Below are 114410 nucleotides of genomic sequence, written 5' to 3'. Positions count from 1 at the left end.
ACCGGGACTTTCGCCGAGCTCACCGCGGCGGCGATCCTTTCGGATCAGTAGCAGCCCTACCGCTGGCAGGCCGGACACCAGTAGGTCGAGCGCTGCCCGAGAACCGCGTGGCGGATGCTCCCGCCGCAGTTCCGGCAGGGCTCGCCGGCGCGTTCATAGACGAAGAGCTTCTGCCGGAAGTAGCCCGGTTCGCCGTCGCTGTTGACGAAGTCGCGCAGCGTGGTACCGCCCTGCTCGATCGAGGCGGTGAGAACCTGCCGGATGGCGGTGACGAGTTTTTCGAGACGCGGGCCACTGACGCGTCTCGCGGCGATCCGCGGGCGGATGCCGGCGTGGAAGAGCGACTCGCTGGCGTAGATGTTGCCGACCCCGACGACGACCGAGGCGTCCATGATGACCTGCTTGATCGGGGCACTGCGCTTGCGGCAGGCGGCGTGCAGGACGGCCGCATCGAAGCCGTCGCCGAGCGGTTCCGGGCCGAGCGAGCTGAGCAGGGGGTGGTCCAGCGGATTGCCCTCCGGCACATGCAGCACCAGGCCGAATCGTCGCGGGTCGTGGTAGCGGAGTTCGAGACCATCGGGGAGTCCGAAGACCAGATGGTCGTGCTTGCGGAACTCCTCGCCGGTTCCCGCAATACGAAGGCTTCCGGACATGCCGAGGTGGACGATGAGCGAACCCTGCCGATCGAGATCGAGGAGCAGGTATTTCCCTCGGCGCCGGACCCCTTTCACCCGGATTCCGCCCAGCGCTTCGAGGCTGTCAGGGACGGGGTGACGGAGACGGCTCTCGCGGATGAGAATGCGGGTCAACGGGCGTCCGACCAGATGCGGCTCGATGCCGCGGCGGGTGGTTTCGACTTCGGGAAGCTCGGGCATGGCATTTCAACGGAGCATGTAAACCGTGGTGGCCACCACGTGGCAGGCGCTGCCGGCGATCACGAACAGATGCCAGATCGCGTGGTTGAAGCGCATCTTTTCGCGGATGAAGAAAAAGACGCCGAAGGAGTAGCAGAGTCCGCCGGCGACAAGCCAGGCGAGACCGGCCGGGGGCAGCGCGGCGAGAAGCGGGCGGATCGCGATCACGGCGAGCCAGCCCATGCCGAGGTAGAGCGCCGTCGACCACCAGCTCTCGCGCTTGCCCCGCATGCAGGCCTTCACCGCCACGCCGACGATGGCCAGGAACCAGACGATGCCGAAGAGTGTCCAGCCCCACGCTCCGCGCAGGATCACGAGCGTGAGCGGTGTGTAGGACCCGGCAATGAGGAGATAGATGCAGGCGTGGTCGATGATCTGGAGGAAGGGCTTCAGACGCGGACAGGAGTGGGCGTGATAGATCGTGGACGCACCGTAGAGCAGAACCAGGGTGGCACCGAAGATCGAGGCGGCGACCACGCGGAGGGGATCTCCGGCCGCAACGAGGATCATGATCACCAGCGCGACGACGGCCATCACCGTTCCGAGGGCATGGCTCCACATCGACGCCCGCTCCTCGGCATGACTCTCGCAGAGGGGAGAGCGGGGCCGGAAAGGGAAGGCGGACACGGAGCGAGGCTGCGCCTCGAAGGTCCAAGTGAGAAGTTCCAAGTGCCAAAGGGGTGGCCTCCGCGCCCCGGATCAGAGAAGCTCGCGGTAAACATCCACGGTTCCTTCCAGCATGCGCTGAAGGGTGAAGGGGTTGTCCGGTTGGACGGTCGCGGGGTGGTCGAGCTGGGCTTCGATGGCCTTGGCGGCGGCCTTCACATCGAGCGGCGGGACACAGCCTTCCGGGAACAGCCGGGCGAGCTGCTCGCCGACGCCCCCGTGGTCGTAGCCGACGACGGGAACTCCCATGGCCAGCGCCTCGAGGGTCGTGCGGCCGAAGGATTCGGGTTGCGTGGTCAAGGACAGCACCACCGTCGAGATGGCAAGGATCTCGCGGAGGTCGTCGCGGTTCCCGGTGAAGGTGATTCGCTCGGTCAGGCCCTCCGCCTTCACCCGCTCAAGGACTTCCTCGAGGTAGGCGGCCTTGCGCGGGTGGGCGCCACCGACAACCACGGCGTGCACATCCGGGCGATCGGAGAGTTCATTGAGGATATCGATGAGATCACCATGGCCCTTGAGGCGGGTGATGCGCCCTGGAAGGGTGATGAGGGTTTTCCCCCGGGTTGCCGGAAAAGCGCTTTCAAAAGCGGTCAGCCAAGCGGTATCCGGCCGGAACCCGTAGGGGTAGCGCTCCGGGTCCACCCCGCGTGGAATGACCCGCAGCAAGGGCTCGGACACCTTCGGATAGTTGGTCAGCACGTATTCCTTGATGCTCTCGGACACGCAGATCACCCGCTCGCCGCGGGTCATGATCGCCGACCAGCGGTTGACCGAATAGAAGCCGTGAACGGTGGAGACGAGTCGCGGGCGCCCGCCGGGGGGCAGGTGCTTCCATGCCCTCCACACGAGCCACGCGGGGACCCTCGAGCGAACGTGGACGATGTCCGGCTTCTCGTCGCGCATCAACCGCCGGAGCCGGGGGATCAGAGCGAGGGAGCTTATGGACTTCCGCCCGACCGGCAACTCGATGTGGCGGCCGCCGTCGGCTTCGAGTTCGCCGACGAGCCGCCCGCCACCGGAAAGGACGACGGATTCGTGTCCCTCGCGGGCGAGGTGGGCGGATAGCTCCAGCGTGCCGCGCTCGACGCCGCCGGAATTGAGCTCGGGCAGGACCTGGAGGATCTTCATGGTAGGCGGCCGGGAAAGTAACGTTCAAGGACCAGAGCCGCACAGCGGTCGGCTTCCCGCAGGATGCGGGGCGGGGCGGGAAGTTCGCCGCGACCCATCCATTCGTCGAATGGAGTGATCCAGCCCTCTTCGACCAGGCGGTCGACTCCCCGCGAGACCCGTCCGGGCTTCTTCAGGGGCGTGGGGATGAGTCCGACCCTGGCGCCGCTACTAAGGCTCTCGTAGATCATCGAAATCGAATCCGAGGTGACCCAGACCTCGGCGGCCTCGGCCAGCCGTTGCGGCAACCATTCGGCACCCGTCGATCCGTGCGGGTAGCCGGCGATTCCGGGGCATGCCCGGGTGATGCGATCGAGGGTTCCCCCGGGGCTTCGCCGCGAGTCGGTGATCCGCCACGGCCGGTCGCCGCAGCGCCCGACGATGGCGTTCACCGCCTCGACCACTGCCGCTTCGTCCCAGCGGTGGATCTTTGAAGGTCCGCCGATCAGGATCAATCCGCCGTGTTTGGCGGCGTCCCCCGGGGGAGGCACCCGGTTGAGGGCACCCTTGCTGACGATCGTGTGTGGGCCGGCCTTGCCATCACCGAGATCGTGTTCGGGGATGACGCACAGGTCGAAGAACGTGGACGGAATGGTCGGCTTCATCAGGAGCACGCAGGGGGCATCGGTCCTCCGGCTGAAATCCAGCATCGGCAGGTGCGTGCGGTGGCCCGCCCCGACGATGAGCGCGGGTGATCGTTCCGGGGACGGTGAATCCAGCAGCGCTGCCAGGCCGCGCTTGTGAACCCGCCGCTTTTCCACCTCGATGGGTGTCAGTCTCCCGATTGCCTCGATCAGGCCCAGCGACTGGTTTTCGTGGCCGGCCTTGCCGTCCGTGAGCAGGAGGATGGAAAGGGGATCGGTCACTTGCGGAAACGGGGCGGGACCCAGGCGAGTTCATCGACGATCGCGAGCCAGCCGGAAGGATCGGTGGGCGTGGCGTGGCGGGAACTCCACGGCTTGCCGGCCACGCCGACCCCGACGATGGCCCGGATTCCGGCGCGCTTCGCAGCCCGGGCGATCTTCTTCTCTCCACCGAAGAGAATGACGCCGTCGAGGGGAGCGGGATGGGACTCATCGATGCGGCGCAGGGTGGCGTCGGCGTGCTCGGGCGGTTGGTCGGGATCCCATCGATGGATCGCGATCCGGTCGTTTCCGGCAAGTGCCGGATCATCGCCGAGAAGGTCGAGCCGGAGGTCCGGGCGGGAGGCGAGAAGCCGGTCGGTGATCTGGATGCGGAGCGCCGCTTCGAGATCGTGCGGCAGGCTCAGGACCATCCGCAGCGGGACGGTGGCCGCGGCGGCCTGCTCGGGGTCGATCCGGGTGAAGAGGCTGAGCGGTCGCAGCGAGTTCACCCGCCAGCGGTCGTGGAACCAGAAGACATCGGTGAGGCTCGTCCTCATGCTCGCCTCCAGCGCCGACATGATGCGCCCGACTTCCGGCTTGCCTTCCATCGGGCGCACGCCGAGGCGCCACCGCCCCGGACTTTCGGTGGCCATGCTCAGCACGGTCACGTCGGCCCGTCCGCGCTTGGCGAGCAGGGTGGGCAGGGGCGAGCAGGTGGTGAGTTTCCCGAAGAAGGGGATCGCGACCCCGCGGGCACCGGCCTTGTGATCGGCGAGCACCCCGAGCATGCCGCCATCGCGGAGGAGGGCCGCCGGCGCGTGAAAGCCATCCTTGCGGCTGAACATTTTCGCGCCGTCCATGGAGCGGCGGCTTTGAGTGAGCTGGTCGAGCAGGGGATTTCCCAGAGGACGGTAGACCCCTCCGTAGTCCGCCTCACCGACGTAGGCCTTGCACAGTCGCGTGGTCGCCTCCCAGTTTCCCATGTGGGCCATGGTCAGGATCACGCCGCGGTGCCCGGGACCGCGCCCTCCGAGGTGCTCGGTGCCCTCGGCAAGGGTGGCCTCGTGAACGGCGTCGAGGTCGAGGGTCGGGGTCTTGAGTGCCGCGAGGAAGTTGGCACCTGCCCGGCGGTAGACTTCGAGGACCAGCTCCCGGAGCTGCTCAGGGGAAGGTGCCTCGGCAACCGTGGCGATGCGGAGATTGCGCCGGACGATGCGGCGGTGGCGCGGGGTGAGCGCATGGAGCATCCGTCCTGCGGCCCGGCCCAGGCGGCAGGTGTCGGCCAGCGAAATTCCCCCGAGCACCCGCTCCATCCCGCGGAACAGGAGGAACTCGAGGCGGTGGAAGATCGTGGTTTGGGGCGGGTCGGATTCGCTCACGCGGGACCATGCTCGCCAGTGAGGCGGGATCCGGCAAGCCCGGGACTTGCACCGGCGCCATCCCCCCGACTAGTCTCCCGCCGTCACCCGTCCCTGTAGTTCAACGGATAGAACAAGGGTTTCCTAAACCTTAGATGGAGGTTCGATTCCTCCCGGGGACGCTTTTCGGCCGGCGCTTCGCCTTGTCACGCTGGGTTTGGCGTCCTTACGCTGCCCGTGCCACCGTTAGAGGAGGCAATTTGCTTTTTCCCGCCCATGCACTGGACCGAACCCGCCTCCGCCGACGACTCCCATTTCGAGCTGGAAAAGCAGCTCTGGGACGCCGCCAACCAACTCTGGGCCAATGCCGCCCTCAAGCGCTTCGAATTCCCGCCGGTCGTTCTCGGCCTGATCTTCCTCCGCTACGCCGATGTCCGCTTCCCGGCTGCCCACGAAGAGTGGGACGAGGACAAGGAGCTAGGTCGGTGGGTGAACACTCAACGGATCCATTAACGGGGTGATATGAAAGATGTGGACCGAATAAGGCGGCTGGAGGAACTCGGGTTTGTATGGAATACGCGGAAATGAAAGTTGCGCGACCTGCAGGCAGAAAACAGGAGCTTCCGGGCAGACGTGACGACGACAAAGCAGCGCGGGAGGTGGGGAACCGTTTCAAGATCCCCAAGGACTCGTTCAAGCTGGTGATCGTGCGCGATCCCACAGGCGCGGAGCTGACGGGCTCCGACGGTCTATCTCGACAAGTGGATGCGCCGTCACGCAATGGAGATGATGTCCGGAAAGAGGGTGCATGATGCCTGAGCTTCTCCACATTCAGGTGCTCGATCGCTCGCGTCACGACCGCGAGGATTTCGACTGTGGGGTGCCGGAGCTGAACGACTACCTCGCGAAGCAGGCCAACCAGGATGTGAAGCGCGGGGCCTGCGGATGCTGGGTCGCGGTGGCTTCGGAGCGGGGGCAGGAGATCCTCGGCTACTACACCTTGTCCGCCGAGGCGGTGGAAATGAGCGAGCTGCCGGAGCTGCCGAAGTCGCTCGGGCGGAAGCTGCCCCGCTATCGGCGGATCGGAGCGGCCTTGCTCGGCCGTCTGGCAGTGGCGAAGTCGGTGCAGGGCCAGCGAATCGGCGAGCGCTTGCTCTATGACGCCCTGACCCGCTGCCTTGTATCCGAGATTCCCTTCGTGGTGGTCGTGGTCGATCCGAAGGACGAGCAGGCAGTGGCGTGGTATGAACGGTTCGGGTTCCGCCCGATGAGCGGCGACCGGATGGTCGTCACGATGGTTGAACTGCGGGCCTACTTCGCCGGCTGATTGACATCGCTGACGACCGTTTCCCGATACAGCTTCAAGGCGGCCAACATTTCCTCGGTCGGCTTGCGCGGCGGGGCGTTGAGGATTTCGACGAAGCGGCGGGATTCCTCCTCGTTGAGGCGGATGACGGTGCGTTCCTCGATGACCTCGCGGGCCTTGGCGAGCAGGTGTTCCACCGTGAAGGAGGCCAGCGAGCGGCCCTCCAATGTGGCGGCGCGCTCGATGGTGTCCTTGTCGTCCGGGCTGATCCGGGCGACGAGGCGCTCGGATTTCGCTTTTTTGGTGCCCGTGCTCATTGGTGAATGTGTGCCATGGAGTCACCCATTTTGCAAGGTGGATTTCGGTGGCCTTGCCGGGTCCGGAGGGCTGTTTTCATGATGTGCGGGGGTTTCACGTTTCGGTGAAGCCGGGCTTATTGGTGAAACACGAGGGGAAATATGAGCGGCTTCACCGAAGACCAACTGATCGAGCAACCGCCGATCCAGCTCAGGCGAGCCGATTGTGCCTCGATCTGAGGAACTCGGTGAAAGCCGGTCGGCGGACTGGTCTGTCGAGGCTACCCTTGGCGGCATATCGCCACGTGTGGTGAGAAGCGGACTGTCGCCATGGCAGAGATTGCAATCGACGGCGGATTCGTTTTCACGGAATTCGTGTAACCTGAGAAACATGGCAATCAGCGCGGATGGGGAGTTGCTGCGCTGGCCGAGGATTTGGGGCTGCCCGGCACGACACCAGCGTTTCCCGGCGGCTGCGAGACGATTCTGAGCGAAGACTTGTCGGACGGAGCCAGCTACTTCGGAATCAGGGTGGAGAGTCCCTTCGAGGGTCTTTCGTGGAACTGAGGGAGCGTTTCGAGCCTGCGGTGTTCCGCGCAAGGTGCTTGATGGAATCCTAGTCTGTGGTATTTGGATTCCATGAAGACGACCGTTGATATTCCCGAGGACGCGCTGCGAGATGCCATGCGGTATGCCAAGGCAAGGACGAAGCGGGAGGCGATTCTGACGGCGATCGAGGAGTTCAACCGCCGGAAGCGGGTGGAGGATTTGGTGGCGAATTTCGGCACCTTGGATTTTGCGAGCAATGACGAGATTGAAGCGGGCGACCTGGAGGAGATGGCGGCGCGCTCGACGGAAAGGAGCGGGAGGTGAGTTCCCTGATTCTGATCGACAGTTCGGTCTGGGTGGAGGTGGCGCGGAAAGGCGGGGACAGCCCACTGAAGGATGAAGTGGGTGAATTGCTGAGCGCCGGGCGTGCGGCGATGTCGTGGCCGGTATGGGTGGAGTTGTTTCAAGGGGCGAAGGGCAAGCGGGAAGAAGAGAACCTGAAGGGGTGGAGGGACCTGAGCCAGTGGCTTGAGTTTGAAGCGGGCTGCTGGGCAGAGACCGCGACGGTTGCGCGTCGCTGCCTGCGGGCAGGCGTGAACGTGCCCCTCGGCGATGTGCTCGTGCATGCCTGCGCCCGTCGATACGATGTCGGGCTGCTGGAGCGCGACCGGCATTTCGCGCTGATCCGTGAAGCAATGGGAGCGTGAACGATGTCCCTGGCTGATCGGGCTGGAGCGGCGTGTCCGAATCCACCTCAACGCCGGAGTCGGAGGGTCTTCAAGTAGGGCTCACCGGTGAAATCGGGTGGCATGGGCACGGATTCGATCAGGAAGTCGCGGGGCAGGGAGTCCAGCAGCTGATTCCGAAAGGTCGTTTCCGTGAGCTGGCGGCAGTTGGTGCAGGCGAGGATGGTGCCGGTGTCTGCGAGGCACCTCTCGGCGAGGGCGGCGAGATGTCCGTAGTCGGTTTCGACACGGAAGACCTTGCCGTCCTGGTCGCGGGAGAAGGTCGGGGGGTCGAGGATGATGGTGTCGAAGCGACGGCCCTGCTTCGCGAAGCGGCGGAGCCAGTGGAAGGTGTCGCCTTTGCAGAAGTAGTGGTCGCTGGGGTCGATGGCGTTGAGTTCGAGGTTGCGTCGGGCCCAGTCGAGGTAGGGCTGGGACAGGTCGAGCGTGGTGGTGATCGCGCCGACCGAAGCGGCGGCCACCGAGAAGGCGCCGGTGTAGGCGAAGGTGTTGAGCACCCGGGCGTCGGCTTGGGTTTGCTCGATGAGCCAGCGGCGATTGCTCCGCTGGTCGAGGAAGATGCCCTGCGAGTAACCGGAGGAAAACGAGACCTCAAAGCTCAGGCCATTCTCGCGGATGGTGAACGGCTCGGTGCATTCCGGACCGGTGACGTGAATCGGCGACTCTTTCTGATGCTGGTCGAGACGCTTGTGGTAGATGGTGCGTCCGGTTTCCAACAGCGCGTCCCGCATCTCCGTCGGAATCGAGTCGCCGCGGGTGGAAACCAGCCAGCGGCCGGCGAAGGCGTCGATCTCGAGTCCGTCGAGTCCGTCGCCTGCGCCATCGAAGACCCGGAAGGCGTCGGTCTGGTCATCGGGTAGCGGCTGGCGCCGATCGAGCGCCGTCTGCACGAGATCTCGCATGGGGGCATTGCCATGGCGGAGATGAGCGTTAGCATCCAGCCCGAAATGAGCGACCTCACTTCCCTCCTCGATGAAGCCGCCGCGGCGGGTCACCTGCTTTCCAGCTCCCGCGAGAACATCGACCTTCTGCTGGCCGGTGCGGCCGGCCCCCTGGCCGAGACCGCCATCCGCCAGCTGGCCGAGGCCGGTGAGTGGGAGGAACTCAACGACCGATTCTTCAAGACGCTGGCCTTCGGCACCGGTGGCCTGCGCGGTCGGACGATCGGCGGGGTCGTCACCGAGGTCGAGCAGGGCGATGGCGGGCCGAACGGGCGCCCCGAGCATCCCTGCGTCGGTACCGCGACGATGAACTTCTTCAACGTGTCGCGGGCGGTGCGCGGCCTGATTGCCTACACCCGCTCGGCGGTCGGTGAGGGCCGGAAGCCCAAGCTGGTCTTTGCTCATGACACCCGCCACTTCTCCCGCGACTTCGCCGAGTACTGCGCGAGGGTTTCGGCCGAGCTCGGGACGGATGCCTATCTTTTCGAGGATGCCCGCTCGACGCCGCAGCTCTCGTTCATGGTCCGCGAGCTGCGGGCCGATGCCGGGGTGGTGCTGACCGCCAGCCACAACCCGTCGCACGACAACGGCTTCAAGGCCTACTTCAACGATGGCGCCCAGATCGTCGAGCCCCATGCCTCGGGGATCATCGCGGCGGTGAATGCGATCGAGAGCGAGGTGTACGAACCGCTGCCCGCCGACCAGCAGGGAAGCGTGACGGTCCTCGGAGCCGAGGCGGATCGCCGCTACATGGACAAGCTCAAGTCGCTGCTGATGCAGCCGCAACTTCTGGAAGGAAAGTCGGCCAAGGTGGTCTTCACCAACCTTCATGGCACGGGCGGACAGATCACGGTGCCGATGCTCAAGGAACTCGGTTTCGAGGTGCTCACGGTGGCCGATCAGGATGTGCGCGACGGGCGATTCCCGACCGTCGCCTCACCCAATCCGGAGAATGCCGCCGCGTTGCAGATGGGGGTGGATCTGGCGGAGAAGGAGAGCGCGGAGATCGTGATCGGCACCGATCCGGACAGTGACCGCATGGGTGTGGTCGCGCGCGACGGAAACGGTGAGATGCGTCTGCTGACCGGCAACCAGATCGGCTCGCTGATGTGCTGGTATCGGTCGAAGACCGCCTTCGACATCGGCTGGCTCAACGACACGACAAGGGCGCGGGCGGTGATCGTGAAGACCTTCGTCACGACCGAACTCCAGAGTGCGATCGCCGCAAAGTTCGGTCTCGGCGTGGTGAACACGCTGACCGGTTTCAAGTACATCGCCTCGAAGCTCGGGAAGTACGAGCAGGCGATTCCCGCGGACAAGAAGGGTGGCGACTACCGGGATCTCGACGAGGATACGACCCGTGCGCTGCGCCTCGAGTATTCCCGCTTCTTCCTCTTTGGCGGCGAGGAAAGCTACGGCTACCTCGGCTGCGACTTTGTCCGGGACAAGGATGCCAATGGAGCAGCGGTGATGTTCGCCGAGGTGGCGGCCTACGCGAAATCGGTCGGAACCACCCTGCCGGATCTGCTGGACGACATCTACGCCGAGTATGGCTACCATGAGGAGAGGGGTCGGGCCATGGTGATGGAAGGCGCCGATGGTGCGGCCAAGATCCAGGCGCTGGCCGCCTCGTATGCCGAGTCGCCGCCGACCGAGCTGGATGGGGCGGCGGTCGAGAGGTTGCGGGACTTCGCCAGCCAGGATCTGTTTGATGAGGAGGGGGACGAATTGCCGAAAGAGAAGATGATCTTCATCGATCTTGCCGACGGTCGTTCGTTCGCGGTGCGACCTTCCGGAACCGAACCGAAGATCAAGTTCTACCTTTTCGGGAAGGATGCGCCGTCGGAGGATCTGACGGCATCGAAGGCGAAGGTGTCCGGCGGGCTGGACTCGCTTTGGTCGGCGATCGAGGCCGATGCGGAACAGCGGATGGCATGAAGGGGGATTTGGAGTGCGGTGGCTCGCCACCGCTTTGGTGGGCGAGCTTGCGAGCGTGGCGGGGGACGTGCCGGTTGGGCGGATCGACGTTCGTGCGGGTGGCATTTCGCCGAGGTGGCTCGAAAGCGGAGGCAAGCCTCCGCACTCCAAAATGATGAGGGCGATGCTTTTCAAATGGCTGGCGGTGCTCGTTGCGGGCGCCGCCATGGCGCTGCTGGTTCCGCCCTTCGATTTCGGAGGGCTGGTCTGGCTGGTCATGCTGCCCTTGATGGCCACGCTGTGGACGCTGAAGGGCAAACGGGCGGGATGGAAGGGCTTCGGCTACGGCTGGTTGGCAGGGTCGGCCTGCTTCCTGATCACCTTCCACTGGCTGACCGAGGTCACCGGTGTCGGCTGGGTGGTGGTGGCCCTCTACCTTGCCCTGTATCCGGCCTTGTGGGGCATGTTTGCGGCGACCTGGGGAAATCCGTGGCGGGAGCAGGAGAACCGGAGCGAGAGCGGGATCGAGAAGAGGATGCGCGAGCGCACGGGCTCGGACTTGAGACCGCTGCGGGATTCGATGCGCTCGATGGGTTTCGCCTTCGCGCTGGCGGGATTCTGGTGCGGTACCGAGTGGCTGCGCGGCTGGGTCTTTACCGGCTTTGGATGGAACACGCTCGGCGTCGCGTTTCACCGGACACCGGTCCTGGCGCAGTCGGCCGACCTGCTGGGCATCTGCGGGCTGTCGTTTCTCCCGGTCTTTTTTCAGGCGGTCCTCCTGCAAGTCGCGCGTCGGTTGTTCCTCCAGGCCCGGGGCGAGCGCCGGGGATTGCGGATCGACTTCGGTGTGACGGCGGTGCTGCTGGCGCTGGCCTTTTGCTACGGCGTGTGGCGGATCGATCAGATCGGCGGACGGGACGGTGCGAGGCTGAAGGTGTTGCTGGTGCAGTTGAACATTCCCCAGGAAGCCGCGCGACGGTTGTGGACGCCGGAGGAAATCCACATGGGCTACGAAGATGAGACGCTTAAAGCCCTGAAGCGGATCGAGGAAGCCGACGCGGCCCGGATCGACGAGGAGATGGTCGAGGGCGGCGCGCTGGAGCTTTCGACGCCCGACTGGATCATGTGGCCGGAGTCGGCGCTGGTTGGCCGGATCCTGCGGATCGAAGACGGGAGTTGGGGAACATGGGGAGAGAACCTGGAGACGATGGGCCGGGTGATGGATGAGGGGGAGTTCACGCTGGTGATGGGGCTCAACGAAGTGGAGGGCGAGGTGATGGGTGAGCAGATGGTGGAGAAGGCGGGCGGTCGGATCTGGAACTCGCTGGTGATGTTTGATCCCGAGTTGGAAATGCAGACCTTCCGCAAGCGCCACCTGGTCATCTTCGGCGAATACATTCCGCTGGTGGAGCAGGTTCCGCTCTTGCAGAAGATCTACGAGCAGCAGTCGGGAGCCCAGTACGGCGGAGCGTATTCGCGAGGGGAAAGCCTGGAGCCGTTGAAGGCGGAGATTGATGGTCGGGACGTCGGACTGATCCCGAGCGTCTGTTTCGAGGATACGGTTCCGCGCCTGATGCGGAAGTTTGTCCGCGGCGGACCGCAGTTGATCCTGAACGTGACCAATGATGGCTGGTTCAAGGACAGCCCCGGGGCGGCACAGCATTTCGCCAATGCTAGGTTCCGGTCGATCGAGTTGCGTCGGCCGATGGTCCGCTGCGCGAACACCGGCGTGAGTGCGGCGGTGGATGCCATCGGCACGACGGCTCATCCCGGGACCGGCGAGCCGCAGGAGTTGCGGGATGAAAGCGGCAACCACATCACCCGTGGATCCCTGTTGGTGGATGTGGTGATTCCCGACCAGCCGGGATGGTCGCTCTACATGCTGATCGGAGATTGGGGCGTGATCGGCCTGGGGGTGCTGGGGCTTGGTGTCGGATGGAGGCTCGGAAGTAGGTGATGACCTGGCGATGGACGGATCGGGTGGCGTTGGGGTGTTTCGTGATGTCCTTGCTGCTGCTGCTCGCATTCCATCTCTCTCCGCTGTTCGTGGAACAGCGGGGTGTGGGATCGGAGGAAGTCACCTATGGCTGGATGGTCTGGCCTGCGGTTGTCGGAGACCTCGTCGATTTCGAGAATATCGACGTCGAAATCGCCGGGCCGTCATTCGCGCTGGTGCTCGGCGTGGCGCTTGCGCTGACCTCGCCCTTCGTGATCCCAACGCTTTCGCGAAACCGGGTGCTATGGTGGTTCATGCTTCTCGCTTCGGGCCTGCTGGTGACGGGGCTGACCGGGATTCTGGGCTCGATCATGTTCAGAGACGATCCGTTGATGGGCAACGATCATCTTGGGGTGGGCTATCTCTGGGTGATGACGTTCCCGCTCCCACACCTGATGGGTGTCTTGTTCGTGAGGCAGCGGCCGGTCGTGACCAAGTAGGAAGATGGGGCGGAGTGCCGCTCTCCGAGCGCCATGACGGGGCTGGTCGGCTTTCAGCCGACTCGGGTGGCATGATTCAAATCGTGAGTCCCATCCGTTTCCTTCGATCCCGCCGATTCCCGCGACGTGGACGTCGCCACGCCCCGTCATGGCGCTTCCATCCTTCGCCAAGGCTTCGGAGGACAGGTGGAAAGCGCCACTCCGCTTGCGAAGCGGCGGGTGGGCTGATAGGCAGACCCCGTGGCGGCGCAGAGCGATGTCAGGGCAGTGCTTCAGTATGTTCCCCAGTTCCGGGGGAAGGTCTTCGTCGTGCTCATCGAGGCCGGCCTGTTGCCCGAGCCGGCCGTGGCGGAAACCCTGCTCGATCTGGCAGCGCTCGAGTCGGTCGGCGTGAAGCTCGTGCTCGGCGTCCTCGGCGGCGACATGAAGGACCTCTACGACTGGACGCTCGAGTGCGAGATCAAGGCGGCTCGTCTTTCGCATCCGCTCGGCGACCCGGCGGCGCTCGAGGAGGCGAAAGGCATCCTGGCTCGGGGCCAGACGGTGGTGGCGGATGCGTCGTCGAACGATCCGCTGGACCCCCAGGTGGTGGATTTCACGCTGGGAATCGGTGCGGTGAAGCTGATCGCGCTGCTGGAGGAATCCATCCTCATCGATGGCGAACCGGTGCCGGCGGTTCCGGCATCCGAGGCGGATGCCATGGCCGCGGGAGGCAAGGTGACGGGTGCCGCGTTGCTGAGGGCCGCGGCGGAGGCCTGCCGGCGGGGTGTGTCGCGGGTCCATGTGCTCAACGGGCGGCGGCAGGGCGTACTGGTCGACGAGCTTTTCTCCAACGAGGGCGTGGGAACGATGATCCACGCCGATGCGTATCGCGAAATCCGCCCGCTGCGGGACGAGGACATTCCGGAACTGCTCGGCATGATCGGGCGGGTGGTCCGCCGCACGAAACTGGTACCGAGAAACTACGAGGACATCCTTGCGAGGATCGACGAGTATCACGTGATGACCATCGACGGCAACGTGGTGGGCTGCGTGGCCCTGCACCACTACGATTCATCCGAGCTTGCCGAGGTGGCCTGTCTCTACGTGAAAATGGCCCACGAGGGCCGTGGCTACGGTGCGGATCTGGTGCGTCATGCCGAGCGGGTCGCCGCTGACGCAGGGGTCGCGGGGGTGTTCGCCCTGACCAATCGATCGGCCGGATTCTTCCGGGATCAACTCGGATACGCGGAGGGCGGCAAGGAGGATCTGCCGGAGAGTCGTCGACGGCAGTTGGAGGAAAGTGGACGGGACTCGCGGGTCTTTCTCCGGCAACTCGAGGGGACATGAAGACCTGGCTGCTTGGAGAGCCGGGAGGTGCGGAACTGCTGCACGACCGTGCGCTGACCCACGGCCTCGGGGTGTTCGAGACCCTGTTGGCGGTGGACGGCCGGCTGGTGAGGGCGGACCTGCATCTCGAGCGCCTGAGGTCGGGATGCGCGCGGCTGGGAATTCCCGCCCCGGAGGAGAAGGCGGTGCTCGCCGGGTTGGAGCCGGTGCTTGCCGAAATCGTGGCGCCCCGGATGCGGGTGCGGGTGATGCAGACGGCCGGTCCGGGCGGGCTTCGGGAACTTGCCGGCGGCTCGCCACGGACGCTGCTCTCGATCGAGGCGCTCGGTTCCGTTTCCTCAACCATCGCGGTGGCGACCTCGCCCTGGCCGCGAAACGAAGGCTCGCCGCTCGCCGGGGTGAAATGCTCGAGCTACGCCGAGAGCCTGGTCGCGCTGGACCACGCCCGGCGGGCCGGGGTCGACGAGCTGATCTTTCCCAACACCCGGGGAATGCTCTGCGAGGCGGCCACCGCCAACGTCTTTGTGATCAAGGATGGAAACCTCGTGACCCCGCCGCTGGCCTCGGGTTGCCTGCCCGGGACGACCCGGCAGCGCGTGATCGAATGGGCACCCGGGCTCGGGATCGAATGCGAGGAACGGCCCGTGACGATGGACGAGGCCAGGCAGGCCGAGGGGCTTTTCCTGACCTCCTCGACCCGCGGCGTGGTGTGGGTTCGGCAGTGGGATGACCGGGTTTTCCTCGATCGACGCCTGGCGGATCTTTGCGCGGCCGAGTTCGAGCGTTCGCTGGCAGGCGATTGAATTGCGCGGGAAATCCGATTTTCCCATGGATTCGCCAAGGGGGGTGTCATTAGGCTGACGCCGAACTCAGAACCAACCATGTCACGTCCAGTCACGCTATTCACCGGTCAGTGGGCCGATCTGCCCGCTGAGAAACTGTTGCCGAAAGTCAAGGAGATGGGCTTCGACGGCGTCGAGCTCGCCTGCTGGGGCGATCACTTCGACGTCCAGGCCGCCCTCAATGATCCCGACTACATCCCGGCCCGCTGGGAGCTTCTCAAGAAGAACGACCTCGGCTGCTACTCGATCTCGTCGCACCTCGTCGGCCAGGCGATCTGCGATCCGATCGACGAGCGCCACCAGGCGATCCTGCCCGAGCACGTGTGGGGCGACGGCGATCCCGAGGGGGTCCGCCAGCGCGCCGCGCAGGAGATGATCGACACCGCCAAGGCGCTGCGGAAATTCCTCGATGCCGGCAAGGAATACATGTCGGGCCGCACTCCGGGCAACGGCAAGGCGGTGGTCAACGGCTTCACCGGTTCGTCGATCTGGCACGCGCTCTATGCCTTCCCTCCGACCAGCCAGGAATATCTCCAGGCGGGTTTCGACGACTTCGCCAAACGCTTCGGTCCCATCCTCGACGCCTTCGACGCCGAGGACGTCTATTTCGGCCTCGAGGTCCATCCGACCGAGATCGCCTTCGACATCGCCAGTGCCGCCCGTGCGATCGAAGCGGTCGGTGGGCACAAGCGCTTCGGCTTCAACTACGATCCAAGCCACATGGGCTATCAGGGCGTCGATTACGTGAAGTTCATCCGCGAGTTCGGCGACCGGATCCACCACGCCCACATGAAGGACGGTTGGTGGGGTCACGGCAACGGCGACGTGGGCGTCTTCGGCGGTCACACCGACTTCGGTGACGCCCGCCGCTACTGGGATTTCCGCAGCGTCGGCCGCGGCGACATCAACTTCGAGGAGGTCATCGTCGCGCTCAACGACGTCGGCTACAGTGGACCACTTTCCATCGAGTGGGAGGACGGTCGCATGGATCGTTTCCACGGGGCCGCCGAAAGCTGCGCCTACACGAGAAGCATCGATTTCCCGGTCAACAAGGCGGCCTTCGACGCGGCCTTCGACAAGTCCAACCAGTGAGTTGGTAAACGCTGAAAAACTGAAACGCTGAAATTCTGAAAGTTATGTCAAACGCACCATTGAGAGTCGGAATGATCGGGGGTGGAGGGGGAGCCTTCATCGCCAACCCGCACCAGAAGGCGATCCACTTCGACGGAACCCGCCGCGTGACCTCGGTCGCGCTGCACCCGGATCCGGAAATCGCCATGAACGAGGCCGAGAACTGGCCTTACCCGGTGAAGGGCTACAAATCCTACGACGACATGTTTGCCGACCAGGCGAACCTGCCCGACGACGAGAAGATCGACTACGTGCTGATCGTGACGCCGAACTTCGTCCACTTCGATCCCGCCATGAAGGCGCTCGAAGCGGGCATCCCCGTGCTTTGTGAAAAGCCGCTGACGACCGACCTGGAGAAGGCCGACCAGTTGGTCGCCAAGGCGAGGGAGAAGAACGTGCCCTTCGCGGTCGCGCACACCTATCTCGGCCACTGGACCAGCTGGTTCATGCGCTTCATCGTGAAGAGCGGCCTGATCGGCGAGGTGCGCTGGGTGGATTCGTACTACATCCAGGGCTGGCTCGCGAACAAGCTCGAGGATTCCGGTCAGATGCAGGCCGAGTGGCGGACCGACCCGAAGAAGGCGGGCGGCAGTGGCTGCGGCGGCGACATCGGGACCCACGCGATGATGCAGCTGCGCTACGTCACCGGACTGGAAATCGAGCGGGTTTCGGCACGGCTCGAGAAGTTCGTCCCGGGGCGCCCGATCGATGATCACTTCACCGTCTATTGCGACCTCAGCAACGGCGGCAAGGCGCTGGTCCGTGCCTCGCAGATCTGCATCGGCCACCTCAACGACCTCGGCATCATGGTCGCCGGCACCAAGGGTGCCATCAAGTGGCGCCAGGAGGAACCGGAGCAGATCACCGTGCTGGTCGACGGCCAACCGGACCGCACCTACTGGCGCGGAGCGGTGTCGGCCAACGACGGTTTCCTCGGGGACGTGCCGGACTGGCTGCTCAACGAGCCGACCATCCCGCCGGGCCACGGCGAGGCCTTCCACGATGCCTTCGCACGCCTCCACCGCGAGTTCGAGAAGACCGTGCGTGCCTACCAGGCGGGCGAGGAGTGGAGCTGCGACGGCGAGAAATACGCCAACATCGACGACGGACGGATGGGTCTGGCCTTCATCGACGCCTGCCTCAAGTCCAGCGACGCCGATGGTGCCTGGGAGGCGGTCTGCAAGGGCTGAGAACTCCGCCGCAACACCTCCGCCCCTGCCGCGCCCGTTCGCGGCAGGGGCTTTTCGTTTGGGGTCCGTGACTCTTGTCGCACCGCGGCACAGGGGAGTCTGATGCCCCCTTCCGAGGAACTTTTTGGTGAATGCTGGAACGGGGCCGGCTTCCGGGGTGGTGCCGCGGTGTGCAGGGAAGTCTCCTGGGAACTTGGGGAAGACGGGCGACCGAACGCATTGACACCGGTCCATGGCTTCCTAACCTCGGAGAGTCCATGAAACCGGTGATGAAACGTCCTATGAGGGCCGTGCTCCGCAGTATGATTTGCTTGTCGATCGTGGGGGTGGGCTTAGCCAGCGAAGAAGAAGATGCCCGGATCGCTGCGATTCAGAAGAACTTGGGGACTTTCAAGAAGATCGAACTCAAGACCGATCCCGGCAGCGGCAGACCGATTCCCTTTCAGATCGAACTCAACAAGGATGTCATCGTCCACGACGGTTTGCGACTCTCTGGCTTCCGGTTCACCGTCGACCGGGACGAGAAGTTCGGCCCTAAGCGCGATCAGCACTTTGCCTGGTATTTCATTGTCCCCGCCAATGCTGGATTCAAGTCGTGGTATGTCGTCAAATCGGAAGGCAAGATGCGGGGATTCCACGCATTCCGCGAGCGCGACCCCGGAGCCTTCAGGGGGCTGGACAAGGTTCCTCCGAAAGACAAGGGGATGCTGATTCTTCAACTGCTTGGGGGCAGCCGGTTTGTCGATGGCGATGAGTATGTGATGTGGTTTGGCTTCGACGAAGCCAGCGTTGAGCCACGCGAGACCACCGTTTGTCTTGGATTCACCCCAGACGATGACACCAACAGCTTTCTGGGACTCGAACCCATCGACGAAGAGCCGTGATCGATTGGCATCGGCAAAGCGACCACCTGTTCCCGCTCAAGCGGGAAACCGGCATTACGGAGAGCGTGTGCCGCAAACACTGTCGGCCCGCGCTCGCTGAAGATCCCCTGGAGGACGCCCCGCGAACATCCAGGGTAGGACAGCCCTGCGCTGCGAGCCCGTCGGGGGGCTTGGAGCGATGAGCTCCATCTTGTCCCGACCCAAAACCTTCCCAGAATCATGAAAATGGATCGTTTCTCACGACTTGGATCCGTGGCGATGGCCGCCTTCATACTGGGTGTGGCAGGGGCGGCTCATGCCCAGGGTGAAGATGTCCAAGCGCAGTTCGCGCGGGCCCACAAGCTCATCAACGAGGGAAAGGCGGACCAGGCATTGCCCATTTTGGAGACGCTGCGCAAGAAGCCGGAGGCCGTTAGCGAAACCGGCCTGGCACGCGTTCAAGATCTGTATGGAGTCTGCCTGTTGAACAATGGCAGAACGGATGATGCGATTGAGGCCTTCAGCGATGGGAAGGAGATCTATGAAGGGCTCAAGCCTTCGGATCGGGAGGGGTATGATGGCTTGTTGCTGAACCTGAGCATCGCACAGAGGGCTGCGAAGCGGTTTGAAGGTGCCGAGAAGACCCTGCTGAAGTTGTTGGAACTTGTAGAAGAGCAACGTTCGACGAAGCCGGCCTGGTTCGTCTTGGGTGAACTGGCGGCACTACACGAAGAGGCCGGAGACCTCGACCGCGCGCTGACCCGTATCCAGGCAGCCCTGGATGCTCTACATCGGAGCAATTCCGAGGATCACGAGAGCGAGGCACGGATGTATGGGGCCCTCACCGACTACCTGACGAGAAGAGGGGATGTCGCCGCATCGATGCGTAGTGGCGAGAAATGGGTGGCGGCTGCGCGGCGGGCCTACCCCCCGGAAGACCCCAATCTGGCCGCCGCGCTGCAGAGTTGTGGCCGGGCACTTGAGAGGGTCGAAAGAATCAAGGAGGCGAATGACTTGTTCGTCGAAGCCATGGAGATTTACCGCAACGCTTCGGGAGGAAGCAGCTTGCCGGGCGAGACACCGGTGTTCATGTGCATGGTTTCGCTCGCTGGAACAAAGCTGCGTCTCGACCAGTTCCGTGAAGCGGAGGCTCTGCTCAGTGAGTCCGAGCAGGTGCTGAATCGCATCCCGGGCAACACCATGCCGCTTGCCGGTTACTGGCACGACTGCTGCCGCCGGCTCTACATGGTCATGAACGATCCGGAGAAGACCCTCCACCATGCCGAGGAGTCGCTGGCCTGCTACCGGAAGGCTTACGATGAAGACAGTCCCATGGTGAAGGATGCACGCCGAACTCTCGCCCTCATGTATGAGAAGCTGGGTCGCCAGGAAGAGGCGGACCGTATGGGCGAGGGTTTGGATGGGACCTACGCCAATCAGGATGAACTGCGACAGATCGAGGGCCGCGGCTGGAACGCGTTCATGGAGGGCGATTACGCCGCCGCGGAGAAGCTTTTCACCGAGTTGTACCAGAGGGTGCTCAGGGAGCACGGGGAGGATCATCCATGGGTCGCCGCCGCACTCTTCGGCTTGCTCAACACCTGCCACGCCACAGACCAGGATGAGAAGGGGGCCAGCATCTATGCGCGTCTCGGGGATTTCATGAAGTCGCATGAGGACCGGCTGGATTCACGCATTGCCCGCGATGCTTATCTGGGTTTGGCCATCATGGGTCACAAGTTGAAGAAGCGCGAGGAGGCGAAGGCGTGGACGACGAAATACTACCTGAACCATGAGCGGCAGATGAACGCGGTGCTCTCGGTGGGGACGCATCAGCAAAGACTCCAGTTTGCCGCCAGCCGGGATCCCTACCACCTCTTCGCCACCCTGAATGCTCCGCGGGCCCTGGCAACCGTGGTGTTGCGGCTGAAGGGAGTGGTCATGGATTCGCTGCTGGAGGAGCGTCGCTATGCGCTGATGAGCAAGGATCCCAAGCACAAGGAATCCATCACGGAGCTTGCCCGCCTCAAGGAGGATTACCGGAAACTCACGTTCTCGAGGGACCCCCAGGCAGCCCGCGACGCTGAGGAGATCAAGGCGCGCATCGAGGGGGTGGAACAGGATATTGCGGGCCTGGGCACCTCCGCTGGCGTGACCCGCCGGGCCTTGCGGGTGAAGATTGAGGATGTTCAGGGAAAGTTGCCTGACGATTCACTCCTCATTGAGTTCATCCACTACCACGACGCCCGGCGTGTCCTCTGTTACGGCGCAATATTGATTCCACCAGCAGGCGAGGTGAAGTGGGTGCCGATCGGTCAAGGTGATGAACTCGACAGCTATCTGAAGGGCTACAAGTTCATTGGCAACCACTTCGGGAACCCGGCGATGATGGAAGCGTCCGCCCGGAAGCTTCACAGCATTTTGTGGGAGCCCGTCGAGAAGCACTTTCCCAAGGGGACGAAGCGGCTGATTCTCAGCCCCGACAGTGAACTGTGTTTCGTGTCATTCGCGACGCTCTTGAACGCCGGCGACGAGTTCCTCAGCGAGCGCTACGACATCCAGTATGTCGCAAGCGGCCGGGACCTGCTGCGTCAGCCCTATCGTGATGAGATGGAGCGGAGCCGGAAGACGATGACCATCTTTGCGGATCCTGAATATCTCCTTGATTCGTCCGGTGGGGATGGCGCCCGGTGGATGGCGCCACTGCCTGGAGCCCGGGAGGAAGGCGAGGCCCTCAAGGCCATGGCGGAAGGCTGGGGCTGGAAGGTCGATCTCTTCACCGCCGAGCAGGCCGATGAGCAGACGATGCGGGCTTTGCAGGCGCCTCGCATCCTTCACTTGGCCACCCACGGGTTCTATCTGGACGACATGCCCCATCCCGGCAAGCAGAGCGAACAGGCCAATCCCATGCTGAAGAGCGGATTGGCTCTGGCTGGCGCGGAAAACACTTTCAAGGCATGGCGCTCGGGGAAGGTCAACGATCCCAGCCGGGACGGCATTCTGATGGCCGATGAGCTTGGCGACCTCGACTTGCGCGGCAGTTGGCTGGTGTGCCTTTCCGCCTGTCAGACCGGCAGTGGCGAAGCCAAGTCAGGACAGGGCGTGCTGGGTCTGCGCCGGGGGTTTGTCGAGGCTGGCGCGCAACACCTGATCAGCACGCTGTGGCCCATTCCCGACGACACGACGGTGCCGATGATGAAGGACTTCTACACCGAGCTGGCGATCAACCAGGATCCGCCGCTGGCGCTCTCCCGGGTGCAGCGCGACTGGCTGGTCAGGCTGCGCGACAAGCACGAGAGCCCCGGCCTCGCGATCATCAAGGCGGGAGCATTTATAACAAGTTCCTATGGCGCTCCGTGAAGCAGTAACTGATCTCAACACTTCAAGGGCTGAGAACTCCGCTTCAGCACCTCCGCCCCTGCCGCGGTTCTGCCGCGGCAGGGGTTTCTGTTTGGAGTGTGGCGGCAAGCCTCCGCACTTGCTCCAAAACCTTGTGGAGGTCGGCCTTGAATGGTAGCGCTCTGGAGCCGTCGAATCACGCGTTCTCACAAGCTCTTATGAAAACCACACTCCTTCTTCCGCTGGGTCTTGCCATTGCTGCCGGACTGATCGCTGCCTCACCCAAGAAGGAAATGCCACCGGCCGGGGCGCTTGAGAAGATTGTCGAGTCGCTGCCGGCGAAGCCCTACGCCAAGCCGAAGCAGAAGAGAAAACTGCTGGTCTTCTCCAAGACGGCGGGCTTCCGCCACAAGTCGATCGCCACCGGCAAGGTGGCTCTGGAGGAAATGGGAGAGAAGACCGGGGCCTTCGAGGCGGTCATCAGCGATGACCTCGCCAATTTCGAACCGGACAAGATCGGCCGGTTCGACGCCATCCTTTTCCTCAGCACGACCCAGAATGTCTTCAAGGGGGCGGAGAATGAAAAGGCGCTGCAGGAAAGCCTGATGAGCTTCATCCGGAGCGGGAAGGGGTTCATCGGCATTCACGCCGCCACCGACACCTTCTACAACTGGCCGGAGTATGGCGAGATGATCAACGGCTACTTCGACGGGCATCCGTGGGGTGCCGGCACGCCGGTGCACATCTTCGTCGAGCCCGGCAAGGAGGAGCATCCGCTTGCGGCCATGTTCGAGGGCGAACCTCTGGAATTCAAAGAGGAGATCTATCAGCTGAAGGATCCCTACGATTCCTCGAAGGTCGACATGCTGCTCCGTCTCGACCGCGAAAAGAGCGCGGAGGTCAAGGGCATCAAGCGCAAGGACAACGACTTCGGGGTCGCCTGGGCCAGGAACTGGGGCGAGGGTCGCGTCTTCTACTGCTCGCTCGGCCACAACCACCACATCTACTGGCACCCCAAGGTGCTCCGGCATTACCTCGCCGGCATCCAGTGGGCGCTGGGCGACTACGAGGTCGAGGTCGCGAAGTGATTCACGAGTTGGGCGGTCGCACCACGCGCGGCCGCGGTTTTCTCGGCTCCGCGGGTCCGGGTGCGGGTTGCCGCGGTTGCGGCTGAGCCTGGGGTGACGGCTTGCGCACGGGTGGTGCGGGGATGGACTTTCGGCCGGTCGCCGCATCGTCGAGGGTCCGCTGGTCGACCTCGACGGTGCGGAAGGTGTATTTGGGATCGAGATCAGAGACGACTTCCCGCATCTTCTGCTGGAGTTCCGGTTCGCCGTAGAATGGTCCGGAGCCGGGGCCTCCGCCGGTGTGGGTCTCGAGGAGCAGCAGTTCTCCCTTGCTCAGGAGAAATGAAGGATGCCCGGAGTCGCCTGAAATGAGGCTCTTGCGTCGCTCGGGAGAAAGCCGGTCGTCGAACTGGAAGTGCAGCCAGTTGGGGCCCATGTTGCGAATCTGGTGGAAATACAGCTTCCGTTTCTGTTCGGTGACGAGCGCCGTGGCACCGACCAGCAGGCTTTGGTAGTCGTCGCGGGCTTTCGGCAGGGGGTAGCGGCGGATCTCCGGCGGCAGCGGCCGATCGAGAAGTCCGATGGCGACGTCGCAGCGGAGGCCCCGATCCGTCAATTTGACGACCTTCTCTACCGTGCGGGCGTGGCGCCGCCCGGTCCGGTCGTGGAAGACCAGATCCTGGCCGGCCGGCCGGATGTAGTGGGCTGCCATCACCACGTGGCGGGGCGTGATCACCGTTGCCGTGTTGTTCTTGTCCCAGGCCACGCCGCTGAGATCGAGCTTCCACGGCCATTCCTGGCTCCAGCGAACCGGGCCCGCCGCCGTGTAGCTGACGAACAGATCGTTCGGGCCTTTCGCATCCTTGGCAAGATCGTGGAGTTCGAGCGCGGGATCGTGGAGCGCGCCGATCCGCCCGCTTCCCGAGCAGGAGAGAAGGCACAGGATCAGGGCCGTGGTGATGGGACGCATGGGGGGACTCTGCGCCCGATCGTGCCGCGAGGCAAATCACGGATCAGCGCCGCGGAGGCGGCCCGCCACGCGGCGGACCCGGCCGGCCGCCCGGAGGCCCGGGGGGAGGTCCGCCATCGGCCCCTTCCGGACCTTCGCCAGGGGGACGCTTCGCAAAGGAAGGATCGGGTTTGCCCCGGAACAGGCGCGGGATGAAGGGGTAATCCCTGGTCAGGACATAGTGATACGTTCCGTCGGGAAACTCCGGCGTGACGCCGACGCGTCCGTTGCATTCGTCGAGGTCACCGAGGCCGTCGACGTATTCGTAGTCGGCGGTGTAGGTGCCGTCGTGCTCCCCGCGGGGACTGCCCCGGCCTTCGCGCCGGCCCTCCTTCAGGCGGTAGCTGGAGCGGAGCATCACCACGCCGCTGCCCGAGTCCTCGGGGTCGACATACCCGTAGAGCCCGTAGATCGGAAAGCCGTCGGCCGCCCAGCCGATGAGGGTCATTTCCCGGCGACCGCCCGAGAGGCGCTCGAACAGCCCGGTGGGAAGCCCGTGGTAGTGGTAGGCGCCGTTCGGTTGGACGTGGGCATGATGATCGTCGAGCCCGAGATCCACCTCGCCGGAGAGCGCCTCGTAGTTCCATTCAGAGTCGCGGCGGTTCCGATAGAATTCCGCCGTGGCCGGGTCGAAGACCACGCCGTTGAGGGCAACGCCGAAGAGGTTGTGGCCGACCTCGACCGCGCGCTTGGCCGCCTCCGGTTCCACCGGCATCGAGAACAGGTAGTCTTGGGGAGTGATGGCGTTGGGATTGTCACGATTGGGAAACCGTCCGGTCTTGTGGTCGGGAATTCCGTTCGACTCGACGACGCGGCGCTGACCGACCACCCGGATCTCGACTTCGGGACGGCTCTTCGCCGACCGATGCGCCTGCTCGAGATCGAGTTCCGGATTGTGGATCGACGGCGGGTGTTGCGGATGCGCGACGAGGGGGAGGGTGGGGAATGCCAGCAGCAGGATCGTGGGAACCTTCATGCGACAAATCCAGGCACCGCCATGTAAAGCGCGTGTGTTGAATGCGAAAAATTCCGGCAAAGCCGAATCGGGCGGGAATCGCTTGCGCCCTTGGCAAAGCCCGAGTCCTTGCGGGGATGAAAGCACACGGGAGCAGGCGGAACGGCTCGCCCGGGAGTTGCGGGCCTTCCTGGACGGCAACTAGCCCGGACTTCTGCCGCGCGGGAAATGCGGGGCGATGCGCCGCGATTGCCACTTGAGTTTCGCCCGGTGGGGATCCAGCCTCCCGGCGGTCTCATGAAATTTCAATCCATCGTCGCTTGTGCCACCATCGGCTTGCTTGGGCTCGTCCAGGCCGAGGTTCCGAAAGTCCTCGACTACCTGCCGGTCGGCAAGCTGGTGAAGGGAGCCACGACCGTCGTGCTGCCACCGCCGGAGCTCGACAAGTACGTGGTCAAGCTGGAGGAGGCCGCCAAGGCGAATCCGGGGTGGTTCGAGGAATACTCCAAGAAGTCGGCTCCCGGGGTGCCGCTGCCCTACGACCCGAAACTCGGCCTCACCGAAGACGAGTACAAGGACTACCTCGAACTCTGGGCCAAGCGCGAGTTCAAGCCCGTCGATCCGGTCATCCTGCAGTTGAAGGAGGGCAGCGACGGCCGCTGGAGCATCAACGCGGCGGTCCCGCAGGGCGGATCCTCGCCGATCTCGACGCTCAAATACGATCCCGAGAAGGATGCCTTCGTTTCTCCCAATGGCACGCTCGAACGCCTTGAGGACGTCAACGCCGACAAGGACAGCATCCTCGGCGCATGGACCGGGCACGAATGGAAGTTCGAGGAGAAGACGAGCCTCGGTGAAACCAAGGAGAATTTCGCCATTGGCAAGACCGGCGACGGGAAGTTCGGATTGCTGGTCTATCGCATGCAGGAAGTATCGTCCGAGGGGACCCGCCTCTACGACAAGAGTCTCGTCATCCGCTACCCGATGGGTGAAGCCGGGGTGCTGAAGACGCCGGCGCCCGGAGGACGCTGATCCGATGCTCCGCAAGAGGCGGAGATGGGTGAAATGGTGGATCGTGTTGCCGGCGGTCCTCCTCGTTCTGTTCGGACTGCTGCAGCTGCTCCTCGCCACGCCTTGGGCCCGGAACCGGGCGGCTGCCATGGTGGAGCGGCGGCTCGGACTCGAAACGACCATCGGGCGGCTGGGCTGGAGTCCATGGACGGGACTTGAGGCTCACCGGCTGCGGATTGGGAAGCCTGCGGGCCTGGACGCCGCGCCCCTCCTGAAATTGCGCCGGGTCAGGATCTGGCCCGACTACTCGAGCCTGTTCGCGAATCCGCGCGAGATCCGCGGGATGGAGCTGGACGGCGCGACTTTGGAGCTGGATCTCGAGCTTCTGGCGACTTTGGCCGGGCGCGCGATGAGCCAGATCGAGCAGCCGCCCGCAGTTGCCGCCGTGGTTCCATCGGCCCCTCGGCCAGCTGGAGGCCCGACGTTCCATCCTCCGGAAGCCACGCGTCCTCCGGTTCCGCCACAAGCTCCGGACCCACCACGGGAGCCTGCCGCAGGGCGGGAGGCAGCCGAGACTCCCGGCGCGTGGCTGACGCTGAGGGATTGCGAGGTCATTCTGGGAGGTGGTGGCTCCACCGAAATCGCGGGAGTCCGGAATCTGGAGGGTGCTTTGCCGTTCCGTGGGGTCGGTCAGGGGAAGGTAGAGGGGGCGTTGTCGATTTCAGCCTCAGACACGATTGAAGCAAACGTTCATATTGACTGCGCGCTCACCGAAATGGACGAACTCATTGCGACTTTGAAAAGTTCGGAAGAACATTTGCAACTAGCTATGCAGCAAAGTATACTACTAGAGTCGAAATTTTTGATTCAAACAAATGGTTCAATTAGGCTTGTGAAGCCGGCTGAGAAGTTTCTTGGTCCGGGCTTTGAGCTTGGTCTCGATCGATTTGAGGCGCGCTGGGAAGGCCTGGGATTGCTTCGATTTCCTGGATCCTGGCTGGCCCGGGCGGAGGCTCGGGCCAGCGGCATCGAGTTTACCGCCGAGGGTTGGGCCGGTTCCATGGACGAGGCCGCGGGACAGCTCCGGCTTCGCCGGGGTCGGCTGGAGTGTCCGGACTTCCGTCTTACGGGCTCGCCGGTCTCGGTGAGGGGAAATGGATGGTTGGGGGCAGGGTCCGGAGCGGCGGTCGCCCGGGTGACGATGCCGGCTGCCATGGCGGGCCAAGGTTTCGATCGCTGCGGTGAACTCCGGTGGCACGACCTGCCGCCGGGAGATCTCGCCTACTCGGACATCACGTTGTGGGCGGATGAGGACCGCCGGTGGTGGGTGGAACTCGGCGAGGGTGGGCGCCACCTGGCCTGGGAAGAGTGGACGCGATGCTTGCGGAGCGGGCCGGAGCTTGGCAGGTAGGTCCCGGTGAGAATCATCGCGGGAAAAGCGGGGCGGCGGAAAATCCGGGTGCCCAAGACGGTGACCCGGCCGACGACGGATTTTGTCCGGCAGGCGCTGTTCTCGATGCTGGGTGCGCAGGTCGAGGGTGCGCGGGTCCTGGATCTGTTTGCCGGATCGGGCGCGCTGGGCTTGGAGGCGTTGAGCCGGGGCGCGGCATCCTGCGTCTTCGTGGATGAAGGCAGGGGGGTCGAGAAGGTCATTGAGGGCAACCTCGGGCAAACCGGACTCGACGGGGGCCGGGTGATCCGGGCCGAGGTGCATGGCTGGCTGAAGCGGGATCGGTGCCGTTATGACCTGATTTTTGCGGACCCTCCCTATGCGCGCTCCCTGCTGGACCGGGATCATGTGGCGGAACTGCTCGATGCGGGCCTGCTTGTGGAGCGGCTCGCCGACGGGGGGCTGCTGGCGATCGAGCAGGCGGCGGAGGCGGAGGCGCGCGCGGCGAAGGGTCTCGATCTTCTCGAGCACCGGACCTACGGGGGGAGTTCCATCCTGCTTTACGCTCCGGAGGCACGCTCATAGCCTTCGGCCCGGATGTCCCTGCTGATCTACCGCCTGCTGTTGCCGCTCTATCTGGGCGTGGCACTGCCGGGCTGGGTGCTCAAGATGGCCCGGCGGGGCGGATTCGGCAGTGGTCTGCTCGAGCGTTTCGGGTGGTTCCGTCTGGAACCGGAGTTCGAGCCGTGCGGCGCGACCCACGTTCATGCGGTCAGTGTCGGAGAGACATTGCTCGCCCTGAAGCTCATCGATGCGTGGCGGGCGCGGGATCCCGATCGCCGCTTCGTGCTGGCGGTGGCGACCGCGACCGGCCACGCGGTCGCGATAGGGCGGGAGGATCGCTCGCTGCGGGTGGTCTATCAGCCCGTCGACCTGAGGGCTTGTGTGCGCCGCTACCTCGACCGGTTCGAGCCTGCCGGATTGGTGCTGGTCGAAGGGGAGATGTGGCCGAATCTCATGCTGGAATGCGAAAGTCGGGGCATCGGGGTTTCGCTGGTCAATGCTCGGATGTCGCCGCGTTCGCGCCGGCGGTATAGGAGGTTTGCCAGCTGGGTGAGGCCGGTGTTCTCTCGACTGGAGCGGGTCGCGGTCCAGGAGGAAAGCGATGCCGGGATCTGGGAGCAGCTGGGTGTGGCTCCGGCGAAGGTCCGGGTGATCGGGAGTCTGAAGTTCGATCCCGGCGACGGCCCGGCGCCGAGTCGGCGGGAGGCATTCCAGGAGATGCTCGCCGTCTGCCGCGGGGATCGGCCGGTCGTTCTTGCGGCCAGCACGCACGCGGGGGAGGAGCCGTTGATTGCCCGTGCCGTGACCGGGGCCGGCGGCTTTCCCCTGATCGTCCCGCGGCATGCCGAGCGACGCCAGTCGGTCCGCACCTCGCTCGAGGATGCGGGGTTCGAGGTCGCCCTGCGGTCGGATTTTTCCCCGGTCTCGGAAACGGGGGTGCTCGTGGTGGACTCCACCGGGGAGCTTCGCGACTGGACGGCGCACGCCGACGTCGTCGTGATCGGGAAGAGCTTCCTTGCCGAGGGTGGCCAGAATCCGGCGGAGGCGGTGCAGGCGGGAAAGCCGCTGCTGTTCGGTCCGCACATGGAGAACTTCGAGCCGCTGGCGACGCGCCTGGTCGAGATGGGGGGCGCATGGCGGGTGGCGGATGAGAACGAACTCGCGGAACGCCTGAAGGAGATCATCGGCGGGACCCGTCGGCCGGATCCGGAGTTGGCGCGCCGGGTGCTCTCGCGGCATGCCGGAGCCACGGGCCGGATGATCGATTGGTTGGCGTCCTGAATCGATTCTGTCTGGATTGGAGGAATCGCCGCTTTGTCTTTCGGGACGATCCGTTCTAGCGTCTTCCGTATGACCGACTCGCCGGATCCTTCAAAAGATCTGCTTTCCGCTTTCGACCTCGGGCCCGCATGGGCGCGCGGTGATGATGCCAAGAAGAATTACGCCGATCACCCCGGGGACCGCCAGTCCAAGGGGCGCCGGGACGGCGATGGCCGTGGACGCCAGGGCGGCGGGCGCCAGGGTGGCGGAGGTCAGCGTGGAGATCGCCGTGGTGGCGATCGCCGGGATGACCGGAAGGGGCGGCGTGGCGATTTCGGTGGACGCGGCGGCGGACCCCGCGATCTGCCGCCGGCCGCCGACGGGGTGAAGATCACCGTGCTTCCGAGCGAGGAGGCGATCCACCTGATCGTGAAGGAGATCCAGCACCGCGCGCGGGTGTATTCGCTCTTCGATGTGGCGCAGTTGTTTCTCGGGGCGCGGGAGCGCTACCAGTTGCAGGTCGATGTCGAGGAAGGCCGCCCTGCTCTCTACCGGGGGCGGAAGGATGCGAGTCTTTTCCTGGGCAAGGACGAGGCGGCTTCCCATTTCTTCGGCTCCCAGGCCTTCGAGGAATTGTACGAGACCGAGGAGACCGAGGTGGACCCCCCGAAGGGAAACTTCCAGGTGGTCGCCCGCTGCGGCATTTCCGGCGAGTGGCTTGGCCCGCCAAACTTCCATGGCTACCAGACAGCGCTGCGTCGCCTGCATCGCGAGCGCTTTGCCACGATGCCCTTCGAACGCTACGCGGCGAAGGTCCGGACCGAGCGCGGAGAGGAGGCGGTCAACGAATGGCTGGAGAGCATGAAGGTTCGCCGGCGGTGGCGGCCGAGGGGCGCGGATGATGACGCGTGGACCTTCGAGCGCGCCGAGATCGAGCGGGATTTCCTGACCCGGGCCTTTGATGAGGCCTTTGAGGAGGTCCGGAAAACGACGCTGCCGGGCGACGTGCCCGCACAGAATCTTTCGGAGCGCCTGCTTGCCTCGATCAAGATCGCCACCTCCCACACCCGGCGCCACCCGGCGATGATCATTCCGTCGATCTGCCGGATGCTGGAATCGGATCACCTCGCGATCTTCAAGAAGCAGGGCAAGTTGTACTGCGGCCCGGCCCGGCCGCATCCGCTGGTCAGCTTCGATGATCTTTCCGTGCGTCCGGCGACCATCGTCAAGTGGCTCGATGCCAACCCGGATGCGGTGCTCGATGATCTGTGGAAAGCCATCCTTCCCGCGGGAACCGAGGACCCTCCGCGCGAATGGCTGGTGGATCTCTTCTGGCTCCTGAGCCAGGGGCATGTGCTGCTGTTTGCCGATGGCAAGCTGGTGCTGCCGAAGAAACGTCACCCCGACGCCGCGCCGACGAAGAAGAAGTCTGCGGCCAAGAAGCAGGCCGCGCCCGGCGGCGCGGCAGCCCCCCGGAAGCCGAAGCGAAAGCGCGGCAAGAGCCGTCCGGCGACCGTCCCGTCCCATGCCGCGACCGTGCGCCGGATCGTCCGGATGCGGCACGGTGCGCTCAAGAAGCTGCGCGGGCAGTCACGCTTGTGGGGACGGCGCCTCGCGCGCCGCGACCGCATCAAGGCCTTGCTCGACGACCATCCGACCGGAAGCCGGCGGCTCAGATCAATTCGTTGAGCCGGTCCCGCGCGACCTCCAGGTAGTGTTCATCGAGTTCGATGCCGGAGAACTGCCGGATGCCGGAGCGCTTGGCGGCCACGGCCGACGAACCGATTCCGAGAAAGGGGTCGAGCAGGCGGGTGGCTTCCCCCATGCCGTGGAGGCGCAGGCATTGCTCGACCAGGGCCACCGGGAAGGTCGCCGGATGGGGGCGCTGCTTGTCGCGCGAGACGATGGTCTCGTAGGGAATGAACCAGGTGTTACCGCGGCAGCGCTTGTCGATGCCGCCGGTGTGGCCCCAGCGGGCGATGTTCGACTTGTCCTGATAGGGGACGCCGGCGGCGCGGCGGTTGAGGGGCACCTGGCCGGCTTTCGTCAGGTGAAACACGTACTCGTGGCAGTCGTTGACGAAGCGCTTCGAGTTGATCGGCTTGAAGTGGCCGGCGCTGATGGTTTCGCCCGCGCGGGTCTCGATGGTGATCGATTTGATCCAGTGGAAGGTGTTCTGGAGCACGAAAAGCTCGTCGGTCAGCGCGAGCAGGACCTGGTGCGGGAAGAGTGGGTTGGACGGAGCGGCACCCACATTGAGAAAGAACGAGCCCTCGTCGGTGAGCACCCGTTTCACCTGGGCCGCCCACTCCTTGCACCATTCGAGGAAATCCGCGCGGGCCGTGGTGTCCTTGTAGGTGCGGTAGTTGATGCCCAGGTTGTAGGGCGGTGAGGTCACCACCACATCGTGCGAGCCGGCGTCGAGCGCCGGAAGGATCTCTAGGCAGTCGCCGTGGTGGAGTTGCAGGTTCAAGGGACGGAGGCGGTGTGGGGATCCGAAGAGGAGAAGCGGGCTGCGCCATGGGTAAGATGTGCAGGTTTCATAACCGCCGCTCCATATTTCGAGGCGCTCACGCTTCTCGACCGCAGCATTGACCTCGCTCCGCTCGCTCCATGCCGGTTTGCGGGTTTCCTCCTCCGGAAACCCGGGGTGATTGAGGTCGAGGCGCTCACGCTTCTCGACCGCAGCATTGCTTGAACTTCTTGCCGGATCCGCAGGGGCAGGGGGCGTTCCGGCCGACGCTCTCGACGTTGAAGCTGGGCTTGCGCTTCGGAAGGTTGAGCTTCAGCGAGCCGCCGCCGCCACCGGCCACGCCCGGGTTGAGGTTTCCGGAATTCCCGGTGCTGGTCGTGTTGGCCTGTCCGGCGCTCTGTAGCTGGGTTTGCTGGGAATGGAGTTGCTTGAGGTATTCCTCGATCTTCGATGCCGAGCGGAAGAGGTTCTGCAGGGCCTCGCCGTCGATGCCCTCCATCAGGCTCTCGAACAGCTTGTAGGCCTCGTTCTTGTACTCGACGAGCGGATCCTTCTGGCCCTGGGCCCGGAAGGAGATGCCCTCGCGGAGCGCATCCATGTTGTAGAGATGCCCCTGCCACTGCTTGTCGATGGCAACGAGGATCATCCGCCGCTCTTCGGTATCGAGGATCTCCGGAGGCAGGTTCGAAATCCGGGCCTCGTAGGTCTCCTTGACCCGCGCGATCAGGAACTCGGAGATCTCCTCGACCGAGTTGGTTTCGAAGTTCAGGTCCTCGGCTTCGATCCGGATTGGCAGGGTGGAGTTCACCCAGCCGAGCAGCTCGTTGTAGTCGGGCGACTCCTCGTCCCGGTCGATGAGAAACGCTCCGACGCGCTCGGGGATGACCTTTTCGATGATCTCGTTGACGAGCTCGCGCGGGTTCTCGGTGCTCAGCACCTCGTTGCGGTAGCCGTAGACGACCTCCCGCTGCTTGTTCATCACGTCGTCGAACTCGAGAATGCGCTTGCGCCAGGTGTAGTTGCGCTGCTCGACGCGCTTCTGGGCGGTTTCGACCGACTTGTTGAGCCACGAGTGCTCGAGGGCCTCGCCTTCCTCCATGCCGAAGCGCTCCATCATGTTGGTCATGCGGTCGGCGGCGGCGAAGTTCCGCATCAGGTCGTCCTCGAAGGAGATGTAGAACTGGCTCATCCCGGGGTCGCCCTGGCGGGCGCAACGGCCGCGGAGCTGGCGATCGACGCGGCGGGATTCGTAGCGCTCGGTGGCGATCACGAACAGTCCGCCCGCATCGGCCACGCCCTCACCCAGCTTGATGTCGGTGCCGCGGCCCGCCATGTTGGTGGAAATCGTCACGGCACCCTTCTGGCCGGCGGCCATGATGATTTCCGCCTCCTGCATGTGGAACTTCGCGTTCAGCACCGTGTGGGGAATCTTGCTCCGCTTGAGCATGCGGGAAACCGTTTCCGAGGCGTCCACCGAAGCGGTGCCGACCAGAACCGGCTGGCCCTTCTCGTGGGCTTCCTTGATCTTGGCGATCACCGCGTTGTACTTCTCCCGCCGGGTCTTGAAGACCTGGTCGTTGAGGTCCTTCCGCTGGTTCGGCCGGTTGGTCGGGATCGGGAGGACGTCGAGCTTGTAGATGTCGTGGAACTCGGCCGCCTCGGTCTCCGCGGTGCCGGTCATGCCCGCCAGCTTCTCGTAGAGGCGGAAGTAGTTCTGGATCGTGATCGTGGCGTAGGTCTGGGTCTCCTTCTCGATGACCACGTTCTCCTTGGCCTCGACGGCCTGGTGGAGTCCGTCCGACCAGCGGCGACCCGGCATCTTGCGGCCGGTGTTCTCGTCGACGATGACCACCTTGCCCTCCTCCACGACGTACTGCACGTCCTTCTCGAAGACGCAGTAGGCCTTCAGGAGCTGGGAGATGTTGTGCATCTTCTCCGCCTGCTGGTCCATCCTGTCCTGCGCCTGCTCCTTGCGGATCGTGCGCTGCTCCTCGGTGAGTTCCGGATCGGCGTCGATCTCGGCGAGGAGGGTGCCGAGGTCGGGCAGCACGAAGCTGTCGGGATCGTCAGGCGAGAGATACTCCCGGCCTTGCTCCATCAGGTCGGCGTCGTTCGCCTTCTCGTCGATGGTGAAATACAGTTCCTCCTTCAGGTTGAAGAGTTCCTTCTTCTGGGCGTCCTGATAGAAGGACAGCTCGGTCTTCTCGAGCAGGCGGCGGACGTCGGGCTCCTGCATGAGGCGCATGAGCTGACGGTTGCGCGGCTGGCCGAGCTTGACCTTGAAGAGGTGGCGGCCGGCGGTCTCGGGATCTTCCTCGAGGATCTTCTTGGCCTCGGTGACGAGTTCGTTGCAGAGGTGCGTCTGGCGCTTCACCAACTGCTCGACCAGCGGCTTGTAGCGGTCGAACTGGTGGGATGACACCGTCGAGGGACCGGAAATGATGAGCGGGGTGCGGGCCTCGTCGATGAGGATGGAGTCGACCTCGTCGATGATCGCGAAGTAGTGCCCGCGCTGGACCTGGTCGTCCTTGCTGGCGGCCATGCCGTTGTCGCGCAGGTAGTCGAATCCGAATTCCGAGTTGGTGCCGTAGGTGACGTCGCACTGGTAGTGCTCGCGGCGATCCCACGGCGGCATCTGGTTCTGGATGCAGCCGACGGTCAGGCCGAGGAACTTGAAGACCGAACCCATCCACTCGGAGTCGCGACGGGCGAGGTAGTCGTTCACGGTCACGACGTGCACGCCGAGGCCGGTCAGGGCGTTGAGGTACACGGGCAGGGTGGCGACGAGGGTCTTGCCCTCACCGGTCTGCATCTCGGCGATCATGCCCTTGTGAAGGGCGACACCGCCGACAAGCTGGACGTCGAAGTGAACCATTTCCCAGGGCGTTTCCTGGTCGCAGACCGTGATGGTCCGGCCGCACAAACGGCGGGCCGCGTTCTTCACGACGGCGTAGGCCTCGGGCAGGATCTGATCGAGGTAAAGGGCGCGGGATTTCCGGAACTGCGGCTCGATCTCCCGGAAGGCTGCCTTGGCGGCCTCGATCGACTCAACGGTCGAGTCCACGCGCAGGGGAAGCTCGGGGAATTCCTCGCGCAGTTCGGCGAGCCGGGACTCAAGCTTTTCGGCGGTTTCGCGCAGGAATTCGGCATCTCCACGTTCGAGGGCGGGCTTGGCCGGGGCTTCAAGCTCGTGGTAGCGGGCGAGGTGGGATTTCCACTTTTCCGTGAGTTCGCGCAGCTTCTCTTCCGGTTCCTGCTGGAGGGCTTCCTCGATTTCGTTGATGCGCTCGACGGTGGGTCGGATGCGGCGCAGCTCTCGCTGGTTCTTGGAACCAACGATTTTTTGGAGAATCCACTTGATCATGGGAAAGACGGATCGGGCCGTCGGACATCCAACAGCCGGCGGCGGAGGCCATACACCCCCGAGCGCCCCGGTGCAAGCGGCGGTGGCGCAAAGCTCCCGCTTTGCGGGTGATGGGCAAACCTCCGGGTTTGGCGTGTCGGGATAACAGGGGTGGCGAAGAATCGTTCGAGGCGGCGTGCCACGGGGCCGGACCCCCGGTGGATCGGCTCGCAAACCTCAGGTTTGCGCCACATCAGATCTTCATCGCGTTGAAGCCACCGTCGATGACGATCTCGGAGCCGGTGATGAAGGCCCCGGCCCGGTTCGAGGCCAGCAGCAGGGTCGCGCCGATCAGGTCCTCGGGATTGCCGAAGCGGCTCATCGGGGTCTGGCGGAGGATGTCGAGCACCCGGCTTTCATCGAGGACCTTGCGGTTCTGCTCGGCCGGGAAGAAGCCGGGCACCAGGGTGTTGACCCGGATCGAGTTTTCGGCCCACTCGCGGGCGAGGTTCTTCGAGAGGTTGTGGACGGCGGCCTTGGTGGCCGAGTAGGTGAAGACGCGGGAAAGGGGCACCAGGCCGGACATCGAGCCGAGATTGATGATCGAGGCAGGGATGCCTTCGTTGATGAAGTATTCGCCGAAGACCTGGCAGGTGCGGAAGACGGCGGTGAGATTGGTGTCGATGATGCGCTTGAACTCCTCTTCCTCGATCTCGAGGAAGGGGGTGGGAGCGTTGATGCCGGCCCCGTTGACCAGAATGTCCACCTTGCCAGAGGTTTTGATGACCTCGTCGAGGAGGCTCTGGAGCGACTCGCGCTTGGTCACGTCGGCTGCGACGAAGTAGCCCTTGCCGCCGTGCTCGGCGATCTTCTTGAGCTTGAGTTCGCCCTTTTCGCGGATGCGACCGACGAGAACCACCTCGGCCCCGGCGCGGGCGAGGCCTTCGGCCATCGTGCCGCAGAGTTCGCCCGTGCCTCCGATGATCACGGCCGTCTTGCCCTGTAATCCGAACTGTTCCTTGAGAAATGTGCTGCTTGGCATGCCGCAAGGTTCGACAGGTGGGGCAGCGACGGCAAGGGGAATGCGTGGCTGTTCGTGGGACTTGCCTGATGGCGCTGTCGGAGGCTCAAATCCCCCGATGGGACTGGTTGGGGACATCTTCGGCTATCCGCTGCGCGGCGGAGGCAAGTACATCTTCTTCATCGGAGCGGCGCTGTTCGTGGTCGTGGAATGGGCCGCCGCCGCGCCGGTGGTCGGCTGGCTCGCGGCCCTGCTGGTCACGGCCTACATCAGCGCGATGTACTTCGAGATCATCCAGACCACGGCGACCGGCTCGGATGAGGCTCCCGATTTCCCGACGGTGGCGGGAGTGATGGACGACATGATCCTGCCCATGCTGAAGGTCTGGCTGGTGGGCCTGGTGTCCTTCGGTCCGGTGCTGGCCTACGCGATCATCGTCGGCGAGGACGCCAATCCGGAGATGCTGTTCGGATTGCTGGGGCTCGGTGCCGTGTATTTTCCGATGGCGATGATGGCGGTGGCGGTTCTCGGCCACGCCGGTGCTCTGAGCCCGCACATCGTCCTGCCTGCCATCGTGCGCGCCGGTGGGATCTACTGGCTCGCCGTGTTCCTGATCTGCCTGCTCTACCTGAGCGAGCGATTCATCGGGGAGCTTTTCGAGGGCATCCCGATCATCGGGACGGTGGTGAGATCCCTGGTGGCGATGTATGTGCTACTCACCAACGGGCGGTCACTCGGAATCATCTACCGCGAGCGGCGGGAAGAGATGGGCTGGATCTAGTCGCGCATCCCCCGGTAGCGCCAGGCGCGGTAGCCCTCGCGATGCAGCTTGGCGACCGGGATGGAGGCGGCATTGACCCTCCACACGGGAAACGGACCGGCTTCATAGGCCAGAATCGACCCACCGTCCGTGTCCCAGTCCTTGAAGAGAAGGACGTGCCGGTCGTTCAGCAGGATGTCGCCGGCCTGCAGGTGGCTCCAGCTCTTGAGCGGGATGCAAATTGATGGCAGCTCGGCGGTGGAAACGGAGCGGTCGAGACGCCAGCAGCGGGAGACGAAGCCGGAGCAGTCGATGCCGGCGGCGTGGGCGCTGGTGCCCGCATCGCTCAAGGGGCGCTTGGCGGCCGTCGAAATGTCGCCGGCAACCTCCCCGCGCTGGATGGAGGCGAGGAACTGCCGCGGCGTGTCAAACCCGCCCCACTGGTAGGGCACGCCCTTGGCCTCGGTGCCCGGCGTCCACCAGCCGTTGGAAAAGCCATGCGCCTCGAGCCCGGTGTCGGGGGTGTGCACAAGGATGCCGTCTTCATCCTTTCCATGAAGCACGTGGCGCTCCTCCGGCATCCACCGGACCTGGGTGTAGGTGTAGGCGGTGGCGATCGCCTGATCCCGCGTCACCGAGCGCGCCGGGCCGGGGATGGCGAGGGGATCGGTCGTGCAGGCGACGAGGCTAAGCAAAGCGGCTAATGACAGCGCCCGCCTGATCGATGTAGCTGCCGCCGAAGAGCAGGGCGTGGTTGAGCAGGTGGTAGAGGCGGTAGATTTCATGGCGGTCATGCTCGTCCGCCGGAGCGGGGTGGACGGAGCGATAGGCATCGTGGAAGCGGGCGGAGAATCCGCCGAAAAGCCCGGTCATGGCGAGATCGCATTCCGGATCGGCATGGTGAGCCGCCGGGTCGAAGAGGACAGGGGTGCCGTCGGGCAGGAAGGCCTTGTTGCCCGCCCACAGGTCGCCGTGGATGAGCGAGGCGGGGGGATCCGGCGGCAGGAGGTCCGGCAGTCGCCGGAGAAAGTCATCCGATCCGGCAAAGCGCAGGCCCCGGTCTCCGAGCAGGCGCAGCAGGTGGCGGATGCGATGTTCGGTGAAAAACTCGACCCACGAGGTGGTCCGGGGATTCGGCTGCGGGGTCGCGCCGATGAAATTGTCGCAATCGAAGCCGAAGGCCCCGGCGGTGTGGCTGTGGAGGATGGCGAGCTGCTCGCCAAGAGCCGCCTCGTCGCCACTCGACACGAGCTTGAGTCGCTCGAGGATCAGGAAGGCGGTCTCGCCTTCAATGCCATGAACGATGACCTCGGGCACCCGGATGGCGCCGGTGGCGGCAATGGCTTCCAGGCCGGCGGCCTCCGTGGCGAAATTGTCGGACTGCGAGAGGTCGTTGGTCTTGAGGAAGCAATCGCCCCAGACGTAGCTGCTGTGGATGCAGCCGCCACCGACCGGTCGCGGAGCGCCGGATGGTGCCGAGGGAAGTCGTTTCGCGATGGCTGTGAGGTCCGTCATCGGGGTGATTCTCTAGACTGCGGCGCTTCAGCGCCGCTTTGTGAGGCGGGCTTGAGCACGGCTCGGGCCGGATCGCGGTCGATGAATCGACCTGGGGAAAGCGGCGCTGAAGCGCCGCAGTCTAAAGGGTTCGATCACGGACTTGACAGGGCGGATTGAAAAAGTGTTCATAAACACACCATGTCGACGATTTGCTGGCCTCATGCGCCGCCGCACTGGAAATGGCGCGCGGGCACGTATTTCGTGACGGCAGGGACCTATCTCCGGAAGCATCGCTTCGGCTCGCGTCCGCGATTGGCATACCTGACGCGCGAACTGCTGGCTTTGGCCGACGACGCGGGCTGGCACCTCGAAGCGTGGGCGGTGTTTTCGAATCATTACCATTTCGTGGCGAAGTCGGATGACGACAGCAAGCCACTCGGGTCGTGGCTACGGGTGCTGCATGGCCGCAGCGCCTGCTGGGTAAATCGCCGCGACGGAATGCGTGGATGCAAGGTGTGGCACAATTTCCGGGACACCCTGCTGACGATTCCGACGTCCTATCTCGCCCGCCTTTCCTACGTTCACCGGAACCCGGTGAGGCACGGGCTGGTCGCGCGGCCGGATCTTTATCCGTGGTGCTCGGCCGGCTGGTTCGAGCGGAACGCGAGTCGAAGCCAGGTGGCGACGATCTATGGGTTCAAGATCGACCGATTGAACGTGGACGACGATTTCGAGGTGCTCGGGGCGGATGCGAAGCTGTCGGAGGAGTGTCGGAGACGGGGATTGGTCTAGACTGCGGCGCTTCAGCGCCGCTTTGCGGGGCGGGCTTCAACACGGCCCGGGCCGGGTCGCGGTCGATGAATCGACCTGGGGAAAGCGGCGCTGAAGCGCCGCAGTCTAGAGAAGCATGTCGCGCGTTACCAGATAGCGTGCGGCGCAGCGGGGGCATTGGACAACGATCTTGTCCTCCTCGCCAAAAAGATCCGCCGGACGCTTCCGCCAGCCGCCGAGGACCGGCAGGATCTTCTCCAGATCACACCCGCAGCCGAAGCGGAACTTCCGGGTCTCCAGCAGCTTGGTTTCCTCGTCGGACTCGAGCGTGGCGACCTGCGCCGCGTCCAGCGCTTCGAACCATTCCTCATCGTAGTCGGGCTGGGCGGCGATCAGGACGAAGGTCTCGTCGGGGAGTCGGAACAGCTTCGCCGGGCGCTGCTCGGATTGCATGTAGTACTGCTCGACCCAGAAGAGCGGGTCCGCGCCATCGACCTGTAAAGTCGAAGTCCGGGGCTCGGTCCCGGGCTGGGTGAGGGTCTGGGAGTAGAAGAAATTCCGGTCCGGCTCGCGGACATCCTCGGTGAAGAGGCGTCCAGTGATGGTTTCCTCCAGCGAGCTCCCGGTGGCAAAGAGGTTCACCCGCGGGGCGCGGAGGTTGACAGTCCAAGCGATGGTCTCGGCCCACGGCCGGGCGACGCAGTGGAGCATCAGCCCGGCGAGCAGGTCCTTGAGCATGCCGTCCAGATCGGGCGGCTGCTTCAGCTCGTGCTGCATGAGGTGCAGGTAGTAGTCGGTGTAGATCGGCGTGAGCTGGGCGCGGACGGCGAGCACGTTGCGGTGCCGGACGAAGATCGACTCGACACGGCTGAATTCCTCGACGGGGACGGGTTCGGACACGTCGCGGAGCTAGGCGAAGAGCGCGCGATTGTCCAAGGGGGAAATCCACGCGGCGCTTGCGGGTTGGTGCCGGGGAGGTGAGTCTGGCGCCGGTGGAGACGATGCTCGAGGTCCTGCGGCAGGTGTTGCCGGTGTATCTGCTGATGCTGCTCGGCGCGATCCTGCGGCGGGTCGGCATGACCCGGCGCGAGCACGACGACGGCATCCTGCATCTCGTGTTTCACGTGCTCTATCCGTGTTTCATCATCGACAAGATCCTCGGCAGCGAGAGCGTGCGCGACGTGTCGGCGGTGGCATGGGGGATCGGCACCGGATTCTCCCTGACGGTGGCGGGTTTCGGCATCGCCTGGGTGGCGGCGGGTCTGCTGCGCTACGAGCGGGGCACGGGCAAGCGGACCTTCGCGCTGTCCGCCGGGGTGCAGAATTTCGGCTACACGGCGATTCCGGTGGTCGAGCAGATGTGGGTCGGCACGGGAGCGATCGCGATGCTCTTCGTTCACAACCTCGGGGTCGAGTTGGCGATCTGGTCGGTGGGGGTGATGCTGATCTCGGGCCAGCGTCAGGTCCCGTGGCGGCGCCTGGTCAATGGACCGGTGGTGGCGGTGGTCTTCGGCTTGATTCTGGTGGCCACGGGCTGGGACGGCATGCGGGTCCCGGCTGGCAGCGAGGTGGCCGAGCCGGGCGTGTTGCGGACGACGATGCGCTGGCTGGGCAGTGGCGCGTTTCCGGTGGCGATCTTCGTCACCGGGGCGGTGGTGATGGACCTGATTGGGAAGGAGCGCCCGACCCTGCGGGCGAGCCTGGGTGGGATTGTGGTCCGTCTCGCCATCGTACCCGCGGTTATCCTGAGTGCGGCCCGGTTCCTTCCGGCACCCCAGCCGCTGGAGCAGGTGCTCATCGTGCAGGCCTCGATGCCGGCCGCGGTGACGCCCATCCTCCTGGCCAAGCTCTACGGCGGTCGCCCGGGGGTGGCGGTCGAGATCGTGGTGGCGACGACGGTGGTGAGCATGCTCACGATGCCGATCGTGCTGCTGCTCGGCCGCCAGTGGCTCGGCTACCTGCCGTAAGCGATCAGCCCCGCCCGGACCGGGAGCGGCGGCAAGCCAGAAACAGACCGGCGACACCGAGGAGCGAGGGAACGCCGGGTTCGGGGATCGCCATCGGGTCCAAGGTCGCTGCGAGCGCGAGGTAGTCCTGGTGGTCGGGCCGGACGTCCTCGATCCCGAGCAGCTGGTACTTGGGAGAGTAGCTGGCATCCACGCCGGAGTTCTCGATCGTGTCGAGCATGGCGTTCATGGCGGCCCAGAGTTCGGGTGCTTCTTTCCGCCCGTAGGGACTGAACTTCGAGCGATCGATGTTGCCGGTGTTGAAGTTGAGGCCGTTGGCCGTGCCACCGTCGCCGAAGATCTCCCACACGACGTTCTGGAAGGCATACTGGCTGGTTTCGTCGCCGTTGAGAAACGCGCTTTCGTAGTGATGGTCGACGAACCAATGGAGCATCGCCATCGCGTAAGCCTCGTCTTGGGTCTTGGAGTAGCGGTCCCAGATGTCGAAGTTTTCGATGGCACCCAACACGAGAGGTGAATTCGTGGAAGACAGCTCGTGGGGGTAGGAGGACAGATCCTCGTCCAGCGAGATCGCATCGAGGTCCGCGCAGAAGATCAGAATCTCTCCGTCGTAGATCGTCTCACCGTCCACCCGGGCGTTCGAGATCCGGAAGTTGGAGGCGATGCCCGCGTAGGAGGGGTGCTCGATGGCTTCAATGGATCCGGTGATCGTCTGAGCAAACGACGATGGCAGGAACGAACCGCACAAGATGGCAAGGATCGTCAGAGGGACAAGGGGGCGGGGGCACGCCCCGAGGCGGCTAGGGGAACGCATCGGGAGATCTGGGGTTAACGGGCATGATAATCAACCTAGATTGATCATCAGCCTATCACGCGATCACGGAACCTGTGCGGGCGGTCCGTGACTCCCCGATCTCGGCGCGTTGGAACGGTCGAAGCCGCTGGATCAGGGTCCTGCAGCGGGCGCTGACGGCGCAGCCTTCTGCTTGTGGTCGGCGTCCTTCAACAACCGGAACAAGTCGCTGTCCGTGCTGAGGATCAGCGTGGTGTCCTTATCCATGACCTCTTCGTAGACTTGGAGCGTGCGGACGAAATTGTAGAGCTCCGCCGCTTCAGGCGTCTGATTGTAGGATTCGGCGTAGATCGCAGTGGCCTTGGCGTCGGCCTCGCCGCGAATGGTCTCGATCTTGCGGTAGGCGTCGGACTCGATGCCTCGCAAGTCGCGCTCCATGTTACCGATGATCTTGGCGGCCTCACCCTGACCCTCCGAGCGGAAGCGTTCGGCGATCTGCTGGCGCTCGGAAATCATGCGGTCGAAGATTCGGGTCTGCACCGAGGGGTTGTAGTTGATCCGCTTGAAGCGCACATCGAGCAACTCGATCCCGACGTCGGCGAGCTTTGGTGCGGCCTGGCTGAGGATGCGCTCTTCGAGTGCCGACCGCCCCTTCTCGATCGGCTTGAGGGCCCCGATCTTGCCGGAGCGATCCGCTTCAGCGAGTTCCTCGTCGATCAGGACCTCACGGTTCTTGGTGGTGCGCACGACCTCGATCAGTTCATTGTCGGCGACGGCACTGCGGGTCTCCGAGCCGATGATGGTGCTGATCCTCGACTGGGCGCGGCGCTCGGTCCGCAGACTTTTGAAGAAGGCCAGAGGGTCGGAGACACGCCAGCGGCCGAAAGTGTCGACGAGGATGTAGGTTTTGCTTTTGGTCGGCATTTCGGTCGGCTCGCCATCCCATTCGAGAATCCGCTTCTCAATCATGTTGACCTTCTGGATGAAGGGCATCTTGAAGTGCAGGCCGGCCTCGGTGACCGGTTCACCGACCGGTTTGCCGAACTGCGTGATGATGGCCTGTTCGGTCTCATTGACACGGTAAGCCGCCGCGGCCAGAAGCACGACACCCAAGAGGACGAGGATGGCGGTGAGGCAGCCGGTGGCGGCCTTTTTGGTGGAGGTGGGGTCGCTCATTGTGAAAGGGGAGTGCGGGAGTCAAGGTTGAGAAGCGGAAGGAACTGGTCGGCTTCCTCGTCGAGGATGATTTTCCTTCCCATCACCGGAACCACCTTGGTCATGGTCTCCAGGTAGAGCCGGCGCTTTGTGATTTCGGGTGCTTTCGTGAATTCAGTGTAGAGCGCGTTGAATTTGGCGGCGTCGCCCTCGGCCTCGTTGACCCGCTGGACGGCGTAACCTTCGGCGTCACTGATTCTTCGCTGGGCCTCGCCTCGCGCCTTCGGCACCTCCCGGTTGTATTCGCCGTTGGCCTTGTTGATCGATTCCTCCTTCTCCTGCTGGGCGTTGTTGACCTCGTTGAAGGAAGACTGGACCGGCCGGGGCGGATTGACGTTCTTGAGCTGGACCTGGTCGATCTGGAGGCCCATTTCATACTTGTCCACCAGAGCCTGGAGCTTGAGCAGCGATTCGGCCTCGATGGCCTGGCGACCGAAGGTGATCACCTCGTCAACCGTGCGGTCGCCGACCGCTTCCCGCATCACCGACTCCGAGGCGTTGCGCAGGGTTTCATCCGGATTGCGGACGTTGAAAAGATAATCCTGCGGGTCGCGGATGTAGTATTGAACGGCCCATTCGATCAAAGCGGCGTTGAGGTCGCCGGTGACCATCTGTTTTTCCGCCTCTTGCTCGTTGGTTTGTTCACGAAATTGGCTGCGATTCGTGGCACCCGGAGTGCCGAAGCCGAATTCCTGGGTCATCAGGCGTTCGACCGGCACCTTGTGGACCTGGTCGATGCCGAAGGGGATCTTGAATCGCAGCCCGGGTTCCTCGGTCGAGTGGTAGCCACCAAACCGGAGCACGACTCCCGCTTCCTCGGCTTCAACCGTGTAAAACGAGGTGTAAACGCCGATGATCAGCACGAGCACGACCGGTACGAAGAGGAGGAACTTCGGCGAAAACGGGAGTTTCGGAAGCTGAGGCATCTGTGGTCTGGGAGAAGCCGAGCGGTAGGGCGGGAGATCGGGAGGTCCGGATGGTTGAGCCATGGCAATGCAATCGGGGTTCGCGGCGAACTTGGGTCAGGCCCCGGGGACGCGCCAGAAGAATTGACCGGATGTTTTGGAGCGATCGAGGCTCCGGGCAAAATCCTTTTCCTTCCGCGGAGGGGCTGATAGGCAGTCCCTCAACCCATGGAAGACAACGATTTACCCACCGAGGCGGAGAAAGAGCGATACTGGCGCAAGAACCTGAGCTGGCTGGGTGGCCTGCTGGCGGTCTGGTTCATCGTTTCCTATGGATGCGGCGTGCTGTTCGCCGACCAGTTGGACAAGATCCGGATCCCGGGAACGGGCTTCAAGCTCGGCTTCTGGTTCGCCCAGCAGGGCAGCATCTACGTCTTCCTCGTTCTGATCGCGATCTACGTGAAGGTCATGAACCGGCTCGATCGTGAGCTGTTGCACGGCGGCAACGATTAACCGGAAAGATCATGGACGTTCGAATCTGGACCTATCTTCTGGTGGGCGCGACCTTCGCGCTCTACATCGGCATCGCCATCTGGTCGCGCGCCGGCTCGACGAAAGACTTCTACGTCGCCGGGGGCGGCGTTCCGAGCGTGGCCAACGGCATGGCCACGGCGGCCGACTGGATGAGCGCGGCCTCGTTCATCTCGATGGCCGGGATCATTTCCTTCGCCGGTCGCGACGGCGCGGTCTACCTGATGGGCTGGACCGGTGGCTACGTGCTGCTGGCGCTGCTGCTGGCGCCCTACCTGCGCCGCTTCGGCAAGTTCACGGTGCCGGATTTCATCGGGGATCGCTACTATTCGAAGCTCGCGCGCTTCGTCGCGGTGCTGTGCGCCATCTTTGTTTCCTTCACCTACGTCGCGGGTCAGATGCGGGGAGTGGGGGTGGTGTTCTCGCGCTTCCTCGAGGTCGAGGTGAACACGGGGGTGGTGATCGGCATGATCATCGTGCTCTTCTACGCGGTGCTCGGGGGGATGAAAGGGATCACCTACACCCAGGTGGCCCAGTACTGCGTGCTGATCTTCGCCTTCATGGTGCCGGCGATCTTCCTGTCGATCCAGATGACCGGGAACCCGGTGCCGCAGATCGGCATGGGCGGCGAGTATCAGGACACCGGCAAGACGCTGCTCGACACCCTCGACGGCCTCAGCCGCGAACTCGGGTTCAACACCTACACCGACGGCCAGAAATCGACGCTCGACGTCTTTTGCATCACGGCCGCCCTGATGTGCGGCACGGCGGGTCTGCCGCACGTGATCGTGCGCTTCTACACCGTCAAGAAGGCCAGTGCGGCGCGGACCTCGGCGCTGTGGGCGCTGCTGTTCATCGCCATCCTCTACACCACCGCACCGGCGGTGGCCGTGTTCGCCCGGGTGAACCTGCTCAAGACCGTCAGCGAGACCTCGTATGCCGAAGTCCCGGACTGGTTCAAGAACTGGGAGAACTCCGGGTTGATCGCCTGGGTCGACAAGAACCAGGACGGCAAGATTCAGTACCTCGGAGACGGTGCGGCCCTGGCGCCGATGCCCGACGACCCGAAGTTCATCCCCCGCTTCGATGGTCTCGGCGACGATGCCGCCCGCGGCGATTCGGGTGAGCGCCTGCTGCTCAATCCGCCCACCGATGCGGCCAACGAACTCTACATCGACCGCGACATCATCGTGCTCGCGAACCCGGAGATCGGGCAGTTGCCGGACTGGGTGATCGCGCTGGTGGCGGCCGGCGGCCTGGCCGCGGCGCTCTCGACCGCCGCGGGCCTGCTGCTGGTGATTTCCACCTCGGTGGCCCACGACCTGGTGAAGAAGACCTTCGCGCCCAATCTTTCGGAGAAGGCCGAGCTGGTGCTGGCCCGTTGCGCGGCCGGCGGAGCTGTCGTCATCGCCGGATATTTCGGGGTCAATCCGCCCGGCTTCGTCGCGCAGGTGGTGGCCTTCGCCTTCGGGCTCGCGGCCTCGTCGTTCTTCCCGGCGATCATCCTCGGCATCTTCTCGAAGCGCACGACCATGGCCGGCGTGATCGCCGGCATGATCTGCGGGATCATCTTCACTGCGAGCTACATCATCTACTTCAAGTTCGTGAACCCCGGGGGCGAGCTTTGGTGGGGGATCTCACCCGAGGGCATCGGCTCGATCGGCATGCTGGTGAACTTCGTGGTGACGGTCGTCGTCTCGAAGCTGACGCCGCATCCGCCGAAGGAAATCCGCGACCTGGTCGACCGGGTCCGCCTGCCGCGGGCGGCCTTCGGCGAGGAGGACGCGGGGCCGGTGGATCATTGAGCCCCGAAGCGGGAGATTCCATTGGGCAAGGGTCGGAGGCTGTGATTGCCTGAGTCCGAGCATGCGCTGTTTCTATTCCCAGGACTTCGAGCTCCAGCTTCCGCCCGAGCATCCCTTCCCGATGCAGAAGTTCCGCGTGTCGAAGGACATGCTGATCGAGGGGGGAGTGCTGGCCGCCGAGGACATCGTCGAGGTGCGGGAGGTGTCGCCCCACCTGCTGCGGCAGGTGCATGATCTCAGCTATCTGGAACGGATCTACCGCGGCCAGCTCGATCCCAAGGAGCAGATCCGGCTCGGGCTTCCGGTGTCGCCGAAGCTTTACCAGCGCAGCGCGACCGAGGTGGAGGCCACCCGCCAGGCCTGCCATGCGGCCCTGGAGGAGGGGATCGCGGTGTGTCTCGCCGGGGGAACCCACCACGCCTTCCGCGACCACGGGGAGGGATACTGCGTGTTCAACGACGTCGCCGTGGCCATCCGCGACCTGCAGGCGCAGCGGCCCGGGATCCGGGTGATGGTGGTGGACACCGACGCCCATCAGGGCAACGGCACCGCCTCGATCCTGGCAGACGACCCGAAGGTGTTCACCTACTCGATCCATGTCGGGGCGAACTACCCGACCCGCAAGGTGAGCGGCTCGCGGGATGTCGAGACCACCCGCTACGTCGAGGGCGCGATGTATCTGAAGCAGCTCTTTTCGACCCTGGCGGCGGCCCTCGACACCTTTTCGCCGGATCTGGTGATCTGGGTGGCGGGAGCGGACAACCATCGCAACGACCGCTTCGGACAGATGCATCTCTCGGTGAAGGACCTTCAGCGCCGCGACGAGGTCCTGCTCGGGGCATTCCTGCGGAACCGGGTGCCGGTGACGGTGCTCTACGGCGGCGGCTACAACCGCCAGACCGACTTCACGGCCAAGATCCACCGCAACACCGTGGCGACGGCGAAGCGGCTGGCGACGGAGCTTCGAAAAGGCTGAGCCATGCAGTTGGATGGCAGGATCGCACTGGTCGGAGCCGGGGCCGTGGGGCTCTACTACGGCACCCGTCTGGCGCTCGCGGGGGAGGATGTCTCGTTCCTCCTGCGCTCCGATTTCGACGTGGTGAAAGAGCGGGGGATCCGTCTGGAAAGCGTCGATGGAGACGCAGAACTGCGGAACCCGCAGGTCTTTCGAGACCCCGGGGAAATCGGTCGGGTCGACTGGGTGATCGTGGCGTGGAAGGCGACGGCCAACCACCACTTCGCCGAGGTGCTGTCGCCGCTACTCCATGAATCCACACAGGTCCTGACCTTGCAGAACGGTCTGGGGAATTGCGAGGCGCTGCAGCAGGTTGTCGGTCCCGACCGGGTTCTCGGGGGGCTTTGCTTCGTGTGCCTGAACCGCCTGGAAGAAGGCTTCGTCCGGCACACCGCAGGCGGCAAGGTCACGATCGGCGAATGGGTGCCCCGGCCGGGCATTCCCCGCGCCCGCAGGATTGCTGCCGCCTTTTCTGCCGCCGGGGTGAAGGCCGGAGCGGCGGAGAACCTCGAGCACGCCCAATGGAGGAAGCTCGTCTGGAACGTGCCCTTCAACGGTCTGGCGATCGCGGAGGGCGGGGTCACCACCGATCAACTGCTGGCCGATCCGGAGATCGAGGCCGATGTCGCGGCACTGATGCGCGAGGTCGTCGCGGTGGCTCACGCGAAGGGATTGGAGATCGATCCGGGAGTCGTTGATTTCGAGATCGAAAGAACCCGGCCGATGGGAGCCTACCGGCCCTCGAGCATGATCGACTACGTCGAGGGCAGGTCGGTCGAATACGAGGCCATCTGGGGAGAGCCGCTCAGGCAGGCCCGGGAAGCGGGCGTGGCCGTACCCCGGTTGGAGGAGTTGGCCGCCAGGATCCGCCAACGACTGGGATAGCGCGCAGATCCAGGCTTGGTCGGCGAGTTCCTGAATGCTAGGGACGGGCGATGACGGGATTGGTTTTGGGTTCGGGACTGGACGGGCTGGTCGAGCGAGTCGAGGTGGCCGAAACGGTGAGCTTTGCCGATGCCGGCCTGCCGGTCTCGACGGTGCCTGGGCACCAGGGGTGTTTCGTTCTCGGAAAGCTCGGTGGCACCGACATCGTGGTCATGCGCGGCAGGGTCCATTTGTACGAGGGACACTCCGCGCAGGCGGTCACCGCCGGGGTGCGCTGGATGGCGGAGCAGGGGGTGGACTCGCTGGTGCTCACCAACGCGGCGGGATCGCTTAGAGAGGATCTGCACCCGGGCAGCTGGATGATTCTCAACGATCATCTCAATCTAACCGGAACCTCGCCGCTCGAGGGTGGCCCCCGTTTCATCGACATGACCGGGGCCTACGACCCCGCATGGCGGAGCGAGTTCATGGCAGTTTGCGAAGCGCGGAAGTTGGCGTTGGGCGAGGGCGTTTATGCGGGCTTGAGAGGGCCTCAGTATGAGACCGCCGCCGAGGTCCGGATGCTTCGCACGATGGGGGCCGATGCGGTGGGCATGAGCACGGTGCTGGAGACCATCCAGGCGAGGGCTCTCGGGTTGCGTGTGCTCGGACTGTCGTGCCTGACGAACTTCGGTGCCGGAATGCCGGGTGCGGAACTCGACCACGGCGACGTGGTCGCGACCGCCGGCAAGGCCGCCGAAGCGATGATCGGCGCGCTGGAGGCCTGGGCCTCGGGTTCCTAGCCTTTCCGGCTCGGCTCCATCCGTGCCTTGGGGACGAAGGGTGTGGCGAAGGCTTCGTCGAAGTCGTAGATGTCCTCGAAGTCCTCGAGCGTGTCGGAGTCCTGCTTGCCGAACATCTGCTCGTCGATGAGGTGGAAGACCATCTCGCCCACGTTGCGGGTGGCATCGAGCCCCCACTCGCCCATCAGGGTGTGGGCCATCGGGCCGAATTCCTGCAGCGCCAGATCGCGGAAGCCGTGAACGAGTTCGCGCCCGCTGACGTGGCGCGGCTGGCCGCCGTTGTCCTCGGCCGCCCGCTTGAGGGTGAAGTCCAGCGCGTCCTTCAGGAAGAGGTAGGCCTGAGGATCGAAGCGGCTGTCGCGACGGATGATGCTTTCGATCGCGTGTTCGAATTGCGCCGGCTGCATGCGGGGAAAACTGAACGTGAATCGCTCCGAGGTCAAAACCTGTTGGAAAGGGCACGCAAGGCCACGTCCAGGGGTGGTGGGCTCGCCGGCGGCCATGGAACGGCGTGAAGCCAGCTCTCGCGCCGGAACCAGGTTTCCTGGCGCTTCGCATACTGGCGGGTCGCTGCAGCGATGCGCTCACGGCAGTCGGCCAGGGTGATGCGGCCGCCGAGGTGCTCGCGGATCTGTTGGATCCCGATCGCCTTCTCGAATCCCGCCATTTCCGCGGGAAGGCCCGCCACTTCGTCGAACGCGCCGGACGTCAGCATCCGGCGGGTGCGCTCGTCGATGCGTTGGTGCAGGTCGCTTCGTTGCCGCCGGACCACCAGTCCCCAAAGCGATCCTTCGATCTCCCGCGAGCGACTCTCCCACCGATCCCGCAGCTCCGAGCACGGGCGACCCGAGAGCAGGCAAACCTCGAGCGCACGGCTGACGTAGCGGCGGTTCGAGGAGTCGGTGCGGGAGGCTTCGAGCGGATCCCGTTGCGCGAGTTCCTCGACGAGGGATTCCAGCGGACGCTCGTCCAGCTTGCGACGAAGCGCCGGATCGCCCGGCGGCAGCGGGGAGGGTCCGTGGGAAAGGAACTTGAGGTAAAGCCCCGAGCCACCGGTGACGATGGGATGAAGACCCCGCCCGCGGATTTCCTCGATCACGGGAAGCGCCATCTCCCGGTAGCGCATCGCATCGCAGGCCTCGGTCGGGTCGAGGACGCCATAGAGATGGTGCGGGACCGTCTCCAGCTCCGCCGCCGAGGGCGCCGCGGTCAGGACGGGGGCGCCCCGGTAGAGTTGAAAGGCATCGGCATTCACAATCTCGCCACCGAGTTTCCCGGCGAGTTCCAGGGCGAGGGTGCTCTTGCCCGAAGCGGTGGGGCCGCAGATGTAGATGGGCTCGGGCACGCTCCGATCAAACAGAAAGCGCCCCGCGCGGGCAAGCCGGCGGGGCGCGTGAGTGGATTTCCGGGGTTGCTTACTACGGCTTGGTCCCGCTGTCGCTCTGGGGCTCGGCCGGAGGCAGGCTTTCCTCGGGTGTCGGGGCCTCGTCGCCGGGATGATCCTCCGCGTCATCGGCGTCATCCGCGTCGGCCGGTCCCTGGGACTTCGCGCCGCTCACGTTGAGTTTGCGTCCCATGAAGAACTGGTCGTGCAGGATCTCGACGGCGCGCTTGGCTTCGTCGACGTTGAGCATCTCGACGAATCCATAGCCTTTCGAGCGATGGGTCCGGCGGTTGTAAACGATCTCGACCCGCCGCACGGTGCCGACGCCGCGGAAGAGTTCCTCGAGGTCGCTCTCGGTCGCCTCGTAGGAGAGGTTGCCGAGGTAGATGCGCTTGGTCGTGACGTCTCCGGTGGAGACGGGCTCGCGTCGCTCTTGCTTCTCGCGTTTCTCGCGCGGCTTGCGCTCCGGTTTCGGCTCCGAATCGTCGGAGCGGGCGTTGCGGACGTTGGACTTGGGAGCGGAACCGCCCCGACCCTTGGAGGAGCGCTGGGGCTCCTTGTAGAGGCCGATGGACTTGAGAAGCTTCTGCCACCAGGTCAGCGGCTTGGGCTTGGGCGCGCGGCGCGGTCTCGGACCACCGCTGCGGTTGCCCTGACGTTTGCCCCCCTGGCGATTTCCACCCTGACGATTGCCGTCGCGGTTTCCCTGCTGGTTGTTGTTGCGGTTGCGGTTTCTGCCACCGCGGGAGCGGCGGCGTCTCTGGCCGCTGCCACGGTTTTCCGATTTGCTCTCTGACATGTTGTTGTTTGGTTGTCGGGCCGCTCGCCTGGGTGTTCCGGAAGTGGAGGACCGCGAGTCGTCCGCGGTCGGCCACCGGCTGGTATTCCTTCGGGATCCGCCGGCGTTCGGTGCCGGGGGAGGATCGTCCTTTGCGTAGCGGGACGGAGGATCCTCCTTGGATCGGGAACGGAAATTGGCCCGGTCGTTGTGGTGCGAAGAAGCGCCGTCTGGGCCGCTTCACGGCGGCAGGCTAGGGGATGCGGAGGTCATGGCAAGGCACGATTTGGGAGGGACGCGTTTGCGGTTGAGGACTGCCTGCGGACCGCTAGACTCCCGCCGTGCGTTTCGCGAAAACATGGATTCGGGCAGTGGTGGCGGCTTCGGCGGTCGGGTTGCTGGCAGCGGAAGAGGCTCTCATGGTGGTCGAGGCCCATTCCGGCAAGGTGCTCATCGCCAACAATTCCACGGTCAAGCGCCCGGTCGCCAGCCTGACCAAGATCGCCACCGCCGTGCTGGTCACCGACTGGGCGGAGGCGGCCGGCGTGGACGTCGCGAAACGGGAGGTGGTGGTGCCCCCGGCCGTCGTGGCCCTTCCGGGGCCGAATCCCATGGCTCTGGTGCCCGGGGAACGGATGCTGATGATCGAGGCCCTGAGCTCGGCGGTCCTCGGCTCGGACAATGCGGCGGCACTCACGCTCGCGGATCACGTCGGCCGGGAGTTCCTCCGCCGCAAGGGCCGTCAGGGCGATCCGATCCGCGAGTTCGTGGATGAGATGAACCAACTGGCCAAGGCCCTGGAGATGCGGAAGACCACCTTCAGAAATCCGCACGGATTGGAATTGCCGGACCAGGTCGGGGTTTCGACCGCGGCCGACATCGCCAAGCTCTCGGTCTATGCGATGCGGCGCCCGGGCTTCACCTTCATCTCCCGGCAGAAGGAGCGGCTGATCACCGTGAAGGGGCTGGAACAACCCCGCAGCTTCAATGTGAAGAACACCAACGAGCTGGTTTCCGAAACCATCATCGGCCTCAAGACCGGGACCACCCGCGCCGCCGGGCAGTGCCTGTCGCTGTCGGTCGAGCGCCCGCCGCTGATTCGTCCCAAGCCGGACGGGAGCAAGGGCGTCACGCCCCGCAGGCTGATCGTTGTGCTGCTCAATTCTCCGGATCGATTCGCAAGAGCCCGCGCCTTGATTCCGCAGGGGTGGGGAATTTATGATCGCTGGGTTTCCGCCGGTGCTCCGGTGGAAAACGCCAAGCGGGAGATCCTCCACGTGCCGAATCCCCGTTGAGGTACGGCATTGGCAGGAGATTTCCCTTATCCGTGCCGGGTCCATCTGGTAGCTCGGATCCATGCGGATCGGAATTCTCAACAGCGGTGGCGACTGCCCGGGTCTCAATGCCGTGATCCACGGGGTCGTCGGCGCGGCCACCGAGTTGGGATGGGAAGTCTTCGGCTTCAGGGATGGCTTCGAGGGGCTGCTTTCGCCCGGGGACTCCCTGGTTCTCCGGCCCCAGGACACGATCGGGATCCTCAAGCTGGGGGGGACGATCCTTGGAACCACCAACAAGGGCCACTTCGCGAGCAGGATCGGGGCAAGCGGGGTCTCGGACACGCCGACCGAGGTCATCAGGAAGGGAAAACAGACCCTTGATGATCTGGGCATCGGCGCCCTCATCGTGGTCGGCGGCGATGGTTCGCTGAAGACGGCGCTCCAACTTTACCGCCAGGGCTGGCCGGTCATCGGGGTGCCCAAGACCATCGACAACGATCTCCAGGCCACCGCCATGACCTTCGGCTTCGACAGCGCGGTGAGCACGGTCGTCGACGGTCTCGACCGCCTGCACACCACCGCCGAGAGTCACAAGCGCATCCTCGTCCTCGAAGTCATGGGCCGCCAGGCCGGCTGGATCGCGCTGTGGGGCGGCATTGCCGGAGGTGCCAAGGTGATCCTCCTGCCCGAGATCCCCTTCGACCTCGGGAAGGTGGCGGATTTCATCCGTCAGCGCGATGCGTCCGGACTTCACAGCACGCTGGTTGTGGTGGCGGAGGGGGTCCGCTTGCCCGACGATGACATGGTCACCATTGATGAAAAAACGGGCGACCGGGTCCGCTTTGGAGGGGTGGGGGACGTGGTGGCCAACCGGCTCCAGGCCCTGACCGGAAAGGAAACGCGGGCGTGCACGCTCGGGCACCTCCAGCGGGGCGGGGCCCCGACGGCGCTCGACCGGATCCTCGGGGTTCGCTTCGGGGTCAAGGCGGTGAAGCTCGCCGAGGAAGGCGGCTTTGGGCGAATGGTCAGCTACCAGTCCTACCACGTCGATTCCGTGCCGATCGAGGAGGCCGTCCATCAACTCAGGACCGTCGATCCGGCTGGTGAGATGGTCCAGGTGGCCCGCTCGATCGGGATTTGCCTGGGCGACTGAGCCGGACGCCGGTCTTGAGCGCCGCCATCGATTCCGCTAGCGTCGCTTCCTCATGTCGATCGATCCCTTGCTTCAACTCCTGCGCCGCAAGGCGCGTCACTCCCATGCCGAACTGGCGGAGCTGCTGTCGCTCAGCGAGGACGAGGTCCGTGCGAAGCTGGCTGCGTGGGAGGAGGATGGAACGATCGTCGGTTACCAGGCGGTCATCGATCCCGAACGTGCCGGGGACGATGACGTCTCCGCCTTCATCGAGGTGAAGCTGACTCCGGAGCGGGGTGGCGGGTTCGACCGGCTGGCCCTGCGGATCGCCCGCTTCGAACCGGTGACCAGCTGCTACCTCGCGAGCGGAGGCTACGACCTGATGGTGGTGGTGGAAGGCTCGGACCTGAGGGAGGTCGCCCGCTTCGTTTCGGAGAAACTCAGTACGATGGATGGCGTACTCTCGACCGCGACCCACTTCCGACTGAAGACCTACAAGGAGAACGGCTTCCTCATCGACGCCGAGAGCGAGCCCGAACGGCTGGCCGTGGCTCCGTAGGGAGGTGGGTGTCCTTCAGTGCGCCGCGAGCCAGTCGGGGCCGGTGCCGTGTTCGACCAGAAGCGGCACGCCGCCGGGCAGCGGCATGGCGGTCTCCATGAGTCCCGTGATCTCAGGGAGCAGCGTCGCTTCCTCATCGGGAGCGAGGTCGAAGATCAACTCATCGTGCACCTGGAGAAGCATCCGGCTGCGGTACTTCTTCGTCCGGATCAGATCGTCGATCCGGATCATGGCCAGCTTGATCATGTCTGCCGCCGTGCCCTGGATGGGGGTGTTGATCGCCGCCCGCTCGGCGTTTCCGCGAATGGTCTGATTGCTCGACTTCAGGTCGGGAAACTCGCGGCGGCGGCCCGCGAGGGTCGAGACGTAGCCCTTGTCCCGGGCTTCCTCGATGGTGCGGTCCATGAACTCGCGGATGGCCGGGTACTGCTTGAAATAGTTCTCGATGATCTCTGCGGCTTCCCCGCGCGGGATCCCGAGTCGTTGGGCGAGGCCGAACGCCGAGATTCCGTAGATGATCCCGAAGTTCACCATCTTGGCGCCCCGGCGCTGGTCGGCACTGACCCCGGACTCGGCAACGCCCCAGACCCGGGCGGCCGTCGCCGTGTGAATGTCCTTCTGCTTGCGAAAGGCCTCGATCATCGACTCGTCACGAGCCAGGGCGGCCATCACCCGCAACTCGATCTGCGAGTAGTCGCAGCTCAGCAGGACGCAGCCTTCCCTGGGGACGAAGGCCCGGCGGATTTCGCGTCCGCTGGCGGAGCGCACCGGGATGTTCTGGAGATTGGGATCCGTGGATGCCAGACGACCGGTGGCCGCCACCAACTGGTGGAAGTGGGTGTGGACCCGCTTCGTCGATGGCTGGAGGTGGTTGGGGAGGGCGTCGACATAGGTCGACTTGAGCTTGGTGGCCTCGCGGTATTCGAGGATCTCATCGATGATGGGATGAAGGCCGCTTAGGGAAACCAGCGTCTGTTCATCGGTCTTGTACTGTCCGGTGCGGGTCTTCTTCGGCTTCTCGGTGAGCTTGAGTTCGTCGAAGAGGATCTCGCCGAGTTGCTTGGGGGAATTCAGGTTGAAGGGGCGCCCGGCATGGGTGGCGATGCCACTCGCAAGTTCCTCGATGCGCTGCTGGAGCTTTCCGCCGATGGCGGCGAGCGCGCCGGTATCCATGCGGATCCCCTCCATTTCCATGCGGACGAGGACCGGCATCAGAGGGGCTTCGATCGACTCGAAGACACCGGTCTGGTCGGCGGCATCGAGGTCGCGGACAAAGCGCTCGTAGAGCTGCCAGGTCACGTCGGCATCCTCTGCCGCGTATTCGGCGAGTGCCTCGAGCGGAATGCTGGAAACGTCGAGATGTTTGCCGTCCTTCTTCTTCGCCGCCTGGCTGAACAGGTCCTCCTCGACCTCCTCGGGAACCAGGTCCGCCAACTTGATGGGTCGGTATCCGAGGAGCGTCTCGCTCAGGTGATCCATGCCGTGCTTCATGCCGGGGTGCATCACGGCGTGCGCCAGCATCGTGTCGAAGAACGGACCCTCGACCGGAAAATCGTGACGCAGGAGGACACAGAGGTCGTATTTCAGATTGTGGCCGATCTTGTGGGCCCGTCCGGAAAAGACCTCCAACAGTGCGGGCCGCAGGGACTCATCGTAGGGCAGATACCAGCCCTCGTGCGCCTTCCACGAAAAGGCGATGCCGAGGAGGCGCGCCTCGAAGCGGTCGAGGGAAGTCGTTTCGATGTCGAAGCAGAACCGCTTGAGCGACTTCAACTCGCCGAGCAGGCGCTGCTGTTTCTCAGGAGTGTCGGCGAGCGTATAGGTGGGTTTCACGTCCGCCAGGGACCGGATCAACTCCGCACCCTCTCCCTCGTCGCCGGCGGCGTCCGACCCGGTCTTCGAGAGTTCCTCGTCCTTGCCGAACACCCGCTTCGCCAGCGTCCGGAACTCGAATTCATTGAACAACTCGCGGACCGCATCGGCGTCGGGTTCGTTCAATTCCAGATCCTCCCAAGCGGACTCCAGCGGGACATCGGTGATGATGGTCGCGAGATCCTTCGACAGCCTCGCCATCTCGGCGTTGGCCTCGACCTTCTCCTTCTGCTTGCCCTTCAGTTGGTCCGAGTTCTCGAGCACGCCCTCGAGCGACCCGAACTGCACGATGAGCTTCTGGGCGGTCTTCGGTCCGATCCCGGGGATCCCGGGGATGTTGTCGACCGAATCGCCCATCAGGCCGAGCAGGTCGATGATCTTTTCCGGCTGGTCGACCCCCCAGATCTCATGAAGCCGACCGGGGCCGATCACCTCGTGCTCGGCGCCCTGCTTTCCCGGACGCCACATGAAGGTGGTCGGGGAAACCAGTTGGGCGAAGTCCTTGTCGGGCGTCACCATGTAGGTTTCGTAGCCCTCCTCCTGCTCCGCGCGGCGGGCAATGGTGCCGATGATGTCGTCGGCCTCGTAGCCGTCGATCTCCAGCACCGGGATGTGGAAGGCCCGGCACAGGCGCTTGACGTTCGGGATCGCCGCCGCGAGTTCTTCCGGCATTTCCTCCCGCTGGGCCTTGTAGGCCGGAAACTTCTCGTGGCGGGGCGTGGGGGCCGAGGTGTCGAAGGCCACGCCGATATGGGTCGGCTTTTCGTTCTCGAGAATCGTGAGGAGGGTGTTGGTGAAGCCGTAGAGGGCCGAGGTGTTGATGCCCTTCGAGTTCCGGATGGGGTTCCGGATCAGCGCAAAGTGGGCGCGATAGACGAGCGCCATTCCGTCGAGGAGGTAGAGCCGGGGCATGCCTGAGCCTGTGCGGAGGGTGGGTCGGGCGTCCAGTGAAGAAGCAGGCGGTCAAAACTCTGGCAAAGAAGCGGGGTTTTCGTAACGTAATCCCAGCATGAAACCAGTTGTCGGACTCATCGGTATCGCAGTGGCGGGAGTGGCGGGCTATCTGTTGGAGCCATCGGTTCGCCCGTCCCTGATTTCAGTCCAGCAACCGGCCGCTCCGGAGGAACCCCGGTCGGAGGATCCTGAACCGGCGGCCGAACCGCCTCCGCCCGCACCCCAACCACCGGTCGAGCCGCCCTCAGCCGCTCCGCCTGCCTGGGTGGCGGCCCTCAAGCCGGACCAGTTTCCCGGCAAGGTGACGCTCAAGCGCAGCGTCGAGTTCTCCGCCCCGGGCGCGGCGCAAGCGCTGGTGATGGAGGCCGGGACCCAGGCGACCCCGGTCCGAATCGAAGGCAACGACCTCGTCGTCACCCTTGTGCCGGGTGGTCCCATAGAAGGCCGGGTGCCGGTGATGGAGACCGATCTCGTGGCCCTTCTCGGCAATCAGCCGCCGGCGGTCGAACCGCCAGCGCCCGAACCTCCCGCTCCGGATCCCGTCGAGCCTCCGGTCGCCGGTGGCGAACCGATGGAAGAGCCGGCGGAAGAACCGGCTCCGGAACCGGCGGCGAGTCTGGATGCCGAGGAGATCGTCAAGCTCATGCAGGACAGCATCAAGGCCGGCAGCGTCAGCGAGTTCACCTTCGACCAGGTCCTCGGCTGGAAGGCCGGGGAGGATGAGGAACGGGACGGCGTGACCTATCAGACCGGGCTCGTCGCCTACAAGGCGGAGACGATTTTCGGCGTGAAGACCATCCAGGCCCAGGCGCTGATCGATGGTGGAAAGATCGTCCGCTGGATCTGGCCGAAGAGTGGCATGGAAATCAAGTGAGGTAGCGGTCCCTGAGGTGCTGCAGGTGGGCCTCGGCCGACGGCTCCCGGCCGGTGGCGAGGCGGATGATCTCCGCGGGTTCGATCGTGGCACCGTGGCAGTGGACGTGCTTCTGCAGCCAGTCGAGCAGCGGCGCGTAGTCGGCGCTCTTCACGGAATCGGCGATCTCCGGCACCGCTTGTGAGGCGGCGAACAGCTGGGCGGCATGCAGATTCCCCAGGGTGTAGGTCGGAAAGTAACCGAGTCCTCCCATCGACCAGTGGATGTCCTGGAGGCAGCCCCTTCGATCGTCGGGAGGGCACAGGCCGGAGAGCGCGCCGAATGCCTCGTTCCAGGCGTCGGGTAAGTCGGCGACCGCGAGGCTTCCGTTCACCAACTGGCGCTCGAGATCGAATCGCAGCAGGATGTGGAGATCGTAGGTGGCCTCGTCGGCCTCGACCCGGATGAACGAGAATTCGGAGCGCAGCACGTGGCGCATGAAGGCGTCGAGCGGGAGTGAAGCGAGGCAGGGGAAATGCGCCTGTGCGCGGGGATACCACTTCTCCCAGAAGGCTCGCGACCGGCCGATGTGGTTCTCCCACAGCCGCGACTGGGACTCGTGGATGCCCAGGGACACCGACTCGCCGGCGGGCGTGCCGAAATCATCGTCGGCAAGCCCCTGCTCGTAGAGGCCGTGGCCGACCTCATGCATCACTCCGAAAAGGGACGAGGTGAAGTCGGCTTCATCGTAGCGCGTGGTGAGACGGATGTCGGACGGCCCGAGGGTGGTGCAGAATGGATGGGCACTCGAGTCGATGCGACCGGCGGAAAAGCGGAAGCCGAGAGCCTCGGCCACCTCCCGGTTGAAGGCTTGCTGGGCGGCCACAGGGTAGGGGCCTTCGGGAATTGTGGGCTGCTGCTCCGCTGACCGGCGGGTCGCTGCGGTGGCGATCTCCCGCAATTGAGGACGGACCTGATCGAACAACCCGCCGATCAAGGCGGTCGTGGCCCCACGCTCGTAGGTTTCCAGAAGCGCGTCGTAGGGCTCGTCCGGATACCCCCAGCACTCCGCCTTTTCCCGGGCCAGGCCGATCAACTCCTCAAGCACGGGTGCGAAGCGGGGGAAATCACTGGCCTCCCGGGCCGCCGCCCAGACTCCCTTGGCTCTGGAGGTCAGCGCGGCTTCGCGCTTGACGAGTTCGGTGGGGATCTTCGAGGCACGCTCGAAGCGCCGTTTCATCTCGCGGGCATTGGCCTGTTCCCGGGGTGACGAAGCCGAGGCCAGCGCCGACTCAATGGCATCCCGCCAGTCGGCCGACGTCTGCAGTTCATGGGCTTTCCCGGAAAGGGTCGCGAGCTGATTTGCCCGCCAGCGGGCGGCCTCCGGCGGCATCCGGGTCTCCTGGTCCCAGGAGAGGATCGCGGCGGCGGTCGAGTAGCAGGCGGCTTCGGCCGCGATCGGCTTGATTGGGGCAGTGGCGCTCACGGGCCCAGCTTCCCCCATCGATCGCTCTTGGAAAACAGAAAGTTCCCGACAGGCGGGGATCCTTCAAGGCTCCCGTCTTGCCGGGCGCGGCATTTCCACCGTGGACTCGGTCCCGGTCACCGAAAAGATGGACGTCGGTCCCAGCGCAAGGAGGGCGCCAACGCACCAATGATCCGGCGGGGGGGCGAGGGTGGTTCGGCAGGTTTTGCGTAGGATTTTGCGGCGTGGCAACGTTGCATGGGGCATGCGCTGGGGACTCGTCATGATGCTTGGAGCCGCCGGATTGGCCGGCGGACAGCAGACCGACGTCTGGGACCTGCCGCCCCTGCGCTACGCGGAAACACCAGCGACCGGGCGGATCGCCGAACTGATGGAGCGCCTGGAGGCGGACCCCTCGCTGGCGACCGGAACGGATGACCTGGAGCGCTTGAGTTTCGTTCTCGATTGGCTCGAAGTTCCGGAGAGCTCGCAGATCCTGGTGTTTTCCAAAACCAGCAAGCAGATCCGCCGGATCACCCCGGATTCGCCGCGGGCGATCTATTTTTCCGAGAACCACTACGTCGGCTACGTTCCGGGAGGGGCGATCGAGGTGATCTCCCAGGATCCGGTGCTCGGGCCGGTGTTTTACCTGATCGAGGCGGGTGGTCCGGCTGGAATGCGGATCGACCGGGACGTCAGCGAGTGCTTCTCGTGCCACGGCACCACGCGAACCGAAAATGTGCCGGGCATGCTGGTCCGGTCGGTGTTCCCGGATGGCGATGGGCGGCCGTTGCTTTCGCTCGGCTCGGTGACGGTCGATCACACCACCCCGATCGGTGACCGCTGGGGCGGCTACTACGTCACCGGCAACAGCGCGATCGGGCACCACGGAAACCGGGTGTTCGAAGAGGATGAATCCTTCCGCAAACTCGAACCGGACCGGATCGATGTTTCCCGCTATCCGCGTGGGACCAGCGATGTGGTGGCCTTGATGGTTCTCGAGCACCAGTGCCTCGTTCACAATCTCCTCAACGCCGCCTCGATTCGCTACAACCGGGCGGAATGGCTGGCGAAGGTGATTGATCCGCACGCGGATCCCGGCACCGGTCAGGCCGGCAGGATTGCCGATGCGATGGCCGGGAAGATCGTCGCGGCGCTGCTTTTCCGGGGCGAAGCGGATCTCGGTGAGGGAATCGAGGGTTCCCGGGACTATCAGCGCGACTACGCGGCACGATTTCCCAAGTCGTCGTCCGGGCGCTCGCTCGCGGACTTCAGGCTGTACGAGCGGATTTTCAAGCACCGCTGTTCGTGCATGGTCTATTCCAAGGCGTTCGACAGTCTGCCGCCGCGGGTCAAGGAGGCGACGTTGCAACTCCTGAGGGATTCGCTCGAGACGGGCGAAGGCCCCGCCGACCACCTGCCGGCGTCCGAGCGACGCAAGATCGTGTCCATTCTGGACGACACGCTGCCGGCGTGGCGAGGGAAGAGGTGAAGGCCGGCCTTTCGGTAACGGGCGGGGGGCTGTGCATACGATTGCCCGCCACCGTCCGGCCGACGCTTCACCAAATCCTCTCCGGGACGGGCCCGGGGAAAGCAATCAGCGAATGAACACGACGGCGATCGGCGATTCCTGATAGACCGCGACCACCATGCGCTTCTGCTTGGAAAAGTAACTCAGGCGCCGCGGGTCGATCGCGCGGGTGCCTTCCGCCTGTCGCAGGGTGACCTCCTCGGTGGCGAGCCACGAGCGATTGATCGACAGGAACTCCGGCCAGGACACCAGATTGCCGACCGGGCGCTCGCCGAGCTTGTCGCGGTGCTTGTCGGAAAGGTGGAGGACCGCGCCGCGGGGGATCATCGTCCAGTTGGTCCCGTCGTGGAGGATCTGGGCGTAGGTGGAGATGTCCGTCGAGGACGTGCGGATTCCGGTCGAGACCGATGCGTGCTCGGAAGCCGAGGCGGAGAAGGGTGCCACGAGGGCAAAAAGGGTGGCGGCCATCAAGGCACCACCGCGGGGGGAGCGGGGGAGTTTCATCTTGTAGGGGGATGGGGTGATTGTCGTCCGTGGGTGCGGCCGACGGGAGGGATTGAAATCCTGATGGCGTGGAAAATCAACCCGTCTTGACGGTTCCCACGCGATCACGGAGGGATGAAGGGGAGGGAATCCGGTCAACTTTGTCACCTATTGATGCAAAACATGCACAAAAAAGCCCTTACGCGCCGCAGCACGAGAGGGCCTGAGATGCTTCAAGTCTCTTAAGCAACCATCAAAAGACTCAGCGGTCGAGAATCGAGTTCCAGTGTTCGACGTCGTCCTTTCGCGACTCGAGGAGCGCACTGGCGTCATCGTGAATGGTGATGCGGGTGATCGCATCGCCCTTGCCATCCGCCTTGCAGCCCTGCTCGCCGGTATCGACCTTGCCGACGATGCTATTTACCACGTCCTGACCCGAGGTCACTTCGCCGAAGACGGAGTGACGGTTGTCCAGGAATGGAGTGGGCACCATGGTGACGAAGAACTGGGAGCCATTGGTTCCCGGACCGGCATTGGCCATCGAGAAGATTCCGGGTTTCGCGTGGCGCAGCTCGGGATGAAACTCATCGGCAAACTTGTAGCCCGGGCCACCACGTCCGGTTCCGGTCGGATCGCCACCCTGGATCATGAAGCCATCGACGACGCGGTGAAAGGCGATGCCGTCGTAGTATCCGCGCTGGGCGAGGTTGATGAAGTTCGCGCAGGTCAGCGGTGCCTTGTCGGCGAAGAGGGTCGCGTCAATGTCGCCCTTGTCGGTATGGATGGTGATCTTGATGTCGGCCATGCCCAGAGGCTCCGGCAGGGAGCTACCGATGGCAAACCGATTCAACCCTCCGGGAGCCCGCGCGGGTAGATGTTGAACTCGAGGCTGGAGAACACGCCGAGGTCGAACCTTGCCTCACCGAAGGTCTGTGAACGGCCGATCAGATGCCCGTCCTCGAAGCCGACCAACTGGAAGGTCAGGCGGCCGCCGTCGGTGAAGGAAGCCCGGATGTCGCCTTTGCGGCGGATCGGCTCCCACCGGAGTTCCGGATTGGCGGCCTCCTCGGCGGTTCGCAGGGCAAAGCTCCGGAGCCTCGACACCGGAAGCTCGAACTCATTGAAGCTCGTCTTCAGTCGCACCATTCCGTCGGCGATCTCGACGATCTCGCCATCGACGAGGTCGCCATTCCGCAGCTTGATGCCCTGGGATTCGTCCGGCCCGGAGGCTTCGGATTCGTCCGGCTCGGGTTCATCCATGTTTTGGAACTGAAACATCCGTCCGCCGAAATTTCGTCGGTCCTGTCCCCACTCGCCATCCACCACGCCGTCCCAGCTGGTGATCGCAATCCGAGAAATGCGTGTGCCGTTCGAATGGTCGGCCAAGAAATGAATGAAGGATCCCATCTTTGCCGGGTCCGGTGCCGCTTCCTGCCAGTCGTCGATGATCCGGCCGTCGATCATCAGCCGGAATCGCCCGGTGGTCAGGTCTTGGAGGATCTCGAAACGGATCTTGTCCCGTTCCGTGAACTCGCGGATGCCTCCCGAGCTTCCGATGGTCGACGAGTCGTTCGCGGTCTTCTTGCGAAGGTAGGCGTACTGGCTCTGGCACACCAGCTCGTAGCCATTCTTCATGTCGTCCGGGTTCTCACTGTCGGCGTGGAGGAACAGCCGGAACCGCGCGTTCTCCTGCCACGAGACATCGAAAGCAAAGCGGATGCGGTCGTGACGACCGATCTCGCGACCGATGCTCGAACCGCGCTTGCACACCAGGGCATTGTCCTCGAGCGACCAGCCATCTTTGATCGATTGCGTCCATGTCCCGAGTTCGGACGGTCCGAGGTAGATCACTTCCGGACGGCTTTCGATCTTCAGGGCGTCGACCATGTCGCGGCGCAGAATCAGCTCTCCGGCGTAGCTGGTCTGCAGGCCGATCTTGTCGTCGGTGACCTCGGTGAGGCACCCGCGCAGCTTGTCCCCGTTGGTCAAGGTGACTTCGGCAATGTGGTTGCCCTCGGGAAGATTGAAACCGGGAGATGGCGGGACTTCGATGCGGCTCACCGGGTCGACCCGGAAACGCTGGGGGGCCGTGAATGCGTCGGACTCCCAAACAAGCCCGGACTCATCGAAGGCGGCGAGATCGCCGCGGACGAGGTCTCCGTTGGTGAACAGCAGGGTCATGTCCCCATCCTTCCCGCGCGCCGGGGCGACGAGGATGAGTGCGGCGAGGAGCGCTGAAACGGGAAGGTTCATGGTTCGTCCGGAGAATCGGTCGACGGTTCCTCTGCCAACTCCCTGCGGTCAAGGGAGGTCACGGCCGGGCGCTGGATCTCGAGCGGGCCAAGAAGTTCATGCTCGAGGAAGAGGGTCCGATCATCAAAGCGCCCGCTGGCGGCGCTCAGGCGCCCCCCGGCGGCGAGCCCGAAGAACAGCGGCGAGCCTTTCGACTCGGCCTTGTTTCCGGCGAGGAAGATCGTGGAGATGCGGTTCACCGGGATCTCCAGGGCATTCGCCAGGTGGGGGCTCTGGAACAGGACCACGGGCCGGCCATCGCGAACCGCGGTTTCGAGCAGCTTGCCTCCGAAGCGCTGGCCGTCGTGGTCGATCACCGCGTCCGCCTTCTCGTCGCCGCGGTCTTCCCCCTTGTGCCGGTCGCCCGAGGCGTTCCACTGGCGCAGTTCCAGATTGGAGACGACGTGCGCGCGCTCTCCCTTGGTCCCGCTCTCGAAGACAATGCCGCTGGCTTCGGGCATCTCGTCGAGTTGATCCGGAAAACGACCCTCGAGTTCGCCGTCGAGATAGAGGTAGAGCATCCTGGCCGGACGATCGACCCGCAGTTCGATGCTGACCTCGCGCTCCCTGAAGTCCTCGGGGCCGCGGTTCACGACACCCAGCGGATGATAGGACGTCTTGCCGGTGCTCTGTCGCTTGAGTTCGAACCCGGCGGTGTTGAACTGGAGGTAGTAGCGGTCGAGTTCGCCGCCCGAGCCCTTGCCGGGATCCGAGCAGAAGAAGACCTTGAAGGCGGGGCGCTGCTCCCATTTCAGGTCGAAGGAAAGCGAGAACGCGGGCGGGAGTTCGTCGAAGGCCCGGCCGACGAAGCCGGTACCGGAGGAAACGAGTTGGTCGTCTTGGATCGACCATTGGTCGGAAGGCGTGAGCCAGCCGGCCTCGTCGCCCAACCCGGAGAGAATCACCCGGTGGGGACGGATCCCGAGTTGCATCCGGTCGATGACATCGCGGGCGATCGACAGATCCCCGGCGAAAGCGGTCCGCACGGCAATCTCCTTGTCACCGATCGAAAGCAGGTCACAGGGGACCATGTCTCCGTTGATGAGCTGCACCCGGGCATCATGATCGAGTGGCGCGGGAGCCTCGTTGGAGAAGTCCACCCGCCGGATGCGCCCGGGCCTGACCTCGATGGCATCGAGCGCGACATCGGCCTCGATGGTCAGCGAACCGTCGGCCTTCATCGAGACCACGGTTCCGGTCAGGCGTCCGCCATCGGTGAGCTTCAGTTCGTCGCCGTGTCCGATGCCGGCTGCCACCCCGAGGGTGGCGATGATCAATAGTCGTCGCCCCATGCGTCGAGAAAGTTGCCGCCTTCGCGGAATTCGAGGATGACCGCGCTTTCCAGATCAAGCGTCAGATCACCCATGAGTTTGGATTTGAGAGCCATCTTGTCCGAGTCGGTCACCCCGGGCACGCCGCTGATGATTCCGATGGGCTGGAAATGGATGCGGATCCGGTCGTCGGAGATGGGATCGATCTCGCGCAGGCCCCGGGCCGCGAAGCGGATGTCGGCGATCTCCTCGGTCGGGATCACCAATGGAGCGTAGCGGCCTTCGAGGGTGAGCTGCCCGTTGTGGATGGTTTCAACCCGGCCGGACACCCGGTCGGTTCCGTTGGTCAGGAGAACCACATCCCATTCCTCGCTCTCGAGACTGCGGGCGGCATCCGGCATGCCATTCCACTCGGCGAGGATGATGTCGGAAAGCCGCAGGGGATTCTCCGATCCATCGACACGGAAGCCGATTCCGCCGCCGGGGGTCCACGAGTCGTCCTCATCGCCCTCAACCGGTTCGATGAGCCACTGCATGGCAAACTCGCCATTGACGAAGAGCGAGATGAATCCCTCGTCGAGATCCGTGCGCAGTTCGAAATCCGCCGAGCCGGAATCGTCGATCTGCAGGCTCCGTTTCGCGGCTCGAATCGTGTTGATGTAAGGTGTGCCGTCCTTGCCGTAGCCGCTCTTGTAGAGCGTCACGTAGTTGCCACGCAAGGTCATGACCAGGGCGCGGCCGAAGTAGCTGGTGAGTTCACTCATGCTCGAGACGACGCGCCTCGCATTGTTGGCTCCGCCCTCTTCGTCATCCTTCTCCACCGGCGGCTTCGGAGCGAAATCCGCATGGAAGGCGACCGCCACCGGCGAGCGTCCCCGCCAGTCGAGATGGAAACGGAAGACGGAACGCCGGGGCATGTCGGCATCCAGTGTCAGCGCGTCCCCTCCGGCGACATGGTACCAACGGGAGCCGAGGTGCCGCCACGTCGCCTCCTCCTCCTTTTCTTCCTCCGCCGGTTCCTGCGATTCTTCCGGGGCGGGTGGTTCCTGCTCGTCGGCCTCCTCGTTTTCCTCCGGATCGGCCGCGGCCTTGGGCTCGGAGCCGTCATCGATCTTCCACTCATCCGGATCGAAGGGGCCGGCGTAGATGAGTCGGCCTCCGAAGGGATTGGGGGCGATCCGCTTGACCACGTCACGCGGAATCACCAACAGCCCGGCCGCCGGACTGTCGACCGTGAGGTTCTCGGCATCGAGGCCGGTGATGGCACCGGGAATGCGATCGCCGTTCATCAACTCGATGTGGGAGGTCGAGTTGTCGGTTCTCAGGCTCGCCGCCCCGCGCAGGATGATCTGCCGGACCTTGTCGGTGCGGAACTCCATGGGAGCGACGCCGTCGTCGCGCTCCCACCGCAGCACGCCGTCGCGATCGATTCCGCCGAAGCGTCCCTCGAGCTCCCCGTTGGTCAGGCGCAGGAGATCCGGGCTGGTTTCCTCGGCACCCGCGGTGCCCGCGGTGGCCGCAATGAGCCCGGCGAGGAGGATGGCTGGGGTGGGGATGAGTCGGTTCATTTTTCGTAGATCGGGAGGAAACGGTAGTTCAGGGCAAGCGACAGCAGGGCGCTGGCGGTGTTGAAGGATTCTCCCTTGTTGCCGGGCCACGACCCGTCCGGGCGCTGAATGGTCGAAAGGTAGCGCAGGTTCTTCTGGTTCCATTCGTTCCACAGGTTCTCATCGGCGTGGAACAGGGCCTGCGACATGTAGTATTCGAAGTAGTAGGGATAGTTGCGGTCCCGGTAGTTGAGGTTCTTCTGCAGGTAGCCCACGCTTTCGGCGAATCCTTTCCCGTCCTTTTCCTTGGCTAGGGCGAGGCAGGTCACGCCGATGGCGGTGAGGGTCGGCTTGCTGCCGCCGGCGGAGGTGTAGCCGTAGCCGCCGTCGCCGCCGCGGCAGCGCGACATGTAGGCGAGGCCCTTCTTGATGGCCTCGTCGGGCACGGGGATTCCGGCGTTCCGGGCCCCGAGCAGGGCGACCAGTTGGCATCCCGAAACGGTGGTGTCCGCATCGCGGGCATCGGGCGTGTAGCGCCACGCTCCGGATGGATTCCGCTCCTGGGCATTGAGGATCAGCTCGACGGCGATCTGCAGGGCGGGGGCGATCTTGGGGTCGTCCACGATCCCGTAGGCTTCGGCGAGAGCGAGCGTGGCGAATCCATGGTTGTACATCGAGGTGCCGATGTAGCCGTTGCTTTCGCGCTGCCGGGACAGGATGTAGGAGATGCCCTTGCGGATTACCTCGCGGTAGGTGCCGTGATTCGGATCCTCGCCGTGGGCCAGGAAGGCGATGACCGCCAGACCCACCACGCCGGGTTCGCTCCCCATCCGGTCGTTCCAGGCACCATCGGCGTTCTGACTTTTCGCCAGATAAGCCAAGCCGCGTTCGTAAACCGTCTCAAGTTGGGCCGGAATCGGATCGTCCGGACGTCGTCGCAGATCCTGTCCCAGCGCCGGGATCAGGAAGCCGATGGCGATCAGGCCGTGGAGGAAAACGCGGGTCATTTCTCGATCAGGCGCTCGGCGCCGCGGTTGTAGGCCTTCAGGGCGTCTCCAAACTCGGCCGGCAAACCCTTCCCGGCCTGCCCGGCACCCTTGGGCACCCGTCGCTCGACGACGCGGCCTTCGTTGGCTCCGCCAACATCCGAATTGCCGGTGTCGGACTCGCCGGTCATGCCCTCGCCGCCCTGGTCACCGGGCTTCTCGCCTTCCCCGGGCTTGCTGCCGGGTTCCTTGCCCATCATCCGCTCGAGCATGTCCATCATCGCGCCACCGGCGCCCTCCGAGGGGCTGCCGCCCGACTGCTTCTGGCGTTCCTTGGCGGCTTCGTAGATTTTCTCGATGACCTCGGTCTGGGCGGCGATCGTCACCCCGTCCGTTTCGTGCTCATAGAGCCGCTCGCTCGCCTCGTCCATGGCATCCTCGACCTCGCGGAAGAGTTCGATGACCTTGGGGTGGGTCTGCTCGATCGTCAGTTGCTGCACGTCCGCGGCGAGCTCGTCCTGACGGTCGGACAGGTTGCGGGATCCGGTCTGGTGCCGGCTGATTTTCTCCGCCAGTTCGGGATCGTCGGCCGACCACGCGAGGAGCGGGGCGAGCAGGATGGCAATGATCTTCTTCATGGAGTCTTCTCGAGTTCGTAGGATCGCCTCAGGGTTTCGAGCGCACGGGTGCGGGCCCGGAGGTCCTGCTCCTGCTGGACCATCCGCATCACGCGCAGCATGAATTCGAAGTCCTCGTCTTCGCCGCCGCCACCACCTCCGCCGCCGCCACCACCGCCGTCTTCCTTCACGGCGCCCTCGAGCTTGTCGGCCCATTCCTTGAGCAGGGCCGCCCACTCGGTGGCGGACTTGGCGGCGATGAAGCCGTGGTTGCGGCTGAGGCGCGAGCGGACGTCCTCCAGACCGAGATCGATCTCCGACTCGACCATCTCCTGGAGGATCTCGCCGTAGGCCTCCTTCGCGGTGCGCGTGAAGAAATGCCCGAGATCCTCCTCGATCCACCGGACTTCGGATGCGGTCTCCGACTGCTGGCGGATGGTCTCGTCAAGTTTCGTCAGATCCGCCGGATCCATCTGCTCGCGGCGCAGTCCGAAGTGCTCGGATTGGGCGAGGGAGGCCTTCGCCACGCCTTCCTCGTCGGAGGCCGCCTTCTTGAGGCGTGCCACAAAGGTGCTCGCCTCGAAGCGCTCGTTGGCGTCGTTGGCCTTCTCGATGGTTTCCTGCATCTTCTCGAGAAGCTCACGCTGCTTCTCGACGGCTTCCTTCATTTCCTGCTCGGACTTCTCGCCGGTGTTTTTCGGGTCGCCGGCCTCGCCGAGGTTTTCCTGCACCTCGGGCATGTCCTGCTCGCCGAGCTCCTGCATCGACTTCATCGCCTCGGCCATCTTCTGCAGCGTCTCCTTGTCGATGGTCTCGTTTCGCGCGCTCTCCTTGAGCAGCTCCTCCATCTTCCGGGTCAGTTCCTGCATCTTCTCGGATTGCTGGCGCTCCGACTCCTCCTGCTGCTCAAGCCGCTCGGCGGGCTCACCTTGGCGCAGTTCCTCGCCATCGAGCCTTTCAAGGCGCTGGTTCTCCTCGAAAAGACTCCGCTCGCGGCGGGTCAGGTCCTCCAGTTCACCGATCGCGCGGTCGAACTGGTTCTTCAGCATCTGGGCATGCTCTTCCTCGCTCAGGATGTAGAGGATCACCGGCTGCGAGTAGATGCGGCCGCGGTCCGGCATGTAGTCCTCGACGTAGGCGCGCAGGGTGAGCTTCTGCGGACCGATCCCGTGGGTCTCCGGAGAGAAGGCGGCGGGTATCGAGGCACTCTTCAACCGCGGGTGGCCCTTCTCGAGGACCAACTCTCCCTTGGCGGAGTCGTTGGAACCGGGGCGCGTCGGTTCTCCGACCCACTCCAGGCCGTATCCGCGGATCCCGAAGTCGTCGCTGGCCACGACATCGAAGTCCACGGTCTGGCTCGGCAGCAGGGCCCGCTGGCTGGGAACCCCCTCCATGTAGCAGGAAGGGGCCTCGTCCGGCACCGCCTGGATCCGCAGCTTGAAGCCCTGACTTCCCTCGAGCCCGAGGGAATCCGTCCACATCATCGGAACCTCCAGAGAAGTCTCGGCGATTTCGATCAAGTCCGTGGTTGCCATCGGTCCGCGCAGGTTCATCGGCTGCGGATCGGACTCGGACTCCGGAGCCGAGTCGGAGGCTTCATCCCGGTCCATCGCCGCCACGGGTCCGAAACGCGCCTCCTTGAGCGCCCGGCTGACCTCGATGCCAAGGCGGACCTCCGATCCGCGCACGGCGGTGAGGGTGCCGGTCGGCAGGTCGAGGGACTCGTCCTCGAGTTGGAGGTAGTCGGGATAGTCGACCTCGGCGATGCTGCGGTCGACCACGGGCCGGAGGGCGGGAACGACGCGAATCGAGTGGCGGGCATCCCCGATCTCGAAGCGCACGTTTCCGGGCTCCTGCTGCCCGGGGAAATCGAAACTATAGACCCGTCCGTCCAGGCCGGCGGTGACGGGGTCCTGACGCTCGATGCGGGCCAGCCCGGAGCCGGGCGTCCACTCGCTGGCGTCGTCCAGCCGGACCTCGAGCGTGAAGGCCTCTCCCTGGGCGACCGGGAGTTCTCCCGGCAGGGTTTCCAGCAGGGTGAAGGTGTAGCGCGGGGTGGAGGACAGGGGGAAAAGCCAGCGCTTGAGTGAATTCATCCCGGCCTGGGGCACCAGCGTGAGCGCCGTGCCGGCAACCAGGAAGAGGGCGACGACCGCGAGCGACCAGCGCCGGTGCCGGGAAACCGGCAGCGAGTCGTCCAGTTTCCGCCGGGCGGTCTCCGCGGCCACCGTCTCGATCGCGGCGGCCCGGAGCCGGGGTGAGAGGCTGTCGGCATTCTCCGTCTGGTCGCGCAGTTCGATGACGCCCAGCAGGCGGTCGCCAAGGCCGGGATGCCTGCGGGCGATCAGGCGGGCGAGCTGGTTCTCACGGCGGTGCTTCCAGACCCAGCGATGCAGGAGCATCGGCGCGAACACCACCGCCAGCGAGGTGCCGCTCAGCAGAATGGCGAGCCGGACCAGCCCGGGCGTCTGCCAGATGCGGTCGAGACCGAAGACGATCAGGTAGGAAAAGATCAGACCGAAGATCCCGGCCAGCACGGCCTCCGCAATCTTGGTACGCCACAGGCGCCGCCGGAACTCTGCGAGCTGGTCGCGGAGCGACTCCGGGAGGGTGACCGACGGTTTGGTTGGGTCTGGCATGAATGGATAACGGTGGGGACTCCCGGGGCTTTGCGAAAACTTCCAGAGGAATAACCTCAATTCCAGCGCAAAACCCCCTCGGGTGCAGCGAAGGCGGAAGCCGGCCTTGTCTCTCAGATTCGTCGCACGATCGGGTTTTCGGCAGCTTCCGTGCCAATCGTGGTCTCGGGACCGTGGCCGGGGAGGACCCGGGTGGCGTCGGGCAGCGGGTAGATCTGCTCGCGGATGCTCCGGCTCAGAACCGCCATGTCGCCTCCCGGCAGATCCGGCCGGCCCGTCGATCCGGCGAACAGGGTGTCTCCGGCGAAGAGGGCCGCCGCATCCCGGTCGTAAAAGCTCACGCTGTCGGTCGAGTGCCCCGGGGTGTGACGCAGCTCGAGGGTCAGGCCGTCGATTTCCAGCGATTGCCGGCCTTCGATGACATGATCCACCTCGTAGGGATCCACGTCGAAAGGCATGCCCCACTCCCGGACCACCTCCTCGAGCGTCAGCGACCGGTCGAAAGGTTTCCAGGCATGCACCGGAACCCCGCGCGCCGAGATGGCGCCGGCGGTCATGACGTGATCGAAATGCTGGTGGGTCAGAAGCAGGGCGATCGGCTGGATTCCGAGATCGTCCAGCCAGCGGTCGGCGTCGATCGGCGCGTCGATCATCACCCACGCCCCGCCCGGGGTGGGGGCGAGGTAGGAATTGGTGAGCAGATAGCCGCCTTCGAATCGTTGAATGCCTTCCACGCCGAAAGACTTGGTCGGGGGGATCGCGGGTGTCAAACCCGGTGCGCGGCGGGAATCGTCCTGTGGCTCAGGTTTTTGTTGCCGGATTCAAATACGGGGATCTATCCTTCCGGCCCGCTTTCGACCCGGTGGATGACCGGCGGGCGGACCCTCCCTTCCCGCCATGAATCCTGATCGCGCGACTCTCAATTTCCTGAACAGCTTTCCCGAAGAGGCCCGTCGAAAAGGCGAGCAACTCCAACAGGACGGGACGGTCACCCAGATTTTCGGCAACCACCTCTTCATCCAGGGCAGGGTGGAGGATGAATCGGGAACCTTCCGCACCAGCCTGAGACTTCAGGGCAATCGCTGGTTCGGGTCCTGCACGGCCGAGGACGACATCGTCTCGGGTGCCTGCCAGTACGCCACGATGATGGAGCGCATGCATCGCGGCGAGGACCTGCCGGAGAGCCCCAACGAGTTCGACGACACGCCGGTTCTCGACGTGATCGAGGACAAGCTCGGGCGCGAACTCGACGACAAGGAGGCCGACTTCGTCTCCAAGGTCGAGAAGCGCTACCGCCGCTACGTGATCGAGGGCGAGATCCACGATCACGACATGGTGCGGCTGACGCCCCGGTGGGAAATCACCACCTACGAGCCGCTCGAGCTCTGGCCGATGCCGCCGGGCGACATTCTCGAGTTCTGGAACTACCTGGCCTACGCGTTCTACAAGAAGAAGCTTCCCTACCCGGACTTCATGAACGTCATCACCGACCTGAACTACGTTCAGAAGAAGATGGCGGACTGGGAACAGGAGCGCGAGGTCGCGGCCTGGTACGAGCGGATCGAGCACGTCAACGAGCGGCCTCCCCAGGCACCGCCGGTCGGGGTCCGGTTCCGTCTGGTGGCCACGATCAACGAGGCCCGGCTGGAGATCAGCGAAAACGAGGGTCCGTGGCAGCAGCTCCGCGAGAAGAACGAGATCGAGCGCCTGTTGCCGGCCTTCGGTGAGGCGGCGCTGAAGATGGACGCCCCGAGCCAGTTGCTCTGGGAGCATTTCCTTTCGTATTACCGCGAACACGGGGACACGACCTTCGACTTCGACCAGGAGGAGGCGTGCCGCTTCATGAACCGCCTGTTCCGCCAGCCGGCCCTCAAGGGCTACCTGGTCAACCTCGACGAGAACGACTTCAAGGTGGTCGACCAGCCCCTCCACTGGACCTGCGAGGACGACCCCTACGACTCGTCGAGCTTCGCCCTGCAGCTCGTCACCCAGGAGGGCGAGAACGTGACTCACTCGGTCCGGATGCTCCCGGGTCGCAAGGAACTCTATCAGTCCGACGAGACGGTCTTCCCGGGCCCGCCCCGTTGGCTTGAGGAAACCGAGATCATGCCCCGCTACCTGATTCCCAAGCGGGTCATCGATTCGCTCGAGGGCGTCGAGTTCCTGCGCAAGATCGGATCGACGCTACCCGACTCGCTGAAGAAGCGGGTCGTGGACCTCGAGCTCAAGCCCCGCTTCGAGCTCAAGCTGGTGGCCGGCCTCACCGCCGCCGAAACTGAACACCTCGTGGTCGAGGTCGCGGCCATCGAATCCAAGGACCGCCGCACCGAGAAGCTCACCAAGGAAGGCTGGGAGGTCGTCGAACAGAAGCCGCTCAAGGGCCGACAACTGCTTCGATTCGCGCGGGAGGCGCTTCATCCGGTGCCCTTCCTGCTGGAGGACATGGGCCTCACCTACGACGAGAAGCTCGGCGCCTTCAAGTCGCGCATCACCAAGCAGTTCCCCGAGAAGTTCGCCGAGTGGATCGACTCGATGCCGAAGGAACTCGACCTCGACATCGACAGCCGTCTCAAATCCATCCTCGCCGACCCGGTCACGGCCGCGGTGCGCTTCGAGGTGGTCAATCAGGACATCGACTGGTTCGACCTGCGCATCGTCATCGACGTCGAGGGCGTCAACCTCTCCAAGACCCAGATCCGCCAGCTCGTCGCCGCCCGCGGCGGCTACGTCCGCATGGAGGATGGCTCGTGGATGCGGCTCGAGATCAAGCTCGACCCCGATCAACGCGACGCGGTCACCCGGCTGGGCCTCGACCCCTTCGACCTCTCCGGGGAGACCCACCGGATGCACGCCCTTCAACTGGCCGACCCCAAGGCGGCCGAGGTTTTCGACCCGAAGGCATGGAAACGGATCAAGGACCGGGCCGGCGACATCACCATCGAGGTCAGGCCGGAAGTGCCCAAGGCCCTCAACGCCAAACTCAGGCCCTATCAGGTCGAGGGATACCAGTTCCTGGCCTACCTGGCGACCAACCGCTTCGGCGGCATCCTCGCCGACGACATGGGCCTCGGGAAGACCATCCAGTCGCTGACCTACATCCTGTGGCTCCACGAGGCCCGTGATGACGCCAACGAGTCCCACCGCCCGGCCTTGATCGTCTGCCCGAAGTCGGTGCTCGACGTCTGGTCCAGCGAGGCCGAGAAGTTCGCGCCGGAACTCCGGACCAAGATTCTCCGCAATCGCGACGACCTCGACGTCGCGCACATCCAGGAGAACGTGGACATGCTGATCCTGAACTACGCCCAGCTCCGGGTCTGCGGCGATCTGCTCAACGAACTGAAGTGGCTGACGGTGATCCTCGACGAGGGCCAGCAGATCAAGAACCCCGACTCGAAGGCCGCGAAGTGCGCCCGCGAACTCGATTCCCAGAACCGTCTGGTGCTCACCGGCACGCCGATCGAGAACCGGCTGCTCGACATGTGGTCGCTGATGGCCTTCGCGATGCCGGGCGTGCTCGGCAGCCGCGCCTACTTCAAAAAGCGCTTCGACAAGCGCAAGGACCCGCTCTCGCAGAACCGCCTCGCCGCGCGCCTGCGTCCGTTCCTGCTGCGCCGGACCAAGCTGCAGGTGGCCCAGGACCTCCCGCCGCGGACCGAGGAGGAGGTCTATGCCAAGATGGACGGAGTCCAGCAGGATCTCTACAAGGCCGAACTCAAGCGGATCCAGAAGGCCTTGCTCGGCCTCGATTCCGACGAGGCGGTGAAGAAGAATTCCTTCGCCATTCTCCAGGGGCTGATGCGCCTGCGGCAGATCTGCTGCCACCCCGGGCTCATCGACCCGAAATACCTGAAGGAAGAGAGCGCCAAGATGGAGTCGCTCTTCTACCTTCTCGACCAGCTCTACGAGGAAGGTCACAAGGTGCTCGTCTTCTCGCAGTTCGTTTCGATGCTCGACCTGATCAAGGCGCGCCTCGAGCTCGAGGCTCGGCCGTTCCACTACCTCACCGGCCAGACCAAGGACCGCAAGGGGGAGATCGAGCGTTTCCAGACGACCAAGGACCCCTCCGTGTTCATGCTTTCACTCAAGGCGGGCGGCTCGGGTCTCAACCTCACCTCGGCGTCCTACGTGATCCTCTACGATCCGTGGTGGAACCCGGCGGTGGAAAACCAGGCCATCGACCGCACCCACCGCATCGGCCAGAAAAACAAGGTGATCGCCTACCGGTTGCTGACCCGCGACACCGTCGAGGAAAAGATCCGCATCCTCCAGCACCAGAAGACCCAGCTCGTGACCAACGTGCTCGGGGACGAGGGCTTCGCCTCGAACCTCGGGCTCGAAGACCTCCAGTTCATCCTCAGCCACGGGGGGGATGATGAGGAAGAACAGCAGCAGCAGGGCGCGGCGAAGAAGGGCGGCCGGAAAGTCGGTCCGAAGAAGCGCGATGTGGCCGAGGTCCTTGCCGACAAGGCCGCGGAGGAGGCCCAGGAAAAAGCCGCGAAAAAGGCCGCCAAGAAACTGCCCAAGAAGCTCCCGAAAAAGGCCGCCAAGAAGGCCGCGAAGTCGAAGAAATGACCGCCCCGCGCGCCAAGCTTGATTGATTTGGCGGCGAAGGCGGGTAGTTTCCGGCGTGAAAAAAGCGCTCGCCCTTTTCTTTGCGGTCCTTTCCGGCCTCTACCTGCTGGTCATGGGGATCACTCCGGACCCGCTGCCGTTCATCGACGAGGCGACCGCGTTGCTCGTTCTGGTCCAGTCCCTCGCCGTGCTCGGCGTCGATATCCGGCGCTTCCTGCCGTTCTTCGGCAAGAAAGTGCCGAAATCGAAGGAGGACGACAAAAAGGGACCGGTCGTCGATGTCTGATTTCAGTGGAAATTCCGGCAATCCGTGAACGTAGTTGCGGGCGTCGATGAACTCCGAAGAATCCGAAATCGAAGAAAAGCCGCGATCCAAGGCGGGTGCCGTCATTCTGAGCTTCGCGGGGATCGCCACGGTGGCGGCCTTGGTGGCCATGCCTCTGGTCGCGCAGATGCCCGGGTCCGGCCTCGCCGATCTCTCTCAATGGGAGCGCTTTCTCGGCCGTTTCCACTTCCTGGTGCTCCACCTGCCGATCGGCATGCTGTGCCTGGTGCTGCTCCTCGAGTTCGGCAAGCTGTTCCGCAAGGACAAGGGCAGCTCGACGCTGATCCCGGCCTTCTTCACGGCGGTGAGCGCCGTGGTGGCGGCGGTCTTCGGATTCCTGCTCTATCAGACCGACCCCGGCCAGTACGATGAGGAGCTGATCTCCAGCCACCTGTGGTGGGGCATCGGCTTCGCGGCGATGACCGTCGCGGCCTTCGTGATCAAGCGCTGGGTCGACCTGGCGAACGGTTCCGGCAACTGGGTCTATGTCCTCACACTCTTGATCAGTGGAGCCACGATGACGGTCGCCAGCCACGACGGCGGATCGATGGTCCACGGCAAGAGCTACCTCACCGCCGAGGCCCCGAACGAAGTCCGCGAGCTCTACAACCAGATCGTGCCCGAAAACCAGCGCCTGCCGATGCTCGAAGCGGAAGAGGACGGCGATGGAGGCGCCCCGGTCATCCCGGTCGAGGACCAGATCGTTTACACCCACCTCGTTCAGCCGATCTTCGACCAGAAATGCGTGTCCTGTCACGGCCCCGACAAGCAGAAGGGCCGCCTCCGGATGGACACCTACGAGAATCTCGTGCTCGGCGGCAAGGAGGGCGAAGCGATCACACCCGGCGATGCCGAGGACAGCAACATCCTGTTCCGGATTCATCTTCCTCTCGACGACGAGGAGCACATGCCTCCGGAAAACAAGGAGCAGATGGAGGACCACGAGATCGAGATCGTGACCTGGTGGATCGATACCGGCGCGCTTCCCGACCAGAAGGTCGCCGAGGCCGAGATGCCGGAGGAAATCAAGGCGGCGGTCTCGAAGCTGGTGCCGCCCGAGGTCCTGCAGGCCCAGGCCGAAGCCGCCGCCGCGGCGGCCGCCGCCGAGGAAAAGGCGAGGGCCGAGCTGGCCACCGTGGTCGAAGGCCTCCGCGAAGAGTTTCCCGGGGCCCTCAACTTCGAGTCGCAGGAGTCCAGCGGGCTGACCTTCACCGCGGTGAGCATGCGCGATCGTTTCAACGACGAGATGCTGGCGAAGCTCGAGCCGGTGGCCGAATCGCTGGTCTCACTCGACCTCTCCGGGACGCATGTGACCGACACCGGTCTTGCAGCGGTTTCGGGCGCGACGGGACTGCGCATGCTCCGTCTGTCCGAGACCGGGGTCACCGACGCCGGCATCGAGCAGATCAAGGGCATGGCCTCGCTCGAATCGCTCAACCTCTACGGCACGGCGGTGACCACCGACGGAGTTGCGGTGCTCAGCGAACTCCCGACGCTCAAGCGTCTCTACCTCTGGCAGACCGAGGTCGACGCCGCCGGCAAGGCGAAGCTCGAGGAACTGATGCCGGAGACGGAGATCATCCTCGGGATCGAGGCCGAGTAATGAAAAACCCGCCCGGGACTTGCGTCCCGGGCGGGTGCCATCGGTCGCTGAACGACCATCCTGGTGAGGGGCTCTCTACTCCAAAGGCTGAGCGGAAACGTAGAGGCGCGACCCCGTCGCAAGCACGGTTTTCGGTTCGAGTTGAAGCCCGTTGAGGGCATTCAGCTTCGCCGGCTCCATCTGGTGGCGCTTGGCGAACTCGCCGAAGGAAATGTTTTCGGTGATCGGAATCTTCCGGATGACCGGCTTCTTGTGGGCGATGGCTTCGGAACCGTAGGAGGCATCCGCACCCGGCGCGGCGGGTTCGTCGGCGGCGGGCTCCGGGTCTTTTCTGGCTCCCAGCTTGAGTTGCTGTCCGATCCGCAGGGCCGTGGGGTTCACGTCGGGATTGGCGGCCTGCAGGGTTTCGACGCTCAGGCCATAGATCTTGGCGATCGAGAAGAAGGTCTCACCGGCTTTCACGGTGTGTGTGCCGGTCACGGTTTCCGCCGTCGTGGGCTCGGGGGCAGGTGCCGGGGCGCTCACGGGGAGCTTGAGGCGCTGCCCCTCGCGAATCAGGCTCGGATTGCGGATGCCGTTGAGCTTGGCGAGCACCGCCGTGGTGGTGGCGTGTTGCTTGGCGATCTTCGAGAGACTCTCGCCGGCCTTCACGATGTGGACGGATACCTCGGCTTGTCCGGCGGCAGCGGCGTCCGGCTCGGGCTCCGTTTCGGCCGCCGGAGGAGTTTCCGAGGGCGGGGCAGGGGGGGCGTCCTCCTTCGCCGCCAGCTGCTCCTGCAGCCGCTCGATCTGGTCGCGCAGGCGCTGGTTCTGGACCTCGAGCTGGCGGATCTGGCGTTCCTGCTCGGCGGCCCGGCTCTCCAAATCGGCGGGAGCTTCCGCGGCGGTCGCCACCGAGGCCCAAACCAGGGCGGGAAGGATGATCGAACGGTAGGGCGCTTTCATCACAGGGCGGAGAATTTCAAAAAACATGGTTAGGCGCAACTAAAATTTAATAAAAGTTAACAAAATGCCGATCTCCGCATTCCGCCAACCCCGGCTTTCGGAAGAAAATCATTGGCCCCGGTCCCGAATCCGGCCGATCAGGAACCGGCGCTTTCGGGCGCATCGACCACGACGCTCGGCTCATCCGCGATGATCTCGACCGGTGCCCCGTCCGGGGCGTAGGGCATGCGTGTCACCGACAGCCACTGGCCGTTTTCCAAGCCTTCGCGCACGATCAGTTCCTCCGTGGTGGTCCAGATCGGCTCGATCTTGGTGCGGACGATGGAAAGTTCCTCGCGATCGACGAGGTAGACGCGGTTCACGCCCCGCAGCGCCACCCGCGGGAGGACGAAGACATCCTTGAGCACCTCACCATTGATCGCCGCCCGGACCGGTTGGCCGATTCGAAGCGGGGGACGGTCCGGGTGATTCAGGCCGAAGGGATCGTCGATGCGGGCAATCGCGAACAACTCGCGCGACGCCTCGTCGAGTGCGCCTTCGGTGCGGACGATCTCCGCGGGCCACCGGACCTTCGCCTCTTCTTCGTTCAGATCGCCGAGGGCATCGAGGAGTTCCACCGGCACCGGGGCATCGCCGGGGCGCGAGGGCAGGTCGATGAAGCGGAGTTGCTCGGGAGTGAGCGGCAGCCGGACCTCGGCGTAGTCGGTGGCAAACACGTTGCCCAAGGGGGTGGACGGCCCCACCGCCTGCCCGAGTCCGACCAGGCGATCGCGCACCCGACCGTCGAAGGGCGCCCGGATCTTGGTCCGGGCGAGATCGCGTTGGGCCTGGTCGAGTGCCGCCGATGCCGCATCCACGTTGGCCCGGGCCTCCTTGAGCTGAGGCACCCGCAGCACGAGTTCGGAGGGCTCTTCCTCATATCCCAGATCCTCCCAGTTGAGCCGCGCTTGGCGGGCGCGGGCCTCTTCCTGCGCCATCGCCGCCTCGGCACGGGCGAGCACCGACTGCGCCGCCTCGACCGCGGCCTCGAAGTCCGCCGGCTCGAGTTCCGCAAGCACCTCTCCCTTTTGAAAGAAAGCGCCGTCCTCGAAACCCGGGTGGACGATGTGGACCGTGCCGGCGACGGCGGCGGTGAGGGGGGTCTCGTGGTGGGACCGGACCAGGCCCTGCGATTTCAGGATGACCGGGAAGTCGGTCCGGTGCAGCTCGATCACGCCGGTCTTGAGGCGCTGCGGAGGTGCCTGCTGGGGAGTGGGGGGGTCGCTCTTCTCCGACAGCCAAAGGCCCAGCAGACCACCCACACCGAGGATGGCGAGCGGAATGAAGATGCGGAGAATCATGGCGGAGGCGCGGGAAGATGGACGAGCGAACCCGCCTTGCCAAATACGAACATGGGGGGCGCCAACTTGCGTCAGCTTTCCGCGGTGGAGAAATCCCCGCCAAGGGCGAGGTGGAGATCGATCCGGTTGCGCAGGCGGTCGCTGCGCAGGCGGATCAGACTCGACCGCGCGTTGTTCGCCCGGCGCTGGGCCTCGAGCACGTCGAGGATGTCCGAGCCCTCGATGCCGTCCGCGTAATCCCGCGTCGATTGCTCTTCAGCCAGCGCGGCCTGTTCGACCTCGCGCCGGAGATAGAGTTCCTGCTCCGCCAGCGAGACCTCGGCGGCGAGCGCGGACTCGACCTCGCGGAAGGCCTCCAGCGCCACCTGGCGGTAGTCGTGGACCGCTGCCTGGTTGCGCTCGAGCGCGGCCCGCGCCTCGGCGGTGAGCTCACCCCCCGAATAGAGGTTCTGGGCCAGGCTCGCCGCGATGCTGGCGACCAGCCAGTCGGGGTTGAGGAAATCCGAGAAGCGGGAGGTGGGCGTGCCGCCGGACCCGGTCAGCGCGAGCGAGGGCAGCAGGCTTTTGCGGGCGGCGTCGGCCCGGCGGGCCGAGGCATACACGTCGGCCCGGGCGACCGCCAGATCGGGACGACGCTCGAGCAGATCCGCGGGAATTCCGGAGGGCACCTCGCGACTCAGCTTCGGAAGATCCGAGCCGGCGCGGGTGCGACCACTCGGGTAGCTGCCGGTCAGAGTCTCCAGCGTCCTGGCGGCTTCGTCCCGGACCAGCCGGGTCGATGCCACGGCCCGCTTCGCCGCCGCCACGTTGGTGCGCCCGAACTGCACATCGAGAGCGCCCTGTCCGGTGCCCTTGTAGTTGCGCTCGCTGATCCGCAGGTTCCGCTCGAACGAATCGAGCGTCACCTTCGCGAGCTCGAGCTGCTGCTCGGCGGCGATCAGGTTGATCCACGCCCGGGCGGTGGCCGCGGCCAGGGAAAGCCGGGCACCCCGGTAGGTCGCGCGGACGGCCGCCAGATCGGCATCATCGGCGAGATTCAGGTCGCGCAGGCGTCCCCACAAGTCGACTTCCCAGGCGGCGGAAACGGTCAGGTTGTAGCTCTCGCTTTCGGTCGTCGCGGCCGTGCCGTTTTCGGAGATCGAGAAGCTGCCCGACGTGCCGAGCTGCGCCCGGGGTTTCACCCTCGAGCGGCCGGCGATGCGGACATACTCGGCGGCCCGCATTCGCGCCTCGGCCGCGGCGAGGTCCTGATTCCGGGCCATCGCCGCCTCGACGGCCTGGCGGAGATCCCGGCTGCCGAAGTCCGAAAGCCAGCCACTGCTGATCTTCCGGCCCCGGCCCTCGCCGGCCGACTGCCACATGGCGGGAGCCGAGACTTCCGTCCTGTCGATCGGGCTGCGGAATTGGAGGTTTTCGCAGCCGGTCAGGCCGACGAAAAAGCCGACCCCCACGAGCGGCACCAATTGTGAATAACGTTGCATTTGAGAAAAACGGGTGGTGATAGTGGGCCCGCGTGAAAGGAGAATTCTCGGCACTTACGAAATGGATGTTGATCCTCTGTCTTCCGGCGGTTTTCTCCGTCGTCGCGGCGGAGTCTGGCACGGATGATCCGAAAACCAACGCCGAAGCGCCGGCCGAGAAGAAGAGCGACGAACCGGAATCGGAGACGGAACCGGAGTCGAAGGACGAAGCCGAACTCGAGGCCGAGGACGAGGCCGCCGCCGTGGCCCGGCCGGTATCCGCCGATCCGGTTCAGGTTTTCGGCTGGAAGGAATGGGCCTGCCTGAGCGATGGCAAGACGGAACTCAAGGTCGCGGCAAAACTCGACACCGGGGCCTACACCAGTTCGGTGCACGCCGAGGAAAAGGAGCTGTTCGAGCGCGATGGCAAGAAGTGGGTCCGCTTTGTCGTCCTCGATCCCCGCAAGAAGGACGCCGGAAAGATCCGCATCGAGGCACCGCTGGTCCGGATCGCCCGCGTGAAGGAACCGGGAGGGGGCGTCGAAGCGCGGGAAGTCGTCCGCCTCGCCGTCAAGATCGGCGAGCGCAAGATGAAGACGGATTTCACCCTCAGCGACCGGTCCAACATGCTCAACCCGATGCTCATCGGTCGCACAACCATCCGCGAACTTGGCTGGGTGGATCCGAGCCGCGCCTTCATCGCGGATGAGAAGGTGATGCGCTGACCGGATTTCAACCCGTCAACCGGCAGCAATTTTCCCATGGCTTCACGCATCAAGCTGCTCGCGCTCGTGTCCCTTCTGGCCCTGGTCGGAGGAGGAGTCGCCGCCTACAAGAATGTCGTTCTCGGCATTCCCCTGATCGTCGACGAACGCCCCAGCGAGTGGCTGGTCGAGGCCAAGGTGAGCTTCGTCGCGGTCGGCGATCCGGTCACCGCGCGGCTGGCCCTTCCCGGCGTGGCCATCGATCGCGAGCTGGGCATCGACGCCCGCTCGGCCGGTTACAGCTTCATCGTCGAGGATACCCTCGATGAATACGCCGCACTCTGGGCCTCGGACAGCAAGGAGGGACCGCAATCGCTTTACTACCGCGTCCGGTTCCCCCAGCGGGGGGTCGACAGCGGCGGTCCGCGTCTCGAGCCGGGCGATGTCCCGGTTCCCGGCGATCCGGGTCTATCGGGAACCCTCCGTTCGGCGGCCGAGAGCGTCGTCCGCCGGGCCAAGGAGCTTTCCTCGAATCCGGACACCCTGCTGGCCGGGGTGTTCCGCGAGATCACCGCGATCGAGGGCTCGCAGGAGATCGCCCTGCTCAAGCGTCACTACGAGGAGGTGTCCAATTCCGACGCCCTCACCCTCCTCGGGATCGACCTCCTGAACATGGCGGGCGTGCCGGCCCGGCAGGCCTACGCGGTCCAGCTCAACGAAATCCGCGGCTCGCAGAAACCCTCGCTCTTCGTCGAGTACTTCGACGGCGTTTACTGGAAGGTGCGCGATCCCGATCAACCGGCATCGACCCTCGATCCACGCGAGTTGTTCGTCTGGAACCGCGGTGGCGACGCCCTCCTCGAGGTCTCGGGTGGCGAGAACTCGCAGGTGGCCTTCACCACCACACGGGACATCATCCCGATGGAAAAGCTCACCGACCTCAAGGATTCGGGCCTGCTGGTCTCGACGATCTTCGGCCTGCCGGCATCGGAGCGGCAGGTGTTCCGCTACGTCGTGCTGATCCCCATCGGCGCCTTCGTCGTCGTCATCCTTCGCAACCTCATCGGCATCGCCACGCTCGGAACCTTCATGCCGGTGCTGCTGGCCCTCGCGCTGTTGGAAATGGATTTGAAGAGCGGCCTGACCATGTTCGTGGTCATCGTCGCGTCGGGCCTGTGGTTCCGCTTCCTGCTCTCGCGGCTGAATCTTCTCGTGGTGCCGCGGGTCGCCGCCTGCGTGGTGATCGTGACCCTGCTGATGATGCTTCTGAGCGTGGTGAGCTGGCACCTGGGCATGCGCGACGGTCTCAAGATCACGCTGTTTCCGATGATCATCCTTGCCTGGACCATCGAGCGGATGTCGTTGATCTGGGAAGAGGAGGGCAAGCGCAACGCGTTGCTCCAGGTGGCGGGTTCGCTGGTCGTCGCCGTGATCGCCTACCTGTTCATGGAACTGAAGCAGATCCGCTACTGGGCCTTCTACTTTCCCGAGCTGCTGCTGGTGCTGCTTGCGGGCATCATTCTGGTCGGCCGCTACACCGGTTACCGCCTGAGTGAGCTGATCCGCTTCAAGAATTTCGAGGAGGCGGTATGAAGCGCTGGTGGCACCGCTACTTCCGCACCCCGGGGGAACTCGAGGCGATGGGGGTGGTCGGCATCAACATGCGGAATGCCCGCTTCGTCCTGCCGAACAACCCGCGACGGCTCTACGACCTGGTCGACAACAAGATCCGGACGAAGCTGCTGGCGGAACGGCAGGGGATTTCCGTTCCGGAAACCTTCGGCGTGGTTCGCAGCCCGAAGGAGATCCGCCGCCTCGACCGCATTCTGGGTGAGAGGGATTCCTTCGTCGTCAAGCCCGCCCGGGGGTCGGGAGGGAAGGGGATCCTCGTCATCTCTGGAAGGGATGAGGACCGCTACATCAAGCCGAGCGGCTCGGTGGTCTCGCCCGATGAAGTCCGCTTCCACCTCCAGAACATCATCGCCGGCCTGTTCAGTCTCGGCGGCAAGCGCGACGTTGCCCTGATCGAGGACCGGGTGAAGCCGGCCAAGGTGATGACCGAACTGAGCTTCCAGGGCGCGCCGGACGTGCGGGTGGTGATCTTCCGCGGCTATCCGGTGATGGCGATGCTGAGGGCCTCGACGCGGGAATCCGATGGTCGCTCGAACCTCCACCAGGGTGCCCTCGGCATCGGGGTCGACATCGCCACGGGGCGCACGGTTCACGCGATCCACCACGGCAGGCCGGTGACCGTCCACCCCGACCTCAAGGTGCCGTTGATCGGGGTCCAGCTCCCCGAGTGGGACCGGATCCTCGAGATCGCCGTGACCTGCCAGCAGATGACCGGACTCGGATACCTCGGCGTCGACATGATGATCGATGAGGAGCGCGGCCCGATCATGATCGAGGTCAACGCTCGGCCCGGCCTCGCGATCCAGCTGGCCAACGGGGTCGGGCTGCTGAAGCGCCTCGTGCCGACCGACGCCCGGGCCCGGCAGATTCCCGATGAGGAACTCCGCGAGAAGATCAGGTTTTCGCGAAATACCTTCGCCGCGCGGATGCAGGAGGTCTAGCTTCGCGCGGCATGATCGAAGCGCGCAACCTGCACCGGAGCTACCGCATCGGCAAGAAGTCGATCGAGGTCCTTCACGGCATCAACCTATCCATCGCCGCCGGCGAGCGGGTGTTCCTGCGGGGACCGAGCGGCGCGGGAAAGACCACGCTGCTCTACACGCTCGCCGGACTGGAAAAGCCCCAGCAAGGGGAGGTCTTCATCGACGGCAAGGACCTCTACTCGCTTTCCGCCAAGGGCCAGTCGGCCTTCCGCAACCGCAACATCGGCTACATCTTTCAGAACTATCTGTTGTTGCCGGAACTCACCGCCCTCGAGAACGTGATGGTCCCCGGGGCGATCGGCGGGGCCGACACCGAAAAGGAGGCCCTTGAGGCACTCGAGCGGGTCGGCCTGAAGGAACGGGCCACGCACCTGCCGGCGGAGTTGTCGGGAGGTGAACAGCAGCGGGTCGCCATCGCCCGGGCGGTCGCCAACAAGCCGAACGTTCTCTTTGCCGACGAACCCACCGGAAATCTCGATTCCCGCAACAGCGCCGAAATCATGGAGCTGCTGATGGGGCTCGCCGGCGAGGGAGCATCGACCCTGGTGGTCGTCACCCACGACCGCAGCCTGGCGGGCATGGGCGACCGCCAGTTGCTGATCCGCGACGGCTCCATCGAATCGGTGGATTCCACCGCGGCGTAGTGGCTTTCTCAGGCGAGGAAGGCCCTTTCGATCGCCCACGCCAGACCGACCAGCGCTATGCCGATCGAGCCGATCGTTCGCAGCCGGCCGAAGGCCTCGTCCTTCCACCAGGCAGTCAGCGCCCAGGCCGTGCCGAGCACGGCAAGCTGGCCGATTTCAACCCCGAGATTGAAGCCGACGAGCGGCCACAGCGGCGGCGCGGAGTCAGGCAGCGCGAGAGCCAGCATGCGCGCGAACCCGAGCCCGTGGATCAGCCCGAAGCCCGCGATCACCGCATAGCGCGCCGGTTTGATCTCGCGACCGAGGAGGTTTTCGATGGCGATCCACGCGATGCTCAGAGCGATCGCCGTTTCGACCCAGCGATCCGGCAGGCTCACCCAACCGAGTGCCGCCGCCGCCAGCGTGACCGAATGGGCGAGGGTGAAGGTCAGGCTCTGATAGAGAAGCGGCTTCCACTTCGGACTCAGCAGGAAGACGCCGAGAATGAACAGGATGTGATCGAGGCCGCGGGGGAGAATGTGGCGGAAGCCCAGGGTGATCCACCGGATGAAGCCGCGCGAGGCCGGAGCTTCCGGTTCCAAATCCAGCGACTCGCCGCTGACCAGTGGAAGGATTCCTTCTTCATGCTCGATGATCAGCACCACGCCGAACGCCTCTTTCCAGCCGATCCGCAGCGGTGTCGACGACATCGGCCCGCTCAGAACCACCTCGATCTCCGGCAACTCCTCGGGGACGCCCGATTCGATGAAACGCGGAGGCGTCGAGTCGAAGTCGGTGAATCGAATCTCCCGGGGGCCTTCCCCGATGGACAGGGATTCGTCCAGGAAGCGCCGGGCCTCCTCCCGGATCCTCGCCCACTCGGCGGGGCTGCGGGTCCGCAGCCAGGCCAGGTCGAAGGGGGCGATCTCGGCGTCGCCCCGGTACTCCGGCAGCATGTAGGCGGCGTCGAGAAGCAGGGTCGCCCGCCACGCTTGCGGCGAGGTCTCGAGCTTCATCGAGATTTCATCGATCTGGTGGGCCCGGGCCGGAAAGGCCGCGAGCAGCAGGATCGTGAAAACAAGGCGCACGTCCGGATGCTGGGCTTTGGTGCATCCGGCACAAGTCCGGGCTTTTCGCCGGGGCGGGTCGCTGGCATCTAAGGGCCATGCCCCAGCCGCTCCTGATCCAGAATGTCCGCATCGTCGCCGAGGACTCGCCGGATTTCGCCGTCTCGGATGTCCTGATCGAGAATGGATGCTACCGCTCGATCGCGCCGGGCCTGGAAGCTCCCGAGGGTGCCCGGGTCATCGACGGCCGCAACCGTCTGCTCATGCCATCGATGTTCGACGCCCACGTCCACTTCCGGGAACCGGGCGGGGAGGCCAAGGAGGACATCGCCAGCGGCTCGGAGGCCGCGATCAACGGCGGCGTCACCGGCGTGGTGATGATGCCCAACACCACGCCGGCCATCGACTCCGGTTCTGTGGTGAAGATGGTCCTCGACAAGGCCGCTGCCGTTTCCCGCATCCCGATCCACACCTCGGGCTGTGTCACCATCGGACGCCAGGGAAAGGAATTGGCGGCGATCGACGCGATGCGGCGACTCGGCGTGAAGATGCTCACCGATGATGGCGACACGACCCACGACCCGGCGGTGCTCTACCGGGCGATGCAGTACGCCAGCGAGTTCGGAATGTTCTTCGCCAGCCACTGCGAAGTCCCGGAGCTGGCGGGTCCACGGGCGCTGAACGACGGACCGGTCGCCTACCAGCTCGGCATCAAGGGCAGCCCGGCCTGCGCCGAGGAGATCATCATCGACCGCGACATCCGGCTCGCCCACGCCACCGGCGCCCACATTCACATCCAGCACGTTTCCACGCGGCTCGGCATGGAAACGATCCGCTGGTGGAAGTCGCGTGGCGACGTGAAGGTCACGGCCGAGGTCATGCCGCATCACCTGATGTTCACCGACGAGGACATCGGGGACTTCGACACCCACTACAAGATGAACCCGCCGCTGCGCACCGCCGACGACAACGCCGGGCTGTTGGAGGGATTGAAGGAAGGGGTGTTCGATCTGCTCGGCACCGACCACGCGCCGCACACACCCTTCGAGAAGGCCCAGGACTTCAGCGTCGCCCCGAACGGCATCACCGGACTCGAAACCGCCGTGGTCTGCCTCTTCGACCGCTTCATCCGCAACGGCGACTTCGGGTGGGACCTGCTGGTCAAGCGCTACTCGGCCGAACCCCGCCGCATGATGGGACTGGATCCCGTCCCGGTGGTCGAGGGGAGCACCGCCGAGTTCCTGCTATTCGACGAGGAGGCCGAAACCACCTTCAGCGTCGACTTCATGCGCTCGAAAGCCCGCAACACCCCCTTCCTCGACAAGACACTGAAGGGGCGGATCGATCTGGTCGTCTTCAATGGCGAGGTGCTGCTGGAGCGCTGAGACGCTCTCGGGAAGATGGCCGAGGCCTCGAAGCCAAACCCTTCGACGCAGGTTCCTGACCACGGATTGTTCCATGCCGGAGTCCAAAATCTGCCAGCGCTGCGGACGCACCATCGAATGGCGCTCGAAATGGAAGGATCATTGGGATGAGGTCAGGTATTGTTCGGCCTCCTGCCGCAAGAAACCTGCCAAGGACCGGAGCGCAGAGCTGAAACAGGCGATCCTCGAGCTCCTGCGCTCGCGCCCCCGGACTGCCAGCATCTGCCCCAGCGAAGCCGCCCGGCTCGTGGATCCCGCATCATGGCGGGATCTCATGGAACCCACTCGTCGTGCCGCACGCCTCCTCCACTCCGAAGACCAGGTATCGATCACCCAGGGCGGAAAAGCCGTCGACCCATCCACCGCCAAGGGCCCGATCCGGATTCGCCGGGGTGCAAGATTCCCGAATTCGATCACGCCTTGATTGGACTTTCCCAGGCACAGCACGGCCAAGCCCCACTGCTTCATTTCGGCAAACAGCAGAGGATAATGATCGGGAACGGATCGGCCTAAGCCGACTCGATCGTCTTTTCGGTGGCGGCGTCGATGATGGCGAATCGCTCGCGGTGAAGGGACGGATCCGAGCGGAAAATCAGGCGGCCGGAGTGCTGGCGTTCCATCTCGACGAGGATCTTGCTGTCGAGGGTCTTGAAGCGGTTCAGGACGTCGGGGCTGACCACGACGACCAGGTCGCCCTCGCCCTTCTCGCGCATCTTGGCGATCACCGAGGTCAGGCGGCGCTGGATCTCGACGCTCATGGTCATGGTGGTCTTCACCCGGCCGCGGGTCTGGCAGTAGGGGCACGGCTCGTACATCGTGTCGAGCAGGCTCTCGTTGAGCCGTTGGCGGGTCATCTCCATCAGGCCGATCGAGGAGATCTGGAGGATCTGCGTCTTGGCTTTGTCGCGCTTGAGGCGTTCCTTCATCGCCTTGTAAACCTGCTGCTGGTCGCGACGGTGGCGCATGTCGATGAAGTCGACCACGACCAGGCCGCCGATGTTCCGCAGGCGGAGCTGGCGGGCGACTTCCTCGGCGGCTTCGATGTTGGTCTGGACGATCATCTTCTCGACGTCCTTCGATCCGCGGTTGCGGCCGGTGTTGACGTCGATGGCGATGAGGGCCTCGGTTTCATCGATGACGATGTAGCCGCCGCACTTGAGCCAGACCTGGCGCGAGAAGGCCTCGTCGATCTGCTTCTGCAGGTCGAGGGCCTCGAAGATCGGCTTGGTGGTCGGGAGGTGGTGGATGCGGCGCTTGGCCCGGCGTGAGATCTTGCCGGCGGTCTCGCGGACGAACTCGGTGGTTTGCTCATCGTCGCAGATCACCTGGTCGACCTCGTCGGTGAGGAAGTCGCGGGCGGTGCGCTCGATCAGGTCGGGCTCGCGGAACACGGCAACCGGCGCCGGATTCGAGTCGCGCTTCTCCTCGACCTCCTCCCACTGTTCCAGAAGCATGGCGAGGTCGCGGACGAAATGCCGCGCGCGGGTCCCGGAGGCGACCGTGCGCATGATGATGCCCATGCCTTCCGGCACCGACAGCCGCTGCATGATCTTGCGCAGGCGGGTGCGCTCCTGGGGGTCGTCGATCTTGCGCGAGATGCCGAACTGCTCGGTGTAGGGCATCAGCACCAGGTAGCGTCCGGCGAGCGAGATGTTGGTCGTGACGCGTGGTCCCTTGGTGCCGATCGGGCCCTTGGAAACCTGGATCATGATCTCGGAGCCGACCGGGTAGATGCTGGGGATGTCCTTCGAGCTGATCTTCTTCTGTTTCTTCTTCGGCCTGTTGCCCCGCTGGATTTCCTCGAGGGAGGAATCGAGTGCGGCGGGGATGGCATCCCAGAAGTGGAGGAAGGCGTTCTTCTCCATGCCGATGTCGACGAACATCGCCTTGAGGCCCTGCTCGATGTTCTTGACGCGGCCCTTGAAGATGCCGCCGACGATGTTGTCGTCGCCTTCGCGCTCGACGGTGTATTCCTCGAGGAGTCCGTCCTCGAGCAGGGCGACCCGGCGCTCGAGCGCCTCGTTGTTGATGATGATGGTGGTTCCTTCCTTGGGTGCGGGTTTGCCGATGCCAAGGATGCGTTTGATTCGTTTGATCATGATGAGTTGTCGTTGGAGGGTTCAGGGTTCTTCGACCGGGATGGCCCGTGGGACCACGGAGCCTTCCTCGTCGATTTCGGGAGTGATGACGGGTTCGGGGGTGACCGGCTCCTCGGCCGGAAGATCGACAGCCGGGCGGACGGCGACGGGTGCGGCGGCCTCGTCGCCGGTTTCGCCGACATCCGAGACATCGATGGCGGCCAGGACGTCCTCGGGGAGTTCGATTTCCTCGATCGGGTCCTTGTTTCCGCGGACGGGTGCCAGGGGGGAAAGGGGGAGCCGCATGCCCTCGTCGCGGGCAAGCAAGCCGCGCAGGATCAGGTGGACCAGCGGCCCGCAGACCTTGCCGCCCGACTTGCCGTTCTGCACCAGCACCGCGACCGCATAGCGCGGCTCGTCGTACGGCGCGAAGGCCACGGTCCAGGAGTTGTGCGAGCGCTTGCCGTCGTCGGCCGTTTGCGCGGTGCCGGTCTTGCCGGCGACCTCGACATCGGGGATCCGGGCGCGGCCCGCCGTGCCCCCGGCCTCATTGACCGCCAGCCACATGCCCTTGCGGATCTTCTCGAGGTCGGCCGGGCGCATGCCTTCCTGGATCAGGTCGACCTTCAGGGTCCGGCGGTCCTCGACGAGGATCGCGCCGTCCGGCAGCACCGCCGACTTCACGAGCCTCGGCTGGTAGTAGCGTCCGCCGTTCGCGATCGTGGAGACCATCGCGCAGAGCTGGAGGGGAGTGGCCAGCGTTCCGCCCTGGCCGATCGAAAGCTGGGCCAGCGTCGCCGGGGTGATGGTGGTGTCGCGATTGACCGCCCGCCATCCTTTCGATCCGGCGAACACTCCGCCGCTCTCGTTGGGCACGGGGATGCCGGTCGGCTGGCCGAAGCCGAGCATCGTCAACGCGGTGACCATCCGCTCCGAGCCGAGCTGGTTGCTGAGCTTGAAGAAGTAGGGGTTGCACGATCGCTGGATCGACGACGAAAGGCTCAGCGTGCCGTGACCCGAGCGGAGCCAGCATCGCGGGCGGTAGGTGCCGTAGGCGACGAAGCCGGCGCATGAGTAACTGCGACCGGCGTAGCCGTTGAGGGCCCCGGCGACCGCGGTGCCGAGCTTGAAGGTCGAGCCGGGGGCGAAGCCGGCGATGCAGCGGTCGGTGAGGGGAGAGGTCGGATTGCTGGTGTAGTCCTTCCAGACCTCGGCATCGATGCTCGGGATGAAATCGTTCGGGTCGTAGTCGGGCACCGACGCCATCGCGAGAATTTCGCCGGTCCGGGTGTCCATGACGACCCCGGCGGCGCGGCCGGCCCGGCGCAGCACGTTGGAGACGAGGAACTGGGCACGGGCATCGATGGTGAGGGTCACGTCCGCGCCGACCTGGGGAGGGCGGTAGTCGATCATCCCGGTGATGTGGCCCTTCTCGTTCTTCACCAGCTTGCGGCTGCCGGCGGGTCCGCTGAGCAGGTCGTCGAAGGTCGCCTCGATCCCCGACTTGCCCTTTTCCTCGCCGATGTAGTGATCGAAGCGGCGCTTCGCCTCCTCGGGAATGTCGCCCTTTTCCCACGGCTGGGTGTAGCCGAGGATGTGGGAGGCGAGGGCATCGTAGGGATACTCCCGCTGGGGTCGGACATCGAGATAGACGCCCGGCACCTCGACACTGTGCTCGGCGAGCCGGGCGAACTGGTCGTAGTCGAGCTGGGTGTTGTAGGAGAAGGGGACCAGTCCGCGGTGCGTGACGAAGTGCGTGCGCAAGGCCGCCGCGCTGTAGTTTCGCGCCACGCCGAGTTCGACGAGCTTGGGGATGATCCAGGTATTGACGATGCGCGCGATGTCGGTCTCGCGCTTGACCCGGGGCATTCCCGATTCGCTGCCGATGACCGAGCGCTTGGCGTCCTCCTCATGCTGGCGGACGTAGGAGCGGTGGATTTCCTCGAGATCGAAATAGACCTCGTAGTTGCGCCGGTTGCGGGCGAGTTCGACGCCGTTGCGATCGAGGATCGCGCCCCGGATGCCGGGTTCCCGCACCGTGACCTCGCGGTCGCCCGGCACCAGGGACTGGTAGTGGGTCCGGTGGGTGATCTGGAAATCGTAGAGTCGCGACAGCAGGGCGCCGAAGCCTGCCAGCACCAGAACGGTGAGGAGAATGATTCGGAGGCCGTGACGAGGTTCCATGATCAGTAGGCGGGAGTCCGGGTGCGCCGCTTCAACCCGTCGAAGCGGATCCGGTATTGGCTGCGATCCGCGAGCTGGAAGAGCAGCCAGAAGACCACCGGTGAAAGCAGCATCGTGATGCCCGATGAGAAGGCGATCCGCAGAAAGGTCCAGCGGGTGAAGGAAAAGCCGCCGCGGACGAAATTGATCAGCAGGTACTCGACCAGCAGGTAAAGGAAAACGGCGATGCCCGAAAGCAGGGCGGAAAACTGCCACTTGCCTTGCCGGAAGAGCGGCTGGATGCCCTGCATGAGGTATCCCATCACCGCATACAGCGCGATCGAGTAGCCGAAGCGCAGCGATTCGACCGGGCGCGTGTAGACCTCCGGATCCCCGGCCTGTGTGGCGAGGGCGTTCTCGGCGTCGGCAAGGAATCCGCAGAGGAACGCGAGCAGCAGCATGACCGGGGCGGACACGGTGCTGGCGGCGCAGAGGAAGACGAGGACCACCAGCATCAGCCGCGAGCCGAACAGCGGGGTGAAGGCCGGGATGAACTGCTGGAGGATGACCGCCAGCAGGACGAGGAGGATGAGCGACGCGGTATAGCGGATCACGATTCCTCCTTCTGGGGGGTGAGTACGAACACCGTTCCCAGATTCTGGAAGTCGACCGACGGGCGCACCAGCGCTTCGGACGCGAGTGGACCCGGTTCCAGCCGATCGATTTCCCCTAGCAGGAGATCGGCGGGAAACAGGCCACCACGGCCGGTCGAAAACACCCGCATGCCTTCCCGAAGTCGGGCATCGCGGGAAAGGAAACGGAGACGGAGCGTGGGGACCCCGCCGAACTGTTCCCGCTGGCCCTGGAGAATCCCGACTTCGGGACTTCCCTCGACCTTGGCGGAAACCTGACAAGCTTCATCGGTGAGGAGCAGCACCGTCGAGCGCTGATCTCCCAACCGATCGATCTTCCCGACCAGACCTTGGTCGGTGACAACCGTGTAGGCGGTGGCGATGCCGGAGGCCTCGCCGCGGTCGATCTCGACCGTTTGCCACCAGGTCGTCGGCTGACGACGCGTGACGCGTGCCGCCACGACTTCGAAACGGGTGCGTTCCTGGAAATCGAGAGCCCGCCGCAACGCGGCGTTCTCCTCCTCGACTTTTCGGAACTGCGACTCGATCAGCTTGAGCCGACCGTAGTCATCGCGCATGGCCCCGACTTCGGCTTCGAGCAACTTCGAATGCTCGACCTCGTCGAGGAATGCGCGCGCCCGGGCCTCGAGTGAGGACCCGACCGTGAGGAAGGGCGAAATCGCCCGGTAGTAGGTCGCCTGAATCTCCCGCACGCTCCGCTCGCTGCGCGTCAGCGCCCAGGTCAACCCCGCAAGGAAAACCAGGAGTGCCAGCAGGTTGAGCGGCTTCATCAGAGCTCCCTCAAATTACTTCGATCCGCCGGTGAGCTGCTTGAGGACATCGAGTTCCTGGAGCATCTTGCCGGTGCCTTCGGCCACCGCACTCAGCGGGTCCTCGGCGACGTGGACGGGAAGTCCCGTTTCCTCGTGCAGCAGACGATCGAGCCCGCGAAGCAGGGCCCCGCCGCCGGCCAGGACGATGCCGCGGTCGACCAGGTCGGCCGCAAGCTCCGGGGGACAGCGTTCCAGGGTCGTGCGGACGGCATCGACGATGGTCGAAAGCGGATCCGCCATGGCCTCGCGGATTTCCTGCGAAGTGATGGTCACCGTTTTCGGCAGACCCGCCACCAGGTCGCGGCCCTTCACGTCCATGGTGATCTCCTTCGGGATGGGCGCCGCCGATCCGAGGCGGATCTTGATGTCCTCGGCCGTGCGTTCGCCGATCATCAGGTTGTAGGCCCGCTTCATGTAGGAGACGATGGCCTCGTCGAGCTCGTCGCCGGCGGTCCGGACCGAGCGGGCATAGACGATCCCTCCCAGCGAGATGAGCGCCACCTCGGTGGTGCCGCCGCCGATGTCGACGATCATGTTGCCCGAGGCGTCCATCACCGGGAGGCCGACGCCGATCGCGGCGGCCATGGGTTCCTCGACGATGTGCACCTCGCGGGCACCCGCCTGCTCGGCGGACTCCGAAACGGCCCGCCGCTCGACCTCGGTGATGCCCGAGGGCACCGCGATGACGACCACGGGATTGTTGCGGCGGTTGTTGTTGGCCTTGCGGATGAAGTGCCGAAGCATCGCCTCGGTCACCTGGAAGTCGGCGATCACGCCGTCCTTGAGCGGGCGGATCGCGATGATGTTGCCGGGAGTCCGGCCGAGCATGCGCTTGGCGTCATCACCCACGGCGAGGACCTCGTTGGTGCCGGCCTTGACGGCCACCACCGAGGGCTCGCGCAGAACGATGCCCTGGTCCTTGACGTTGACCAGGGTGTTGGCGGTGCCGAGATCGATCCCGATGTCGTTGGAAAACCAGTTTCCGAAAAATTTGGAGAACATTCGTTTGATAAGCGTCGCCCCGCCGCCGGAACGCGGTCGGAACATGAAAAAACCCTCCTCGGGACATCCCCGGGAGGCCCGGAAATATGCGGAGTCCGGCAATCAACGGTCAAGCGGGAATCCCCATTCCCGCATGGTTTTCAGCGGGTTTCGTCTGGAAGCCTCGGTCGACCTGCAAGGCACCGACAGACGGGTGGGATGGACCGATTCAGCGGGTTTCAGCCCGCTTCCGCCACTTCGACCGGTCGCCCATGCCGCTCGAGGAACTCTTCCGCCATCGCCATGTAGGCGCGGGCGCCGGTTCCCTCGGGGTCGTGCTCGAAGATGGTCCGCGAGTGGCTGGGGGCCTCGCCGATGCGGATCGTCCTCGGAATCACCGACTTGTAGAGCTGCTCAGGGAAGTAGTTTCCGACCTCCTCGACGACCTGGCGGGCGAGATTGGTCCGGCCGTCGAACATGGTCATGACGATGCCCTCGAGGAGGATGTCCGGATTCGCCCCGCTTTCCCGGATCTGGTCGATCACGTGGACGATCTTGGCCAGCCCCTCGAGGCCGTACCACTCGCACTGGAGCGGGATCAGGATCTCGTCGGCCGCCGCCAGGGCGGAGGTCATGAGCACGCCGAGCGAGGGTGGCGTGTCGAGGATGCAGAACTCAAACAGGTCGTTGGGCTTGAGTCCCTGCAGGTGCTGCCGGAGCCGGACCAGGTGGTCGTCGCTGCGGGCGAGCTCGATCTCGACACCCGCGAGATCCATGTGGGCCGGGATCACGGAAAGTCGCTCGCGGCCGGAGTCGCGGATCTTGTCCCGCACATCGGCCTCCCCGAGCAGGGCGGGGTACACCGAGTCGTCGCCATCGACCTCCAGCCCGAGGCCGCTGGTGGTATTCGCCTGCGGATCGAGATCGACGAGCAGCACCCGCTGACCGAGCAGGGCGAGGGCTGCGGAGAGGTTGAGCGCGGTGGTCGTCTTGCCGACACCTCCTTTTTGATTTCCAATCGCGATGACTTTCATCTGGCTCAACCGCCCGGTGCGGGTGAGGAGTCTCCCGGTCTGGGATCGAAGTGGCAAAACAAAAAGGGATGGAATGGAGCGAAGCATGGGTGCGGCAGCAGGCCGGATGGCAGGCCTTCAAGCGCGGGAAGGAGTTGGCCGCCGCGGGCGCGGCGGGCTCGTTCCGTCGGCGCGGAGCCATCGCGAGTGGAGTTTTCAAGCGCGGCAAGAGTCGGCTCCGGTGCGTGGTGAAGGAGCAGGACGGCCACCTGACGGTCGAATGCGGGTGCCCCGCCAACCGATCGACGGGTGAAATCTGCGAGCACGGCGTGGCGTTGGCGCTGACGACCCCGGGTGAACGATCGGAAGCGGCAATGGTGGAAGAGGCGCCCGTCGTTCCGGAGGCAAGCGTCCCGACCGCAGCCTGGCGCATCCGTCTGCCGGAACGTTGCGCCGAAATGCTCGTGGCGGGACGGCTGCAACTGCGGGTTGAACCGGTCGATGAACCGGTCACCCCGGCCGACGGGCGACTCGGCCAATTCCTGGTGCGGCACGGGGCGGGGCAGGGGGGGATCGTATCGGTTTCGCAGGAGACGATGGTGGAAGCGCTTCGCGCACTCGGCGGACATCCGAGAGTCCAGACCGAGGGCGGCCGTCAGGTCGGGTTCGCGGTCGACACCCTGGAGCCGCTGGTCTTGTCCGACAGCGAAGCCAGCGACGGCGCCATCCAGATCGAAATCGATGCCCCGGCACCGAGGATCTTTGCCCTCGGCGATGACACCGGCGGGGTGGTGGCTCGCGGCGATTTCATTCAGATCGGACGCCTGCCGGTGGAAACTCCGTCGCCCGCGTGGCGGCAGCAGGTCGGGCGCTTGTGCGATGCGTGCCGACTCGAATTGCCGGAGCGGGAGTTCCTCGACGAAATCGAGGCGTGGCTGGACGTGTTCTCCCGCCCGATGGCCGGGTGGCTGGGGAAGCTCCACTTCGAAGAGGCGGTTCCGCAGCACCGGATCACGATCGAAGGCTCGCTCAACGCCCTCGAAGCGACGCTTGAACTCCGCTACGGTGAAGATCCCTTCCAAGCGGACCCCGAACTGGCCTCCGCCGGCTTGCCGCGGATCAACGGGAGTCACCTGCTGGTTCGGTCGCGCCGCCGGGAAGGGGACCCCGCCAGCAGACTGGAGCAGGCCCGCTGGACGAGGGAGGACGCGGGGCGATTTCACCTGCGGGACCCCGAGGGCGTCCCGCTGTGGCTGGCCGACGGGCTTCCGGAGCTCAAAAAATCGGCCGAGGTGGTCATTGGGGAACGTCTCGGGAGGGTCCTGGAGAGGCTCCATGTGGTGACTCCTCAGCTCGACCTCGTGAGTGCCGAAAGTCTCGCCTGCGAGCTCTCGTTCCAGACCCAGCACGGTCGGTCGCTGGATCCCGCGAAGGTCCGGGCGATTCTCCGCAAGGGACAGCGCACCATGAAGACGCGGGACGGCGCCGTGGTGGTCGTCCGGGCGGAACTCTCCGAGATCGTCGAACCCTTGCTCGCCGATCTGGGTTTGGTGAGCGTGGAACAGCGTTTCACGCTCACCAAGGCGCAGCGGTTCCTTATTTCAAAGATCCAGGAAGAAAAGACGGAAGTCCCTGATCGGAAGTCATTAAAAGATACTCTTAAGACCCTCAAAGGCACCGGCTTCCGGGGTCAGCTGCGGGGCTACCAGGAAGAGGGTTTCAGGTGGCTGGTCGAGCGGGTGACCGAGCTTTCCGGGGCTCTTCTCGGGGACGAAATGGGGCTCGGGAAAACCATTCAGACAATTGCGCTGCTGTGCGCCTTGAAGGCGCGCCGCGACCGCTTCCGGGCCCTGGTGCTGATGCCGACCTCGCTGATCGGCAACTGGGAGGCCGAGTTGGAGCGTTTCGCACCGGGACTCAAGGTTCACCGGCACATGGGTGCCGGGCGGGATGACCGGCGCGATGAGGCGGGGTCGGCGGACGTGCTCCTCACCAGTTACGGGACCTTTCAGCGGGACCGGGCATTTCACCTCGCCAATCACTACGATCTGGCGGTGTGCGACGAGGCGAGCCTGCTGCGCAATCCCGACAGCCAGCTCTCGCGGGCGGTGGCGAAGCTGCAGGCCGACCGGCGATTGGCCCTGAGCGGCACACCGGTCGAGAACCGCCTCGAGGATCTGTGGTCGATCTTCCGCTTCGTCGCCCCGGGCTACCTCGGCGCGCGCAAGGACTTCACCCAGCGCTACGACGGCGAGGATGCCGGTCCGTCGAGCCGCCGACGTCTGGGACTGCGGATTTCGCCATTCTACCTTCGGCGAACGAAGGAGCGGGTTGCTCCGGAATTGCCCGAGAAACTGGTGGTGGATGAGTGGCTGGAGCTGAGTGAGCCCGCCAGACGCCTGTATCAGGAAGTGGCCACCGGGGCTCTGGAGGAACTGGAAACCATCGACTCGGAGGCGGCTGCGAGGATGCATTTGCTGACCGCGCTCCTGCGGCTGCGCCAGATCTGTCTGTCACCGGCGCTCGTTTCGGAGGAGGAACCGCTCGAATCGGTCAAGACCGAGTGGCTCGGGCGACTCCTTGAGGAGCGGCATGCCGCGGGCGCCAAAACGCTGGTATTCAGTCAGTTTGCCGGATTTCTCAGGCGTCTCGAAGAGGATGGGGGGCTTCCGGCGGACCGGATCCTGCGACTCGACGGCTCGACGCGGAACCGGACTGAGCTGGTGGAGGCGTTCCAGAGCGGCCCGGGATCGGCGGTCTTTCTGATCAGCCTCAAAGCCGGCGGCTACGGGCTGAACCTGACGGCCGCCGACACGGTCGTGCATCTCGACCCGTGGTGGAATCCGGCAGTCGAGAACCAGGCCACCGACCGGGCGCACCGCATCGGACAGTCGAAACCCGTCAGCGTTTACCGACTCCTGGCAAGGGACAGCGTGGAAGAGCGCGTGCTGAAAATTCAACTGCAGAAGCGGAAGGCCATGGACGTCGCGAGTGGCCGAGCTGAACCGGAACCCGGCGAGCAATGGCTGAACGGCGATTTGGAGAGCCTGATTCGCTGAGATCCAGCCGAAGGGTTGAGCAGGCGATGACTAATCCCTGTTCTAAACTCCGCATTACATACATTGTTACAAGTAGTAAATTGGGGTTCCGTGGAGTCTCGATTGCGGTCTGAAGTCCTCAGCGCACCAGTTTGGCCGCGATTTCGGGACTCAGGATGAAATGGCCGGAGTCGAAGCCCTTGGCGGGCTCGCCTTCCTGGACCTCGTATTCGTAGGCGATGATGGGTTTGGTTCCGGGGATCTCGGACATCAGGTAAACCCGCACGGCCATCGCCTCCTTGCCGGTGCCGCCGCGAATCGGCTTGGCGGTGAAGGTCACCTCGTTGCGCCCGTCCTTGGCACCGCCCATGACGAGCTCGGCTTCCTTGTCGTCGGAGAACTTGTGACGGCTCACCCGGTTGATCTGCACCTGGACTTCGCGGCCCGGGCAAAAGACGTAGACCTTGGCGATGTACTTCGCCGGCGGCACCCTGGGCGGCGTCGGCGGAACGATCCCGGTGGCCTGGCACTCCGGCGTCTCCTTGAAGTAGTCGAGCTTGCCCGCGGCGAGTTCCTTGCGCACCTCCGGCAAGGCGGCGAGATTCACGAATTCGGCCCGGTCGTAGTTCCAGCGTCCCTGATTCGCGACGAATGAGAGGACCAGAAGATTCTGCGTCGGATCACCGCCCACGCCGAAGTCGATCGCGCCGAAATACGCGGCCTTGGCCGTCGAGCCCTTCTGCGAAACATGGAGGCACGTGAGGTTTTGCAGGGATGGCGGCGGAGCCGGAAGGTCGAACACGGCGGCGGGAAACGGGCGTTTCTCCGAGACGAGCCGGTTGTGGACCTCGGCCTGGCGGTGCGGTGCCGTCAGGCGCTGCCACTGGGCCGTGTTCTTGTTGATGATCGCGCTACGCCACGCCTCGTAGGTCGAGGTTAGCGACGGCGCCAGATCGGAGGCCGAAGCGCTGGCCAGTGAGCCCAACAGAAGTCCTGAGAAAACGAAAACGCGAATCATTGACGAAACGATTGGACAAGGGGCGTTCGGAAACAACAATCGATTTCCGTCAAATGCTCCCCCAGTCCCGCACCGCCCCCCTCGGCCAGTCGCGTCAGCGCGAGATGATGAAGGCTGCCACCACGCTGGCCTACTTCCAGACACCCGAAGGTCCGCTCCACGCGCACTTCTTCGTGCCGCATGATTTTCATTCCGGCGAGCGCCGGCCGACGGTGATCTTCTTTCATGGCGGCTTCTGGGACAACCTGATGCCGACGCAATTCGTGCCCCAGTGCCTGCACTTCGCAACGCGCGGTGCGATCGCCATCAGCGTCGAAACCCGGGTCCAGTCGGTCCATGGAACCGGACCCTTGGAGGCTCTGGAGGATGTGCGGACGCTGCTGGCCTGGCTGGACGAACACGCCGCGAATTTCGGAATCGACACCGACCGGGTCGTGCTCGTCGGGACCTCGGGGGGTGCCTGGCTTGCGCTGCAGCAGGCGCTGCCGAAAAAGGACCTGCCGCCGATCACGCCACGGGCCCTGGCGCTGTTCAGCCCCCTGCTCGACACCACCCCGAAATCGATCGCGGCAAGGTTCCCCGATGCGGCGAGCGCCCGCAAACTCTGTCCGCTGCGCCAGGCCCGCCGCAAACTCCCCCCGATCCTGATCTGCCACGGAAAGAGCGACCGGGTCACTCCGTTCAAGGATGCGAGGCGTTTCGTCAAGGCTCTGCGCTGGCGCCGGAATTCTGTGGAACTCCTTGATTTTGAAAAGGCGGAGCATTCGTTCTTCAACTTCAACGTCTCGGATCTGCACTACGAGCTGACGCTGAAGGCGGTCGATCGATTCCTGGTCGGACAGGGTCTGCTCGAGGTCGATGAACTGGCGGATTGAGTGGGTGCCCGCCGCTCCGTTTTCCCGCTTGGCAGTCCCCGGCCGGGTTTCGTTTAGTTCCGCCGTCGCGGGGCAGGAACGACTTGCCTGAAGGCTGGCGCGCTCGATGCTGCAACAGGCCTCCCGCGCCCGACTTCCCACGACGATGAACCGACCCTACCACCCGACCACCCCTCTCGTTCCCGGCAGCCTCCACTCCCTCGCCAACGAGCGCGACAACTGTGGCATGGGGGCGATCGCCCAGATCCACGGGAAGCGGAGCTACCAGATCCTCGACTACGCGCTGACCTCGGTCTGCAACATGACCCACCGCGGAGCGGTCGATGCCGACATGAAGACCGGCGACGGTTCCGGCGTGTTGTCGCAGATCCCCTATCCGATCTTCCGCCGGGCGGCGGAAGAACTGGGAGGCTCGCTGGAGTCCGACGACGAGCTGGCGGTTGGCGTGTTCTTCCTCCCGGAAACCGATGCCGGCGCCTGCAAGCAGATCAAGGAGTTCGCGGTCTCGACCGTGAAGGCCCGCGGGATCGAAGTCATCGGCTGGCGCGCCGTGCCGCTTGATCCCGACGCGCTCGGGCAACTCGCGCGGCGCACCCAGCCGGTCATCGAGCAGTTGCTGATGAAGCGTCCGGGCGGTTGGGATGGCGACCACTTCGAACGCCAGCTCTTCCTCTGTCGGCGCAGGATCGAGATCGAGATGCGCGAGGTCGACGGGTTTTACATCCCGTCGTTTTCGGGCCGACTCATTTCCTACAAGGGCCTCGCCATGCCGGCTGCGCTCCGGGCGTTCTACAAGGACCTGCAGGACTCCGATTTCGAAACGGCGATCACGCTCTACCACCAGCGATTCTCGACCAACACCTTCCCGGCCTGGCCGCTCGGCCAGCCCTTCCGGATGCTCTGCCACAACGGCGAGATCAACACCGTCGAAGGCAACCGCAACTGGATCGCCAGCCGCGAGGATTACTTCGAGTCCGAAGTCTGGGGCGACGACGTCGAGCTGCTGCGCGACCTGGTTTCGGACAGTGAGTCCGACTCCGCCTCGCTCGACCACGCGCTCGAGGTGCTGGTCCTCTCCGGCCGCTCGCTCGAGCATGCGATGTGCATGCTGGTGCCGCCCGCCTTTACCCACGACGAGGAGATTTCCGAGGACCTCAAGAGCTTCTTCCACTTCATCCGTTCCTTCTCGGAGCCCTGGGACGGGCCCGCCGGACTCGTCTACACCGACGGCATCAAGCTCTGCGCCTCGCTCGACCGCAACGGCCTGCGCCCGTCGCGCTACAAGCTCACCGAGGATGGTCTGCTCTACATCGGCTCCGAGGCGGGAGCCGTGACGCTCGACGACTCCAAGGTGATCAGCAAGGGCCGCCTCGGTCCCGGCCAGATGCTTTCGGTGGACACCTCCACCGGCAGCTTCCGAACCGATCGCGACGTCAAGGAGGCGCTCGCTACCCAGAAGCCCTACAGCCGCTGGGTGGACCAGAACCGCCTCGACCTCCGGCACTTCGTCTCCCCCGAGCCGCACGCGCCGGTCGAGGATTTCGATCCGCTCGATCTTTCGCGCCAGCAGGTCTCCCACGGCATCTCGCTGGAGGAGCTGGACATGGTGTTTCCGCCGATGATCAAGAACGCCCAGGAGGCGGTGTTCTCGATGGGCGACGACATCCCCCTCGCCTTTCTTTCGACCTATCCGCGACTGCTCTTCACCTACTTCAAGCAGCGCTTTGCGCAGGTCACGAACCCGCCGATCGATCCGATCCGCGAGTGGGCGGTGATGAGCCTCCAGGCCGGGCTCGGCCCCGAGCGCAACTGGCTGGGCGAAACGCCCGAGCACGCACGCATCGTGCAGCTCGATTCGGCGATCCTCTTCGAGCACCAGCTCGGGCGCATCCAGCAACTCGATGACGAGGGTTTCACTTCCGCCGCCCTCGACACGACCTGGCCGGCAGCGAGCGGCGAGGAAGGCATGAAGAAGCGCCTCGACGAACTCTGCGACGAGGCGGTCGCGGCCGTGGATCGCGGCGTTTCGATCGTGGTCCTTTCCGATCGGGCGACCGGTCCCGACCGGGTGCCGATCCCGTCGATGCTTGCCACGGGCACCGTGCATCACCACCTCATCCGGGCCCGCAAGCGCCTGCAGTGTTCGCTGGTCGTGGAAACCGGTGAGGTGCGCGACACCCACCAGGTTGCCTGCATCTTCGCGGTCGGCGCCACCGCCGTCTGCCCCTACCTCGGCTTTGCGACGGTGCGGCAACTGGTGGCCGCGGACGAGGGCAAGAACGCGCTCGGCGAGGGCATGACCGCCAGCAAGGCGATGGCCCAGTACCGCAAGGCGCTGGAGAAAGGCCTGCTCAAGATCATGTCAAAGATGGGAATCTCGGTCCTGAACTCCTACCAGGGAGCCCAGATTCTCGAGGCCATCGGCATCGGCAACGAGGTCATCGACTTCTCCTTTGCGGGCATGCAGTCGAAGATCGGAGGGGTCGGCTTCCGCGAGATTGCCAGCGAATCGCTGATCCGTCATCGCGCCGCCTTCGAGGTGGAAGTGCCAGTCGGCGAGACCCTCGACCTCGGCGATCCCGGTTACAACCGCTTCCGCAAGAGCGGTGAGCGCCACGCGCTGACCACCGAGGTGATCAAGAACTTCCACACCTATGTGAAGGGTGGGAAAAAGGAGGATTACGAGGGCTACGTGAAGGCTTCCCTCGAGATCAACCCGATGGCGATCAAGGATCTGTTGGAGTTCGTTCCATCTGAAAGCGGCCCGGTGCCGCTCGACGAAGTCGAGCCGATCGAGGCGATCCGGACTCGGTTCACCACGGCGGCGATGTCCCTGGGCGCGCTTTCACCCGAGGCCCACGAAACGCTCGCGATCGCAATGAACCGCATCGGCGCGAAGTCGGACTCCGGTGAGGGTGGCGAGGACCCGAAGCGCTACTCGGAGTATCCCAACGGCGACTTCGCCCGATCCTACATCAAGCAGGTCGCCTCCGGCCGCTTCGGCGTTTCCGCCTACTACCTGGTCAACGCCGACGAGATCGAGATCAAGATGGCGCAGGGTGCCAAGCCCGGTGAGGGCGGCCAGCTTCCGGGTCACAAGGTCAACGGACTCATCGCCCGCCTGCGCAACACGCAGCCCGGCGTCCAGCTGATCTCCCCCCCACCCCACCACGACATCTACAGCATCGAGGACCTCGCCCAGCTCATCCACGACCTGAAGGAAGTCAACCCGCAGGCCCGCGTGACGGTGAAGCTGGTGGCCGAGACCGGTGTCGGCACCGTGGCCGCCGGTGTGGCGAAGGCCTCGGCCGACAACATCCTGATCTCCGGTCACGACGGCGGCACGGCAGCCTCCCCGCTTTCCTCGACCAAACATGCGGGATCGCCCTGGGAACTCGGTCTTTCCGAGGCCCAGCAGACGCTGCTGATCAACAACCTGCGGAATCGCGTGACGCTGCGCACCGATGGCGGTCTGCGCACCGGCCGCGACATCGTGATCGCCGCCATCCTCGGAGCCGAGCAGTACAACTTCGGAACGATCGCGATGATCGCCATGGGCTGCGTCTACGTCCGCAAGTGCCACCTCAACAATTGCCCGGTCGGCGTCGCCACGACCGATCCGAAGTGGCGCTCCAAGTTCAAGGGGACGCCGGAAATGGTCATCAATTTCCTCAACGGAGTCGCCGAGGAGGCTCGTGAGATCATGGCGGAACTCGGAGTCCGCTCGCTCGACGAGCTCATCGGCCGTCCCGAGTTCCTCCGTCAGCGCGAGGTGCCGGATCACCCGAAGGCCAACACGGTCGACCTCTCGCCGATTCTCAAGGACGTGGTGCCCGAGCTGGTCGAGACCTTCGGTTCCGACGTCGCGGAGGTGACGCGGATCCGCACCGCCGAGCGGAACGACGGCATCCAGAAGCCGGCGCTCGACCTGCAGATCCTCGCGGACCTCAAGAAGGCGCTCGACGTCGAGCCCGACGCCCGGCCATCCGAGACCGAATACGGCCCCGGTGCCGTCGATGAAAAGGTCGCGGAAGCGATCCGCCTCCTTCCCGACCGAGCGGCGGTCGAGCTGGAGTACGACATCGTCAACACCGACCGCAACATCGGCACCCGGCTGTCCGGCCGGATCGCCGAGATCCACGGCAACACGGGATTCAACGGCCACACGGCGGTCTGCCTCAAGCTCAACGGCTCCGCCGGCCAGTCCCTCGGCTGCTTCCTGGTCTCGGGGGTGAGCATCGAACTCGTCGGCGAGGCCAATGACTACGTCGGCAAGGGCATGGCGGCGGGCGAGATCGTCGTCCGTCCTCCGGCCGCCGCGAAGTTCGAGTTCCACAAGAACGCGATCGCCGGAAACACCTGCCTCTACGGGGCCACCGGGGGGCAGCTTTTCCTCAACGGCCGCGCCGGCGAGCGCTTCTGCGTGCGCAACTCGGGCGCCACCGCGGTGGTCGAAGGCGTGGGCGACCACGGCTGCGAATACATGACCAACGGCACCGTCGCCATCCTCGGCAAGACCGGGAAAAACTTCGGTGCCGGCATGTCGGGTGGCACGGCCTACGTTTACGACGTCGACGGGCGCTTCTACTCGCGGGTCAATCCCGAGATGGTCGTCGCCCTGCCGATCAAGCGGCAGGTGGACATCGACGAACTGCAGCAGCTCATCGAGCTTCACGTAAGGAAAACCGGCAGTCCGCACGGCAAGGCGCTCCTCGACGACTGGTCGGAAAGCGTTCGCAAGTTCGTCCGCGTCATCCCCCGCGAACGCGCCGAACTCGAGGCCGCCGAGGAGGAACACGAGGCCGCCACCCAGGCGAAGCGCTGAACCTGACCGCTGCCGCTGCAACTTCTCACTTGGCACACCGCCCGGCGCTCCCTATTCCCCGCCGCAACATGCCGAGCACTCCTGTCATCAATCTCCGCCGCGGACACGCCGTCCGCCACAACGGCGACGTCTGCGTCGTGATCGCCCACGAACTCAAGACGCCTCCCCGGATGGCGTCCTACGTCCAGATGTCGGTGCGCAGCGTCGCCACCAAGAAGGTCTCGAACCTGCGCCTGACCTCGAACGACTCGATGGAGTCGGTGATGCTCGAGCGCATTCCCCACGAATATTCCTACAAGGACTCGGCGGGTCACCACTTCCTGCACACCGAGACCTACGACGACGTGATCGTCCCGCAGGAGATCATCGACGAGGTGAAGGATTTCCTCCTCGAAGGCCAGGCCTACAGCCTGCTGTTTGCCGACGGGGTGGTCGCCGACATCGAACTTCCCCAGTCGATGGAAATGACCGTCACCGAGGCCCCCGAGGGGGTGAAGGGCGATTCGGCCAACAACAGCAACAAGACCATCACCATGGAAACGGGACTGGTCGTGCAGGCACCGCTTTTCATCAACCCCGGGGATCGCCTTCTCATCAAGACCGAAGACGGCTCCTACATGGGGCGCGCCTGACGCCCGCTTTCCCCGTTTTCCGGCCGATCCGCGGGCGATTCTCCGACTTTGTGAAATTTTTCACAAAGGGCGCTTGCCGCTGGTCGGAGCGGTTTTCATATTCTCGCGCGCGTTGGACTTTTCCCGCCGAATTTCCGCCTCATGAGTGCTGAAGCCTCCACCTCCGAAGCCAAGCTTCCCAAGGATCTTGCCGCCGAGAAGGGCCTTGTGAACGTGCAGATCGACGGCGTCTGGCGACAGGTCCCGAAGGGGACCCGCATGATCGAGGCCTGCCGGATGTTCGGCACGATCGTCCCCCACTACTGCTATCATCCGAAGCTCTCCTCGCCGGGCAACTGCCGGATGTGCCTGGTCCAGATGGGCATGCCGCCCCGCCCGGCGCCGGGCCAGGATCCCACCTACGACGACGACGGTTTTCAGCCGATCGGCTGGATGCCGCGCCCGATCATCGCCTGCGCCAACACGGTGGCCGAAAACATGGGCATCCGGACCGGCGGCGAGCTCGTCGAGAGCGTTCGCGAGGGCGTGATGGAGTTTCTCCTCATCAACCACCCGCTCGATTGCCCGATCTGCGATCAGGCCGGGGAATGCCGGCTTCAGGAACTCTCGGTCGGCTACGGACGCGGAGAGTCGCGCTTCGTCGACATGAAGGTCAAGAAGCCGAAGAACGTCGATATCGGCCCGCGCATCCGGCTCGATGACGAGCGCTGCATCATGTGCAGCCGGTGCATCCGCTTCATGGATGAAGTGGCCGGCGATCCGGTGCTCGGCTTCACCCAGCGTGGCACCCACACCACGCTCACCGTGCATCCGGGGCGCCGGCTCGACTCGAACTACTCTCTGAACACGGTCGACATTTGCCCGGTGGGCGCCCTGACCAGCAACGACTTCCGCTTCCAGATGCGGGTGTGGTTCCTCAAGGAAACCCCGAGCATCGATGTCAACTGCGGCACCGGCACCAACATCACCATCTGGACCCGGGGCGAGACGGTTTACCGGATCACCCCGCGCCAGAACGACGAGGTGAACTCCTGCTGGATGCCGGATTCGCACCGGCTGAACTTCCACTACATCGACAGCGAGGAGCGACTCACCGAACCGCTGGTCAAGGAGGACGGCCGCCATCGCGAGGCGGACTGGCCGGACGCGATCCGGCGCACCGTCGAGGGTTTGAGGACCGGCGACCCCTCTGAACTCGCGATCATCGCCTCCGCCCGGATGACCAATGAGGAGCTGTTTCTCACCAAAGCGCTGACTGAATCGCTCGGCACCGAGCATCTCACGGTGGTCCCGCGCCTCGGCGAGCCCGACGGCATCCTGATCAGTGCCGACCGCAATCCCAACACGCAGGGCGTGAAGGTCGTCTGGCGGCGCGAGGATCCCGGATTCCGCCTGGGCGGGATCCGCGACATGGTTCGCGAGGGCAGGATCAAGCGCCTGCTGGTCCTCGGCGAGGAGCTGACCGCCGAAGCGGGCTTCACCGCCGAAGACCTCTTGAAGCTCGACTTCCTCGCCTCCTCCCTGCTTCTCGCCGGACCCACGGCCGAGGCCAGCGACGTGGTCCTGCCCGGTGCCGCCTTCGCCGAGAAGCGAGGGTCGATGATCAACGTCACCGGGCGCCTCCAACGCCTGAATCGCGCCGTCGAGCCCCACGGCCGGGCCCGCGACGACTGGGAGATCCTGCGCGACCTCATCGCCCTCGTCGACGACCTGCCGTCCACCAGCCCCGACTACCCGCACCTGATCGAGGACGTGTTCCGGGACATGGCCGCCGCCATCCCCGAATTCAAGGGCCTGAACCTGTCGAAAATCGGGGATCTCGGCCTGCCGGTGACCGAGACCGACGTCACCATCCCGCTCCTCGAAGACGAACGCGCCCGCAAGGCCGCCGGGGAGATCGTTGGTTAATCGCTAGCTGCTACTTTGTTCATGGTTACCGAATTCACAGCCCGAGTCGCGAGCGGTCAGGACAACCGCCTTGAGGGTCTCAGGTCCCGTCAGGCTGCCTCGAAGCCCCATCACGGATAACTGGCAACGATTCACTTGGTATCCATGGAACTCCTCATCGATCTCGCCATCATCCTCGCCAAGGTCATCGGTCTGACCTTCATGGTGGTGCTGCCGCTCGTGCCGCTGTCGGTTTACTTCGAGCGTCGGTTTTCGGCGATCATCCAGGACCGGGTCGGACCGAACCGGGTCGGCATTCCGCTGACGCTGTTTGGCGCCAAGAAGGACTTCCACCTGTTCGGGCTCGTTCAACCCATGGCCGACGGGCTCAAGTTGTTCCTGAAGGAGGACTTCACCCCGAACTACGTCCGCAAGTCCTTTTACTGGCTGGCGCCGGCCCTGACCGTCATTCCGGCCCTCGTCACGGTCTGTGTCGTTCCCTTCGGTTCTCCGATCACGGTCAATGGCGAGGAGATCAAGCTGGTCATCGCCGATCTCGACGTCGGCCCGCTGTTCGTCTTCGCGGTGTCGTCGCTCACGGTTTACGGCATCACCCTCGCCGGGTGGGCGTCGAATTCCAAATACCCCTTCATCGGCGGTGTCCGCTCCACCGCGCAGATGATCTCCTACGAGATCGCGCTCGGTCTCTCGATCATTCCCCTGCTCCTCTACTATGGGGAGCTCAACCTTTCCAAGATCGTCCAGTTCCAGGCCGACCACGGCTGGCTGCTGCTGCCCTTGTGGGGGCACGCCGAGGGACCTCCGCTCGCTGAAAAGCTGCTTTTCCTGGTTCCGGCCCTCATCGCCTTCGTCATCTTCACCACCTCGATCTTCGCCGAGACCAACCGCATGCCCTTCGACCTTCCGGAGTGCGAGACCGAGCTCGTGGGCGGCTACCACACCGAGTATTCCTCGATGAAGTTCGCGATGTTCTTCATGGGCGAGTATGCGGCGATGGTCATCGGATCGGCGCTGGTCGTCACGCTGTTCCTCGGCGGTTGGTCGCTGGGCTTCGGGCTCGATGACTCGATTTCCGCCCTTCCCTTCGGCGGCCTGATCCACATGGGCGTCTTCATGGCCAAACTGATCGCCTTCATCCTGTTCTTCATCCTCGTCCGCTGGACCGTCCCCCGCTTCCGTTACGACCAGTTGATGCGGCTCGGCTGGGTCATCTTTTTCGAGGCGGCACTCATCAATGTGTTCCTCGCCGCCTTCGTCATCGCCGCGCCGGACCTCGGCTGGATCAGCACGATCGTCGGTCTGGTTCTCCTCGGCATCGTCACCGGCGGGCTGATCTGGGTTCTCAAGACCAGCGAACCCGAATCCTCACCCAACAGCGGCCTGCTCGGCCAAAGCTGACCGAATCTCCATGGCAGTCGTCAAAATCAAACGTCCCGATCTCCGCACCGGCGAGAAGCTCTACCTCGGCGCCCTTTTCAAGGGCTTCCTGGTGACGCTCAAGCACGCCATCGACTCGTTGCGGGGCAAGACCCGCGGGGCGAAAGCCATGGGCTCATCGGGACTCGGGGCCACCATGCAGTTTCCCGAGCAGCGTTGGGATGACTCCATGCCCGATTACTATCGCGGGGCACCGGCCTTGGTGACCGACGAGCAGGACCGCGAGCGCTGCGTTTCCTGCCAGCTCTGCGAGTTCATCTGCCCGCCCAAGGCCATCAGGATCGTGCCGGGTGAGATTCCCTCCGACGATCCCTGGGCGAAGGTCGAGAAGCGCCCGAAGGAATTCGAGATCGACATGATCCGCTGCATCTACTGCGGGATGTGTGAGGAGGTCTGCCCGGAGCAGGCCATCTACCTGAGAAAGGACTACCTCATCAGCGGGTCGAGCCGGGAGGAAATGGTCCACGACAAGAAGAAGCTCTACGAGATCGGCGGCAAGCGCGTCGGCCTCGTCAACAAGTGGAATGAGTTGAAGTAACTGCCATGCCCCTCCCCCTCTTCTGGTTCTTCGCGGTCCTGATGCTGGCCGGCGGCCTGGCGGTCGTCATCCTGCGCAATCCCGTGGCCGCCGCGCTCGCAATGGTGACTTCCTTTGTCGGCCTCGCCGGGCTGTTCATCGGATTGAATGCCTACCTCGTCGGCATCATCCAGATCCTGGTTTACGCCGGCGCCATCATGGTGCTGTTCATCTTCATCATCATGCTCCTCGATCTGGAGACCGAGGAAAGGCGCGCGCCCAAGGCAGTGCCGATCGTGGGAGGGCTGGGCATCGTGCTGGCCTTCACCATCCAGTTGATCGGCGTGCTCGGCAATACACCCTCATCGGAACCGCCGCCGCTCGATCTCGAGGCCGGAGCCGCCCACTACGCCGAGATCAGCCCGGGCATCAGCAAGAAGCTTGAGGCGGCCCACGAGGCCGGCGAAGAGCGCATCCCGGACGTCAACCTGGTGGGCCAGCTCATGTTCACCCAGTACAACCTCCCCCTGCAGATCATCGGCGTGCTGCTCCTCGTCGCCACGGTCGGGGTCGTGGTCCTGTCCAAGCGTCAACCCACCTGAACCGATGGCCGGCCTTCATTCCTACCTGCTCGTCTCCGGTCTGCTGTTTGTGATCGGTCTGTCCGGTGTCGTGCTCCGGCGCAACATCATCGTGATGTTCATGTGCCTCGAGCTGATGCTCAGTGCGGCCAACCTGACTCTCATTGCCTTTTCCCGCTTCAACCTGGTGGATGGGTTGCCCGACTACCACGGCCAGATGCTCGTCTTCTTCGTGATCACCGTGGCCGCCGCCGAGGTGGCGGTGGGCCTCGCCATCATCGTCGCGCTCTACCGCTCGCGGCAGACGATCCAAACCGACGACCTCAACAGCATGCGGGGTTGAGGCAAGTTGCTGAAACCGCAGATTACACAGATTGATGGATTTCCATTCATGAACCCAAACCCGACAAACGCGCCTCACGTTGACCTGACCGAGCAATTGATCGGGTTCGCGATGCGTGTGCATCGTGAACATGGCCCGGGACTCGATGAAAAGAGTTACGAGAACTCCATGTGCATCGAAATGGCTGAAAACGGGATTGCTTTCACTCAGCAGCAGGCTTTCCCGGTCCATTACCGTGGCCATGTGGTCAGTCGCTTGATCACGGACTTGATCGTCGATGACAGAGTGGTTCTGGAAAACAAGGTCACGTCTTCTATTCACGAAACCCACATCGCCCAGGTTCTGAGCTATTTGGCGGTGACCAACCTCGAAGTGGGCTTGATCCTCAATTTTGGAAGGCCTTCGCTGGAGATGCGTCGGGTAATCAATCAGCGACGGCGTCACGATTCCCGTCAATCCCATTAATCTGCGTAATCTGCGGTTCCCCAATCCGACCACCAACCGATGTCGCTTTTCCCCTGGATCCTCCTCCTTCTCCCGCTGCTCGCCGCGGCGGCCAACCAGTTGTATCTGAAGCGCAATGCCTTCATTGCGTCGATGGTGTCGACCGGATCGGTGGTGGTCACTTTCGTGATCGCCCTGGTGCTGTGGGGGCTGGACGAACCATCGGCGGCCTCGTTCTCATGGATGGCGGTCGGCGACGGCGTGGGCATCGACCTGACGCTGAAGCTCGATCCACTCGCCACGGGGATGATGGCCCTGGTCACGGGCATCGGGATGCTGGTCCACATTTTCTCGCTCGGCTACATGGCCGGCGATTCGGCGAAAGCCCGCTACTTCACCGGCCTCTCCCTCTTCATGTTCTCGATGACCGGCATCGTGCTCGCCGGAAACTTCATCATGACCTTCATCTTCTGGGAGTTGGTCGGACTCAGCTCCTACCTGCTGATCGGTCACTGGTACCAGAAGGACTCCGCCGCCGATGCCGCGAAGAAGGCCTTCATCGTCAACCGCATCGGCGACTTCGGCTTTCTGATCGGCATCCTCCTGCTCTTCGGGATCACCGGAACCTTTGTCTTCGACGGTATGAGGGAAGGCCTGGCGAGCTTCGAGGCCGACCACGCCGCCTTCTTCACCGAGAACTCGGCGGCATTCAGCATCATTCTGGGCACGGCCCTGCTTTGCGTGTTCTGCGGCGCGATCGGAAAGTCCGCCCAGATGCCGCTGCACGTGTGGTTGCCCGATGCCATGGAGGGTCCGACGCCGGTCTCGGCGCTGATCCACGCCGCCACCATGGTGGCAGCCGGCGTTTACATGCTTTTCCGCGTGCAGCTCTCCATCGGCGAGGACTTCGCCTTCACCTTCGCCGGTGACGTCATCGCATGGGTCGGCGGGCTGACCGCGCTGTTCGCCGCACTGATGGCGACCCAACAGAACGACATCAAGCGCGTGCTCGCCTACTCCACTCTCTCGCAGCTCGGCTACATGGTCATGGCCACCGGGCTCGGCGGCGGCGAGGCGGGGATGTTCCACCTCTACACGCACGCCTGGTTCAAGGGTCTTCTCTTCCTCGCTGCCGGAGCGGTCATCTACGCCTGCCACCATGAGCAGGACATCTGGAAGATGGGCGGCCTGCTGAAGAAGATGCCGATCACGGGGGCCACCTTCGTCACCGGCACGGCTGCCCTCATCGCCGTCCCCTTCACCTCCGGCTTCTTTTCCAAGGAAGCAATCCTTCACGCCGCCGAGCACAATCAGGCGCTGTTCTGGCTGGCCGTGGTCGTGGCGGTGCTCACGCCCTTCTACATGACGCGGGTCATCATGGTGGCCTTTCTCGGCAAGCCGCGCGGCGACGACTCGGATCACGCCAAGGAAGTGCGCCCGGTCATGTGGGTGCCGCTGGCCGTGCTGGGAGTCCTGGCCATCCTGAGCGCCTATCCGGGCATCCACAGCATCGCCCCGGCGACCCCCGAGCACGCCGGGGAGTTCCACCCCAACGCCCTCTTCTGGATTTCGCTCGGCGCCCTGATCGCCGGGGTGGTTCCAGCCGTTCTGCTCTATCGCAACCGCGACAAGGATCCCGTTTCAATCCCGCTGTTCCGCGAGCGGTTCTACATCGATGCGATCTACGACCGGGTGATCGTCCGCGGCGTCCAGAACGGTGCCGCGGCCCTCGTCCACTTCTTCGATGAATTCATCATCAACGGCCTGATTGTCGGCGGCGCCAGCCGGCTCGCCGTGTCCTTCGGCCTGTTGTTCCGCCGGGTTCAGAACGGAAACCTCCAGGGCTATGCCTTCACCTTCGGCCTCGGAGTGATCCTCGTCGTCTATTTCACCACTTTCTGGAAGTAAGCCATGCTCCTCCTGCTTGTCCTCATTCCCCTGCTGGCCTTCGCCGCTATCCTCGGTGGTGCCAAGGCGCGCCAGACGGCGGTCATCGCCAGCGGCGTCAACCTGGTCCTCGGCCTGGCCGCCGCCTTCTCGTGGAAGGCCGCCCTGTGGGGCTTCACGGTTCCGGTGCTCTCCACTCCGGCGATCCATCTTTCGCTTGGCTTCATCGACGGCATGAGCGTGGTCATGCTGCTGCTTTCGGTGATCGTCGCCTTCGCCGCGTCGCTCACCGGCACCGCTCCCGACGGCCGGGAGAAGCTCTACTACGGGTCCTCCCTGCTCATCGCCGCCGGGGCGATCGGCGCCTTCGTCGCCACCGACCTGTTCTTCTTCTATGCCTTCCACGAGTTGGCGCTGATCCCGACCTTCCTCATGATCGGCATCCTGGGCCGCGGCGAGCGCAAGGCCGCGGCCTGGAAGATCACCATCTACCTTGGCTTCGGGTCGCTGGTGCTGCTCGCCGGCCTGGTGTGGCTGGCTGCGGCGACCGGCACCTTCGACATGATCGCGATGCAGGACGCCGAGGTGATCGATCCGTCCGCGCAGAAGAGCATCGCCGCGTTTCTGATCGTCGGGTTCGGCATTCTCGTTTCCCTCTTTCCCTTTCACTCCTGGGCGGCCCCGGCCTACGCCAGTGCTCCGGCGCCGACGGCGATGCTCCACGCCGGCGTGCTCAAGAAGTTCGGGCTCTACGGCCTTCTCCGGCTCGCCGTGCCGCTCGTCCCCGACGGCCTCGGGGCATGGCTGGTGCCGCTGTGCGTGCTGCTGCTCGGCAACATCCTGTGGGTGGGCTTCGTGACCATCAGCCAGAAGCGTCTCGACGGCATGCTGGGGAACTCTTCGGTGATGCACATGGGCTACATCTTTCTCGCCGTCGCCGCGCTGGTGGCCGTGCCCGAGGGCATGACCAACGAGTGGGCGCTGCCGGCCGCCGTGCTGCTCATGTTCGCCCACGGAGTGTCGATCGCGATGCTCTTCGGTCTCGCCGACAAGATCGAGCGGGCCACCGGCACCCTCGACCTCGACAAGCTCGGCGGGCTCGCAAAATCCGCCCCGTCGCTGGCCTTCCTTTTCGGCCTCGTCGGGATGGCCAGCATCGGCCTTCCGGGCCTGGCCAACTTCGCCGGCGAGGTGATGGTCTTCATCGCATCCTTCGCCAACTACGAGCCGACCGCGGGACTCGGCCCGGTGCAGATCACCTGCATCCTTTCCATATGGGGCGTGGTTATCAGCGCCATCTACATGCTCCGGGCCTACCGGAAAGTGTTCCAAGGCGAGGTCGTCCCGTCCACCGAGGAAGCCGCCGACCTCGGGATGACCGACCGGATTCCGGCGGTTCTGCTCGCCGTCGTCCTGCTGATCGTTGGCATCTGCCCCAACCTGCTGCTCTCCCTTCTCCCAAAGTGATTCGGCATTCGGATTTCATCATTTGTCATTTCTCCCCATGCCCGCCTACTACCTTGAAGCCCTGACCGTCACCCTCGGCATCATCCTCCTGATGATCGAGGCTTTCGGGCCCGAGCACAGCAAACGATTCCGGGGTTTGTTTGCCGCCTCCGGCCTGGCCATCATCCTCGTCTTCGGCTTCTTCGCGATCGGGCCCGACGATGCCCGCGAGGGGGCCAAGTGGGTCGATTGGCCCATCTGGGAGAATTTCTACGCGTTTGACGATACCGCGCGCTTCTACAAGGCCTTCGCCCTGGTCTGCACGATCCTCGTCATCCTGATGGCGATCGATTACCGCTCCGTTCTCGCCCAGTTCACCGACAATCCGGAGTCGGAGGCGGGCACGGGCGAGTATTTCGCGCTGCCGGTTTTCGCCTGCGCCGGGATGATGTGGATGGCCTCGGCAAAGGATCTTGTCGGCGCGTTTGTCGCGCTCGAATTGGTCACCGTCACCTTCTACGTGCTCGTCGCCTACACGCGCCGCAAGGTCGGCTCGCTCGAGGCCGGTGTGAAATACCTGATCCTCG

The 114410-nt window shown here is 64.6% G+C and carries 99 protein-coding genes and 1 tRNA gene (2 of these 100 cut by a window edge); 57 read left to right on the top strand and 43 right to left on the bottom strand.

The window, feature by feature from the left end:
* Positions 1 to 51, top strand: the end of a protein-coding gene (locus ACG2LG_RS04485) for a peroxiredoxin family protein (RefSeq protein ID WP_396256696.1). It extends 1020 nt beyond the left edge of the window; the window shows 51 of its 1071 coding nt (coding positions 1021–1071); its start codon lies beyond the left edge, outside the window; the stop codon is at positions 49 to 51.
* Positions 52 to 56: 5 nt separating this feature from the next.
* Here the strand turns inward: ACG2LG_RS04485 and mutM are convergent, their stop codons facing one another.
* From mutM to ACG2LG_RS04460, 5 genes are all read right to left on the bottom strand, one after another.
* Positions 57 to 875, bottom strand: coding sequence for a bifunctional DNA-formamidopyrimidine glycosylase/DNA-(apurinic or apyrimidinic site) lyase (gene mutM / locus ACG2LG_RS04480; protein ID WP_396256695.1), 819 nt, complete (start codon positions 873 to 875; stop codon positions 57 to 59).
* A 6-nt stretch (positions 876 to 881) separates the two neighbouring features.
* On the bottom strand, positions 882 to 1541 hold the full coding sequence (locus ACG2LG_RS04475) for a hemolysin III family protein (RefSeq protein ID WP_396256693.1): 660 nt from the start codon (positions 1539 to 1541) through the stop codon (positions 882 to 884).
* Between the two features lie 72 nt (positions 1542 to 1613).
* Positions 1614 to 2708 (bottom strand): glycosyltransferase family 4 protein, encoded by a 1095-nt coding sequence (locus tag ACG2LG_RS04470; protein WP_396256691.1) that lies wholly within the window; start codon positions 2706 to 2708, stop codon positions 1614 to 1616.
* On the bottom strand, positions 2705 to 3613 hold the full coding sequence (locus ACG2LG_RS04465; RefSeq protein WP_396256689.1) for a mitochondrial fission ELM1 family protein: 909 nt from the start codon (positions 3611 to 3613) through the stop codon (positions 2705 to 2707). The genes ACG2LG_RS04470 and ACG2LG_RS04465 overlap by 4 nt, the downstream gene beginning before the upstream one ends.
* Positions 3610 to 4971 carry a lysophospholipid acyltransferase family protein gene (locus ACG2LG_RS04460; RefSeq protein WP_396256687.1) on the bottom strand — a complete coding sequence of 454 codons (1362 nt, stop codon included), beginning with the start codon at positions 4969 to 4971 and terminating at the stop codon, positions 3610 to 3612. The genes ACG2LG_RS04465 and ACG2LG_RS04460 overlap by 4 nt, the downstream gene beginning before the upstream one ends.
* An 89-nt stretch (positions 4972 to 5060) precedes the next feature.
* Here ACG2LG_RS04460 and ACG2LG_RS04455 point away from each other — a divergent pair.
* From ACG2LG_RS04455 to ACG2LG_RS04440, 4 genes are all read left to right on the top strand, one after another.
* Positions 5061 to 5132, top strand: a tRNA-Arg gene (locus ACG2LG_RS04455).
* 94 nt (positions 5133 to 5226) lie between these two features.
* Positions 5227 to 5463 carry a type I restriction-modification system subunit M N-terminal domain-containing protein gene (locus tag ACG2LG_RS04450; RefSeq protein WP_396256686.1) on the top strand — a complete coding sequence of 79 codons (237 nt, stop codon included), beginning with the start codon at positions 5227 to 5229 and terminating at the stop codon, positions 5461 to 5463.
* Between the two features lie 56 nt (positions 5464 to 5519).
* Complete coding sequence (locus ACG2LG_RS04445) at positions 5520 to 5762, top strand: hypothetical protein (protein WP_396256684.1); 243 nt, start codon at positions 5520 to 5522, stop codon at positions 5760 to 5762.
* Positions 5762 to 6277, top strand: a complete 516-nt coding sequence (locus ACG2LG_RS04440) for a GNAT family N-acetyltransferase (protein WP_396256682.1) — start codon at positions 5762 to 5764, stop codon at positions 6275 to 6277. The genes ACG2LG_RS04445 and ACG2LG_RS04440 overlap by 1 nt, the downstream gene beginning before the upstream one ends.
* Here ACG2LG_RS04440 and ACG2LG_RS04435 read toward each other — a convergent pair.
* Positions 6262 to 6573, bottom strand: coding sequence for a DUF1778 domain-containing protein (locus ACG2LG_RS04435; RefSeq protein ID WP_396256680.1), 312 nt, complete (start codon positions 6571 to 6573; stop codon positions 6262 to 6264). The genes ACG2LG_RS04440 and ACG2LG_RS04435 overlap by 16 nt on opposite strands.
* 618 nt (positions 6574 to 7191) lie before the next feature.
* On the opposite strand from ACG2LG_RS04435, the gene ACG2LG_RS04430 reads away from it, so the two are divergent.
* Entirely contained in the window at positions 7192 to 7425 is a 234-nt protein-coding gene (locus ACG2LG_RS04430) for a type II toxin-antitoxin system VapB family antitoxin (protein WP_396256678.1), read from the top strand.
* Entirely contained in the window at positions 7422 to 7808 is a 387-nt protein-coding gene (locus ACG2LG_RS04425; RefSeq protein WP_396256676.1) for a PIN domain-containing protein, read from the top strand. Before ACG2LG_RS04430 ends, ACG2LG_RS04425 begins: the two co-directional genes overlap by 4 nt.
* 47 nt (positions 7809 to 7855) lie before the next feature.
* Here the strand turns inward: ACG2LG_RS04425 and ACG2LG_RS04420 are convergent, their stop codons facing one another.
* Positions 7856 to 8749, bottom strand: coding sequence for a class I SAM-dependent rRNA methyltransferase (locus ACG2LG_RS04420; protein WP_396256675.1), 894 nt, complete (start codon positions 8747 to 8749; stop codon positions 7856 to 7858).
* 45 nt (positions 8750 to 8794) lie between these two features.
* Here ACG2LG_RS04420 and ACG2LG_RS04415 point away from each other — a divergent pair, with 45 nt between their 5' ends.
* The 10 genes from ACG2LG_RS04415 to ACG2LG_RS04370 all read left to right on the top strand — a co-directional run bounded on the left by ACG2LG_RS04415 (position 8795) and on the right by ACG2LG_RS04370 (position 22923).
* Complete coding sequence (locus ACG2LG_RS04415; RefSeq protein WP_396256673.1) at positions 8795 to 10726, top strand: phospho-sugar mutase; 1932 nt, start codon at positions 8795 to 8797, stop codon at positions 10724 to 10726.
* Between the two features lie 163 nt (positions 10727 to 10889).
* The gene (gene lnt, locus ACG2LG_RS04410; protein WP_396256672.1) at positions 10890 to 12662 is read left to right on the top strand and encodes an apolipoprotein N-acyltransferase; all 1773 of its coding nucleotides are present in this window, start codon (positions 10890 to 10892) and stop codon (positions 12660 to 12662) included.
* The gene (locus ACG2LG_RS04405) at positions 12659 to 13141 is read left to right on the top strand and encodes a hypothetical protein (RefSeq protein WP_396256670.1); all 483 of its coding nucleotides are present in this window, start codon (positions 12659 to 12661) and stop codon (positions 13139 to 13141) included. The genes lnt and ACG2LG_RS04405 overlap by 4 nt, the downstream gene beginning before the upstream one ends.
* Before the next feature lie 240 nt (positions 13142 to 13381).
* Entirely contained in the window at positions 13382 to 14470 is a 1089-nt protein-coding gene (locus ACG2LG_RS04400) for a GNAT family N-acetyltransferase (protein ID WP_396256669.1), read from the top strand.
* A complete protein-coding gene (locus tag ACG2LG_RS04395; protein WP_396256668.1) occupies positions 14467 to 15273 on the top strand; it encodes an aminotransferase class IV in 807 nt (268 codons plus the stop codon). Before ACG2LG_RS04400 ends, ACG2LG_RS04395 begins: the two co-directional genes overlap by 4 nt.
* A 78-nt stretch (positions 15274 to 15351) precedes the next feature.
* Positions 15352 to 16404 carry a sugar phosphate isomerase/epimerase family protein gene (locus ACG2LG_RS04390; RefSeq protein WP_396256666.1) on the top strand — a complete coding sequence of 351 codons (1053 nt, stop codon included), beginning with the start codon at positions 15352 to 15354 and terminating at the stop codon, positions 16402 to 16404.
* Between the two features lie 71 nt (positions 16405 to 16475).
* Positions 16476 to 17633, top strand: a complete 1158-nt coding sequence (locus ACG2LG_RS04385; protein WP_396256664.1) for a Gfo/Idh/MocA family protein — start codon at positions 16476 to 16478, stop codon at positions 17631 to 17633.
* Positions 17634 to 17890: 257 nt separating this feature from the next.
* Positions 17891 to 18517 carry a hypothetical protein gene (locus tag ACG2LG_RS04380; protein WP_396256663.1) on the top strand — a complete coding sequence of 209 codons (627 nt, stop codon included), beginning with the start codon at positions 17891 to 17893 and terminating at the stop codon, positions 18515 to 18517.
* A 219-nt stretch (positions 18518 to 18736) separates the two neighbouring features.
* Positions 18737 to 21856 (top strand): CHAT domain-containing protein, encoded by a 3120-nt coding sequence (locus tag ACG2LG_RS04375; RefSeq protein WP_396256661.1) that lies wholly within the window; start codon positions 18737 to 18739, stop codon positions 21854 to 21856.
* Positions 21857 to 22053: 197 nt separating this feature from the next.
* Positions 22054 to 22923, top strand: coding sequence for a ThuA domain-containing protein (locus tag ACG2LG_RS04370; RefSeq protein ID WP_396256659.1), 870 nt, complete (start codon positions 22054 to 22056; stop codon positions 22921 to 22923).
* A 1-nt stretch (position 22924) separates the two neighbouring features.
* On the opposite strand, the gene ACG2LG_RS04365 is transcribed toward ACG2LG_RS04370, so the two are convergent.
* Together ACG2LG_RS04365 and ACG2LG_RS04360 are read right to left on the bottom strand one after the other, a co-directional pair.
* Positions 22925 to 23872, bottom strand: a complete 948-nt coding sequence (locus tag ACG2LG_RS04365; RefSeq protein WP_396256658.1) for a hypothetical protein — start codon at positions 23870 to 23872, stop codon at positions 22925 to 22927.
* Between the two features lie 43 nt (positions 23873 to 23915).
* Complete coding sequence (locus tag ACG2LG_RS04360; protein ID WP_396256656.1) at positions 23916 to 24887, bottom strand: YHYH protein; 972 nt, start codon at positions 24885 to 24887, stop codon at positions 23916 to 23918.
* 276 nt (positions 24888 to 25163) lie between these two features.
* On the opposite strand from ACG2LG_RS04360, the gene ACG2LG_RS04355 reads away from it, so the two are divergent.
* The 5 genes from ACG2LG_RS04355 (at position 25164) to ACG2LG_RS04335 (ending at position 30780) form a co-directional block, all read left to right on the top strand.
* Positions 25164 to 25898 (top strand): hypothetical protein, encoded by a 735-nt coding sequence (locus tag ACG2LG_RS04355; RefSeq protein WP_396256654.1) that lies wholly within the window; start codon positions 25164 to 25166, stop codon positions 25896 to 25898.
* 28 nt (positions 25899 to 25926) lie between these two features.
* On the top strand, positions 25927 to 27288 hold the full coding sequence (locus tag ACG2LG_RS04350; RefSeq protein WP_396256652.1) for an AsmA family protein: 1362 nt from the start codon (positions 25927 to 25929) through the stop codon (positions 27286 to 27288).
* Positions 27289 to 27294: 6 nt separating this feature from the next.
* Positions 27295 to 27852: a 16S rRNA (guanine(966)-N(2))-methyltransferase RsmD gene (gene rsmD / locus ACG2LG_RS04345; protein WP_396256650.1), complete on the top strand. Its 558-nt coding sequence runs from the start codon at positions 27295 to 27297 to the stop codon at positions 27850 to 27852.
* A gap of 12 nt (positions 27853 to 27864) precedes the next feature.
* Positions 27865 to 29112 carry a 3-deoxy-D-manno-octulosonic acid transferase gene (locus tag ACG2LG_RS04340; RefSeq protein WP_396256648.1) on the top strand — a complete coding sequence of 416 codons (1248 nt, stop codon included), beginning with the start codon at positions 27865 to 27867 and terminating at the stop codon, positions 29110 to 29112.
* A gap of 69 nt (positions 29113 to 29181) precedes the next feature.
* Positions 29182 to 30780, top strand: coding sequence for a hypothetical protein (locus ACG2LG_RS04335; RefSeq protein ID WP_396256646.1), 1599 nt, complete (start codon positions 29182 to 29184; stop codon positions 30778 to 30780).
* Here the strand turns inward: ACG2LG_RS04335 and ACG2LG_RS04330 are convergent.
* The 3 genes from ACG2LG_RS04330 to ACG2LG_RS04320 form a co-directional block, all read right to left on the bottom strand.
* Positions 30764 to 31564, bottom strand: a complete 801-nt coding sequence (locus ACG2LG_RS04330; RefSeq protein ID WP_396256645.1) for a DNA-methyltransferase — start codon at positions 31562 to 31564, stop codon at positions 30764 to 30766. The two genes, ACG2LG_RS04335 and ACG2LG_RS04330, sit on opposite strands and share 17 nt — an antisense overlap.
* Positions 31565 to 31760: 196 nt before the next feature.
* Positions 31761 to 34928, bottom strand: coding sequence for a preprotein translocase subunit SecA (secA, locus tag ACG2LG_RS04325; RefSeq protein ID WP_396256644.1), 3168 nt, complete (start codon positions 34926 to 34928; stop codon positions 31761 to 31763).
* A 232-nt stretch (positions 34929 to 35160) separates the two neighbouring features.
* Entirely contained in the window at positions 35161 to 35949 is a 789-nt protein-coding gene (locus ACG2LG_RS04320; RefSeq protein WP_396256642.1) for an SDR family oxidoreductase, read from the bottom strand.
* A 97-nt stretch (positions 35950 to 36046) separates the two neighbouring features.
* Between ACG2LG_RS04320 and ACG2LG_RS04315 the strand changes: the two genes are divergently transcribed.
* The gene (locus tag ACG2LG_RS04315) at positions 36047 to 36709 is read left to right on the top strand and encodes a hypothetical protein (protein WP_396256640.1); all 663 of its coding nucleotides are present in this window, start codon (positions 36047 to 36049) and stop codon (positions 36707 to 36709) included.
* Here the strand turns inward: ACG2LG_RS04315 and ACG2LG_RS04310 are convergent.
* Both ACG2LG_RS04310 and ACG2LG_RS04305 read right to left on the bottom strand, forming a co-directional pair.
* Positions 36706 to 37383, bottom strand: coding sequence for a hypothetical protein (locus ACG2LG_RS04310; RefSeq protein ID WP_396256638.1), 678 nt, complete (start codon positions 37381 to 37383; stop codon positions 36706 to 36708). The genes ACG2LG_RS04315 and ACG2LG_RS04310 overlap by 4 nt on opposite strands.
* Positions 37376 to 38203 carry a fructosamine kinase family protein gene (locus ACG2LG_RS04305; RefSeq protein WP_396256636.1) on the bottom strand — a complete coding sequence of 276 codons (828 nt, stop codon included), beginning with the start codon at positions 38201 to 38203 and terminating at the stop codon, positions 37376 to 37378. The genes ACG2LG_RS04310 and ACG2LG_RS04305 overlap by 8 nt, the downstream gene beginning before the upstream one ends.
* A gap of 180 nt (positions 38204 to 38383) precedes the next feature.
* On the opposite strand from ACG2LG_RS04305, the gene ACG2LG_RS04300 reads away from it, so the two are divergent.
* A complete protein-coding gene (locus ACG2LG_RS04300; protein WP_396256634.1) occupies positions 38384 to 38977 on the top strand; it encodes a transposase in 594 nt (197 codons plus the stop codon).
* 105 nt (positions 38978 to 39082) lie between these two features.
* On the opposite strand, the gene ACG2LG_RS04295 is transcribed toward ACG2LG_RS04300, so the two are convergent.
* Positions 39083 to 39856: an Hsp33 family molecular chaperone HslO gene (locus ACG2LG_RS04295; RefSeq protein ID WP_396256632.1), complete on the bottom strand. Its 774-nt coding sequence runs from the start codon at positions 39854 to 39856 to the stop codon at positions 39083 to 39085.
* A gap of 101 nt (positions 39857 to 39957) precedes the next feature.
* On the opposite strand from ACG2LG_RS04295, the gene ACG2LG_RS04290 reads away from it, so the two are divergent.
* On the top strand, positions 39958 to 40923 hold the full coding sequence (locus ACG2LG_RS04290) for an AEC family transporter (RefSeq protein WP_396256724.1): 966 nt from the start codon (positions 39958 to 39960) through the stop codon (positions 40921 to 40923).
* Between the two features lie 4 nt (positions 40924 to 40927).
* Here the strand turns inward: ACG2LG_RS04290 and ACG2LG_RS04285 are convergent, their stop codons facing one another.
* The 3 genes from ACG2LG_RS04285 to hflK form a co-directional block, all read right to left on the bottom strand.
* Positions 40928 to 41671 (bottom strand): hypothetical protein, encoded by a 744-nt coding sequence (locus tag ACG2LG_RS04285; RefSeq protein WP_396256630.1) that lies wholly within the window; start codon positions 41669 to 41671, stop codon positions 40928 to 40930.
* Positions 41672 to 41869: 198 nt separating this feature from the next.
* Positions 41870 to 42892: a protease modulator HflC gene (gene hflC, locus ACG2LG_RS04280; protein WP_396256629.1), complete on the bottom strand. Its 1023-nt coding sequence runs from the start codon at positions 42890 to 42892 to the stop codon at positions 41870 to 41872.
* Positions 42889 to 43857, bottom strand: a complete 969-nt coding sequence (gene hflK / locus ACG2LG_RS04275) for an FtsH protease activity modulator HflK (protein ID WP_396256627.1) — start codon at positions 43855 to 43857, stop codon at positions 42889 to 42891. The genes hflC and hflK overlap by 4 nt, the downstream gene beginning before the upstream one ends.
* A gap of 207 nt (positions 43858 to 44064) precedes the next feature.
* On the opposite strand from hflK, the gene ACG2LG_RS04270 reads away from it, so the two are divergent.
* From ACG2LG_RS04270 to ACG2LG_RS04250, 5 genes are all read left to right on the top strand, one after another.
* Positions 44065 to 44349, top strand: a complete 285-nt coding sequence (locus ACG2LG_RS04270) for a DUF4212 domain-containing protein (RefSeq protein ID WP_396256625.1) — start codon at positions 44065 to 44067, stop codon at positions 44347 to 44349.
* A gap of 11 nt (positions 44350 to 44360) precedes the next feature.
* Positions 44361 to 46172: a sodium:solute symporter family protein gene (locus ACG2LG_RS04265; RefSeq protein WP_396256623.1), complete on the top strand. Its 1812-nt coding sequence runs from the start codon at positions 44361 to 44363 to the stop codon at positions 46170 to 46172.
* A gap of 61 nt (positions 46173 to 46233) precedes the next feature.
* Complete coding sequence (locus ACG2LG_RS04260) at positions 46234 to 47148, top strand: histone deacetylase (RefSeq protein WP_396256622.1); 915 nt, start codon at positions 46234 to 46236, stop codon at positions 47146 to 47148.
* Between the two features lie 3 nt (positions 47149 to 47151).
* Positions 47152 to 48072, top strand: a complete 921-nt coding sequence (locus ACG2LG_RS04255) for a 2-dehydropantoate 2-reductase (RefSeq protein ID WP_396256620.1) — start codon at positions 47152 to 47154, stop codon at positions 48070 to 48072.
* A 50-nt stretch (positions 48073 to 48122) separates the two neighbouring features.
* A complete protein-coding gene (locus tag ACG2LG_RS04250) occupies positions 48123 to 48854 on the top strand; it encodes a purine-nucleoside phosphorylase (RefSeq protein ID WP_396256618.1) in 732 nt (243 codons plus the stop codon).
* Here ACG2LG_RS04250 and ACG2LG_RS04245 read toward each other — a convergent pair.
* The 3 genes from ACG2LG_RS04245 to ACG2LG_RS04235 all read right to left on the bottom strand — a co-directional run bounded on the left by ACG2LG_RS04245 (position 48851) and on the right by ACG2LG_RS04235 (position 51037).
* Positions 48851 to 49261 carry a Minf_1886 family protein gene (locus tag ACG2LG_RS04245; RefSeq protein ID WP_396256616.1) on the bottom strand — a complete coding sequence of 137 codons (411 nt, stop codon included), beginning with the start codon at positions 49259 to 49261 and terminating at the stop codon, positions 48851 to 48853. The genes ACG2LG_RS04250 and ACG2LG_RS04245 overlap by 4 nt on opposite strands.
* A gap of 32 nt (positions 49262 to 49293) precedes the next feature.
* Complete coding sequence (miaA, locus tag ACG2LG_RS04240) at positions 49294 to 50199, bottom strand: tRNA (adenosine(37)-N6)-dimethylallyltransferase MiaA (RefSeq protein WP_396256614.1); 906 nt, start codon at positions 50197 to 50199, stop codon at positions 49294 to 49296.
* A gap of 73 nt (positions 50200 to 50272) precedes the next feature.
* The gene (locus ACG2LG_RS04235; protein ID WP_396256612.1) at positions 50273 to 51037 is read right to left on the bottom strand and encodes an RNA recognition motif domain-containing protein; all 765 of its coding nucleotides are present in this window, start codon (positions 51035 to 51037) and stop codon (positions 50273 to 50275) included.
* A gap of 320 nt (positions 51038 to 51357) precedes the next feature.
* Here ACG2LG_RS04235 and ACG2LG_RS04230 point away from each other — a divergent pair, with 320 nt between their 5' ends.
* From ACG2LG_RS04230 to ACG2LG_RS04220, 3 genes are all read left to right on the top strand, one after another.
* The gene (locus ACG2LG_RS04230) at positions 51358 to 52311 is read left to right on the top strand and encodes a D-alanyl-D-alanine carboxypeptidase family protein (protein ID WP_396256610.1); all 954 of its coding nucleotides are present in this window, start codon (positions 51358 to 51360) and stop codon (positions 52309 to 52311) included.
* Positions 52312 to 52372: 61 nt separating this feature from the next.
* Complete coding sequence (locus ACG2LG_RS04225) at positions 52373 to 53446, top strand: 6-phosphofructokinase (RefSeq protein WP_396256608.1); 1074 nt, start codon at positions 52373 to 52375, stop codon at positions 53444 to 53446.
* A 52-nt stretch (positions 53447 to 53498) separates the two neighbouring features.
* Entirely contained in the window at positions 53499 to 53984 is a 486-nt protein-coding gene (locus ACG2LG_RS04220; protein ID WP_396256606.1) for an Lrp/AsnC family transcriptional regulator, read from the top strand.
* A 15-nt stretch (positions 53985 to 53999) separates the two neighbouring features.
* On the opposite strand, the gene polA is transcribed toward ACG2LG_RS04220, so the two are convergent.
* A complete protein-coding gene (gene polA / locus ACG2LG_RS04215; RefSeq protein WP_396256604.1) occupies positions 54000 to 56768 on the bottom strand; it encodes a DNA polymerase I in 2769 nt (922 codons plus the stop codon).
* Between the two features lie 97 nt (positions 56769 to 56865).
* Between polA and ACG2LG_RS04210 the strand changes: the two genes are divergently transcribed.
* Positions 56866 to 57684, top strand: coding sequence for a hypothetical protein (locus ACG2LG_RS04210; RefSeq protein WP_396256603.1), 819 nt, complete (start codon positions 56866 to 56868; stop codon positions 57682 to 57684).
* On the opposite strand, the gene ACG2LG_RS04205 is transcribed toward ACG2LG_RS04210, so the two are convergent.
* The gene (locus tag ACG2LG_RS04205; protein WP_396256601.1) at positions 57677 to 59149 is read right to left on the bottom strand and encodes a carboxypeptidase M32; all 1473 of its coding nucleotides are present in this window, start codon (positions 59147 to 59149) and stop codon (positions 57677 to 57679) included. The genes ACG2LG_RS04210 and ACG2LG_RS04205 overlap by 8 nt on opposite strands.
* A gap of 244 nt (positions 59150 to 59393) precedes the next feature.
* Between ACG2LG_RS04205 and ACG2LG_RS04200 the strand changes: the two genes are divergently transcribed.
* On the top strand, positions 59394 to 60620 hold the full coding sequence (locus tag ACG2LG_RS04200; RefSeq protein WP_396256599.1) for a hypothetical protein: 1227 nt from the start codon (positions 59394 to 59396) through the stop codon (positions 60618 to 60620).
* A 105-nt stretch (positions 60621 to 60725) separates the two neighbouring features.
* Here the strand turns inward: ACG2LG_RS04200 and ACG2LG_RS04195 are convergent, their stop codons facing one another.
* The 9 genes from ACG2LG_RS04195 to ACG2LG_RS04155 all read right to left on the bottom strand — a co-directional run bounded on the left by ACG2LG_RS04195 (position 60726) and on the right by ACG2LG_RS04155 (position 71228).
* Positions 60726 to 61163, bottom strand: coding sequence for a hypothetical protein (locus ACG2LG_RS04195; protein WP_396256598.1), 438 nt, complete (start codon positions 61161 to 61163; stop codon positions 60726 to 60728).
* 241 nt (positions 61164 to 61404) lie between these two features.
* Complete coding sequence (locus ACG2LG_RS04190; RefSeq protein ID WP_396256596.1) at positions 61405 to 61947, bottom strand: peptidylprolyl isomerase; 543 nt, start codon at positions 61945 to 61947, stop codon at positions 61405 to 61407.
* 41 nt (positions 61948 to 61988) lie between these two features.
* Entirely contained in the window at positions 61989 to 63395 is a 1407-nt protein-coding gene (locus ACG2LG_RS04185) for a hypothetical protein (RefSeq protein WP_396256594.1), read from the bottom strand.
* Complete coding sequence (locus tag ACG2LG_RS04180; protein WP_396256592.1) at positions 63392 to 64726, bottom strand: hypothetical protein; 1335 nt, start codon at positions 64724 to 64726, stop codon at positions 63392 to 63394. Before ACG2LG_RS04180 ends, ACG2LG_RS04185 begins: the two co-directional genes overlap by 4 nt.
* Positions 64708 to 66273, bottom strand: coding sequence for a hypothetical protein (locus ACG2LG_RS04175; RefSeq protein ID WP_396256590.1), 1566 nt, complete (start codon positions 66271 to 66273; stop codon positions 64708 to 64710). Before ACG2LG_RS04175 ends, ACG2LG_RS04180 begins: the two co-directional genes overlap by 19 nt.
* Complete coding sequence (locus ACG2LG_RS04170) at positions 66270 to 67259, bottom strand: prenyltransferase/squalene oxidase repeat-containing protein (protein ID WP_396256588.1); 990 nt, start codon at positions 67257 to 67259, stop codon at positions 66270 to 66272. Before ACG2LG_RS04170 ends, ACG2LG_RS04175 begins: the two co-directional genes overlap by 4 nt.
* Entirely contained in the window at positions 67256 to 67876 is a 621-nt protein-coding gene (locus ACG2LG_RS04165) for a hypothetical protein (protein ID WP_396256586.1), read from the bottom strand. The genes ACG2LG_RS04170 and ACG2LG_RS04165 overlap by 4 nt, the downstream gene beginning before the upstream one ends.
* Positions 67873 to 70494 (bottom strand): hypothetical protein, encoded by a 2622-nt coding sequence (locus ACG2LG_RS04160; RefSeq protein WP_396256584.1) that lies wholly within the window; start codon positions 70492 to 70494, stop codon positions 67873 to 67875. The genes ACG2LG_RS04165 and ACG2LG_RS04160 overlap by 4 nt, the downstream gene beginning before the upstream one ends.
* A 113-nt stretch (positions 70495 to 70607) precedes the next feature.
* Entirely contained in the window at positions 70608 to 71228 is a 621-nt protein-coding gene (locus tag ACG2LG_RS04155) for an MBL fold metallo-hydrolase (protein ID WP_396256582.1), read from the bottom strand.
* A gap of 163 nt (positions 71229 to 71391) precedes the next feature.
* On the opposite strand from ACG2LG_RS04155, the gene ACG2LG_RS04150 reads away from it, so the two are divergent.
* The 3 genes from ACG2LG_RS04150 to ACG2LG_RS04140 are packed head-to-tail and all read left to right on the top strand — an operon-like array spanning position 71392 to position 76994.
* Positions 71392 to 75066 (top strand): DEAD/DEAH box helicase, encoded by a 3675-nt coding sequence (locus ACG2LG_RS04150; RefSeq protein ID WP_396256580.1) that lies wholly within the window; start codon positions 71392 to 71394, stop codon positions 75064 to 75066.
* Between the two features lie 55 nt (positions 75067 to 75121).
* The gene (locus tag ACG2LG_RS04145; protein ID WP_396256579.1) at positions 75122 to 75352 is read left to right on the top strand and encodes a hypothetical protein; all 231 of its coding nucleotides are present in this window, start codon (positions 75122 to 75124) and stop codon (positions 75350 to 75352) included.
* Between the two features lie 46 nt (positions 75353 to 75398).
* The gene (locus tag ACG2LG_RS04140; RefSeq protein ID WP_396256577.1) at positions 75399 to 76994 is read left to right on the top strand and encodes a c-type cytochrome domain-containing protein; all 1596 of its coding nucleotides are present in this window, start codon (positions 75399 to 75401) and stop codon (positions 76992 to 76994) included.
* Positions 76995 to 77069: 75 nt separating this feature from the next.
* On the opposite strand, the gene ACG2LG_RS04135 is transcribed toward ACG2LG_RS04140, so the two are convergent.
* From ACG2LG_RS04135 to ACG2LG_RS04125, 3 genes are all read right to left on the bottom strand, one after another.
* Positions 77070 to 77939 carry a LysM peptidoglycan-binding domain-containing protein gene (locus tag ACG2LG_RS04135; protein WP_396256575.1) on the bottom strand — a complete coding sequence of 290 codons (870 nt, stop codon included), beginning with the start codon at positions 77937 to 77939 and terminating at the stop codon, positions 77070 to 77072.
* Between the two features lie 137 nt (positions 77940 to 78076).
* Positions 78077 to 79279: an efflux RND transporter periplasmic adaptor subunit gene (locus tag ACG2LG_RS04130; protein WP_396256573.1), complete on the bottom strand. Its 1203-nt coding sequence runs from the start codon at positions 79277 to 79279 to the stop codon at positions 78077 to 78079.
* A gap of 71 nt (positions 79280 to 79350) precedes the next feature.
* The gene (locus tag ACG2LG_RS04125; RefSeq protein ID WP_396256571.1) at positions 79351 to 80760 is read right to left on the bottom strand and encodes an efflux transporter outer membrane subunit; all 1410 of its coding nucleotides are present in this window, start codon (positions 80758 to 80760) and stop codon (positions 79351 to 79353) included.
* A 65-nt stretch (positions 80761 to 80825) separates the two neighbouring features.
* On the opposite strand from ACG2LG_RS04125, the gene ACG2LG_RS04120 reads away from it, so the two are divergent.
* Genes ACG2LG_RS04120 through ACG2LG_RS04105 form a run of 4 tightly spaced genes read left to right on the top strand, consistent with a single transcriptional unit; the run spans position 80826 to position 84702 of the window.
* Positions 80826 to 81464 carry an ATP-dependent zinc protease gene (locus ACG2LG_RS04120; protein WP_396256569.1) on the top strand — a complete coding sequence of 213 codons (639 nt, stop codon included), beginning with the start codon at positions 80826 to 80828 and terminating at the stop codon, positions 81462 to 81464.
* 36 nt (positions 81465 to 81500) lie between these two features.
* On the top strand, positions 81501 to 83036 hold the full coding sequence (locus ACG2LG_RS04115) for a UUP1 family membrane protein (protein WP_396256568.1): 1536 nt from the start codon (positions 81501 to 81503) through the stop codon (positions 83034 to 83036).
* The gene (locus tag ACG2LG_RS04110) at positions 83033 to 84016 is read left to right on the top strand and encodes an alpha-L-glutamate ligase-like protein (protein WP_396256566.1); all 984 of its coding nucleotides are present in this window, start codon (positions 83033 to 83035) and stop codon (positions 84014 to 84016) included. The genes ACG2LG_RS04115 and ACG2LG_RS04110 overlap by 4 nt, the downstream gene beginning before the upstream one ends.
* An 11-nt stretch (positions 84017 to 84027) precedes the next feature.
* Entirely contained in the window at positions 84028 to 84702 is a 675-nt protein-coding gene (locus tag ACG2LG_RS04105) for an ABC transporter ATP-binding protein (protein WP_396256564.1), read from the top strand.
* 8 nt (positions 84703 to 84710) lie between these two features.
* On the opposite strand, the gene ACG2LG_RS04100 is transcribed toward ACG2LG_RS04105, so the two are convergent.
* Positions 84711 to 85769 (bottom strand): HupE/UreJ family protein, encoded by a 1059-nt coding sequence (locus ACG2LG_RS04100; protein ID WP_396256563.1) that lies wholly within the window; start codon positions 85767 to 85769, stop codon positions 84711 to 84713.
* Positions 85770 to 85846: 77 nt separating this feature from the next.
* Between ACG2LG_RS04100 and ACG2LG_RS04095 the strand changes: the two genes are divergently transcribed.
* Both ACG2LG_RS04095 and ACG2LG_RS04090 read left to right on the top strand, forming a co-directional pair.
* A complete protein-coding gene (locus ACG2LG_RS04095; protein ID WP_396256561.1) occupies positions 85847 to 87133 on the top strand; it encodes a dihydroorotase in 1287 nt (428 codons plus the stop codon).
* Entirely contained in the window at positions 87108 to 87596 is a 489-nt protein-coding gene (locus ACG2LG_RS04090) for a DUF3253 domain-containing protein (protein WP_396256559.1), read from the top strand. Before ACG2LG_RS04095 ends, ACG2LG_RS04090 begins: the two co-directional genes overlap by 26 nt.
* A gap of 85 nt (positions 87597 to 87681) precedes the next feature.
* Here the strand turns inward: ACG2LG_RS04090 and ACG2LG_RS04085 are convergent, their stop codons facing one another.
* The 6 genes from ACG2LG_RS04085 to ACG2LG_RS04060 form a co-directional block, all read right to left on the bottom strand.
* A complete protein-coding gene (locus ACG2LG_RS04085) occupies positions 87682 to 89271 on the bottom strand; it encodes an Rne/Rng family ribonuclease (protein WP_396256557.1) in 1590 nt (529 codons plus the stop codon).
* Positions 89272 to 89292: 21 nt separating this feature from the next.
* Positions 89293 to 91434: a penicillin-binding protein 2 gene (mrdA, locus tag ACG2LG_RS04080; protein ID WP_396256555.1), complete on the bottom strand. Its 2142-nt coding sequence runs from the start codon at positions 91432 to 91434 to the stop codon at positions 89293 to 89295.
* A 2-nt stretch (positions 91435 to 91436) separates the two neighbouring features.
* Positions 91437 to 92027: a hypothetical protein gene (locus ACG2LG_RS04075; RefSeq protein WP_396256553.1), complete on the bottom strand. Its 591-nt coding sequence runs from the start codon at positions 92025 to 92027 to the stop codon at positions 91437 to 91439.
* A complete protein-coding gene (gene mreC / locus ACG2LG_RS04070) occupies positions 92024 to 92836 on the bottom strand; it encodes a rod shape-determining protein MreC (RefSeq protein ID WP_396256551.1) in 813 nt (270 codons plus the stop codon). Before mreC ends, ACG2LG_RS04075 begins: the two co-directional genes overlap by 4 nt.
* Positions 92837 to 92851: 15 nt before the next feature.
* Positions 92852 to 93880 (bottom strand): rod shape-determining protein, encoded by a 1029-nt coding sequence (locus ACG2LG_RS04065; RefSeq protein ID WP_396256549.1) that lies wholly within the window; start codon positions 93878 to 93880, stop codon positions 92852 to 92854.
* Between the two features lie 218 nt (positions 93881 to 94098).
* Entirely contained in the window at positions 94099 to 94893 is a 795-nt protein-coding gene (locus tag ACG2LG_RS04060) for a ParA family protein (RefSeq protein ID WP_396256548.1), read from the bottom strand.
* Between the two features lie 68 nt (positions 94894 to 94961).
* Here ACG2LG_RS04060 and ACG2LG_RS04055 point away from each other — a divergent pair, with 68 nt between their 5' ends.
* Positions 94962 to 97931 (top strand): SNF2-related protein, encoded by a 2970-nt coding sequence (locus ACG2LG_RS04055; RefSeq protein ID WP_396256546.1) that lies wholly within the window; start codon positions 94962 to 94964, stop codon positions 97929 to 97931.
* 118 nt (positions 97932 to 98049) lie between these two features.
* Here ACG2LG_RS04055 and ACG2LG_RS04050 read toward each other — a convergent pair whose 3' ends face one another.
* Complete coding sequence (locus ACG2LG_RS04050; protein ID WP_396256544.1) at positions 98050 to 98928, bottom strand: hypothetical protein; 879 nt, start codon at positions 98926 to 98928, stop codon at positions 98050 to 98052.
* 53 nt (positions 98929 to 98981) lie between these two features.
* Between ACG2LG_RS04050 and ACG2LG_RS04045 the strand changes: the two genes are divergently transcribed.
* The 12 genes from ACG2LG_RS04045 to ACG2LG_RS03990 all read left to right on the top strand — a co-directional run.
* The gene (locus ACG2LG_RS04045; protein WP_396256542.1) at positions 98982 to 99803 is read left to right on the top strand and encodes an alpha/beta hydrolase; all 822 of its coding nucleotides are present in this window, start codon (positions 98982 to 98984) and stop codon (positions 99801 to 99803) included.
* Between the two features lie 145 nt (positions 99804 to 99948).
* Positions 99949 to 104628: a glutamate synthase large subunit gene (gene gltB / locus ACG2LG_RS04040; protein WP_396256541.1), complete on the top strand. Its 4680-nt coding sequence runs from the start codon at positions 99949 to 99951 to the stop codon at positions 104626 to 104628.
* Between the two features lie 68 nt (positions 104629 to 104696).
* The gene (locus tag ACG2LG_RS04035) at positions 104697 to 105260 is read left to right on the top strand and encodes an elongation factor P (protein WP_396256539.1); all 564 of its coding nucleotides are present in this window, start codon (positions 104697 to 104699) and stop codon (positions 105258 to 105260) included.
* Positions 105261 to 105401: 141 nt separating this feature from the next.
* Entirely contained in the window at positions 105402 to 107168 is a 1767-nt protein-coding gene (locus ACG2LG_RS04030) for a molybdopterin-dependent oxidoreductase (protein WP_396256537.1), read from the top strand.
* A gap of 144 nt (positions 107169 to 107312) precedes the next feature.
* Positions 107313 to 108566 (top strand): NADH-quinone oxidoreductase subunit H, encoded by a 1254-nt coding sequence (locus tag ACG2LG_RS04025; RefSeq protein ID WP_396256535.1) that lies wholly within the window; start codon positions 107313 to 107315, stop codon positions 108564 to 108566.
* 10 nt (positions 108567 to 108576) lie between these two features.
* Positions 108577 to 109143: a 4Fe-4S binding protein gene (locus tag ACG2LG_RS04020; RefSeq protein ID WP_396256533.1), complete on the top strand. Its 567-nt coding sequence runs from the start codon at positions 108577 to 108579 to the stop codon at positions 109141 to 109143.
* 5 nt (positions 109144 to 109148) lie between these two features.
* Complete coding sequence (locus ACG2LG_RS04015) at positions 109149 to 109724, top strand: NADH-quinone oxidoreductase subunit J (RefSeq protein ID WP_396256532.1); 576 nt, start codon at positions 109149 to 109151, stop codon at positions 109722 to 109724.
* A gap of 4 nt (positions 109725 to 109728) precedes the next feature.
* Entirely contained in the window at positions 109729 to 110046 is a 318-nt protein-coding gene (gene nuoK, locus ACG2LG_RS04010; RefSeq protein ID WP_396256530.1) for an NADH-quinone oxidoreductase subunit NuoK, read from the top strand.
* A gap of 48 nt (positions 110047 to 110094) precedes the next feature.
* The gene (locus ACG2LG_RS04005) at positions 110095 to 110511 is read left to right on the top strand and encodes a GxxExxY protein (protein ID WP_396256528.1); all 417 of its coding nucleotides are present in this window, start codon (positions 110095 to 110097) and stop codon (positions 110509 to 110511) included.
* Between the two features lie 39 nt (positions 110512 to 110550).
* Positions 110551 to 112398, top strand: a complete 1848-nt coding sequence (gene nuoL / locus ACG2LG_RS04000) for an NADH-quinone oxidoreductase subunit L (protein WP_396256526.1) — start codon at positions 110551 to 110553, stop codon at positions 112396 to 112398.
* Between the two features lie 3 nt (positions 112399 to 112401).
* Positions 112402 to 113844: a NuoM family protein gene (locus ACG2LG_RS03995; RefSeq protein ID WP_396256524.1), complete on the top strand. Its 1443-nt coding sequence runs from the start codon at positions 112402 to 112404 to the stop codon at positions 113842 to 113844.
* Between the two features lie 37 nt (positions 113845 to 113881).
* Positions 113882 to 114410: the beginning of an NADH-quinone oxidoreductase subunit N gene (locus tag ACG2LG_RS03990; protein WP_396256522.1), read on the top strand. The gene runs 956 nt beyond the window's last position; 529 of the gene's 1485 nt are visible here — the first part of the coding sequence; the start codon lies at positions 113882 to 113884; its stop codon lies beyond the right edge, outside the window.

This window comes from Haloferula sp. A504 (assembly GCF_044385805.1).
Classification (GTDB): domain Bacteria; phylum Verrucomicrobiota; class Verrucomicrobiia; order Verrucomicrobiales; family Akkermansiaceae; genus Haloferula.
Note: the sequence above shows the minus strand (reverse complement) of the source record. Positions and strands in the feature narration are given on the sequence as shown.

Bases quoted from the DNA above. Each gene is read 5' to 3' on its own strand.
- lnt (WP_396256672.1), top strand. From the start codon at position 10,890: ATGCTTTTCAAATGGCTGGCGGTGCTCGTTGCGGGCGCCGCCATGGCG.
- ACG2LG_RS04450 (WP_396256686.1), top strand. From the start codon at position 5,227: ATGCACTGGACCGAACCCGCCTCCGCCGACGACTCCCATTTCGAGCTG.
- ACG2LG_RS04255 (WP_396256620.1), top strand. From the start codon at position 47,152: ATGCAGTTGGATGGCAGGATCGCACTGGTCGGAGCCGGGGCCGTGGGG.
- ACG2LG_RS04110 (WP_396256566.1), top strand. From the start codon at position 83,033: ATGAAGCGCTGGTGGCACCGCTACTTCCGCACCCCGGGGGAACTCGAG.
- ACG2LG_RS04060 (WP_396256548.1), bottom strand. From the start codon at position 94,893: ATGAAAGTCATCGCGATTGGAAATCAAAAAGGAGGTGTCGGCAAGACG.
- ACG2LG_RS04415 (WP_396256673.1), top strand. From the start codon at position 8,795: ATGAGCGACCTCACTTCCCTCCTCGATGAAGCCGCCGCGGCGGGTCAC.
- ACG2LG_RS04380 (WP_396256663.1), top strand. From the start codon at position 17,891: ATGAAACCGGTGATGAAACGTCCTATGAGGGCCGTGCTCCGCAGTATG.
- ACG2LG_RS04335 (WP_396256646.1), top strand. From the start codon at position 29,182: ATGACCGACTCGCCGGATCCTTCAAAAGATCTGCTTTCCGCTTTCGAC.
- ACG2LG_RS04095 (WP_396256561.1), top strand. From the start codon at position 85,847: ATGCCCCAGCCGCTCCTGATCCAGAATGTCCGCATCGTCGCCGAGGAC.
- ACG2LG_RS04020 (WP_396256533.1), top strand. From the start codon at position 108,577: ATGGCAGTCGTCAAAATCAAACGTCCCGATCTCCGCACCGGCGAGAAG.
- ACG2LG_RS04355 (WP_396256654.1), top strand. From the start codon at position 25,164: ATGAAATTTCAATCCATCGTCGCTTGTGCCACCATCGGCTTGCTTGGG.
- ACG2LG_RS04420 (WP_396256675.1), bottom strand. From the start codon at position 8,749: ATGCGAGATCTCGTGCAGACGGCGCTCGATCGGCGCCAGCCGCTACCC.
- nuoK (WP_396256530.1), top strand. From the start codon at position 109,729: ATGGCCGGCCTTCATTCCTACCTGCTCGTCTCCGGTCTGCTGTTTGTG.
- ACG2LG_RS04090 (WP_396256559.1), top strand. From the start codon at position 87,108: ATGGCGAGGTGCTGCTGGAGCGCTGAGACGCTCTCGGGAAGATGGCCG.
- ACG2LG_RS04195 (WP_396256598.1), bottom strand. From the start codon at position 61,163: ATGAAACTCCCCCGCTCCCCCCGCGGTGGTGCCTTGATGGCCGCCACC.
- ACG2LG_RS04200 (WP_396256599.1), top strand. From the start codon at position 59,394: ATGCGCTGGGGACTCGTCATGATGCTTGGAGCCGCCGGATTGGCCGGC.
- ACG2LG_RS04315 (WP_396256640.1), top strand. From the start codon at position 36,047: ATGGGACTGGTTGGGGACATCTTCGGCTATCCGCTGCGCGGCGGAGGC.
- ACG2LG_RS04235 (WP_396256612.1), bottom strand. From the start codon at position 51,037: ATGTCAGAGAGCAAATCGGAAAACCGTGGCAGCGGCCAGAGACGCCGC.
- ACG2LG_RS04470 (WP_396256691.1), bottom strand. From the start codon at position 2,708: ATGAAGATCCTCCAGGTCCTGCCCGAGCTCAATTCCGGCGGCGTCGAG.
- ACG2LG_RS04050 (WP_396256544.1), bottom strand. From the start codon at position 98,928: ATGATTCGCGTTTTCGTTTTCTCAGGACTTCTGTTGGGCTCACTGGCC.
- ACG2LG_RS04035 (WP_396256539.1), top strand. From the start codon at position 104,697: ATGCCGAGCACTCCTGTCATCAATCTCCGCCGCGGACACGCCGTCCGC.
- ACG2LG_RS04210 (WP_396256603.1), top strand. From the start codon at position 56,866: ATGAAACCAGTTGTCGGACTCATCGGTATCGCAGTGGCGGGAGTGGCG.
- ACG2LG_RS04120 (WP_396256569.1), top strand. From the start codon at position 80,826: ATGTTGATCCTCTGTCTTCCGGCGGTTTTCTCCGTCGTCGCGGCGGAG.
- ACG2LG_RS04265 (WP_396256623.1), top strand. From the start codon at position 44,361: ATGGACGTTCGAATCTGGACCTATCTTCTGGTGGGCGCGACCTTCGCG.
- ACG2LG_RS04365 (WP_396256658.1), bottom strand. From the start codon at position 23,872: ATGCGTCCCATCACCACGGCCCTGATCCTGTGCCTTCTCTCCTGCTCG.
- ACG2LG_RS04165 (WP_396256586.1), bottom strand. From the start codon at position 67,876: ATGAAGAAGATCATTGCCATCCTGCTCGCCCCGCTCCTCGCGTGGTCG.
- mutM (WP_396256695.1), bottom strand. From the start codon at position 875: ATGCCCGAGCTTCCCGAAGTCGAAACCACCCGCCGCGGCATCGAGCCG.
- ACG2LG_RS04115 (WP_396256568.1), top strand. From the start codon at position 81,501: ATGGCTTCACGCATCAAGCTGCTCGCGCTCGTGTCCCTTCTGGCCCTG.
- ACG2LG_RS04135 (WP_396256575.1), bottom strand. From the start codon at position 77,939: ATGAAAGCGCCCTACCGTTCGATCATCCTTCCCGCCCTGGTTTGGGCC.
- ACG2LG_RS04245 (WP_396256616.1), bottom strand. From the start codon at position 49,261: ATGCAGCCGGCGCAATTCGAACACGCGATCGAAAGCATCATCCGTCGC.
- ACG2LG_RS04375 (WP_396256661.1), top strand. From the start codon at position 18,737: ATGAAAATGGATCGTTTCTCACGACTTGGATCCGTGGCGATGGCCGCC.
- ACG2LG_RS04300 (WP_396256634.1), top strand. From the start codon at position 38,384: ATGTCGACGATTTGCTGGCCTCATGCGCCGCCGCACTGGAAATGGCGC.
- ACG2LG_RS03995 (WP_396256524.1), top strand. From the start codon at position 112,402: ATGCTCCTCCTGCTTGTCCTCATTCCCCTGCTGGCCTTCGCCGCTATC.
- nuoL (WP_396256526.1), top strand. From the start codon at position 110,551: ATGTCGCTTTTCCCCTGGATCCTCCTCCTTCTCCCGCTGCTCGCCGCG.
- ACG2LG_RS04175 (WP_396256590.1), bottom strand. From the start codon at position 66,273: ATGAACCGACTCATCCCCACCCCAGCCATCCTCCTCGCCGGGCTCATT.
- hflC (WP_396256629.1), bottom strand. From the start codon at position 42,892: ATGAGCGACCCCACCTCCACCAAAAAGGCCGCCACCGGCTGCCTCACC.
- ACG2LG_RS04320 (WP_396256642.1), bottom strand. From the start codon at position 35,949: ATGCCAAGCAGCACATTTCTCAAGGAACAGTTCGGATTACAGGGCAAG.
- secA (WP_396256644.1), bottom strand. From the start codon at position 34,928: ATGATCAAGTGGATTCTCCAAAAAATCGTTGGTTCCAAGAACCAGCGA.
- ACG2LG_RS04190 (WP_396256596.1), bottom strand. From the start codon at position 61,947: ATGGCCGACATCAAGATCACCATCCATACCGACAAGGGCGACATTGAC.
- ACG2LG_RS04140 (WP_396256577.1), top strand. From the start codon at position 75,399: ATGAACTCCGAAGAATCCGAAATCGAAGAAAAGCCGCGATCCAAGGCG.
- ACG2LG_RS04390 (WP_396256666.1), top strand. From the start codon at position 15,352: ATGTCACGTCCAGTCACGCTATTCACCGGTCAGTGGGCCGATCTGCCC.
- gltB (WP_396256541.1), top strand. From the start codon at position 99,949: ATGAACCGACCCTACCACCCGACCACCCCTCTCGTTCCCGGCAGCCTC.
- ACG2LG_RS04270 (WP_396256625.1), top strand. From the start codon at position 44,065: ATGGAAGACAACGATTTACCCACCGAGGCGGAGAAAGAGCGATACTGG.
- ACG2LG_RS04045 (WP_396256542.1), top strand. From the start codon at position 98,982: ATGCTCCCCCAGTCCCGCACCGCCCCCCTCGGCCAGTCGCGTCAGCGC.
- ACG2LG_RS04150 (WP_396256580.1), top strand. From the start codon at position 71,392: ATGAATCCTGATCGCGCGACTCTCAATTTCCTGAACAGCTTTCCCGAA.
- ACG2LG_RS04370 (WP_396256659.1), top strand. From the start codon at position 22,054: ATGAAAACCACACTCCTTCTTCCGCTGGGTCTTGCCATTGCTGCCGGA.
- ACG2LG_RS04440 (WP_396256682.1), top strand. From the start codon at position 5,762: ATGCCTGAGCTTCTCCACATTCAGGTGCTCGATCGCTCGCGTCACGAC.
- ACG2LG_RS04290 (WP_396256724.1), top strand. From the start codon at position 39,958: ATGCTCGAGGTCCTGCGGCAGGTGTTGCCGGTGTATCTGCTGATGCTG.
- ACG2LG_RS04085 (WP_396256557.1), bottom strand. From the start codon at position 89,271: ATGATCAAACGAATCAAACGCATCCTTGGCATCGGCAAACCCGCACCC.
- ACG2LG_RS04125 (WP_396256571.1), bottom strand. From the start codon at position 80,760: ATGCAACGTTATTCACAATTGGTGCCGCTCGTGGGGGTCGGCTTTTTC.
- ACG2LG_RS04340 (WP_396256648.1), top strand. From the start codon at position 27,865: ATGTCCCTGCTGATCTACCGCCTGCTGTTGCCGCTCTATCTGGGCGTG.
- ACG2LG_RS04180 (WP_396256592.1), bottom strand. From the start codon at position 64,726: ATGGGGCGACGACTATTGATCATCGCCACCCTCGGGGTGGCAGCCGGC.
- ACG2LG_RS04015 (WP_396256532.1), top strand. From the start codon at position 109,149: ATGCCCCTCCCCCTCTTCTGGTTCTTCGCGGTCCTGATGCTGGCCGGC.
- ACG2LG_RS04435 (WP_396256680.1), bottom strand. From the start codon at position 6,573: ATGAGCACGGGCACCAAAAAAGCGAAATCCGAGCGCCTCGTCGCCCGG.
- ACG2LG_RS04305 (WP_396256636.1), bottom strand. From the start codon at position 38,203: ATGACGGACCTCACAGCCATCGCGAAACGACTTCCCTCGGCACCATCC.
- ACG2LG_RS04395 (WP_396256668.1), top strand. From the start codon at position 14,467: ATGAAGACCTGGCTGCTTGGAGAGCCGGGAGGTGCGGAACTGCTGCAC.
- ACG2LG_RS04130 (WP_396256573.1), bottom strand. From the start codon at position 79,279: ATGATTCTCCGCATCTTCATTCCGCTCGCCATCCTCGGTGTGGGTGGT.
- ACG2LG_RS04005 (WP_396256528.1), top strand. From the start codon at position 110,095: ATGAACCCAAACCCGACAAACGCGCCTCACGTTGACCTGACCGAGCAA.
- ACG2LG_RS04385 (WP_396256664.1), top strand. From the start codon at position 16,476: ATGATCGGGGGTGGAGGGGGAGCCTTCATCGCCAACCCGCACCAGAAG.
- ACG2LG_RS04030 (WP_396256537.1), top strand. From the start codon at position 105,402: ATGAGTGCTGAAGCCTCCACCTCCGAAGCCAAGCTTCCCAAGGATCTT.
- polA (WP_396256604.1), bottom strand. From the start codon at position 56,768: ATGCCCCGGCTCTACCTCCTCGACGGAATGGCGCTCGTCTATCGCGCC.
- ACG2LG_RS04220 (WP_396256606.1), top strand. From the start codon at position 53,499: ATGTCGATCGATCCCTTGCTTCAACTCCTGCGCCGCAAGGCGCGTCAC.
- ACG2LG_RS04360 (WP_396256656.1), bottom strand. From the start codon at position 24,887: ATGAAGGTTCCCACGATCCTGCTGCTGGCATTCCCCACCCTCCCCCTC.
- hflK (WP_396256627.1), bottom strand. From the start codon at position 43,857: ATGCCTCAGCTTCCGAAACTCCCGTTTTCGCCGAAGTTCCTCCTCTTC.
- mreC (WP_396256551.1), bottom strand. From the start codon at position 92,836: ATGAAGCCGCTCAACCTGCTGGCACTCCTGGTTTTCCTTGCGGGGTTG.
- ACG2LG_RS04185 (WP_396256594.1), bottom strand. From the start codon at position 63,395: ATGAACCTTCCCGTTTCAGCGCTCCTCGCCGCACTCATCCTCGTCGCC.
- ACG2LG_RS04170 (WP_396256588.1), bottom strand. From the start codon at position 67,259: ATGACCCGCGTTTTCCTCCACGGCCTGATCGCCATCGGCTTCCTGATC.
- ACG2LG_RS04430 (WP_396256678.1), top strand. From the start codon at position 7,192: ATGAAGACGACCGTTGATATTCCCGAGGACGCGCTGCGAGATGCCATG.
- ACG2LG_RS04025 (WP_396256535.1), top strand. From the start codon at position 107,313: ATGGAACTCCTCATCGATCTCGCCATCATCCTCGCCAAGGTCATCGGT.
- ACG2LG_RS04250 (WP_396256618.1), top strand. From the start codon at position 48,123: ATGACGGGATTGGTTTTGGGTTCGGGACTGGACGGGCTGGTCGAGCGA.
- ACG2LG_RS04260 (WP_396256622.1), top strand. From the start codon at position 46,234: ATGCGCTGTTTCTATTCCCAGGACTTCGAGCTCCAGCTTCCGCCCGAG.
- ACG2LG_RS04065 (WP_396256549.1), bottom strand. From the start codon at position 93,880: ATGTTCTCCAAATTTTTCGGAAACTGGTTTTCCAACGACATCGGGATC.
- ACG2LG_RS04055 (WP_396256546.1), top strand. From the start codon at position 94,962: ATGGAATGGAGCGAAGCATGGGTGCGGCAGCAGGCCGGATGGCAGGCC.
- ACG2LG_RS04105 (WP_396256564.1), top strand. From the start codon at position 84,028: ATGATCGAAGCGCGCAACCTGCACCGGAGCTACCGCATCGGCAAGAAG.
- mrdA (WP_396256555.1), bottom strand. From the start codon at position 91,434: ATGGAACCTCGTCACGGCCTCCGAATCATTCTCCTCACCGTTCTGGTG.
- ACG2LG_RS04225 (WP_396256608.1), top strand. From the start codon at position 52,373: ATGCGGATCGGAATTCTCAACAGCGGTGGCGACTGCCCGGGTCTCAAT.
- ACG2LG_RS04160 (WP_396256584.1), bottom strand. From the start codon at position 70,494: ATGCCAGACCCAACCAAACCGTCGGTCACCCTCCCGGAGTCGCTCCGC.
- ACG2LG_RS04445 (WP_396256684.1), top strand. From the start codon at position 5,520: ATGGAATACGCGGAAATGAAAGTTGCGCGACCTGCAGGCAGAAAACAG.